Consider the following 111961-nt stretch of genomic DNA (forward strand, 5'->3'; position numbering starts at 1 on the left):
AGTATGCCCGGCGAAATCCGCCTGTCGGGTGGCGCCGCGCGCAGTCCGTCGCTGCGCCGCATCATCGCCGCGGCGACCCGTGCGCAAGTCAGGACCAGCAGCCGCCAGGAAGCCGGCGCCGCGGGTGCGGCGATGATGGCCGCAGTCGGGCTTGGCGTCTATCGCTCGATGGATGTTTGCTGCGCCGAGTGGGTGACGCCGCTGCTGGGCGAATGCGACGCCTATGACGAGGCGCTTTCGCAAACCTACGATGCGCTGTTTCCGTCCTTTGTCGCGGCGCGTCAGGCGCTGCATCCGGTGTGGAAATCGATGGCGCACCGCACAGGAGCTAAGTCTTGAGCGATACAACGGATATTGTCGATCTCTTCGTGATCGGCGGTGGCGTCAACGGCGCCGGTATAGCGCGCGATGCCGCGGGTCGCGGGCTGTCGGTCATCCTGTGCGAGAAGGACGATCTGGCGCAAGGCACCAGCTCGCGTTCCGGCAAGCTGGTGCATGGGGGCCTGCGCTATCTCGAGTACTACGAGTTCCGGCTGGTGCGCGAGGCGCTGATCGAGCGCGAGGTGCTGCTTGAGGCGGCGCCGCACATCATCTGGCCGATGCGCTTCGTGCTGCCGCACAGCCCCGAGGACCGGCCGGCATGGCTGGTGCGGCTCGGGCTGTTTCTCTACGACCATCTTGGCGGCCGCAAGCGGCTGCCGGGAACGAGGACACTGAACCTGAGAACGGCGCCGGAAGGGGCGCCGATCAGGGACGAATTCAAGCGTGGCTTCGAATATTCCGACTGCTGGGTCGATGACGCCAGGCTGGTGCTGCTCAATGCGCTCGATGCCAGTCAGCGCGGCGCAAAAGTCTTCACTCGCACTGCCTGTATTGCTGCCTGGCGCGAAGACGGCCTGTGGTCGATCGACATGCAGGACGGCCGCACGGGCGCTGTGACGAGGGTCCGCGCACGCGGGTTGGTCAACGCGGCCGGGCCATGGGTGAATGACATCGTCAGCCGCGTCGCCGGACAGAATTCCACCCGCAACGTTCGCCTGGTAAAAGGAAGCCATATCGTCGTGCCAAAATTCTGGGAGGGACGGCAGGCCTATCTGATCCAGAACAACGACAAGCGGGTGATTTTCGTCAATCCGTATGAGAACGATCTGGCGCTGATCGGCACCACCGACATACCCTATGAAGGCAGGCCTGAGCTAGTGGCGGCCGAAGCCAGCGAAATCGATTATCTGATCAAGGTGGTCAACCGCTACTTCAAGCGCCAACTCACCGCGCAGGACGTGGTCTACAGTTTCTCGGGCGTGCGGCCGCTCTATGACGACAATGCCGACAACCCGAGCGCGGTGACGCGCGACTACATCTTCGAACTCGACGCCCCGAACGGTGGCGCGCCGCTGCTTTCTGTGTTCGGCGGCAAGATCACCACCTTCCGCAAACTGTCCGAACATGCGCTGGAAAAGATCCAGCCCTTCTTTCCGACCATGAAGAAGGCCTGGACAGCCAAAATTCCCCTGCCGGGAGGCGACCTGCCCAACGCGGATTTCGAGCAGTTCCTGGGCGATCTGCACGCCGAGTTTTCGTGGCTTAGCCCGTCGCTGGTGAAGCACTATGCCCGCAGCTACGGCACGCGCACGCGCGCCTTGCTGAAAGGCGTAAAAGGCGAAGCCGATCTCGGCCGTCGTTTCGGCCCGGATTTCTATGAGCTCGAAGCTGTCTTCCTGTTCGAGACCGAATGGGCGATGACCGCCGCCGACGTTCTCGAACGCCGGACCAAACACGGGCTGCATATCAATGCGGCCGAGCGGAAAACATTCGAAGACTGGTGCACAAAGACAATGGCGGCGGTGAACTGATGGCCTTCACGCTTTCGCTGAACACCAACCCGCTGGTCAATCGCTTCGCCGATCCCGACGATCTGATCGACGCCATTGCCTATGGCATCGGCATCCGCGACGTGCAACTGACGCATGAATTCGTCAATCCGGGCTGGCCGGCGGCAACGATCGCCAAGTTCGTTCGCCTGTTCAACAGCGCCCTGGCGCGGACCGGCGTGCGGATCACTTCGGGTATGACCGGTCCCTATGGCCGGCTCAATCATTTCGGCCATCCGGACGCGGATGTGCGCCGCTATTATGTCGATTGGTTCAAGACCTTCGCCGACATCTCCGCCGAACTCGGCGCGTCGGGCATGGGCACGCAGTTCGCCATATTCACCTACAAGGATTTTGACGATCCGCAGCGGCGCGCGGCGCTTCTCGACATCGCGCTCGAATGCTGGCGCGAAGTGGCCGAGCACGCCAAGGCGGCGGGCCTGACCTACCTTTTCTGGGAACCGATGTCGGTCGGCCGCGAGTTTGGCCACACGATCGAAAGCTGCGTCGAATTGCAGGGCGCCATCGATGCGGCCAAGCTGCCGATCCCGATGCAGATGATGGTCGACATCGACCATGGCGACGTGACCTCGCCCAATCCTGACGACACTGATCCCTATGCCTGGGCGAAAGCGTTCCCGTTGCAATCGCCGATCATCCACATCAAGCAATCGTCGATGAACAAGGGCGGGCACTGGCCGTTCACCGCCGCCTACAACAAGGATGGCCGCATCATCCCGCAGAAGCTGCTCGACGCCGTGCGGGCGGGTGGCGGAACCGACAATGAAATCTGCCTTGAACTTTCCTTCCGGGAGAGGGAACCGGTCGATCATCAGGTTATTGCAATGATCCGTGAGTCGGTGGATTTCTGGGCGCCTTACATCGACAGCGGCCGCGAAAGTCTCAAGCCTCGCGCTTGAGGCAAACCGCCGGCCCGAAGGCCGGCGCAGACCCGGAAACACGCATCATTCGAATTTCGGATCGAAGGAGAGAAGAATGGCCCCATATTGGGTCGGCACGAGCTGGAAGATGAACAAGACGCTGGCGGAGGCGCTGCAGTTCGCCGAGGCATTGGCTGCCTTCGTGCCCGGCTTCGATCCGGCGATACAGCCTTTCGTCATTCCGCCCTTCACCGCGGTGCGGCAGGTCAAGGCGGCGCTCGCCAACACCCGCGTCAAGGTTGGCGCCCAGAACATGCATTGGGCCGATGCCGGTGCCTGGACGGGCGAGATTTCGCCGGTGATGCTGAGGGATTGCGGGCTCGACCTGATCGAACTAGGCCATAGCGAACGCCGCGAGCATTTTGGTGAGACGGACAGGACCGTAGGACTGAAAACGGCGGCGGCGGTCAGGCACGGCTTTGTGCCGCTGATCTGTGTCGGCGAGACGCTGGCCGAGCGCGAGGGCGGCCGCGCCGACGAAATTCTGACCGCGCAGGTCTTGGGCGCGCTGCAGGGTCTCGCAAACAATGAGTTGTCGGCAGAGATACTCTTTGCCTATGAACCGGTGTGGGCGATCGGCGAGAAAGGCATTCCGGCCAGCGCCGACTATGCCGACAAGCAGCAGGCGCTGATCAAGCAGGTCGCAGCAACCCGGTTGCCGACCGCCCCGCTTGTGCTCTACGGCGGCAGCGTCAATCCCGGCAACGCGGCTGAACTGATTGGCCAGCCGCGTATCGATGGGCTGTTCATCGGCCGCTCGGCATGGCAAGCGGAAGGCTATATCGACATTCTCAAAAAGGCGTCGGCCGCCATCGCGCGCTGACCACGAAAACGAAGGAGTTCATTGCCATGAAGATCGCACTCGGAGCCGACAGCGCCGGCAAGCCGCTGCTCGATGTCATCGCCAAGCATCTCGCCACCAAGCCAGAACTGCAGGTCGTCGATCTCAGCCAGGCCGGATTCTACGCCGATATTGCCGCTGCGGTCGGCCACGAAATTGTCGACGGCAATTACGACCGCGCCATCCTGTTTTGCGGCACCGGCATCGGCGTCAGCATCTCGGCCAACAAGGTGCCCGGAATCCGTGCCGCGCTAACCCACGACACCTATTCGGCGGAACGCGCTGCGAAATCCAACAATGCCCAGATCATCACCATGGGTGCGCGCGTCATCGGCCCCGAACTGGCCAAATCGATCGCCGACGCCTGGCTGGCCTCGGAGTTCGATCCGAACGGTCCCTCTGCCGCCAACGTGCAGGCTGTCGACAAGCTCGACGCGAAGCGCTGAGGATCCGCTCCCGACCTAGCCGGTCAAGGCGATCCGCATCGCCTCGATGACGGTTACGGCGGACGCCGCGCCTGGATCCATATGGCCAAGCGAGCGTTCGCCGAGGCGGGAGGCCCGGCCCTTGGTGGCGATCATCGCCTTGGTCGCCTCCGCGCCGGCCTTTGCCGCCTCGGCTGCAGCCGCGAGGCTGCCGGCCAGCCCCTTGCCGGCGGCCAGTGCCTCGCCCGCAGCCGTCGCGGCCGGCGCCCACGCATCGATCATCGTCTTTTCCCCAGGCTCGGCCTTGCCGCGATCCTGAATGCCTCTGGCCATCGCTTGGAACATAGCGACCGCGTCGGCGTCGTCGAGCGTCGCCTTGCCCTTGACGGCGGCCGCGCCGCGCATGAATGCCGTGGCATAGAGCGGGCCCGAGGAGGCGCCGACGGCGTTGAGGAACGACTTCGCCGCCGTGTTCAGCAAGATGGTCGGATCGGTGGTCCCGTCGTCCAATGCGGCCACCGCGTCGCGTGCCGCGGCAAATCCCAACTCCATGGCAATGCCGTGGTCGGCATCGCCGATCACCCCGTCAAGCGCGCACAACCGGTCCCGGTCGGCTGACATGGCGTCGGCGATGGCAACGAACATCGCGGCAAGGCGGGTGGTGTCGATTGTTGTCATCTGTTGTTCCTTGCCGTCCCCAGTTTACCCGGCGCGAAACATGGCGCAGTCGCAAGGGTGGTCGAGCATCGTTTGCAACTCGTCGTCGAGGTGGTGCAGCGTGATCGAAGCGCCGGCCATTTCGAGCGAGGTGCAGTAATTGCCGACCCAGCTTGCGTGAATGGATACACCGATATCGTCAAGCCGCTGCTTCACGCGCCGGTTCATGATGTAGAGTTCCATCAGCGGTGTCGAACCCAGCGAATTGACCAGCACGGCGACCTTCTCGCCGCGTGCCGGCGCCATCTCGGCGAGAATCCTGTCCAACATTTCGTCGGTGATCTCGTCGGCCGTTTTGAGTTTTCCGCGTGCGATGCCGGGTTCGCCATGGATGCCCATGCCGATCTCCATCTCGTCGGGTCCGATTTCGAAATTCGGCCGGCGGGTTTGCGGCAACGAACAGGGCGCCAATGCGACGCCCATGGTAAAGGTGTGGTCGTTGGCTTTCCCGGCAATGCGTTCGCATTCATCGAAAGACAACATGCGGTCGCAGGCGGCGCCTGCCGCCTTGAAGATGAAGAAGTTCCCTGCGACACCGCGCCGCTTGTGCCTGTCACCAACGGGCGCGGAAGCGACGTCGTCGGTGCTCAGCACCGTGCGCACCTCGATGTCGTCCATCGCGGCCATCTCGGCCGCCATGTCGAAATTCATGACGTCGCCGGCATAGTTGCCGTACATGAACAGCACACCGGCGCCGCCGCTCGCCGCCTTGGCGCATTCGAGGATCGGGTCGGGCGGCGGAGAGGCGAAGACATTGCCGATCGCCGCCGCGTCGGCCAGCCCCTTGCCGACGAAGCCGGGAAAACTCGGCTCGTGGCCCGAGCCGCCACCAATGACGAGGCCTACCTTGCCTTGGCGCGGTCCATCGCGGGCGATGATCGAGCGCGGGCTTCCGTCAACGGCTTTGAGATGGCGGGGATGCGCAGCCAGGATGCCTTCCAGCATCTCGTCGACGGCCCGATTGCCGTCATTGATGATCTTCTTGGTTTGCACCAACGTCCTCCCGATTTGGTATTTTCATAGGTGATACCGGGCGTTATCAGGCTGCCTTCGGGCGAGGGCAGGGGCGCGATGCCCACCAAACTGCCTCGATCGGCTTCGTAGCTGTTACCAGCCGTTCTGGCAGAAGCTAAGTGGACCGAAGTGCGCGGACAATGGCGCTGTAGTGTACAAGATCGCACCACGGCTTAGAAAAGGCGGTGGCTCCCCGGGCCGGATTCGAACCAGCGACCAACCGGTTAACAGCCGGTTGCTCTACCACTGAGCTACCGGGGAATAGAGGCTCTCATGTGAGTGGCGCAGCCTATAGCAAACCCTTTTCGGCTTTGCAAAGAAGCATTTCGCATTTTTTAGCGCATTTTCACCCAATGGTTTCTGGCAATCGCCGGATGACACCACATATGAGCCGTCTTGGGCGCCGTCGGACCTTGGTCGGCGGAACCTGAAAGGCGATTGCAGCCTTTAGCGCATATGGCTTTATCGAAGGCAACCGGATCGACTTTCGACATGACTGCAGCAGACGAAAACCAGGCACCGGCGCGGAAAATCTCGGTGTTCGGGCGCGAGTTCACCATGCCGCGCTCGCGCGGGCTGAGGATCGCCATCGGTATCATGCTGGTGTTTTTCGGCCTTCTCGGTTTCCTGCCGATTCTCGGCTTCTGGATGATTCCGCTCGGCCTTTTGGTGCTTTCCTACGAATTTGCCGCGGTGCGCCGCCTGCGGCGCCGGTTCGTCGTCTGGTGGGAACGGCGTCGCCGGCCAAATTGAAAGCGATGGCGCGCGGTCCCGGTTCAGTGGACGCTTCGCTTCCACCCCCCCGCAGACCTTCCCCTCGAATATCTCCTTGAGAACGGCAGCCCCTGGTGTCAGCCGCGCGTTTACGGTGAAAGCCAGTTTGCACCCGCTGCGTAAAGCTGCGGGTTCGAGTTTCGCCGGTCGCGCAGCCATGCTTGAGGAGCGGCCAATATGCCGGTGCGCCAAGCGCTGAAATCGCTCGGGAACCACGTTGCGGCGGCTGATGAGGAAAGCGCGCCGGAATGCCGCGCGGACGCTTGACGACCTTTCGCTGCCACCATATTGAGTTCGCTCGCCGGGAGCGATGAGGCCTCGTGGCGGAGTGGTTACGCAGAGGACTGCAAATCCTTGCACCCCGGTTCGATTCCGGGCGAGGCCTCCAATCGCTTCAACTCCCGCATGCCGGGGGCTTGAGTTCGAATGCGCCGCAGTGTCGGCGCGACAAGCGCATTCAGCGCATTGGCTTTTGACGGATTGGTTGGGACATGAGCGCTGATTTCTCCGAACTTCGCGTCAAGATGGTCGACGGCCAGGTCCGCACCACCGATGTGACCGACGCAGCATTGCTCGATGCCATGCTTGCCGTGCCGCGCGAGGCCTTTGTCGGGGCCGGCCAACAGGCTCTCGCCTATATCGACGAGGATATCCGCATCTCCGACGGCGCCGATGGCAGCGGTGCGCGCTACCTCATGGAGCCGTCGCCACTGGCCAAGCTTTTGCAGTTGGCCGAGATCGACGCCGGCGATTCGGTGCTCGATGTCGGCTGCGGCACCGGTTATTCCGCGGCGCTGCTGTCCAGGCTGGCCAAATCCGTCGTGGCGCTGGAAAGCGATACCACACTGGCGGAAGCAGCCAAAGCGGCGCTTTCGGCGCAGGGCTGCGATAACGTCACCGTGGTCACCGGCCCACTGCCGCAAGGTCATGCCGCCAAGGCGCCCTACAATGTGATTCTCATCGGCGGCAGCGTCGAGAAAGTGCCTGCGGCGCTGCTTGACCAGCTTGCCGAAGGCGGCCGGCTGGTGGCTGTGGAAGGGCAGGGCAATGCGGGCGTAGCCCGGCTCTTTTTCAATGCAGGGGGGGTTGTAACCGGAAGACGGGCATTTAATGCGGCAATTAAGCCACTACCCGGGTTTGAACGCATTCATGCCTTCGAGTTCTAAGTGATTTTGCCTTGCAGCAAAGACTCTGTCATGTTGGCTTGCGATTGAACAATCGTTGCTGATTGGTTAACCGGGGTTTCGGGAGGCTGTCAGCGGGGGAACGATACATCGACGCGGCGCTGGCCGATCCCTAGGGATGGGCTGGCGTGGCGTGGTTCCCGTGCAAAACGAATGAGGGATATAAAGTGCCGTCCTTAGCCAAGAGTTTGTTTGTTACTGTCCTCATTTCCGCGACAGCGCTTTCGCCGATAGCCGCCTCGGCGGAAACCATTCTCGGCGCGCTTTCCAAGGCCTACCAGAACAATTCCTCGCTGAATTCGGCCCGTGCCGGCGTGCGCGTCACCGATGAGGGCGTGGCGATCGCCAAGTCGGGCTATCGCCCGGTGATCACTGGTTCGGCTGATATCGATTACACCTCCAGGCACCTGAACGGCAGGAACGCGAGCCTGGCATTGACCACCGGCAGCTTCGGCGTTCGGATTGATCAGACGCTGTTCGACGGCTTCCAGACCAAGAACAGGGTCGCGTCGGCCGCTGCACAGGTGAGGGCCTCGGTCGAGGGCCTGCGCAACACCGAAGAGAACACGCTGTTCAACGCGGCGAGCGCCTATATGGACGTGATTCGCGACCGCCAGGTGGCGGTGCTGACCGAACAGAATCTGCAGTTCCTGACCGAGCAGGCGCGCGCGGCACGCTCGCGCTTCGAGGTCGGCGAGGGCACGCGCACCGATGTGGCGCAGGCCGACGCGTCGCGTTCGGCCGCGGTGGCGCAATTGAGTGCCGCCCGTGCGCAGGCTCTGGCCAGTGCGGCAACCTATCATCAGATCGTCGGTGACGAGCCGGGCAAGCTCAAGGCCGCGTCGCCGTTGGCGAAGCTGTTGCCGAGGAGTCTCGAGGCGGCGATCGGTATTGCATCGAACGAGCATCCGGCCATCCTGGCCGCCCTACATTCCGTCGATGCAGCGGGATTTGATGTAAAGACGCAGGAAGGTGCGTTGCTGCCGCAGTTGACTGCCAGTGCCGGCCTTTCCCATGCCTATCAAAATACTGTACCTGGCGCGGGGAATTCGGACGGCGACTCCAATGCCGCAACCGTCGGCGCGACGCTGACCGTTCCGATCTATTCGGGCGGCCGTACCTCCGCACTCGTTCGTCAGTCGAAGGAATCGCTCAGCCAGGCTCGCATCGAGGTGGATGTCAGCCGTGACTCGGTGCGCCAGGCCGTGACCTCGGCATGGACGCAATACATCGCAGCGCGTGAAAGCGTCGACGCTAATCGGCAGGTGATCGCGGCCGCACAGTTGGCGCTCAACGGCGTCATCGAGGAGCGCAATGTCGGACAGCGCACCACGCTCGACGTGTTGAATGCCCAGAACGCCGTCATCTCGGCAAAGATCGACCTCGCCAGCTCCGAGCGCGATGTGGTTGTAGCGAGCTACGCCATCCTGTCGGCCATGGGCCGCCTGTCGGCCGATCGCCTGGCGTTGAATGTGGTGAAGTACAAGCCTGAAGAGCACTACAGAGCCGTCAAGGACAAATGGATCGGGCTGCGTACGCCGGACGGTCGTTGATCGCGACTGAGCGGTTCAAATCCCGCCAAGATTGAAAGTATCGTAGCGCCGCGCTTCCCAAGGATGCGCGGCGTTTGTCTTTTGTAGCCTAAATTGTTGAAATCCGGCGTCTTCCGAGATTGGGGATTCTCGGATGGCGATCCGTCGGCTACGCTGTCGCCATGATTCGTATCCGGCTTTGCCGGACAGGAATCCAGGAACGGGTCACTGCAGCGCCACGCGTCCGATGGATGCGCAAAGGAGGCTGTAGAACTTTGATTTTGCGCCTGATCCTCTTCGAAAATCGAAGATCGATTTTCGGGATCATGCGCGGGGGCGGCGGATGTGACGATGGCGACGGCAAGCAGCGCACAGCGCGAACCTTCCATGGAAGAAATACTGGCTTCCATCAGGAGGATCATCGAAGACAGCGACACAGGCCGCAAGCTGCCGGGCGACGCGGATGAGTTGCGCCAGGACGTTGTGCCGGCCGCCGGGCCTGTTTCGGATGTCGAGGCCTTCCGCAGCGAATTGCACAGCTCGACCGAAAGCAAGAAGCCGGTGACGCTGGCCGAGGTGCAGGCCCAACTGGCCGAGCCGGTGGTTGCGCGGCTGGAGCCGCGCTCCGAGCCGTCGCCAGTGAAGCCGGCCATTGCGGCAAATGCCACGACCGCCGCGCCACCCGCGCATGCTCCGATGACATTGGCGGAAGTAAGCGCCAGGATAGCCAGTGAGCCAGCTCCCGCCGTCAGGGCAGAAGTTGCAGTGCGGGCAAAGGCGGAAACCACCGACTCGATCGTCACGGATTGGCGCCGCGAAATCGCGGCCGTTGGCAATCAGGCAAAACCGGCTGACACAGTACGGCGGCCCGAGATCAGGCAGCCGGAGATCAGGCAGCCAGAGACTGAAAATCGGCAGGCAGCAATCGCGGAGGTCGAGGCTTTCGAAGACGATCTCGCTGCCGAGCCGGCTTTCGAGCCTCATCCTTCGCGCAGCGAGCACGCGCGCCCGGCCGATACAACTCCGGTTCGGCCGACGATCGTTTCGGAACATACGGGACGGCAGGTCGCTGCGGCCTTCGGCGAGCTCTCCGACGCCTTTGCCAGCCGCAGCAAGAAGACCTTCGACGAGATGGCCGAGGAGATGCTGCGGCCGATGCTGCAGGACTGGCTGGACAACAACCTTCCGACGCTGGTCGAGCGCCTGGTACGCGAAGAAATCGAGCGCGTCGCGCGCGGCGCGCAGTAGGCATTACCACAGCCCGTTCCGGATTAAAGCGCCGCCTTCGGGCGGAGCTTTCGCTGCAGGCCAGCTTCCGGCCGATGTCGCGAACACGATCAGGTTACCGTCGGGATCGCTGACGATGAAGGTGCAGGCATGGCCTTCCCGTTGAAATGACCAGGGCCCCGCCTATTTGCGTTGAAGGACTGAGGCAGCCCTCGCGGTTGACTTGGCCAAAACCTTCCGATTTACACCGGGTCAGCAAAACTCCCGACCGCGCGGACCACTTTCCCATGCTTGAAAAGACCTACGACGCCAAGACCGTCGAGCCCAAGATCGCCAAAATCTGGGAAGAGGCGGACGCATTTCGCGCCGGCGCCGGCGCCGAGGAGGGGGCGGAGGCCTTCACCATCGTCATCCCGCCGCCCAACGTCACCGGCTCGCTGCATATGGGCCACGCACTCAACAACACGCTACAGGACATACTCGTGCGCTTCGAGCGCATGCGCGGCAAGAACGTGCTGTGGCAGCCCGGCATGGACCATGCCGGCATCGCCACGCAGATGGTGGTCGAACGCCAGCTGATGGAAAAGCAGATACATCGCCGCGATCTTACCCGCGAACAGTTCATCGACAAGGTCTGGGAGTGGAAGGCCGAGTCCGGCGGCGCCATTTTCAACCAGCTGAAGCGGCTCGGCGCCTCGGCGGACTGGTCGCGCGAACGTTTTACCATGGATGAAGGCCTGTCCAAGGCCGTGCTCGAAGTATTCGTCAGCCTCTACAAGGAAGGGCTGATCTACAAGGACAAGCGCCTTGTGAACTGGGACCCGAAGCTGTTGACGGCGATCTCCGACCTGGAGGTCGAGCCCCAGGAGATCAACGGCAATCTCTGGCACTTCCGCTATCCGATCGAAGGCGAGACTTTCGATCCGGAAAATTCGGCGACCTTCATTACCGTGGCGACGACACGGCCCGAGACGATGCTTGGCGATACGGCGGTCGCCGTGCACCCGGACGACGAGCGCTACCGGCATCTGGTCGGGAAAAATGTCGTGCTGCCGATCGTCGGCCGGAAAATCCCGGTTGTGGCTGACGAGTATTCCGACCCGGAAAAGGGTTCCGGCGCGGTCAAGATCACGCCGGCGCACGACTTCAACGATTTCGAGGTCGGCAAGGGCCACAAGCTGCCGGCGATCAACATCCTGACCATCGAGGCGGCAATAACGCTCAGGGATAATGAGGATTTTCTCGCCGGGCTCGACGTGACGCCGGAGCGTCAGGCTGTCTGGGACGAGCTCGACGGTCTCGACCGTTTCGTCGCGCGCAAGAAAATCGTCGAGCTGATGGAGACCGGCGGCTTCCTCGACAAGATCGAGCCGCACCGCCACGCCGTGCCGCATGGCGACCGCGGCGGCGTGCCGATCGAGCCGTTTCTGACCGAGCAGTGGTATGCAAACGCCGCCGAGCTCGCCAAGCCGGCGATCGCATCGGTGCGTGAAGGCCGTACCAACTTCGTGCCGAAGAACTGGGAAAAGACCTATTTTGACTGGATGGAGAACATTCAGCCCTGGTGTATTTCACGCCAGCTGTGGTGGGGTCACCAGATCCCGGCCTGGTACGGGCCGGACGGCCGGGTCTTCGTCGAGAAGACCGAGGAAGAGGCGCTGGGCGCCGCGATCGAATATTATCTGGCGCTGGAAGGTCCATGGAAGGCCTGGGTCGAGGACAAGCTCGAGACCTTCAAGCCGGGCGAGATCCTGACCCGCGACGAGGACGTGCTCGACACCTGGTTCTCGTCTGCACTGTGGCCGTTCTCAACGCTGGGCTGGCCGGATCACACGCCGGAGCTCAAGACCTATTACCAGACCGACGTGCTGGTGACCGGTTTCGACATCATCTTCTTCTGGGTCGCGCGAATGATGATGATGGGCCTGCATTTCATGCACGAGGAGCCGTTCCACACCGTCTATGTGCACGCGCTGGTGCGCGACAAGAACGGGCAGAAGATGTCGAAGTCGAAAGGCAACGTCATCGATCCGCTCGACCTCATCGACGAGTTTGGCGCCGACGCACTGCGCTTCACGCTGACGGTGATGGCGGCGCAGGGGCGCGACGTGAAGCTCGATCCGGCGCGCATCGCCGGCTACCGCAATTTCGGCACCAAGCTGTGGAACGCGACACGCTTTGCCGAGATGAACGAGGTCGCGCGCAATGACGATTTCTGGCTGAACGACGCCAAGCTGCCGGTCAACCGCTGGATCCTGACCGAGCTGACCAGGGCGTCGCGCGCTATCACCGAGGGCATCACCGGCTACCGCTTCAACGAGGCGGCCGGCGCCGCCTACCGCTTCGTCTGGAACCTGTTCTGCGACTGGTACCTGGAACTGCTGAAGCCGGTGTTCATGGGCGCGGACGAAGCTGCCAAGGCCGAAAGCCGGGCCTGCGTCGCCTTCGTGCTCGACGAGATCTACAAGCTGCTTCACCCCATGATGCCGTTCATGACCGAGGAGTTGTGGGCGCAGACGGCGGGCGAGGGCCGGACGCGCGCAACGCTGCTTTGCCACGCCGCCTGGCCGTCGCCCGACTTCGAGGACGCGGACGCGGCCGCCGACATCAACTGGCTGGTCGATCTGGTCTCCGGCATCCGCTCCGTGCGCTCCGAAATGAACGTGCCGCCGGCGGCGATCGCACCGTTGGTGGTGGTTGGCGCCAGCGTCGAGACCCAGCAGAGGCTCGACCGCCATGCGTCCGCCATCAAGCGGCTGGCGCGGGTCGGCGACATCTCGCTGGAGGACGCGGCACCCAAGGGCTCGGCCCAGATCGTGCTCAACGAGGCGACGATCTGCCTGCCGCTCGGCAGCCTGATCGATCTCTCAGCCGAGGCGGCGCGGCTGCAGAAGGAGCTGGCCAAGGTGACCGAGGAAATCGCGCGGTTGCACAAGAAGCTGTCGAACGAGAGATTCGTCGCCAGCGCGCCTGAAGAGATCGTCGCAGCCGAGCGCGAAAAACTCGACGAATACCGCGATCAGCAGGAGAAGCTTTCGGTGGCGCTGACCAGGGTGCGCGACGCCGGTTGAGCGCCGGATTCGCGAGACGCTTGCAGCGCTTCGCGAAGGTTCTTTTGCTCGAAAAACAGGCGTTCCGTTGCGTTAATATTGACGTAAACGGAAAGTTTCGACCCCCATTGTTGCCATAATGTAACAATGGGGCCGAATGCCGGCAAAATAGAGGGTTTTGGTGCCGTTTTGAGCGGTTTTTTCTGATTTGTCCCCCAGTCTGCCGCCCAAATGGTCATTTTCGAACCTGCCGGCCAAGCCGCCACTGTGTTCGAAATGCGGTCCGCAAGAGTGTACATGTACGCTATGTGAATTCATTGTTGCGCCGTTAACCCGAATTGGTTCTAGCTTGACGCACTAGTATTTCGGGGAGGACATCCATGAACAATTTGCGTTTGAAAACACTGCTGGGGGCGGGGTGTTTTTCGCTGGGCCTGATCGGTTCCGTGCATGCCGGCGGCCTGGAGCGCGGCGGCTATGACATCGATCTGCTGTTCGATCCTGCGCAGGTCGCCGGCGAGGTTACCGGCACCTATGTGATGCCGCAACGCGACCTCAAGAATGTGGTGGACACGAATCCGGCTGACGGCCCCCTTAACGCGCTGGGCCTTTCCAACAGCGCCCGCGATACCGAAAGCTATTGGGTGCCGAGCGTGGGTATCAAGGCTGGTATAGGCCCGGTCGATTGTCTTGTCGACTATGGCCAACCGATCGGTGCGTACAGCAATCCCGGCGTCAACTGGGCCGGCGCGAACGGCAATATCGTAACCAAGGTCGAGAGCGAGGCCGTTGGCGGAACCTGCTCGTACAAGGTGAACCTCGGCAAAGGTCAGTTTCGTTTCATCGGCGGCGTGTTCCATGAGGACGTCTCGGGCTTCAAGGAGCAGCTGGTCGCTCCGCTTCCCGCATTTTTGGGTACAGGCGTTGGGCGCCTTGACCTCGAAGGAGACGGCTGGGGATGGCGCGTCGGTGCCGCCTATGAAATTCCTGACATCGCGCTGCGCGCCAGCCTGGTCTACAATTCAGCCGTCAAGCTCGACAACCTCTCGGGGACGCTCGATCTGACACAGGTTCCCGGATTCCTCGACCCCAGCAATCCAATTTTGGGTCGCATAACCGACGTAAGCGGTTCTTCGGAGGTGCCTGAGTCTCTGGAACTCAAGCTCCAGTCAGGTATTGCTCCGGGTTGGCTCGCGTTTGGATCCATTAAGTGGGTCAATTGGAGCGTATTGCAAAGCATTCCATTCTGCCCGACCGCCGCCCCGGGTGCTTGCACCACGACCGGCCCGACCCGCGCTACTTCACTTGATCTGCTCTACCGGGACGGCTGGACGGTCTCCGGCGGTATCGGCCACAAATTCAATGATCAGTGGAGCGGCGCCGCCGTTCTGACCTGGGATCGCGGAACCTCCACCGGACTGAGCGCCCAGACGGACACCTGGACGGTTAGCGGTGGCGTGGCTTACACGCCGACCCAGAACATCGAGGTTCGTCTTGGTGGGGCGCTGGGCGTGCTTACCAGCGGGTCGATCCATCCAGTCGTAGGCGACGATGGCGTCACCTATGGTACGGACTACACCGCTGACTTCGGCAACGATCTTGTGTCGGCCATTTCGACTTCGTTGAAGGTGAAGTGGTAAGCCTTTCAAGTTGAAAAGAAAAAGGCCGGGCATTCCCCGGCCTTTTTCTTATGCGGGCACCGCGTCGAGCCTTGCCGGCGAGAGTTGGCGTTGCAGATACGCCGCACCGGCGTCGCCTCTCGCGATTGTGGCGTTTTGGCAACAGTTCCCGGCCAACCCCCGCGCTACGGTCCCGCTCGACCAAATTGCCCATTTCCCGCCATAAACCCGGCGCACCTCGAATTCGTCTCGGGACACGCGCCAGAAGGCTCGGCCATGGGGCAGGCCGCACCGCCCGCGGCAAGGAAGAGTATGGACGCCAGAGTCATTTCCAAGGCCAAGCTGCCTAGCCGCCATGTGACCGTCGGTCCGGCGCGTGCGCCGCACCGTTCGTATCTCTATGCCATGGGCCTGTCTGCGGCCGAGATCGCGCAGCCGCTGGTCGGCGTTGCCTCCTGCTGGAACGAGGCGGCGCCTTGCAACATCTCGCTGATGCGCCAGGCGCAAGTGGTCAAGAAAGGTGTGGCGGCCGCAAACGGCACGCCGCGCGAATTCTGCACCATCACCGTCACCGACGGCATCGCCATGGGGCACCAGGGCATGAAGTCGTCGCTGGTGTCGCGCGATGTCATTGCCGATTCGGTCGAACTCACCATGCGCGGCCATTGCTACGATGCGCTGGTCGGCCTTGCCGGCTGCGACAAGTCGCTGCCCGGCATGATGATGGCCATGGTGCGGCTCAACGTGCCGTCGATCTTCATCTATGGCGGCTCAATCCTGCCGGGCTCCTATCGCGGCCGCCAGATCACTGTGCAGGACGTGTTCGAAGCAGTCGGCCAGCATTCGGTCGGCACGGTCAGCGATGCCGAACTGCTCGAGATCGAGCAGGCGGCGTGTCCGTCCGCCGGCTCCTGCGGGGCCCAGTTCACAGCCAACACTATGGCCACCGTCGCCGAGGCGATCGGCCTGGCGCTGCCGTACTCCTGCGGCGCGCCGGCGCCTTACGAGATGCGCGACCGCTTCAATTTCGCCTCCGGCGAAAAGATCATGGAGCTGATCGCCAAGAACATCCGGCCGCGCGACGTCGTCACGCTGAAGGCGCTGGAGAATGCGGCGACCGTGGTTTCGGCCACCGGCGGCTCGACCAATGCGGCTTTGCACCTGCCGGCGATCGCGCATGAGGCAGGCATCAAGTTCGACCTGTTCGACGTTGCCGCGATTTTCGAGAAGACGCCCTACATCGCCGACCTCAAGCCGGGCGGCAAATATGTCGCCAAGGACATGTTCGAGGCCGGCGGCATTCCGCTGTTGATGAAGACGCTGCTCGACCACGGCTATCTCCATGGCGACTGCATGACCGTGACTGGCCGTACTTTGGCCGAAAACATGGAGCATGTTACCTGGAATGATAGCCAGGATGTGGTCCGTCCCGCCAACCGTCCAATCACCCAAACCGGCGGTGTCGTGGGCTTGAAGGGCAACCTTGCCCCCGAAGGCGCGATCGTGAAGGTCGCGGGCATGACGGAGCTGAAATTCTCAGGTCCGGCACGCTGTTTCGATTCGGAAGAGGAATGTTTCGAGGCGGTCACGCACCGCAACTACCGGGAAGGCGAGGTTCTCGTCATCCGTTACGAAGGTCCGCGCGGCGGCCCGGGCATGCGCGAGATGCTGTCGACGACGGCGGCGCTCTACGGCCAGGGCATGGGCGGCAAGGTCGCCCTCATCACCGACGGTCGTTTTTCGGGCGCGACGCGCGGTTTCTGCATCGGCCATGTCGGGCCCGAAGCTGCCGTTGGCGGCCCGATCGGGCTCTTGAAAGACGGCGATGTGATCTCGATCGATGCAACCAAAGGCACGATCGCGGTCGATTTGTCCGAGGCCGAACTGGCAACGCGGGCGAAGGCCTGGAAGGCGCGCACGACCGACTATCAGTCGGGCGCGATCTGGAAATACGCACAGACGGTAGGGCCTGCCCGCGACGGCGCGGTCACCCATCCGGGCGGTGCCAAAGAAACACATTGCTATGCGGATATCTGAGTTGTTGAGGTCGTCTGTCCTTCCGGCACTGGTCGCTGTTGCGATCTTTGGGGCCGTGGGCCAGGCCATGGCCTTCGACGACAAGGTGTTCGACGACAAGACCGGCGTGAAGCCGCAATCGAGCCCATGGGCCGTGTTCCAGTTCGGCTTCTCCGCCTACAAGAGCGGCCACAAGGAACAGGCGGTCGAGGCCTATAAATACGCCGCCGAGAACGGCCAGATCGGCGCCACCTGGAAGCTCGCGCGCATGTACGCCGAAGGCGACGGCGTGACGCGCGACGACTATGCGGCCTTCAAATTCTTCTCCGAGATCGTCGATCAGGATGTCGAGCCGGGATCGCCGGAGGAAAGCTATGTCTCCGACGCGCTGGTGGCGCTGGGCGACTATCTCCGGACAGGCATCCCCGGCAGCCCGGTCGAGGAAAACGAGGTCGCGGCGCAGGAATATTACATGCGCGCGGCCGCCAATTACCGCAACCCGAACGCTCAGTTCGAGATGGGCCAGATGTTTTTGAAGGGCGAGGGCGGCGTCAAGGCCAGCGTCAAGCAGGCCGGCCGCTGGTTCCAGCTCGCCGCCGAAAAAGGCCATGCCGGCGCCCAGGCGACGCTCGGCAATCTTCTGTTCCAGAGCGGCAAGATCGTGCGCGGGCTGGCCATGATGACCGCCGCGCTCGAACGCGCCTCGCCGAGCGACCAGCCGTGGATCCGCGGCATGCAGGAAGAGGCATTTGCCGCCGCCGGCGAAGCCGACCGTCGCACTGCCATTTCGCTTGCCGACGACATCCTGACCAAGGGCGGCGGCGACCAGTGAAATTGCCAATCTCCCCCCTTGAGGGGGAGATGCCCGGCAGGGCAGAGGGGGGCGCTGTCCCGCTGGCATTTCAGTTGACTAAAGTTTGCCCGGGTTGGACTGAGAGGGTGAGCTTGTTTGACCGAAAGGTCGCGTTTCTTCGCGCCCCCCTCTGGCTTGCCGGCCATCTCCCCCTCAAGGGGGGAGATTAGCTCACATCCATCAGTTCTCGGTGAGTTCCGCCGGCACCGCTCTGTGCACCGGCATCGAGATCGGCGTGACGTGCAGATGCGGCTTAATCGTGCTGTCGGGACAGGTATCGCCGATCTTGGTCCATGAGGTGTTGTTGAGCACCAGGTCGCAGCGGGCCATATGGCTCTTGTCTGAAACCGTCAGGCAGGTGACCTGGCCGACCTGGTAGGACTTGCCATTGGCCAGGCACTGCTGGTCGGCAAGTGCCGCTGCAGGGGAGGCCATGGCAAATGCTAGGCCGATCGGGCAAAGGAGGAATCGTAGTGCCATGGAACCCCAGCCGCCATGCTGATCTCTGACTGAATGGCGCGATTGTGGCGATATCAGGGTTTCGGCTGATATCAGGCCGGCAGCAGCGCCAGATCGATCGCCACCGGCACATGGTCGGAAGGCTTTTCCCAGGCGCGCACATGCTTTTCGATTGAGGCCGAGGAAAAGCGGTTGGCCGCTTCGGGCGACAACAGCAGATGGTCGATGCGGATGCCGTTGTTCTTCTGCCAGGCGCCGGCCTGGTAGTCCCAGAAGGTGTAGACGTCGGCCGCATCGGTGACGGCGCGCACCGCCTCTGTAAAGCCGAGATTCTTCAGCCGCCGGAAGGCCTGCCGGGTCTGCGGCTGGAACAGCGCATCGCCAAGCCAGTTCTCGGGGAAGCGCGCATCGACCGGCTCGGGGATGACATTGTAGTCGCCGGCCAGCACCAGCGCCTCCTCCAGAAGCAGCCGCTGCTCGGCCCAGCGATGCAGCCGTTCCATCCAGGCCAGCTTGTAGGGAAACTTCTTCTCGTCATCGACCGGGTTGCCGTTGGGCAGATAGAGCGAGGCGACGCGCAGCGCGCCCTGGTCGGTCGAGAACACGCCCTCGATGAAGCGCGCCTGCTCATCAGTCTCGTCGCCTGGCAGGCCTCTGATAACCTCGTCGAAGGGAAGCTTCGACAGCAGGGCGACGCCGTTAAAGCCCTTCTGGCCATGGGTTTCCACGTTGTAGCCAAGCGCCTCGATCTCGGCGCGCGGGAACTGCTCGTCGACCGACTTGATCTCCTGCAGGCAGACGATGTCGGGCTGGCTTTCGCTCAGCCAGTGGGTGAGGTTGCCGATGCGGGCGCGAATGCCGTTTATGTTCCAGGTAACGATTTTCATGAGCGGCCTCAGGGATGTTCGGGCGAAAGACGTTCGACAAGCCCGATCGTATTGCCTGCCGGGTCCTTTAGAAAGGCCATCCACTCGCTTTCCCCCGCCGTTCCGAACGTGCCTTCGGTGTCGTTGTGGACGAGCGCCGGCGGTGCGGTGAAGGGAACGCCGGACGCTTTCGCCTCGGCGTGGAAGGCTTCGAGCCCGGCTATATCGAGATAGACGGTGCCGGCCGGAACGCCATCGGTGAACAGCAACCTGATATCACCGGCCATGATGAAGGCGATGCCCGGCGGATCGTAGCGGGCGTGAACATTGAGGCCGAGCACATCGCGCCAGAAGGCCAGCGTCACGTCGAGGTCGCGCCCGGCCGACAGTGCTACCTGACGGACCGGGCCGACGCCGGACATCTGCCTAGATGGAGAAACTGGTGCCGCAGCCGCAGGAGGCGACTGCATTGGGGTTGCGGATCTGGAACGATTGGCCCATCAGATCGTCGACGAAGTCGATCACCGAGCCGCCCATATAGACCAGCGACAAATCGTCGATCAGCACGGTGGCGCCGTCCTTTTCGATGGCGACGTCGTCGTCATTGCGCGTATCGACCAGGTCGAACTTGTAGGAAAAGCCGGAGCAGCCGCCGCCCTCTACGGAGACGCGCAGCGCCGTCTTGCCGGCCTCGCCAGAGACGATTTTCGCGATCCGCCTGGCGGCGGCGCCGGTCATCTCGACTTTCATGGCAGTCTTGGCATCAGCGCCCATGGGCGTCACCTTGCTTTCAGTTTCACATGATAGGTATGAAGCGGGAAGGGGCAAGTCAACTGCGGCGGCATCAGCCATGACAAATGAGCTTGGCGACATTGGGTTCGGCTATCGGCCGCGCGCGGCCTATGCCAGCGACCCAGCCAGGTCGCGCGGGCGGCTCTATGACGAGGTCGAGAGCCCGACTCGCACGCCATTCCAGCGCGACCGCGACCGTATCATTCATTCGACTGCCTTCCGCCGCCTGAAGCACAAGACGCAGGTGTTCGTCGCCCATGAAGGAGATCACTACCGCACCCGGCTGACGCATTCGATCGAGGTGGCGCAGATTGCGCGGGCTCTGGCGCGAGCGCTGCGCGGCGACGAGGATCTGGCCGAGGCGGTCGCCTTGGTGCACGATTTCGGTCACACGCCGTTCGGCCATACCGGCGAGGACGCGCTGAACGAGCGGATGGCCCAATGGGGCGGCTTCGACCACAATGCGCAGTCGCTGCGCGTGGTGACGCGGCTGGAGCGGCGTTATGCCGAGTTCGACGGGCTGAACCTGACCTGGGAAACGCTGGAAGGCCTGGTGAAGCACAATGGCCCGCTGACCGACGCCAAGGGAAAAGGGCTCAAAGGCCCGGTGCCGCAGGCGATCCGCGACTATTCCGAGTTGCACAACCTCGAACTCGACCATTTCGCCGGCATCGAGGCGCAATGTGCTGCGATCGCCGACGATATCGCCTACAACACCCATGACATCGACGACGGCCTGCGCTCCGGCTTCCTGACCTTGGACATGCTGGAAACGGTGGCGCTGCCGGGATCGATCCTGGCAAGCGTGCGCGCGCGCTATCCGGGCCTGGACGATGTGCGCACCGGCCATGAGCTGATGCGCCGGCAGATCACGATGATGGTCGAGGACGTCATTGTTTCCACCACCGCCAATCTGGAGCGCATCAAGCCTGACAGCGCCGAAGCGGTGCGGGCGGCGGGCGAGACGATGGTGACCTTTTCCGCAGACATGGCGGCGACCGAGAAGGATTTGAAGACCTTTCTTTACAAGCATCTCTACCGGCATGACGAGGTGATGCGCGTTCGCACTGAGGCCGAGCAGATCGTGCGCGACCTGTTCGATGTCTATTTCGCCGATCCGCGCGCCATGCCGGACGGCTGGCGGGAGGGGCTCGACCGGGCGGAGGACCGCATCAAGGCGCGCAGCGTCGCCGATTTCCTGGCGGGGATGACGGATACCTACGCCTTGAAGGAACACCGCCGTCTGTTTGACCATACGCCCGATTTAAGCTAGGGCGGGCGCGATTTGCCGGCCAATGAGCCGGTTCCCCTGCACAGTCCGCCAGAGCAAGACCCATGAACATCTTCGCCGATTTCAGCGCGCGAATCACAAAAGCCGTCGAAGCGCTTGATTTGAAAGACAGTAATGGCGTTTCGCCCGACCTGTCGCGCATCGCCGTCGAGCCGCCGCGCGACGCCAGCCATGGCGATCTCGCCACCAATGCGGCGATGGTACTGGCCAAGCCGACAGGGCACAACCCGCGGGCGCTGGCCGAGCGGCTGGTGGAAGTGCTGCGCAGCGACGCCGATGTTGCCGAAGCCGACGTCGCCGGTCCCGGCTTCGTCAATCTCCGGCTCAAGGACGCTTTCTGGCAGGCACATCTGACCGCGGTGCTCGGCGAGGGGCAAAACTACGGCCGCTCGACCATTGGTGGCGGCAAGAAGACCAATGTCGAATATGTCTCGGCCAATCCGACCGGGCCGATGCATGTCGGCCATTGCCGGGGCGCGGTTGTCGGCGACACGCTCGCCAATCTGATGGCCTTCGCCGGCTATGACGTCACCAAGGAATACATCATCAACGACGCCGGCGCGCAGATCGACGTGCTCGGGCGTTCGGCCTTCCTGCGCTACCGCGAAGCGCTGGGCGACGACGTTGGCGAGATACCGGCCGGCCTCTATCCCGGCGATTACCTTGTGCCGGTCGGTCAGGCGCTGGCTGCCGAATTTGGCCGCAAGCTCTTGCAGATGCCCGACGATGAGTCGCTGGCAATCGTCAAGGACCGCACGATCGACGCCATGATGGTGATGATCCGCGAGGATCTGGCGTTGCTCAATGTGCATCACGACGTTTTCTTCTCCGAGCGCACGCTGCATGCCGACAATGCCAAAAAAATCCGCTCGGCGATCAACGATCTGACGCTGAAAGGCCATATCTACAAGGGCAAGCTACCGCCGCCCAAGGGCGAGAAGCCGGACGACTGGGAAGACCGCGAGCAGACGCTGTTTCGCTCGACGGCGGTCGGCGACGACATGGACCGGGCGCTGGTCAAGTCCGACGGCTCGTTCACCTATTTCGCCGCCGACGTCGCCTATCTCAAGGACAAGGTCGACCGCGGTTTCGTCGGCCTGATCTATGTGCTGGGCGCCGACCATGGCGGCTACGTCAAGCGGCTGGAAGCGCTGGCGCGGGCGATTGCAGGCGATGATCTGAAGCTGCAACTCACGGTGCTGCTGTGCAATCTGGTGAAGCTGTTTCGCGATGGCGAACCGGTTCGGATGTCGAAGCGGTCGGGCGACTTCGTGACCTTGCGCGAAGCGGTGGAGGAGGTGGGCCGCGATGCGATCCGCTTCATGATGCTCTACCGCAAGAGCGACGCGCCGCTCGACTTCGATTTCGCCAAGGTCACCGAACAGTCCAAGGACAATCCCGTGTTCTACGTGCAGTACGCTTCGGCGCGCTGTCATTCGGTGTTCCGGCAGGCGAGCGAGCAACTGGGCGAGGCCAATTTCGACCGCAACAGCCTGGCCGCGGCCTCGGCGTCGCTCACCGACGAGGGCGAGATCGGCCTGATCCGGAAGCTGGCTGAATATCCCCGGCTGGTCGAATCTGCGGCCCTTGCGCTGGAGCCGCACCGGCTGGCATTCTACCTCTACGATCTGGCTTCCAGCTTCCATGGACACTGGAATCGGGGCACCGAGAATGCCGACTTACGTTTTGTTAAGGTTAACGACCGACAATTGACTCATGCCAGACTAGGGCTGGTGCAGGCTGTTTCGGATGTTTTGACCTCCGGCCTGACGCTGATTGGGGCTGATGCGCCCACTGAGATGCGTTAGGTTTAACTAAAACACCTGTCACCATTTGCCCACATTGCGCTGGTAAGGGCCAACCCTACGCGACGTCCATGGCGTCCGAATGAGTGCGAGTTCGGGAACAATAATGGCAGACAGAACCCAGCTGAGAGTAGCCGACAACAACGACATCGCCGAAGATGATCCGTTCGCTGAACTGACCAGGATCATGGGTTTCGATCCGCGCCAGCCGGTCAAGCCGCAGGCGCCAGCCGTCGAGACGGCTGCGGACGAGGGCGATTTCGACATCGACCTCGAGAAGGAGTTGATGGGCGAATTCGGCGATGAAGTCGGTTCCATGGAGGCCAGCCAGCCAGCTCCCGAGGTTCACCAGCCTGCCGCTGAGCCCTACGAACCTGCTGCCGAGATTCGCGAGCCGGCTTTCGAAACCACCGATGCCGCGATGGACGATGCGCTGGCTGCTTCGCTGGAATATGATTTCGTCTTCGACGATGCCGCCGATCTGGATTTCGGCGCTGCCCCGCAGGCTGCGGCTGCTCCCGTTGAACCCTCGGTTGCCGAACCTTGGTTTGCCGAGCCCGCATTCGACGAAGCTGCATTCGATGACGATTTCGACAATGCCGTGGCCAGTTCACTGGAAAACGTATCGCCGCTCGAAGACGACCTGCCGATGGATGACGAGCTTGCCGCTTCGCTCGAGCAGGGGTTGCTGCTCGATGACGATGCGACCGTCGCCCATGCCGCAGATGTCGCGCAGGTTGCTGCTGCGCCTGCCGACGATCTCGCGTTCGACGATGATTTCGACAATGCCGTCTCGATGTCGCTGGAAGACGAGCTGACGCTGGACGGTCCTGCGCCGGCGCAGGACCAGTATGCCGCGCCAGTAGCCGAGGCGCCGATCCATACCTTCGACGCCGTCGGCTCCGCCGACCACGCTGTTGCCGACGAGGATTTTGCGGGTCATTTCGATGACGCGATGGCCGATGTCGACATGGACTTTGCGGCCCAGGATTTTGCAGCCCAGGATTTTGCAGCCCAGGATTTTGCGGCCGAGCATTTCGAGCCTCAGGCTTTCGAGGCTCAGCCTGTTGAGGCCGAGGATCCGGAAGAGCGCGATCTGGATGTCAGCGATCTGCAGGCCAGCGCGCCGGTTGAGATGGATGCGCCGGAAGTGAACGAGACGCCGGCCTGGACTGTGGAGGCCAGCCCCTCTCATGAGACTGCGCACGAAGCATTCGACGATTTCGATCTGAGCATCGATGATGCGCTTGCCGATCACGAGCCGGTTGCCGAGATCGCACCCACTCCGGTTCAGCCAACTCCGGTCGCACCAGCCTATGTGGCGCCTACCAATATGGCGACCCCGGCCGCTCCGGTCGCTGACGAACGGACGTTGGAAGATGAACTCAACGCGCTGCTTGGCGCCATGACCACACCACGCCCGGCGCCAGTCGCGCCGTTTCCGGTCGTCACCGAGCCCACCAGGGCTGCCGCCATCGAGCCCGCCAGGACTTATGAGCCGGTTGCCCCGGTGCAGCGGTCCGTCGCAACGCCGGTCGCTCCGGTCGATAATCTCGACTGGGACCTGGACGAACACGCGCCGGCTCCTCAGGAGGTCCGGGCGGACGATGCCGATTTCGACGATCTGCTTGCCGGCGAACTCGAGGGCCATGAGCCCGAGATCGAGTTCGATGATCATGCCTTCGATGCGGCGCTCGCCAAGGGCATCGATCTCGGTAATGACACGGCAGCACCGGTCGCTGGCGATTGGCGCTCGACGCCGCCGGAGCCGGCGCGTTCGTGGAGCCGCGTGACTCCCACCCCGGCCCAGCCTTCCTTTGCAGCGCAGCCGCAACCTTCTTTTGCAGAAAAGCCGTCCATGCCGCCGGCGGCAGCGCCAAGCTATCGCGACCAGCCGGTTGCAGCTGCTGCCTATGCGGCGCCGACGCCATCGCGCCAGGCGCCGCCTCAGGCCTATGACGAGATGCCGGATGTCGAGACGGTCGATGTGCCGGAGCGTGTGGTGGCGATTGCCGACGACCTCGACATTCCAGAACTCAGCTTCGAGCAAGACGAGCCGGCCGCCTATGACGACATCGACGCCGAATTCGCCGGCATGCTCAACGAGATGAACGCGGTGGAAGTGGCGCCGCCCACTGCCGCACGCAGTGCCGGCTATGATGACGATTCCTACAGTTCCGGCTTCAGTTCGGGCCACGAGCTCGACCAGCGCGCCTATGCGGCGCGGCCAGCCGAAGTGCTTGCAGCCACGCAAGCTCACCACGCCGATGCCGCCGGCGGCTTCGACATGGACGATCTGCCCGGCAGCCAGCCGGTTTCGCAGGCCGACGATTTCGCGGTCGACGAACTCGACTACGATCCGGATCTGGACGAGGCAATGGCGGTGCCGGGCCTCGCCGAGCAGGAAGCCGCACGGCCGCGCAGGAGCGGCCTGCTGGTCGCGGGGGTCGTTGCTGCGGTTGCGATTGCCGGCGGCCTTGGCGCCTTCGCCTTGTCGTTCGGCGGAAAGGGCGGCAGCGATGCGCCGGTCATTGTCAAAGCCGACAACAGGCCGATCAAGGTCAAGCCCGAAAATCCGGGCGGCGCCGTGGTGCCGAACCAGGACAACAAGGTTTATGATGCGGTCGCCAAGGGCACCAAGCCGGCCGAGCCGGTTCAGGAGAAGCTGGTCACCAACACCGAAGAGCCGGTCGATGTGAAGGCGCAGGAGCCTGAAAGCCGCGTCGTCGATCTGTCGCCCGACGATACCGACGCTGCCCCAGGCCCCGACGCTGCCGGCAACCCCGAAGCTGCCGTCAACCCCGACGCGGCTGTCGCGCCGGCGCCAAAGTCCGAGGACCGCATCGCTCAGGTGCTGCAGGAAGCCGACAAGAACCCCGATACGGTCGCCGTTGCCCCGCGCAAGGTGCGGACCATGGTGGTCAAGCCCGACGGCTCGTTGGTGGCCCGCGAGGACTCGACGCCGGCCGCGCCACAGGTTGCGGCGACTGAGCCGCTTGACCCGGCGCCGCAGCACGTCGCCCCTTCGGCCGATGCCGAGCAGACCGGCACCGTGGCGCCTGCCGATCAGGCAAATAGCGACCAGGCAAGTGCCGAGACCGCCAAGCCGGTCAAGCCGGTGAAGCCGGCGGCCACGCCGAAGGCTGAGACCCAGTCCGCCAACACGCCGCAGACGGTTGCCGTAGCGCCGCAGCGCCCGTCCGACCAGCCGGTCGACGTGGTCGGCGAGGTCAAGCCCGACCAGGTTGCCTCCATCCCGGCGACGGCTTCGACATCGGGCGGTTCGTGGTCGATGCAGATCGCTTCGCAGCCGACGGTCGAAAGCGCCCAGGCCAACTACGCCGACCTGCAGCGCCGCTATGGAAATGTGCTCGCCGGTCGCACCGCCAACATCGTCAAGGCGGAGATCGCCGGCAAGGGCACCTTCTACCGTGTCCGGGTGCCTGCGCAATCGCGCAACGATGCGATCAATCTGTGCACCAGCTACAAGGCTGCCGGCGGCAACTGCTTCGTGTCTCGGTAAGGCCGGATCCAATTATCAGAGCCGGTGCGTTCCCAACGGTCGCGCCGGCTTTTTCATGTGGATGGGCGAGAGGTTGAGGCGCTTGCCGTCCGGGGAGATTCCCTTTGCCGGCGCGAAGCCCTAAACTGGTGGAATGACCGAATCAAAATCCATGATCCTCGGCTGTGCCGGGAAATCGCTGACCCGCGAAGAAATCCGTTTCTATCGCAATGAATGCCCGTGGGGCTTCATCCTGTTTGCGCGCAACATCGGCGAAACCGAGCAGATCCGCGATCTGGTCGCCGAAATGCGCGACTGTATCGGGCGCCCCGATGCGCTGGTGTTCATCGACCAGGAAGGTGGCCGGGTGCAGCGCCTGCGGCCCCCGCTGGCGCCGAACTATCCCGCCGGCGGCGCGCTCGGTGCATTGTGGCGCAAGGACCATGATGCCGGCACCCGCGCTGCCTGGCTGATGGCGCGGCTGCATGCCTTCGACCTGTTACGCTACGGTATCTCTGCCGATTGCCTGCCGGTGCTGGACGTGCCGATCGAGGGCGCCAGCGACGTCATCGGCGCGCGCGCCTATGGCAAGGAGCCGCGCCCGGTCATCGAACTCGGCCGCGCGGCGGCGGAAGGGCTGATGTCGGGCGGCGTGCTGCCGGTCATGAAGCACATTCCGGGTCACGGGCGCGCCTTTGCCGACACGCATTTCGAACTGCCTGTGGTCGATGCCTCGCTGAGCGACCTGCAGCGGCATGATTTCGCCCCGTTCCGCGAGCTTAGCCATCTGCCGATGGCGATGACGGCGCATGTCGTCTACAGCGCCATCGATCCGAACAACCCAGCGACCACCTCAGGCAAGGTCATCGACGAGATCATCCGCCGCGAGATCGGCTTCGACGGGCTGTTGATGAGCGATGACACCTCGATGAAGGCACTTTCTGGGGATTTCCCGACAAAGGCGGCCTCGATCCTTGCGGCGGGCTGCGATCTGGTCCTTCACTGCAATGGCGTTTTCGAGGAGATGGCAGGCATCGCATCGCGAACCACGGGACTTGAAGGGACGTCGCTGGAGCGCGCCAACCGGGCGCTGACCTATATAAGGGATCGCGACCGGGCCGACGAAACCGAGATACGCGCCGAGTTTGCCACCTATTTCGATGCGGTGGCCTAGAGACGGATGATTTCAGGTCTGTTCGACCTGAAATCTGAATCCGTCTCTAAATTAGATAGAGAGAGCATGATGTCGTCCGAAAACCGTTTCACACTTTTCGGCATCATGCTCTAACCAGAGGTAAAGGAACAAGTGGCGGAAACATTGGACAGCAAGGCTGCGAAGGCCGCACCGATGGACCGTCTGTGGGCCGAGAACGACGATTCACGGGTCACCGGCGACCCGTCGCTTGTCGTCGACGTCGCCGGGTTCGAAGGTCCGCTCGATCTCTTGCTGCATCTCGCCCGCAACCAAAAGGTCGATCTGTCGCGGATTTCCATCTTGGCGCTGGTCGAGCAGTATCTGACCTTCGTCGAGACGGCGAGGGCGCTAAGGCTTGAGCTTGCCGCCGACTACCTGGTGATGGCGGCGTGGCTGGCCTTCCTCAAGTCGAAGCTCCTCATCCCCAAGCAGCCCGGCGAAGAAGGCGAAAGCGGCGAGGAACTGGCCGCGGTGCTGCAGTTCCGGCTGAAGCGTCTGGAGGCCATGCGCGACGCCTCGGCAAGGCTGGTCAACCGCAACCGGCTCGGCCGCGACGTGTTTGCACGCGGCATGCCTGAGATGGTCATCGTCGAGAAGCGTAACGCCTATTCGGCCTCGCTCTACGATTTGCTCACCGCCTATGCGCAGCAGCGCCAGAAACAGGCGATCACCAATGTGACAATTGCCCGGCGTGGCGTGTGGTCGCTCAAGGATGCGCGCGATATCCTGACCCGGCTGATCGGCTCGCTGCGCGACTGGACGGCGCTGGACAGCTATCTGATCAATTACCTGACCAGCCCGGACGAACGGCGTACCGCGATTGCCAGCTCGTTTGCGGCGTCGCTGGAACTGGTGCGCGAAGGCAGCATCGAGATGCGACAGGACCAGGTGTTCGCGCCGCTCTATCTGCGCGGCCGCGCGCAACCAATCAAGGCAGTCGAGGTGGCATCATGAGCGAACGCGCCAACGCTTCGGTCATTCCGTTCAAGGTCGAAGAAGAGACCGAGGAGGGCATTATCGCCCAGGACCCGATTGATACCCTGCTTCTGAATCCTGGCGAACGGCTGCATATGGCCGAAGCCATACGCATGGCCGAGGCGATCGTGTTCGCCAGCGCCGAGCCGGTCAGCGAAAAGCAGCTCGCAGCCAGATTGCCCGATGGCATCAGCATTGCCGCTGCCATGGCTGAGCTGCAGCAGATCTATGCGCGGCGCGGCGTCAATCTGGTCCGGGTCGGCGATGCCTGGGCTTTCCGTACCGCCGGCGATCTCGCCTTCCTGATGAGCCGCGACACGGTGCAGCAGCGCAAGCTGTCGCGCGCGGCGCTCGAAGTGCTGGCGATCATCGCCTACCACCAGCCGGTGACGCGCGCCGAGATCGAGGACATCAGAGGCGTCGAGACCTCGAAGGGCACGCTGGATACGCTGCTCGAAACGGAATGGGTGCGCATGCGCGGCCGCCGCCGCACGCCCGGCCGTCCCGTCACCTACGGCACGACAGACACTTTCCTCGACCATTTCGCACTGGAGGATATCCGCGATCTTCCCGGCATGGACGAACTGAAGGGGGCAGGGCTGCTTTCCGGCCGAATGCCGTCGAATTTCGCCATCCCGTTGCCGCCGGCCGATCCGGACGCGCTGACCGAGGACGAGGATGCGTTGACCGACATCGATCTCGAGGAACTCGGCCTGCTGACGCCGCGCGTCACGGAAGATTGACCGCAAGCGGCTGTCAAAAAGCTGCATTGCTGCGGTAGATGCGCCGATTGGTAGCGGGCAGCTTTGCCGAAAATGCGTGACATAAGCCGCGCCTTCATAAACTTTGTCGCTGTTGTGTTTGAATCCCAACGCGAAAACGCATAGATCATCGCCAGGGAAAACATTCGAGAGAGAGTTACAATGGGTTCATTTTCGATTTGGCACTGGATGATCGTGCTGGTGATCGTGCTGCTGGTGTTCGGCCGCGGCAAGATACCCGAGCTGATGGGCGACATGGCCAAGGGCATCAAGAGCTTCAAGAAGGGCATGGCCGACGACGATACCGCCGAAGACAAGCGCACCGTCGAGCACCGCCCGGACGAGACCGTTTCGGCAGTGAAGGAAAAGGCCAGCAAGAGCTGAGCCGAAGGTTTGTTGCTTTTGCAAGTCGTTGCCCCAAACCGCTTCGCACTTTTGGGCGACAAGCACTAGTCGGAACTGATTGCCATGTTTGAAGTCGGCTGGACCGAAATGCTGGTGATCGCGATCGTCATGATCGTGGTCGTCGGACCCAAGGATTTGCCCAATATGCTGCGCACCTTCGGCCGCACGACGGCGAAGCTGCGTGCCATGGCCTCCGACTTCCAGAAGCAGTTCAACGAGGCGCTGAAGGAAGCCGAGCTCGACGACGTCAAGAAGTCGGTCGATACGCTGCGCGGCCTCAATCCGGCGGCCGAGATCCGCAAGCAGCTCAATCCGTTCGAACAGGCGGCAGCCGAGGTTCGCTCCGGCGTCGATGCGGTTATGAAGCCGAAGCCCGCCGTCGACCCCTCAACGCCGGCGGCAGAAACACCACAGGCGGCCGAGCCGCTCAAGAACGGCGCAACGGTGATGCCGGGTGTCAACGGACCGGAAACAGCGCCGGCGGCGCCGATCCTTCCGGCGATGACCGACGAGGCGCTGGTGACACCGGCTGCAGCAACGGCAGCGCCACGAAACGCGCGCGCCAAGGGGGCTGCGATATCAAAGGCCCCGGCAACCAAAACAACGGCAGCCAAGGCAGCACCGGCAAAGCCGGCGCCTGCGGCGAAGGTTGCGGCCAAGCCGTCAGCGGCGCCCGCCAAGGCTGCACCCGGAAAAGCCGCCACCAAGCCCGCTGCGGCACCGAAGGCAGTCGCAAAGGCTGAGCCGAAGCCTGCGCCGGCCACGAAGCCCGCGTCCAAGAAGACGGCGGGGGCCGCCAAGTGAGCATTACGGACAGCGAAAAGGACGAGATCGAGAAGTCGTCGGCTCCGCTGATGGAGCATCTGATCGAACTGCGCCGGCGGCTGATCTGGTCGATCGGCGGTTTCTTCGTCGCCTTCCTCGTCTGCTTCTTCTTTGCCAAGAAGCTGTTCAATCTTTTGGTCGTTCCGTTCAAGTGGGCCACGCAGTGGGCCGGGCTCGATCCGCACAAGGTCGAGCTGATCTATACGGCGCCGCAGGAATTCTTCTTCACCCAGGTCAAGCTCGCCATGTTCGGCGGCATGGTCATCGCCTTTCCGCTGATCGCCACGCAGATCTACAAATTCATCGCGCCAGGCCTCTACAAGAACGAACGCAACGCGTTCCTGCCGTTCCTTATCGCATCGCCGATCCTGTTCCTGATGGGAGCGTCGCTGGTCTATTTCTTCTTCACGCCGATGGTGATGTGGTTCTTCCTCGCCATGCAGCAGGCCGGCACCGACGACCAGGTGCAGATTTCGCTGCTGCCGAAAGTGTCGGAATATCTCAGCCTGATCATGACGCTGATCTTCTCCTTCGGCCTGGTGTTCCAGCTGCCGGTGGTGACCAGCCTGATGACGCGCGTCGGCATGCTGTCGTCGAAGGCGCTGGCCGAGAAGCGCAAATGGGCGATCGTCATCGCCTTCGTCGTCGCGGCGGTCCTGACGCCGCCTGATCCGATGAGCCAGATCGGTTTGGCCATCCCGACCATCCTGCTCTACGAGGTGTCGATCTGGGCGGCCCGGCTGATCGAGCGCGATCAGGTCAAGCAGAAGCTGGCGCGCGAGAAGCAGGAAGCCGCCGAAGCCGTGGCCGAAAAGGCGGCGGACGCGTCCTCAAAGCAGGCTCGTTCATAGGCTGTCGCGTTCGGGTATCCGCGTTAGCGGAAAAACGCGACAGCCGCTGACCCTCATCTTGCATCGATGAAGGATGCGGTTTACCCCCTCAGCCTTATTCTGAGGACGAACCAACCATGCTTGATATCAAATGGATTCGCGACAACCCGAAGGCCCTTGTCGAGGCGCTGGCCAAGCGCTCGTGGTCGGCTGACGAGGCGCAGTCCACGGCCGATGAGCTGATCAAGAAGGACGAAGCGCGGCGCGAGCACGTCACCGAGCTGCAGACCAAGCAGGAACGCCGCAACGCCGCCTCGAAGGAGATCGGCAACGCCATGCGTTCGGGCGACACGGCACTTGCCGAAAAGCTCAAGGCCGAAGTCGGCGATATCAAGACCTTCATCCAGAATGGCGAGGCGCGCGAGCGCGAGCTCGACAAGGCGCTGAACGATGCGCTGGCGGTGCTGCCGAATGTGCCGCTCGACGACGTGCCGGTCGGCAAGGACGAGCACGACAATGTCGTCAAGCATATCGTCGGCGAGGTGCCGACTCGGCCGAACTGGGTGAAGGAGCATTTCGAGATCGGCGAAGCGCTCGGCATGATGGATTTCGAGCGGGCGGCAAAGCTGTCGGGATCACGCTTCACCGTGCTGAAGAGCGGGCTGGCGCGGATGGAGCGCGCCATCGGCCAGTTCATGCTCGATCTGCACACGACCGAGCATGGCTATGAAGAAGTCATCCCGCCACTGATGGTGCGCGACGAAGTGCTTTTCGGGACCAACCAGCTGCCGAAATTCGAGGACGACCTGTTCTTCGTGCAGCATGGCGATGGCCGGCTCGGGTTGATTCCAACCGCCGAGGTCCCGCTCACCAACCTGGTGCGCGAAGAAATCACGGCCCATGAAAAGCTGCCGCTGCGCTATACGGCGCTGACGCCGTGTTTCCGCTCGGAAGCGGGCTCCGCCGGCCGCGACACGCGCGGCATGTTGCGCCAGCACCAGTTCTACAAGGTCGAGCTGGTCTCGGTCACCGACCAGGAGTCTTCGCTCGCCGAGCACGAGCGGATGACGCAGTGCGCGGAAGAGGTGCTGAAGCGACTGGAGCTGCCGTTCCGCACCATGGTCCTGTGCACGGGCGACATGGGGTTTGGCGCGCGCAAGACCTACGACATCGAGGTCTGGCTGCCGGGACAGAACGCCTATCGCGAAATCTCGTCCTGCTCGGTCTGCGGCGACTTCCAGGCCAGGCGCATGGATGCCCGCTACAAGGACCAGGATGGCAAGGGCAACCGCTTTGTGCACACGCTGAACGGTTCGGGCACCGCTGTCGGCCGTGCGCTGATTGCCGTCATCGAAAACTACCAGAATGAGGATGGCAGCGTAACCATTCCTGAAGTGCTGCGGCCTTATATGGGCGGTCTGGCGAAGATCGAATCGAAGTAATGCGCATCCTCCTGACCAATGATGACGGCATCCATGCCGAGGGCCTGGCGTCGCTCGAACGCATCGCCCGCACGCTGTCGGACGATGTCTGGGTCGTGGCGCCGGAGCAGGACCAGTCCGGCTACGCGCACTCGCTGTCGATCTCGGAGCCGCTCCGGCTGCGCAAGATCGGCGAGAAACACTACGCCGTGCGCGGCACGCCGACCGACTGCGTCATCATGGGCGTCAAGAAGATCCTGCCTGGCGCGCCGGACCTGATCCTGTCCGGTGTCAATTCCGGCGCCAACATCGCCGACGACGTCACCTATTCCGGCACCGTCGCCGGCGCCATGGAAGGCGCGCTGCTCGGCATCCGCTCGATCGCACTCAGCCAGGGTTATTCCTATGTCGGCGAGGACCGCGTCGTTCCCTATGAGACCACCGAGGCGCTGGCGCCGGCGTTGCTGAAAAAGCTCGTCGCCATGCCGCTGCCGGACGGCGTGCTGCTCAACGCCAACTTTCCCAACTGCCTGCCTGACGAGGTTGCCGGCACCGTCGTGACGTCGCAGGGCAAGCTGGTGCACAGCCTTTGGGTCGACGAGCGCCGCGACGGGCGCGGCCTGCCTTATTACTGGCTGCGCTTCGGCCGCGAGCCGGTCGAGGGCAAGCAAGGCACCGATCTCCATGCTCTGCACAACCGGCTCGTGTCCGTGACGCCGCTGCAGCTTGACCTCACCGCGCATGAAATCCGTGACCAACTGACCAAGGCGCTGTCTGAATAAGGTGTTCGCATGAAGAAGGTTCTGGCATGAACTTGCCGCTCGACGATCGCGAGGGTTTTGCCGCTTTCCTGCTGCGCCTGCGCGGCCAAGGCGCGGTGCCGAAGGCGCTGATCGCAGCCTTCGAGGCGACGCCGCGGCGCGGCTTCCTCAACGGCCAGTTCCATTCGATCGCCTGGTCGGACGGGATGCTGCCGATCGAGTGCGGCGAGGCGATCGAGGGCGCCGACCTGCAGGCGGCGGTGATTGCGGCCCTGGCAATAGAGCCCGGCAACCGGGTGCTCGAGATCGGCACCGGCTCGGGCTACACGGCAGCGGTGATGTCGCGGCTCGCGGCTCGCATCGTCAGCGTCGACCGCTACAGGACGCTGGCCGAGCAGGCCAGGCAACGCTTCGAGGCGCTCGGCATCGGCAATGTCATCGTGCGCCAGGCCGATGGTTCCAACGGCCTTGCCAACGAAGCGCCGTTCGACCGCATCGTAGCCTGGGCGGCTTTCGACAGCCTGCCGCGCTTCCTGCTCGACCAATTGTCGAGCGGCGGCATCGTCATTGCCCCGATCGGGCCGGAGGAGGGCGAGCAGGTGCTGGCCAAGCTGACCAAGGTCGGCAGCCGCTTCGAGCGCGAGGATATCGGCACCGTGCGCCTGCAGCCGATCCTGCGCAGCGTTGCGGCGGTTATTTAGGTGCACTGAAATCCAGGTGAGGCCGGCCTGCAAATGGCAGGTTCCTGCGCATCCGATGCTCACGTGTTTGAGTACGCTCCGCTCCGGCCTTCGCCGGCCGAAGCCGTCATAAATGCCTCCGCTCTATGAAGGCTACGGCCGGCGTAGGTTCTCAGAACCTGTCATTTTCGACTCGGGCCGATCTGAATCAACGCAGCTTCGGCGCATTCGAAAATGTTTTAAGAAAATTTGCGTCTGATTCTACGGGGTTAACCCGCCAGTAACATTAACGCGCTTTAATCATGACCAGTGTGTACCGGGTCTGTGCGGGTTAGTGCGATGCAATTCAGTGTTTTGAAGGCAAACGGGCGTACTCTGTCGCGGGGCTGCGCTGTCCTCATGCTAGCCGGAGTGGCGGCGGGGTGTAGCTCCCAAGTCTCGCGGTTCAATGGTGTCGACGACGTCTTCACCTCCTCGACCAACAATCAGCGCGCCATCATCGACAAGCAGAGCACCGCGCAGCCCTATCCGGGCGATGTGGCGGCCGAGCCGATCGCTGCGGCACCTGTCGATGGCAGCCATAACCAGTCGGTCAGCCGCTCCAGCCTGGAGCCAGTCACCGTCCAGCAGCAGCCGCCGCCGCCGAGCGCGCCCAAAGCTGCTCCGATGCGCACCGCTTCCGCGCCGGCGCTTGCACCGGCACCGCATGTCGACAGAACGACCACCGGCACCGTCCAGCCGGCGAGGCCGTTCAAGAATGCCGGTGACTCCGATCCGAAACCAGTTGCGGCTGGTACGCCGCATGCGACCGAGATCGTGGTCAGCGACGGCGAGACCATTTCCGGCATCGCTCATCGCTATCATGTGCCGGCCGACGTGATCATGAAGGTCAACGGCTTGAGCGCCACCAAGGGGCTGAAGACCGGTCAGAAACTGGTCATCCCGGCCTATGCCTATTCAAGCAAGGGGACGGAGCCGAAACTTGCCGACGGCAAGCCGTCAAACAGCCCCAAGGCGCCGGCGCCGGAGAAGGTCGCCGTACTGCCGCAGCAACCGAAACTCAAGGACGGCAAGTCCGCCGCGCAGGTTGACGCTTCGGCAGCGAACAAGCCGAAGACCGACAAGCCGGCGCAGACTGCCTCGGCCGCGCCAAAGGCCGGCGCGGGCACCTACACGGTCCAGTCGGGCGACACCATGTCCTCCATCGCCAGGAAGACCGGCGTCGGCGTCGTGGCGCTGAAGCAGGCGAACGGCATGCAGGACGGCCTGCTCAAGATCGGCCAGACGCTGAAGGTTCCGGCAGGTGGCACCGCAACGGTCGCCAGCGCCAAGCCGGCCAAAGTTGATCCGGTGACGACCGCGACCACCCAACCGGCGGCAAAGCCGACGGAGACACTCGCCACCTACACGCCGCCGAAGAAGGACGCCAAGGTTATCCAGCAGGCCGAGGACGACGATGCTGTTGCGCCCGATGCCACCGGCATCGGCAAGATGCGTTGGCCGGTGCGTGGCCGCGTCATCTCCAATTTTGGTGGCGGCAAGGATGGTGTCGACATCGCCGTGCCTGAGGGGACGCCGGTCAAGGCGGCCGAGAACGGCGTGGTCATCTATGCCGGCGACGGCCTCAAGGAATTCGGCAATACGGTGCTGGTGCGCCACGAAAACGGGCTGGTCACCGTCTATGGCCACGCCAGGTCGATCGAGGTGCAGCGCGGCCAGAAGGTCAAGCGCGGCCAGGAAATCGCGCTGTCGGGCATGAGCGGCACCACCGACTCGCCGAAACTGCACTTCGAAGTGCGCAAGAACTCGGCACCGGTCGACCCCTCTGGCTATCTCGAATAGTCGGGCGAATAGAACAATAAACGTTTTGCAGGCCGTCTGACCTCCAGTCCGGCCCGCCGGCTCAGCCCGCTCCGCAAGGGGCGGGCTTTTTCAGTGACCTGACGGAAATCAATCAGTCGTTCAGCGGCTTGCCGAGCCGGCCGGCCAAATCCTGGGTGAATTGCCAGGCGACGCGACCCGAGCGGCTGCCGCGTGTCGTTGCCCATTCCAGGGCGTCGGCGCGCAGCCGCTCCGGGTCGATGGTAAGCCCGTGATGGCTGGCATAGCTGTTGACCATGTCGAGATATTCGTCCTGCGAACATTTGTGGAAGCCGAGCCACAGGCCGAAACGGTCGGACAGCGAAACCTTTTCCTCGACCGCCTCGGACGGGTTGATGGCGGTCGAGCGCTCATTGTCGATCATGTCGCGCGGCAACAGGTGCCGGCGGTTCGACGTGGCGTAGAAGATGACATTGGCCGGGCGGCCCTCGACGCCGCCTTCAAGGGCTGCCTTCAGCGACTTGTAGGAGGTGTCGTCATGGTCGAAGGAGAGGTCGTCGCAAAACAGGATGAAGCGAAACGGCGCCGCCTTCAGCAGGCCCATCAGCCTGGGCAGCGTGTCGATATCCTCGCGATGGATCTCGATCAGCTTGAGCGGCAGGTCGGATTTGGCCTGGGCGTTGATCTGCGCATGCACGGCCTTGACCAGCGAGGATTTGCCCATGCCGCGCGCACCCCACAACAACACATTGTTGGCGGCATGGCCGGCGGCGAAGCGTTCCGTGTTTTCGACCAGAATGTCGCGCACGCGGTCGACGCCGCGGATCAGGCCGATGTCGACGCGGTTGACCTTGCGCACCGGCTCGAGATAGCCGGGGTCGGCCTGCCAGACGAAGCAATCGGCAACCGCAAGATCGGTTTGCGGCACCGGCGGCGGGGCGAGGCGGGTGACCGCCTCGATCAGGCGGTCGAGCTTTTGGTTCAGGGCCTCGATGGTGCTGTCGGTCATGTCTCGTCTTTTATGTTTCCGCACGAACGTGCGTAGGGGCCGAAATCGTCTTGATCCGGGCGAGATAGAAACTGGTTCCAAGCTTTTGTTTGGGCATGATCTTTTGCGAAAACCACGCCCGTATTCCGGGAGCATGCTCTAACACGGGTCAACCGGCCGGAAAAGCAGCTGAAAGCCCGGCCGCGCAGTTGCATTGGTAACTTTACCCACTATATTCCGGCCAAATTTGGCGAGGCCGCCCTACGGCCTTCTTCGTAACCAGGAGTTCTTGATGTTCGTCACACCGGCATACGCCCAAGCTACCGGAACTCCGCTTGGTCCGTTCGGGGATATCGGCATGATACTCCCGTTCGTTCTGATCTTCGTGATCATGTATTTCCTCATCATCCGGCCGCAGCGCGCCCAGTTGAAGAAGCGCCAGGAGATGATCTCGGCCGTGCGCCGTGGCGACACGGTCATCACCGGCGGCGGCTTCGTCGGCAAGGTGACCAAGGTGATCGACGACAATGAGCTTGAGATCGACCTTGGCGGCGGCACCAAGGTGACGGCGCTGCGCTCGACGATCGCCGATGTTCGGGTCAAGGGCGAGCCGGTGGCCAACCAGAACGCCAAGAAGTAAGCCAGTTTCCCAAGCGGAGCGATCCGCGGGCAGAGCTCTGACAAAGACGGCGTATGGTCCATTTTTCGCGCCTGAAAATGATCCTGATCTGGCTTGCTATGGCCACAATGCTCGTCGACGCGCCCAGTCTTCACGCTGCCGGCGCGGACGTGCTGCTTCGATTGGACGCGACCGATGTGATCGATCGCCGGTTGGAGGCGACGCGTGACGAAATCAGGACGCTGCTGCGCGATGCAAGGATCGGCTATACTGGTCTTGCTAAGTCGGGTCGGGCCGTTCAGGTGCATATCACCGACGCCGCTCAGGTCGGCGCGGCCAAGATGGCATTGGAGGCGGTGACTGATCCTGTCCTTGGCAGCGCTGGTCCGGTCCAGGAAGTGATCCTGGATGATACCGGAGCAGCGTTGCTCAAGTTCACGGTAACAGACACAGGTATCAAGTATCGGATGTCGATCGCGCTTGCGCAGTCGATCGTGGTCATTAAGAATCGCCTGCGTGATCTTGGTGTAGCCGACCCAGTAGTGCGGCCAGAGGGCGAAGACGGTATGCTGGTCCGGACCTCGGGCGTTGCGGATTTGCAAAGGCTGAGGAGAATTCTCACCCGAACCGGAATGCTGACTTTTCAGTGGGTTGATGAGTCGATGCCGGTCGCTGATGCGATCAATGGCCGGACGCCCGCTGGCTCGGTGGTGGTTTATTCGAAGGACGATCCACCGGTTCCCTATCTGGTTGAGAGCCGAACGATCGTTTCCAGTGACGACATTGTCAATGCTCAGGCGACTTCCAACTCCGTCACAAATGAGCCGGCGGTTTCGTTCACCTTCGATTCCAGGGCAACGGCACGCGTTGCGCAGGCGACCTCGCAGAATGTCGGCAAGCTATTTGCGATGATCCTCGACAACCAAGTGCTTTCGGTGCCAGTCGTCCGCGAGCCAATTCTTAACGGCCGCGGCCAGATATCGGGCAACCTCACCAAGGAGAACGCCGATGATCTGGCCTTGCTTTTGCGTTCCGGACCGATGCCTGCACAATTGAAAATAGTCGAGTAGCGCATGATAGCGCCCGGCGGTGATCAGAATTAGAATGGGAACCGACAGAGGCGATTGACGCCGAAACCGCTGCCGGCGGCAGCGCCAAATTGACCTCAGCGCGCTCGACAATCGGCGAAGTGCGGGTTAAGGGCGAGCCGGTGGCAAATAAGAACGCCAAGAAATAACCGAATTGTCGGCGGAACGATCCGCCAGTACGCCCTGACGGACAACGCCATATGCTGTATTTTTCGCGCCTGAAGATGATCCTGATCTGGATCGCCGTGGCCGTCACATTCATCCTTGCCGCGCCAAATCTCTTCCCGGCCAGCACATTGGCGCAATTGCCCAACTGGGTGCCGAAGCGGCAGATGACGCTTGGTCTCGATCTGCAGGGCGGTTCGCACATCCTCTTGCAGATGGACCAGAATGATCTCGTCAAGGCGCAGCTGGAAACGACGCGCGACGAGATCCGCACGCTGCTGCGCGATGCCAAGGTGGGCTATACCGGCCTTGGCGGCACCGGCAGGACGGTACAAGTGCGCATCACCGATCCAACCCAGATCGATGCCGCTAAGACGGCGCTTAAGCCGCTGACCGATCCGGTCGCCGCCGGCCTGTTCACCGGTGGCTCCATCCAGGAAATGTCCCTGGATGATTCCGAAGCCGGGCTGCTCAAATTCACCGTCACCGACGCCGGCATCAAATACCGCACCTCAGCCGCATTGGCGCAGTCGATCGAAGTCGTCGAGCGTCGCGTCAACGAACTCGGCACCACCGAGCCGATCGTGCAGCGGCAGGGCGACGACCGTGTGCTCGTCCAGGTGCCGGGCCTGCAGGATCCGCAAAGGCTGAAGGAGATCATCGGCCAGACCGCCAAGATGACCTTCCAGATGGTCGATACCTCGATGTCGGTGCAGGATGCGCTGAACGGCCGCCCGCCGGCAGGCTCCTCGGTGCTTTATTCGCAGGACGATCCGCCGGTTCCGTATCTGGTGGAAAATCGCGTCATCGTGTCCGGCGAGGATCTTGCCAAGGCCACCGCAACTTATGATTCCCGAAACAACGAGCCAGTGGTTTCGTTCGTCTTCAACTCGCGCGGTGCGACACGGTTCGGCCAGGCGACCCAGCAGAATGTCGGCAAGCCGTTCGCCATCATCCTCGACAATCAGGTGATTTCGGCGCCGGTGATCCGCGAACCGATCCTCGGCGGCAGCGGCCAGATTTCAGGCAATTTCACCGCCGAAAGCGCCAACGACCTCGCCGTGCTGCTGCGGGCCGGTGCGTTGCCGGCAAAGCTGACCGTGATCGAAGAACGCACGGTGGGCCCGGGCCTCGGCCAGGATTCGATCCATGCCGGCAAGGTCGCCGGCATCATCGGCTCCATTCTCGTCGTCGCCTTCATGTTCGTCGCGTACGGACTTCTCGGCTTCCTCGCCAACATTGCGCTCGCCGTGCACGTGGCGATGATCGTCGGGGTTTTGTCGCTGCTTGGCGCGACGCTGACCTTGCCCGGCATTGCCGGTATCGTGCTGACCATCGGCATGGCGGTCGATTCCAACGTGCTGATCTATGAGCGCATCCGCGAGGAGCGACGGGCCGGCCGTTCGGTCATCCAATCGATCGACACAGGCTTCACCAAGGCGTTGGCGACCATCGTGGATTCCAACGTGACGTCGCTGATTGCCACGGTCGTGCTGTTCTATCTCGGCACCGGACCGGTGAAGGGCTTCGCCATCACCTATGCCATCGGCATTTTGACCACGGTGTTCACCGCCTTCACCTTCACCCGTCTGCTGGTGTCGATCTGGCTGCGCCGTGCGCGTCCGAAGGAATTGCCGCGTGCGCCGGTGACCTTCGTTCCGGCCGGCACGAAAATCCCGTTCATGGGCATCCGCCGCTGGACCTTCGCACTGTCCAGCCTGCTGTCGATCGCGTCGGTTATCGGATTCCTGACCATCGACATCAACTACGGCATCGACTTCAAGGGCGGCTCGATCATCGAGGTGCAGTCCAAGCAAGGCGACGCCGATATTGGCGATATCAGAAGCCGGCTGTCGGAGCTAAACATCGGTGAAGTGCAGGTCCAGCAATTCGGCGCGCCGAACGACGTGCTGATCCGCGTCGGCACCCAGGATGGCGGCGAGAACGCCGAGCAGACCGTCATCGACAAGGTGCGCGGCGAGCTCCAGGACAATTACGATTTTCGCCGCGTCGAGGTGGTGGGCCCGACGGTTTCGGGCGAGCTGGCCAAGCAAGGCACGATCGCCATGATCATCGCGCTGATCGGCATCCTGGTCTATGTCTGGTTCCGCTTCGAATGGCAGTTCGCGGTCGGCGCGATCGTGGCGACGGTGCACGATGTGGTGATGACGCTGGGCTTCTTCGTCATCACCGGGCTCGAATTCAACCAGTCTTCGCTGGCGGCGATCCTGACCATTATCGGCTATTCGCTCAATGACACGATCGTCGTCTATGACCGTGTTCGAGAAGATTTGCGAAAATACAAGCGAATGCCGCTCCCGCAATTGTTGAACAACGCCATCAACGAGACGCTTTCGAGAACGACGCTGACTTCGGTGACGACCATCCTGGCGCTGCTGGCGCTGGTGTTGTTCGGCGGCGAGGTGATCCGCTCGTTCACCATGGCGATGCTGTTCGGCGTCGTCTTCGGCACCTATTCGTCGATCTTCATCGCAGCGCCCTTGCTGATCCTGTTCAGGCTCAGGCCGCAGGGAGCGAGCGCCGATGAGGAGAAGCCGGTTGGTGGCGGCAAGGCCATGGCGACCTGACGGCCGCGCTGGTGGCAAAAGGCATCGTCATTCGCGAGGCGCATTTCCCCGGACGGGCGCCGATCGAAGCCTACGGCAATGGCGGCTTCCGCTTCGCCGACATGTCGCATCGCGGCTCGCTTCTGTGCCTGCCCTCCGGCATCCACGGCTGGGAGCCGGCCGATCCGCTGGCCCTGACGGCGGCGGATTTCGACCTGCTGCTGGCCGAGGCCGGCAAGGTCGAGATCCTGCTGGTCGGCACAGGCAAGGATTTGCGGCCCTTGCCGACAGCACTTCGGGCGGCGCTGAAAGCGGCTGGCATTGGCTCCGACCCGATGTCGACGGGGGCAGCGGTGCGGACCTATAATGTTCTGCTTGCCGAAGACCGCGCCGTGGCCGCGGCGCTGATCGCCGTCGACTGACGTGACCGATACAGCTGACATCGTCATGGAGACGGTGCGCGCCGGCGACCATGACCGCTATGTCAGCGCACTCTATGCACCGGCCAACAAGCGCGCGGCGCTGTTTTCGCTTTACGCCTTCAATGCCGAGATTGCGTCTGTCCGAGACCGCATCCACGAGGCATTGCCGGGCGAAGTGAGGCTGCAATGGTGGCGCGATGTCATCGCTGCTGAAGCCGCAGCCACAGGCAACCCGCTCGCCGATGCGCTGAAGGCGACGATTTCTGCCCATGGCCTGCCCAAAACTGCCTTCGACAACATGCTCGAGGCGCGCATCTTCGACCTCTATGACGATCCGATGCCGTCGCGCACCGACCTCGAGGGATATTGCGGCGAGACGGCGGCGGCGCTGATCCAGCTGGCGGCGATGGTGCTCGATCCCAATGAGGCGCCGCGCTTTGCCGAACTGGCGGGCAGGGCCGGCTGCGCCCAGGCGATGACCGGCCTGTTGCTGCTGTTGTCGCTGCATCGCCGGCGCGGGCAATGCTTCGTGCCGGCGGATATCCTTGCAGCGGTAGGCTCATCGCCGGAGGAGTTCGTCAGCGGCGATGGCCGCCCCGGCGCTCAGCGCGCGGTGGCTGCGATGATTGCATTGGCGCAGGAGCATCTCCGCGCTTTCGAGCAAGGGGCGTCCACACTTCCGGAAACGCTGCGTCCGGCGTTCCTGCCGCTGGCGCTGACCAGCGCCTATCTCGGCAAGATGGCCCATGGCCGCTCGCCGCTTGGCGGCGCAGCCCCGCTTTCGGCTCTGCGCCGGCATTGGCTGTTGCTCAGGCGCGCAACGCGGGGCTGGCCAGCGAGTTAACGTATAAACGTCAATCGTGTTTAGGACTCTGAAACCTGCCTATTCAGCAGCTTCCGCTGTTTGCGCCGGCAGCCCTAGCCAATCCCGACAATCAGCCTGAGCGCGCGAGGTGATGGCATGGCGCTTGGCCACGGTCTTGTCCTTGCCGCGCAGGCGTTTGCCTTCGGTCTTCGGTGCTTCCACCGGCGGGAACAGGCCGAAATTGACGTTCATCGGCTGGAAAGAGCGTTTGCCCGGCTCGTCGTCGGAAACGATGTGGCCGCCGGTGATGTGGTTGAGCAGGGCGCCGAAGGCGGTGGTGAGCGGCGGCAGGGACGGCGCGTGGCCGAGACGCTCGGCGGCGGCGAAGCGGCCGGCGAGCAGGCCGATGGCCGCGCTCTCGACATAGCCCTCGCAGCCGGTGATCTGGCCGGCAAAGCGCAGGCCGGGCCGCGACTTCAGCTGCAGGGAAGCGTCGAGCAAGGTCGGCGAGTTGATGTAGGTGTTGCGGTGCAGGCCGCCGAGGCGCGCGAAGTCGGCGTTTTCCAGGCCCGGAATGGTGCGGAACACGCGCACCTGCTCGGCATGCTTCAGCTTGGTCTGGAAACCGACCATGTTGTAGAGCGTGCCCAGCGCATTGTCCTGACGCAGCTGCACCACGGCATAGGCTTTTACCGTCGGATTGTGGGCATTGGTCAGCCCGATCGGCTTCATCGGCCCGTAGCGCAGCGTCTCGACGCCGCGCTCGGCCATGATCTCGATCGGCAGGCAGCCGTCGAAATAGGGCGTGCCTTCCCACTGCTTGAATTCGGTCTTCTGGCCGTCGAACAGCGCCTGTACGAAGGCGAGATACTGGTCCTTGTCCATCGGGCAGTTGATGTAGTCCTTGCCGGTGCCGCCGGGCCCAACCTTGTCGTAGCGCGACTGGAACCAGCAGGTGTCCATGTCGATCGTGTCGAAATGGATGATCGGGGCGATGGCGTCGAAGAAGGCCAGCGCGTCGGCGCCGGTTGCCCCGGCGATCGACTGGGCGAGCGACGGCGCGGTCAACGGGCCGGTGGCGATGATCGCCTGGTCCCATTCCGCCGGCGGCAAGCCCGGCACTTCCTCCCGCTCGATGGTGATCAGCGGGTGCGCTTCAAGCTTTTTCGTCACCGCGTCGGAGAAACCGTCGCGATCCACGGCCAGCGCGCCGCCTGCCGGCACCTGGTTGGCGTCGCCGGCACTCATGATCAGCGAGCCGGCCAGCCGCATTTCGGCATGCAGCAGGCCGACGGCGTTGTTCTCGGCATCGTCGGAGCGGAAGGAATTGGAACAGACAAGTTCGGCAAGCCCATCGGTCTTGTGCGCATCGGTGCCGCGCACCGGGCGCATCTCATGCAAAATGACGGGAACACCGGCTTGTGCTGCCTGCCAGGCGGCTTCGGAGCCGGCGAGGCCGCCGCCGACGATGTGGATAGGATTTTTGCTCATGAGCGCCGGAATAATCGCTTGGCGCGCCGTTTGCAATTGGCCGGTGCGAGCGTGGGTCATTGTCGTGCAACGACGGAGCTCGACTTTCTTATGTCCGCAGCGACGGTCTGATGGCGGCGTAAAGCGCCTCGATCGACTGCATGCGCAATTGAAAGCCTGCCCAAAAACAACAACACCCGCCGCGGGAGGAGGTGCGGCGGGTGTCGTTTTTGGGGCCGATCCTCGGGAGGAGGTGGGGATCGGCCGTATTCGCCATCGCCGGGGAGGAGGTCGGCTTTGACGAAATTCTTTTCGCCGGATCGAGGGAGGCGAAATCCCTGGAAGACGAACTGCGTTCACTTTGGAGACGAACTGCGTTCGCTTTGGAGACGAACTGCGTTCGCTTTGGAAACAGCGCCCGCCGCGGGAGGAGGTGCGGCGGGCGCCGTTTTGGTGGTCAACCCTCGGGAGGAGGTGAAGGCTGACCGTATCCGTCAGGGTCGGGGAGGAGGTCGACCCTGGCGAAATTCTTGTTAGATCGTCGCCCTGCGGGCGATGATCTTGATCTCGTCACGGACGATGCCGAGATCATGGAGCTGACGGTTCGAAAGGCGACCCAGCTCGGTAACGGTGTCGCGGTAAACGCGCCAGTTACGATAGTTGCGGATCAGGTTCATTGTCGTTCTCTTTTTCAAAACTGGTTCGGATCATTTGCGATCCGAAGAGGATTAGACCGCCTTGCGGGCGACGTAGTGGATGTCGCTGCGGCTGATGCCGAGGTCGGTCAGTTCACGGTTCGACAGGCGGCTCAGCTCGGAGACGGTGTCCCGGTAGCGGCGCCAGTTGCGGTAGTTGCGGATCAGGTTCATGGTAGTGCTCGTTTGGTCTTTCTTCGGATCATTCCGTTTGTGTACGAACAGTAAATAGGCTGGGTAATATCGATTTAAAAGTGCTGTTGGCGCATGGCAGCAATGCAAATTGTGCAATGCAACATTAACGCGCGTTCACGGCTTCGTCATGAAGAAACCCGAATCGGAAAATGACGTTGCGTCAACGATTTGAGCGGATCGGCTGTCAGAAAGACCAAGCTGGGGGAGAAGCGGCATGGCGAGTTATTCGTCACGGGCGAGGGCCGATATCGGGCGGTGGCTGCAGGCTGGCCTGATCGACGCGAAGACGGCCGATGCGCTTAAGCGCGACATCGACGCAAACGAGCGCAAATCGCTGAGCTTCGGCACTATATTGGCCATGATGGCGGCGCTGCTGTTCGGCGCCGCGATCCTGCTCTTCGTCGCCGCCAACTGGGACGCCATCCCGCGGCTGGTGCGGGTCGCGGCACTGTTTGCCGTCATTCTCGCCGGCTATGTCGGCGGCGCTGTCTTGAAGATGCACGACCATGCGGCGATCGGCGAGGCGTTGTGGATCGTGGCCGCCGCGGCCTTCGGCGGATCGATCGCGCTGATCGGCCAGATGTACCATCTCACGGGCGACGAGGCCTCGGCCATCGTCACCTGGGGCATCGGCACGGCACTTGCCGCGGTGGCGTTGCGCTCGAACCCGCTGACGGTCGCTGCCGTCGGCATATCCATTGCCTGGCTGTTCGTGCGCGCGTTCGACTTTTATGACCGCCCCGTATTTCCGGATTTCTTCGTCGTGATGGCGCCGGTGCTTTTTGTCGTCTCATTCTGGACGCGTAGCCAGCCGGCACGCCACTTGATCATTCTCTCGGTCATTTTCTATATCGCGGTGCGCGGCCTGGACCAGAACACGCTCGCCCTGGCTATTCCTCTCGTCGTGGTGTCGGCGCTGCTGTTTGCGGTTTCGATCTTCGCCGCAGGGCCGGCCGACTGGATCTTGCAGCTCGGCGGGCGGTTGCCTTTGCACGCCTTGATCGGCTTTCTCACCGGGCTGGCGATGATGCAGATCGAACTGGGCGATGACAACGCCTTCAGCAACGGCTTTGCCATTGCGTCGGTCATCGCGCTGGCCGGCATTGCCGCGGCGATCATGCTGGGCGGGCGCGAGAGCAGGGGGCTGCGCTGGGTTGCCTATGCCGGCTTTGCCTTCGAGCTCGCCATTATCTACGTCGTGACCTTGCAGACGATGCTCGGCACGGCCGGCTTCTTCCTGGCTGCCGCAGTGCTGTTCGGCATCCTGGCTCTCGTCATCATCCGTGTGGAAAAACGCATGAAGGCCCCGGAAGGAGCGGCAGCATGATGTCGGGAAAGAAACTTGTCATCTCGGCGCTGGTCCTGGCGCTCGTCCAGATCGGCTTCCTGAGCTGGATCATCGCCGGCCGCGCGGCGATCCTGCGCAACGGCAAGGAGGTCTTGCTGAAAGTCGAGCCGGTCGATCCGCGCGATCTGCTGCGCGGCGACTATGTTATCCTCGGCTATGAAATATCGCGCTTGCCGGTGAAGCTGATCGCCAACATCCCGGCCGGCCAGCTCGTGAGCGAGAACACGCCGATCGTGGTCCGGCTGAAGCCGGGTGCCGACGGCTATTGGCATGCGACCACGGCCTGGTTCGGCAAGGCTCCGACGCCGGCGACCGCCGACGAAGCCGATATTGTCGGCCAGGTCGCGCCGGGCTGGACGCTTGATCCTGAATCCACGATCGCACCGCAATACGGCATCGGCCGCTTCTACCTACCTGAGGGCCAGGGCATGGCGATCCAGAACGACATGCGGGTGCGGCCATTCGGCGTGCGCATCGCGCTCGCCGCCAGTGGCCAGGCACAGATCAAGGCGCTGATGGACGGCGACAAGACATTGTTTGAGGAACCGCTCTACTAGAAGACATTACCCAGGGCATGGATTTCGGCAACGATCGATCGCTTCGCCCTCATGCAAACCAGACGGGCGAAGACAATGCCGATTACGGTGACGACGCGCGAAGATATCAATCTCGATGCCGTTTTGCGCGTCGCCTGGAGAAACGACACGGTCGAAATCGGCGACAAGGCCTTGCAACGCATTGCCGAGTGCCGCGCCTCGTTCCTGAAACTCATTGAGTCCGATCCGCCGCCGGTCATCTACGGCGTCACCACCGCGATGGGCGAGCTGGCAAGCCGCAAGCTCGAACTTGACGAGCGCGCCCGCCATGCGCGGATCAAAGCCTACGCCGCCGCAACGTCCTTCGGCGAACAGTTGCCGGAGCGCGTGGTCAGGGCAATCGTGCTGGCACGGCTGACCAATTTCATCGAAGGCAATGCCGCCACCACGCCGCGCATCGCGCTAGCCGTTGCGGCGATGCTCGACGGCGGCCCGATGCCGGTGGTGTCGTCGCAGGGGCAGGGCGGCGCCGGCGAGATCCTGGCGCTCTATCCGCTGTTTGCTACGCTTACCGCCAGCCTTGAGCTTGAGGTGAAGGAGCGGGGATCGCTGATCAACGGCTCGCCTTGCGCGGCGGCACTGGTGGCGGACGCAGCACTTGCCGCGCGTCGTCGCCTCGCCATGGCGCACAAGGTGTTCGCGCTGTCGATCGAATCGTTTCGCGCGCCGCTCGAGCATTATGATGCAGCTCTCGACGGGCTCTGGGGCGACGCGCACGAAGCGGCCGCCTTGCAAGGGTTGCGGCAATACCTGGTTGGCGCCGGCGACGGCCGGCGCAACTATCAGGCGCCGGTCAGCTACCGCATCGTGCCGCGCGTGCTCGGCCATGCGCATCGGGCGCTGGCGGGCGCCGAGCAGGCGGCGACTGTGTCGCTGGCCTCGATCTCGGACAATCCGGTCTATATCCCGCCCGACGATGCGCATCCGCTGGGACGCTGCATCTCCACCGGCGGCTACCACAATGCCATGGCGACACCGGCATTGGACGATCTGGCGGCGATCTGGGCCGATCTCTGCCTGCTTTGCGACCGGCACGCCTCAAAGCTGCTGAACGGCAAGGTGTCGCTGCTGCCCGATCTGTTGATGACCGGGCGGCATTGGGCCGACAGCGATGGCCATGGCAATGTCGGCTATGTCCCGATGGCGATCACCGGCTATCTCGAACAGGCCAAGCTTGCGGCGCAGCGCACCTTCATTCCAGGCACCGAATCGGCCGGCGCCGGCCAGGACGACGTCGCCACCACCGCATTCTTCGCCTGGACCAAGGAAGCGACGGCCGGCCGCTGCCTCGATGCGGCGATGGCGATGCTGGCGATGATCGCCTCGCAGGCCCTGTACGTGACTGAACGCGCCGCGCCGCCGGCATTGCAGGATTTTGTCGCGGATATCAGGAAGATCGTGCCGCCGGTCGACGCCGACCGGGTGCTGGGGCCGGAGCTGGCGAAATTGGCGGAGTGGTTTACCGGTCAAGTGTTTGAAGTGTAGGCCGTCGCCGCCAGTCCTCCTACGCCACGGCTTCGGAGGACACCCTTCGCTTTATCAAGCTCCTGGGTGGCCTGCCACCCGAAGCTCGATAGAGCGAAGGGTGGTGCGGATGAAGGGACTCGAACCCCCACGCCTTTCGGCACTGGAACCTAAATCCAGGGCGTCTACCAGTTCCGCCACATCCGCATTTGTCGGCAATCCCATGTAGCCATCATTCTGTCAATGTCGGGGCGAAAATGTCTGCCGTTGGGGCGGTCATTCGCTGCAACGCGAAGATGGTTGAAAATTGGCCTCGCCTGTGACAAAAGGCGTGTCAAATGTGACGGGACGCGCCGATCCGCTTCTGCAGAATGTGATAAGAAGTAGGAAAAACAAGAACTTATTCACATCTTGGAACGCAGTTTGGAACAATTTGAGCCGTAATTTCGGTCAAATCGCCAGGTTCCGTACCAAAAGCCATTCCCGGCAAGATTGTACCGGCAGGCTGTGAACGGCAAGACGCCGTGGCAGCCTCTTTGGTGAAGATAAAGGTTTTACGATGCAGGTCACCGAAACGCTCAACTCCGGTCTCAAGCGCGAGATCAAGATCACCGTGCCGGCCGGTGATATGGAAGCCAAGCTGATGGCGCGGCTGTCCGACGCCAGGAACAAGGTCCGCATCAACGGCTTCCGTCCCGGCAAGGTGCCTGTGCAGCATTTGCGCAAGGTCTACGGCAAGTCGTTCATGGCCGAAGTGGTCAACGAAATCCTCAACGATTCGACCCGTTCGATCATCACGGGGCGCGGCGAAAAGGCCGCCATGCAGCCTGAAGTGATCATGACGGAAGACGAGAAAGAGGCCGAGAAGATCCTGGCCGGCGGCGCCGACTTCGAATTCCGCCTCAACTACGAGGTCATCCCGGCGATCGAGATCAAGGATTTCTCCGACATCAAGGTGACGCGCCAGGTATTCGAAGTGCCGGACAGCGAGATCGACGAGCAGGTCCAGCGCGTTGCCGAATCGGCGCGAAGCTTCGAGCCGAAGACCGGCAAGGCCGCCGAAGGCGATCGCGTTTCGATCGACTATGTCGGCAAGATCGACGGCGAGGCCTTTTCCGGCGGCGCCGGCACCGACCAGCCGCTGGTTCTGGGGTCCAAGGAATTCATTCCGGGCTTCGAGGACCAACTGATCGGCGCCAAGGCCGGCGACGAGAAGCAGGTCACGGTCACTTTCCCGGAAAACTACCAGGCCGCGCATCTGGCCGGCAAGGAAGCCACCTTCGACGTCACCGTCAAGGAAGTGTCCAAGCCCGGCGCGCTGGAAATCAACGACGAGATGGCCAAGAACCTCGGCCTGGAATCGCTGGAGCGCCTGCGCGACGTGGTGCGCGGCCAGATCGAGAACCAGTTCGGCTCGATGACGCGCCAGAAGGTCAAGCGTCAGCTGCTCGACCAGCTTGACGCGGCCTATTCGTTCGAGGCGCCGTCGAAGCTCGTCGATGCCGAGTTCAACAACATCTGGACCCAGGTCAACCGCGATCTCGAAGCCGCCGGCCGTACCTTCGCCGACGAGGAGACGACGGAAGAAGAGGCACGCGCCGAATACCTGCGGCTTGCCGAGCGCCGCGTGCGTCTCGGCCTGGTTTTGGCCGAGATCGGCGAGAAGGCCGGCGTCACCGTTTCCGACGAGGAACTGCAGCGCGGCCTGTTCGAGCAGGTGCGCCGCTACCCGGCCAACCAGCAGCAGGAAGCCTTCGAGTTCTATCGCAGCAATCCGGAAGCCCTGAACACGCTGCGCGCGCCGATGTTCGAGGAGAAGGTCGTCGACCATCTGCTCAGCCAGATCTCGGTCACCGACGTCAAGGTCAGCAAGGAAGAGCTGATGGCTGACGACGAAGAGGGCGATACCGCCAAGGCCAAGCCGGCGAAGAAGGCCGCTGCCAAGAAGGCCGACAAGGCTGAAAAGGCCGACGACGCGGAAGAGCCGAAGAAGAAGGCAGCCCCGAAGAAGAAGGCCGCCAAGGACGCCGAATAAGCGCCTGACGACAAGATCAGAAAAGGCCGCCCTCGAGGCGGCCTTTTTCGTTGTGGCGGATGTGCCTTGAGCCACCGCAGCCCACCTGAACCTTTGTACGGTCGACCTGTTCTACCTACCGGCCAGATTCTGTGGTACACAGGTAGCGCAATTCCATCTGGGGAGGAGCGGAGAATCTATTCTGCCGTGCAGGGCGCATGCTGGTGCTACCGGCATGTGCAGACCGTCTGAGGAAAATTTGACGATCAGGGAGGAATGCCATGCGCTTGGTTGCGTTTTTCGCCGTCGTTTCCGTTGCAACTTTCATCGCCAATCCATCGCGGGCACAGGACGCCGCGGCGGGCGAGAAGGTCTTCACCAAATGCAAGGTCTGCCACGTCGCAGACCAAGACACCAACAAGATAGGCCCTTCGTTGCATGGCGTTATCGGCCGGACGGCCGGCACGCATCCGGATTTTAAATATTCCGAAGCCATGATCGCGGCCGGCACATCCGGCGTCAAATGGGATGAGCCGACACTGACGACGTATCTTCACGACCCCAAGGCAATGGTCAAAGGGACGAAGATGGCGTTTCCCGGCCTCAAGAAGGACGAGGACGTCGCCAACGTCATCGCCTATCTGAAGCAATTTTCCCCGTAACCTGGCTCTTCGGCCGGCCAGAGCGTTTCACCGTTTCACGGAAACTGCGATCCGCTCGATCTCTTTGTTCTTACGCAATTCCGGGCGGAAAACCCCATACACTTTCCTGGAATTGCTCTAGGCTGCCCGGTTTCCATCGATGGTCGTCTCAAATGTCGGTCAAGGAAAGCCTCAAGGATACCGGCGTCCGCCTCTCGGAAGCGACGGCCAGTGATTTCTTTGCGCTCTTGAAGCCTCGGGTCATGGCCCTTGCCGTGTTTACCGCCTTCGTCGGTCTGATGGTGGCGCCCGGCGCGATGAACCCGGTCATCGCCGTGATCGCCATAGGTGCGATTGCGGTTGGAGCGGGAGCGGCCGGCGCGCTCAACATGTGGTACGACGCCGACATCGACGCGCTGATGTCGCGCACGTCAAAGCGGCCGGTTCCGTCGGGCCGCGTCACGGCCGGCGAAGCGCTCGGCTTCGGCTTGGTGCTTTCCGCACTTTCGGTCATGACGCTCGGCGTGCTGGTGGGCTGGCTTGCCGCGTCACTGCTGGCCTTCACCATCTTTTTCTACGTCGTCATCTATACGATGTGGCTGAAGCGCTCGACACCGCAGAACATCGTCATCGGCGGCGCGGCGGGTGCCCTTCCTCCGATGATCGGCTGGGCGGCGGCCACCGGCGCCATCGGCATTGAAAGCCTGATCCTGTTCCTGATCATTTTCCTGTGGACGCCGCCGCATTTCTGGGCGCTCGCACTGTTCAAGGCCGGCGACTATGCCGCTGCCGGCATCCCGATGATGCCGAACGTGGCCGGCCAGGCCTCGACCAGAAGGCAGATCTTCGCCTATTCACTGCTCCTGGCACCGATCGGAGTGCTGCCTTGGGCGTTCGGATTTACGAGCGGGGTCTATGGGATTGTTTCGGCTGCATTGGGCGCGGGTTTCATCTGGCATGCCTGGAACGCCCTGGTCATCCTCGACAAGGAGATGAAGCCGGCCAAGGCGCTGTTTGCCTATTCGATCTTCTATCTTTTCGCGATCTTTGCCGTGCTGCTTGCCGATACCATCGCGATACGCGCGTTCATGTCAGCCGGAGGATGACGGCATGACGCTGTGTTCGGAAACCTCGCCTTCCGGGAGCCTTTTGTAAGAACGGGCGACAAGCTCCAGTCAATGGAGTATATTGATTGCGGTGCAGGTCGCGGTTCGCGTGGCCAGTCATGCAGAACGGCAGCACCGTGAAACCGCGACCTTGCCGGACCTGGTCTGGAGGAACGGGCATGACAAGTTTTCACGTGATTGCAGGCGCCAGCGAAACGCTGGAACACACCAAAATCCGAAAAATCAGTGTTTCCGATCTATTCGATGCGCTCAAGCGCGGTGTTGACGATTTTATGGTCAAACCGTCGCACATCGTCTTTCTCTGCCTGATCTATCCGCTTGTCGGCGTGGTGCTCGCTGCCTGGACTTCGGGTGCCAATGCGTTGCCGATGTTGTTTCCGCTGGTGTCCGGCTTTGCGCTTATCGGTCCATTCGCGGCGATCGGCCTTTACGAGATCAGCCGCAGACGAGAAGCCGGGCTCGACACCTCCTGGACGCACGCGTTCGAGGTCAGGAATTCTCCGGCCCTGCCAGCCATCGCCGCAGTCGGGATCATGCTGGTTGCAATCTTCATCGCCTGGCTTTTGGCGGCGCAGGTGTTCTACGAATATCTCTTCGGCCCGGCTCCGCCTGCATCGATTTCGGGCTTCATCAATGAAATATTTGCCACCGGACGCGGCTGGTCTCTGATTGTCCTGGGGCACGCCATCGGCTTCGTCTTCGCCGCGGTGGTGTTGTGCACGACGGTTGTTGCCTTCCCGTTGCTGCTCGACCGCGACGTCGGCGCCTACGAAGCCATCCACACGTCGGTGCGAGCGGTGCTGGCGAACCCGATCCCCATGGCTGTCTGGGGACTGATTGTCGCCGTCGCCCTGATCATAGGCTCGCTGCCGGTGTTTGCCGGGCTGGCGGTCGTGCTGCCGATCCTGGGTCACGCCACCTGGCATGTCTACCGCAAGGTTGTGGAGCCGCCATCGTCCGCGAGGACGGTCGGCCTCTGACCCCGCAGATCAACTGATGGGAAGCTTCATCTCCGGTCTTTGACCGGAGATGAAGCTGTGCGTCAGGGCCCCGGTCCGAAGAAGGACAACCGGGTGAGAAGCGTGTAGTCCGCTTCGAAGAGCATCATCGCCACGAACACCAGTATCAGAAGCGGCGGCAGGATGATCGCATAGGTAAGCGCCAGCCGCTCCCAGGCCATGTGCATGAACACGGCGACGATCAGCCCGGCCTTGAGGATCATGAAGATCAGGATCAGAGACCATCTGAGATAGCCGTGGATGCCGAGATAATCGACCATGTAGGAGCAGGCGCTAAGGATGAACAGCCACGCCCAGACCACCAGATAGAGCTTGATCGGATGTTCCTGATGAACCTCCGCGACGCCGGTCGGTGGCCCTTCATGCGCATGATCAGAGTGCAGCGCGTGTTGCCCGAGGCCGTTTGCGGTTGCTTCAGCCATGTCAGCCTCTCACCAAAGATAGAAGAATGCGAAAATGAAGACCCAGACCAGGTCGACGAAATGCCAGTAGAGCCCCATGATTTCGACGTTCTCGTAGCGACCCCTGCGGCTGGTGAAGAAGCCGGGACGTCCGACGTCATAGTCTCCACGCCAGACCTTTCGCGCCACGATGATGAGGAAGATCACGCCGATCGTCACATGCGTGCCGTGGAAGCCGGTGATCATGAAGAAAGTCGAACCGAATTGTGCCGCGCCCCAGGGATTGCCCCACGGCCGTACCCCTTCGGTGATCAGCTTGGTCCATTCGAAGGCTTGCATGCCGACGAAGGTGGCTCCTAGCGCTGCCGTCAGAAGCATGAGGATTGCGGTTTTGCGGCGGTCGCGGCGATAGCCGAAATTGACCGCCATGGCCATCGTTCCGCTGCTCGATATCAGCACGAAGGTCATGATGGCAATCAGGATCAGTGGAATGTCCGAACCGCCGATGCGAAGCGCAAAGACCTCGCTCGGATTGGGCCACGGCACGCGCGTGGAAACGCGCGCTGTCATGTAGGAGAGCAGGAAGCAGCCGAAGATGAAGGTGTCGCTGAGCAGGAAGATCCACATCATGGCCTTGCCCCAGGACACGTTCTTGAACGCGCGCTGATCCGAGGACCAGTCGGCGGCGATGCCTTGCCAGCCTGCGGGCCGCGTCTCCGTTTGGCCGGTATGCGTCAGTGTGGTTTCTGCCATGCTCCTCGACCTCCTAGGTCAGCAACTGCCGGCAAATATCGATGAACGTCACGGCCCAGCCGGCTAAAAGAGCGAAGATGGCGAGCCAGACGAAAAGCAGGAAATGCCAGTACATGGCGCATAATTCGACGCTGAGGCGAAGCCGTTCCGGGCGTGCACCGTTCCAGGCGCCGGCGGTTGTCCTGCTCAGGCCCACCAGCCCTCCCACGATATGCAGGCCGTGCATCCCGGTTATCAGGTAGAAAAAACTGTTGGCCGGATTGGAGGCCAGAAAATAACCATCGGCGGTCAGGTCCCGCCATGCCATGAGCTGCCCGATGAGGAAGGCGATCGCGGTGAGCCCAGCCGCGGCAAGGCCGAGCCTGACCGTGTCCATCTGGCGCTTGCGCGCCGCGATCGAGGCGCATTGCAGCGCAACGCTGCTCAGCACCAGCATGCCGGTGTTGAGCCAGAGCAGGCGTGGGATGGGCAGCGGCTGCCAGTCCGACAGCGCCATACGCATGAAGTAGGCGCTGGTGAACAGCGCAAACAGGCAGCCGACCACGGCGAGGAAGACACCGAGGCCAATCTTGGCGGTCGGCAGGCTCGATCGGTCGAAGGCGACAAAATCTCCTGCCACACCTTGCTCGAGCCATGGTTTCGCCATCAGCCGCTGATGCGAGAGCCACCAGCCGGCAAAGCCGGCGATCACGAGAAGGAAGACCAGGATGACGCTCATGCCGGCTCCCTGGAGGGGCCGAACGTGCCCGGCATGTTTTGCGGAATGAAGTCCTCCTTGGCGCCCGGCACGCTGTAGTCATAGGCCCAGCGATAGACGATCGGCAGATCCTTGCCGAAATTGCCATGCGCCGGTGGCGTCTGCGGCGTTTGCCATTCGAGTGTCGTGGCTCGCCATGGATTGCCACCGGCCTCGCGCCCATGGCGGATGCTCCAGATAAGATTGAACAGGAAGACGATCTGGGCGAAGCCGACGATAAACGCCATGATGCTGATGAACGAGTTCAGGTGATGCGCCGACTCCGTCATGACCGTCACGTCGGTCAGTTCGGCATAGCGCCGCGGCACGCCCATCAGGCCGATGTAATGCATGGGAAAGAAGATCAGGTAGGCGCCGAGAAATGTGACCCAGAAATGGAACCGGCCGAGCGTCTCGTTCAGCATCCGGCCGGTGACCTTCGGGTACCAGTGGTAGATCGCGCCGAAGATGACGACGATCGGAGCAACACCCATGACCATATGGAAGTGAGCGACGACGAACATCGTGTCCGACAGCGGGACGTCGACGACGACGTTGCCGAGAAACAGCCCGGTCAACCCGCCATTGACGAAGGTGACGATGAAAGCCATGGCAAACAGCATCGGTATGGTGAGATGGATGTCGCCCCGCCACAGCGTCAGCACCCAATTGTAGACCTTGATCGCCGTCGGGATGGCGATGATCAGTGTCGTGGTGGCGAAGAAGAAGCCGAAATAGGGGTGCATGCCGCTGACATACATGTGGTGCGCCCAGACCACGAAGCTCAGCGCGCCGATGCCAACGATGGCCCAGACCATCATCCGGTAGCCAAAAATGTTCTTGCGCGCATGCGTGCTGATCAGATCGGAGACGATGCCGAAGGCCGGCAGCGCCACGATGTAGACTTCCGGGTGGCCGAAGAACCAGAACAGATGCTGGAACAGGATCGGGCTGCCGCCATTGTGCTGTAGCTGTTCCCCCATCTCGACGACCGCGGGCATGAAAAAGGAGGTTCCAAGCGCGCGGTCAAGCAGCATCATCACGCAGGCGACGAACAGCGCCGGAAAGGCGAGCAGCGCCATGACGGTGGCGGTGAAGATGCCCCAGACGGTCAGCGGCAGGCGCATCATCGTCATGCCGCGCGTGCGGGCCTGCAGCACCGTCACGACATAGTTCAGACCGCCCATGGTGAAGCCGATGATGAACAGGATCAGCGAGACGAGCATCAGGATGATGCCCCATTCCTGGCCGCCAGGTGTGCCGGTCATGATGGCTTGCGGCGGATAGAGCGTCCAGCCGGCGCCGGTCGGTCCGCCGGGCGCAAAGAAGCTCGACACCAGCACCAGCACGGCAAGGAGGTAGATCCAGTAGCTCAACATGTTGACATAGGGAAAGACCATGTCGCGGGCTCCGACCATCAGCGGGATCAGGTAGTTGCCGAAGCCGCCGAGGAAGAGTGCGGTGAGCAGGTAGATCACCATGATCATGCCGTGCATGGTGATGAACTGGTAGTAGGCCTCGGGGGTGATGAAATCGAACGTGCCGGGGAAGCCGAGCTGCAGCCGCATCAGCCAGGACAGCACCAGCGCGACCAGGCCGATGGCCGTTGCGGTCGCCGAATACTGGATGGCGATGACCTTGGCGTCCTGCGAGAACACATACTTCGTCCACCAGCTGTGCGGATGGTAAAGCTCCATTTCCGCGACTTCGGCGGGCGGGACGGCATCTGCAGGCGTGATATCGACCATAGGCGGAGCACCTCCGTGCCCTTCAGCGGGACCCGACAGTTTCGAGTTTTGCCGCAACTTCTAGAGCTGACGCCGTCGCGTTGCCCGGCGCCTGTTCCACCGAGCCCGTCTGCTGCGGCGCCGACAACTGCGCGAACGTCTGCTGCTGGTCGAGCCAGGCCACATAGTCCTGCTCGGTATCGACCATGACGATGCCATGCATCATCGGATGCCCCTGGCCGCACAGTTCGGCGCACAGAACCTGGAAGGTCCCGGTCTTGGTGGGGGTGAACCAGAAATAGGTGACCGAGCCCGGTATCATGTCCATCTTGGCGCGGAATTCCGGAACGTAGAAATCGTGCAACACATCGATCGAGCGCAGCAGCATCTTGACCGGCTTGCCGACCGGCAGATGCAGGTCGGCCGCTTCGACCACGACGTCGTCCTGGCCGCTGGGATCCTTGGCGATCACGCCCAGCGGATTTTCAGCGGTGACGTCGCGGGTGTCGGATGTGCCGAGTTTGCCGTCCTTGCCGGGCAAGCGGAAACTCCACTGCCATTGCTGGCCGACGACTTCGACCACGGTTGCGTCGCTTGGAACATTGACGAACCGGCTCCAGACAAACAGGCCGGGAACCAGCATGGCGGTAACACCCACTCCGGTGACGATCGTCAGCCACCATTCGAGCCGCTTGTTCTCCGGTTCGTAGGCCGCCTGGTTGCCTTCGCGGTGACGGAAGCGGAAGACGCAATAGGCCATGAATAGGACGACCGCGGCGAAGACGACGCCGGTGATCCAAAAGGTGATGATGATGGTGTTGTCGATATAGTCCCAATTCGAGGCAATCGGAGTCCACCACCATGGGCTCAGGAAGTGGAACAACACCGAGCCCACGACGATCAAAACGAGTACAACCACTATGGGCATGTCCCGTTCCTCCCGGTATTTCAGGGGGCGCGAAGCCGTCCCGGGAAAATACCAAGTGCATCATGCGTGATTTGCGATCGAAATTCTAGAGCCGGTTGTGGAAGGAGCGAAAAATTGCTTCTGCGGCGCCGGACCTTGCTTCGTTGGTGACGCCGGAGCGACACCCGACCCCCCAAATCAGGGAGGGCAGGGGCTGGTTTGATTCGGCTTGCCTTGTTCCAGCGGGATCAAAGCGCCTTGATGATGATGCAGCCGGCCAAAAGCAGCACGACGCCGGCGAGCCGCATGCCGGAGACAAGCCGCTGCGGCAGGCGGAACCAGCCGAAGGTGTCGACGAAGATGCCGGCGACCTGCTGGCCGGCCACCGTCAGGCTGACGGCAGCTGCCGCTCCGATGACGGGGATGGCGGTGAACACGGTCGTGACATAGGTGGCGCCGGCAAAACCTCCGAGCCAGCCCCACCAGGGCATCGACGACAGGCCGGCGAGGCGAGGGCGGGGCGTCTTCGTCGGGGCAAGCGCGATCAGAAGCACCGCGGCCATGGCCAGCATCGCCACCAGGAATGAAATGGTGCCGACCGCAAACGGCGCGCCGCCAAGGTCGTGCCGAAGCAAAGCGTTTACAGCGCCTTGCACCGGAAGCACGGCGCCTGCCAGCAGCGCCAGTCCGATCCACCCTGGTTTCGAGGGCGCCAGATTGTCCGCCGCGCCCTTCTGTCCCAGAACGATGAGGGCAGCACCGGCAAGCACGACCAGCATGCCAAAGGCAGGCCCGGCTCGCAGTCCTGCTTCGGGGATCCCGAGCCAGCCGAACGTGTCGAGGGCGAAGGATGCAAGCATCTGCCCGGCGATGAAGAGCCCGACGGACACGACGGCGCCAAGGCGAGGGAACAGAAGAATGGTGGAAACGACATAGAAGGCCGAAGCCATGCCGCCGATCGCGTGCCACCATTCGGCTTGCCGAACGGCAAGCAGCGCCGGTGTCGTTCCGGTGAGAGTTGTGATCGACAACAGCACGATGGCGCCGACCGCGAGCTGAAGCGTGGTCGCGGCAAAGGGTGAGCCGACCGCCTTTGAAAGTTGGGCATTGGCGCCGGCTTGCACCGCAAGCAGGCCACCGGCGACAAGCGCCAGAGGGACGAAGAGGATTTCCACGATCGTATTCCTTGAATGTGGGTGCTGCGGCTAGGGCATGATCCCAAAAAGTGGGTACCGGTTTTTCGAAAAGATCATGCTCCAACAAAGGGTTAGGTCATGATGAGATTTCAACCAAATCTCATCATGATCTAAGCGGCAGCCGATGCTTCAGGCCGGGCGGGAACGGCAATGCCTCTGACAACTTCGGAGCGTCGGCCTATGGCGGCATACCAACGCGCCAGGTCTGGCGCGTCATCGAGGCTGAGGCCGAGCCTGGTGACGGCCGCGTTGATCCATGGCCATGTCATCACATCGGCGATGCCGTAGCTTCTGCCGACGATGTGCTCATGGTTCTTGAGCCGGCTATTGAGCACTCGGAAGACACGTCCGGTTTCGCGCTCAAAACGCTCGATCACGTAAGGGATTTTTTCCGGCGCGAAGATTTTGTAGTTCCACAATTGGCCAAGCGTCGGGCCGACATGGGCCGCCTGGAACAAGGTCCAGGTCAGCGTATCGTCCGCTTCCTGCGCGCCCACCGGCTGAAGCTTGCCCGACCGTCGCGCCAGGTAGTGCAGGATGGCGCCGGATTCGAAGACCGTGCGGCCGGCGTCCCGGTCGACGATCACCGGGATCTTGTTGTTGGGGTTGAGCGCCAGGAAATCAGGCTTGGTCTGGTCGCCCTTTTCGATGTCGACCAAGCGGACCGAGTAGGGCAGGCCGACCTCTTCCAGCATGATCGAGGCCTTGTGCCCGTTGGGTGTCTGGCAGGTGTAGAGTTCTATCGGCGTCATGGCTCTTCTCCGCGACCGTTCTTTCGTCGTTGGACTCCATATGGCGTGCGTGCATGCGCAGATCGACATGCCGATTCGCCCGCTCGCTCTGCGTTTTTGCACAGTGAAGCGTCATTTGACTCGCAGAGCGCAGCGCTTTCTCTTATCTTTCTGCAAGAATGCACAGCTCGCGCGATATCGACTGGGAAGATCTGCGCATGGTGCTGGCCGTCGCCGATGGCGCTTCGCTAGCGGCGGCGGCTCGGATCCTGGGCGTGAACCACACGACTGTGCTGCGGCGCGTCAACGCCTTCGAGGCGCGGCTGGGTATCCGCCTTTTCGATCGGTTGCCGACTGGTTATGCCCTCACCCCGGGCGGCGAGGAACTGCTGGGCGCGGCACGCACAATGGCCGAGACGGTCAATGAACTGGCGCGCAAACTGTCGGGGCAGGATCTCAGGTTCGAAGGCAGGTTGCGGGTCACCACCACCGACACGCTGATGGCGTCGGTGCTGCCGCCGATCCTGGGGGCGTTTCATAAGCTCCATCCCGGCATACGGGTCGAGGCGATGACGCAGAATTCCATCGCCAACCTGACGCAAAGGGATGCAGACGTGGCGATCAGGCCGGTGTCGCAACCGCAGGAAATCCTGGTGGGCCGGCGCATTTCGGGCGTCGCCTTCGCCGCCTACGCGACACGTTCCTACGTCGAAACGCTACCCCCGGAGCCGAGATTGGGTGCGCTGCGCTGGATCGCGCCCGACGACAGCCTAGCCAACACCGGCGTCGCCCGCTGGATGCGGTCGTCGCTGCCCGATGTCGAGATCGCCATGCGCGCCGATTCCCTGGTGACGATGTCGCATGCGGCGGGCGCCGGTATCGGGGTTGCGGCGCTGCCCTGTTATCTCGGCGACAGCCTGCCCGGGCTTGTAAGGGTCGGAGGGCTGATCGAGGAGATTGGCTCGGCGCTGTGGGTGCTGGTGCACGACGATTTGCGCCGCACGGCGCGCGTCCACGCCTTCACCACATTCGTCTCCGGCGAATTGCAGCAGCGGCGCGACCTTCTTGAGGGCAGGCTCGGCGCCGTAGCTTGAGACGCACGCCAGCTGACGCGCGGGCTCAGCTCCGCAACAAGCTCCCAAGCTCTGCGACGGTCATCACGCGCCCGAACACCTTGCCTATGATGTCGAGGGTTGCATTGTGCGATGGCTCGTCCAGTCCGCCGTTGGCGTCGCTGATGAAAGCCACCTTGTAGTCACGCATGAAGGCGCTCCGCGCGGTGGATTCGCAGCAGATGCTGGTCACGGTGCCGATGATGATCACCGTGTCGACCCGGCCTGCGCCACGGATGTTGCGCAACACCGTCTCGATCTGCGTGTTGTGGAAGGCATCGTAGCGGTGCTTCTTGATGACGACATCGCCCGGCAGGGGCGCAAGCGCGGCGACGATTTCGGCGCCGGCGCTGCCTTCCCGCATTCCGTTGGTTTTCAGCTTCGGCTGATAGCCGGTTTCCAGCGGCGAGATATCGAAATGGTCGCTAAGCACATGCTGGGTGTAGATCACCGGGACGCCTTGCGCGCGGAAGCTCGACCACCTGCCGCATCGCCGGAATGCGATGGCGGGCCATGGCCACTTCCATGACGGCGCCCTCATCGACGAAGTCGCTTTGCATGTCGATGACCAGGAGGGCTGCGCGTTGCTTGTCGAACGGCCATGGTTCGTCGCCGGGCTGGGGCATTGCGCGTTTCCTGTTTCCGACGTTGATCAGGTGAGCAGCAGGCTCTTCATCGAGACATCGCAATTCCTGCCGATGACGATGTGATCGTGGATGGATGGAGAGATCAAAGTCGTGGCAATCTCGCAGCGAGTTCCGGGATTTGTTTGGGCGACTTGACGCGTCCTCGCTTGGCCTACGGGTCGATGACCGCGATCGCATCGATCTCTATCAGGTAGCCGGGAGACATCACTGCTATCCCGACCACCACGTTTGCCGGCTTGTGATCGCCGAACAGCTCGATCTGGGCCGCTTCGATGATCGGCACGTGTTCGTCGCGTTTGTAATCGACGATGTAGATCGTGATCTTGCAGACTTGCTCGGGCCGAGCGCCGGCGGCAGCAAGCGCACGGCCAAGATTCCCGAACGCCAGGCGCGCCTGGACTGCGAAATCACCATGGCCAACGAGCTTGCCGTGTATGTCTTCCGGCTGCTGGCCCGAGACGAACACCAGCTTGCTTCCTGTCGCAACGACGACCTGGGAGTACATTTCCGGAATCGGCAGATCATTTGGATTTATGCATTCGAGCGTCATTGAATAGATCTCCTGCAATGGCTGTCGGGAACTGGCTGCTTCGTATTCGCGGGTCTACCACATTGTCGCCGAAGCGGGCGATTCCGTCGCAATATCACTTCTACACCGCAACCGTGGGCATTTGAGCCAAAGCGGAATGTTGCTGATTGGCTCGCGAGCGGTGCGTTTGGGTTGACGGCGCCGGCGAGCGTCGGGCTCAGATCAGCAGCAGGCCCTTCATCGAGGCATTGCCTTTCTTGCCGATGATGATGTGGTCGTGGACGGCGATGCCGAGCGGCTTGGCGCTGTCGATGATCTGCTTGGTCATTTCGATGTCCGCACGCGATGGTGTCGGATCGCCGGAAGGGTGGTTATGCACCAGGATGACGGCGCTGGCCGATAGTTCCAGCGCGCGCTTGACCACTTCGCGCGGATAGACCGGCGTGTGGTCCACGGTGCCGACCTGCTGTACCTCGTCGGCGATCAGCACGTTCTTCTTGTCGAGAAACAGGATGCGGAACTGTTCGCGGTTCTCGAACGCCATCGCCGAGCGGCAGTACGCGAGAAGCTGCGTCCAGTTGGACAGCACCTCGCGGTCGCGAACCTCGGTCCGCGCCATGCGCTGCGCGGCAGCGGCAATCACCTTCAGGTCGACCGCCACGGCGGGGCCGATGCCCTTCACCTCCTGCAGCAGCGCCACCGGTGCGCCAAGCACTTCGCCAAAAGTGCCGAAGCGCGCCAAGAGCGCCTTGGCGATCGGCTTGGTGTCGACGCGCGGGATCAGGCGAAACAGCAGCAGTTCGAGAAGTTCGTAGTCGGGCAGGGCGTCCGCGCCGCCGGCAACGAAGCGCTCGCGCAAACGGTCGCGATGGCCGTGATAGTGTGGCTTCTCCGCCGATTTGTCTCTTGGTGCCTTGTCCTTCGCCGGTGGTTCAAGCCACCGCTCGGAGAAGAACCCCCGTTCGTCGTCACCGCTGTTCCCCATCCATCCCCCACACTCCCCGAAGGCTTCGACGGCAGATTAGAGCGGTAAGCAGCGCGCGGTCGAGTTTTTTCGGCGACGGCGCCTCAAAGCTGCGGCTTGAGGCGATCTTGTTTTCAGCTGACCGGCGGCAGGCCGGGGCGGTCGAGCTTGTTTGGCGACAGGGTGAAAATCTCGCAGCCGGTTTCGGTGACGCCGATCGTGTGTTCGTACTGCGCCGACAGCGAGCGGTCGCGCGTCACCGCCGTCCAGCCGTCCGACAGCACTTTCACATGCGGCCGGCCAAGATTGATCATGGGCTCGATGGTGAAGATCATGCCCGGCCGCATCTCGACGCCTTCCGAGGCGGTGCCATAGTGCAGGATGTTGGGTGCGTCGTGGAACAGCTGGCCAACGCCGTGGCCGCAGAAATCGCGCACCACCGAGCAGCGCTCTGCCTCGGCATAGGTCTGGATGGCGGCGCCGATGGCGCCGGTGCGGGCGCCGGGCCGGACCGCCGCGATTCCGCGCATCAGGCACTCATGAGTGACTTCAAGCAGGCGTTCGGCGGCGCGCTTGATGGTGCCGACGGGATACATGCGCGAGGAATCGCCGTGCCAGCCGTCGAGGATGTAGGTGACGTCGATGTTGACGATGTCGCCATCCTTCAACGGCTTGTTGTCTGGAATGCCGTGGCAGACGACGTGGTTGATCGAGGTGCAGGACGATTTGGTGTAGCCGCGGTAGTTGAGCGTCGCCGGTAGCGCGCCTTGGTCCATGCCGAATTCGAAGACGAAACGGTCGATGGTCTCGGTGGTGACACCCGGCTGGACCATCGGCACCAGTTCATCAAGGCAGCGCGCGGTGAGATCGCAGGCCTTGCGCATGCCGGCAAATCCTTCTTCGCCGTAGAGGCGGATCTGGCCGGTGTTCCTGAGGGGTGCCGTGGCGGCGTCGAGATAGGTGACCATAGTGTCCGTTTGCCTGTAAGCGGGCGGCGCATATCAGCCCGTTAGAAAATTTCCCCAGATTTGGCACTGCAAGCCGCAAGGTTCAAGGAAGAACTGCCGGCAATGGACTGATACTGGCGATATTCCTGGCTTGCGCGGCCGCTCAGATGACATCCAGGTGCGCGATCTCCTCCGGATGCCGAGATCGCACTGACGACACATTTTCGCGCAAAAGCAGCCAAAGCAACTTTTGACGACGAACGGCGTTGCTGTGGTCGACGCCAGTTCGGGAGATATAGAATGGACAGATTGCAATTCGAGGTGCCGGTGCGCATCGCGCCCGCGCCCGGGCTGCCGGTAGAGGAAATATACAGCGTCGAACAGGCGCTGGATATCCTGCATGACTGGCCAAAGAAGCGACAGGGCAAGGTCTATGAAGCGGCGTTCAACGCCTGTTTCGGGGCCACGGTGGATGTGGTCAGGACTGAGGACGCATGGCGCGCCTTCATGGCGTTTTGCCGGGTCAGTGGCCTGCTGGCCAGGGACATGATGGTTACGGCCAAGCGCGCCGGCGAGGCGAGGGGCCTGAGGGTCTAGAGTTCTGCTTGGCCTGGAGGCCGGCCAACCGACTCGTTCCAATCGGCGCGGACTCCGCGGCGTTAAGGTTCCGTTTCCGACTTCACAGCTAGGCATGAGCCATAGAGCAGCGTCTGATTCGTTGCGTCGGTTTCATGGTGCAGAACATGTCTTCAGCCAATGTGCGTACCTTCCCGCTAGATCGGCAGACCGTGCTGGTGCGCGAGGTCGCCGCAAGGCTGGGCAGACTGCACGGCGACACGGCCACGTCGTTCTGGAAGGCCACGGCGCGCGAACTCCTCGACAAGGCGGTCGCGGCCGGCTGCGATGCGGCTTCGGCGGCCAACGATGTCCGCCGGTTTTTTGCCGCGGTCCAGGACGAGATGCATTTCAAGGCGGACGATGCCGCACCAGGGCAGCGCCGGACGCGCACCCGCCTCTAGCTTCGTACAGAGCACCGACACGCGCTCACTGTGGCTAACCGTGGACCGGTCTTGGCGTCGACGATCTCGGGCCTTGCGCTGTCGATCGTGCCGTCCCAGCCACGGCGAGCGCCTTGTTGAACGCGAGACAGGCGATGAAATACTGGTCGCGCTCGGCCCTGGCGACGTCGGTCATCGCCAAGGAAATCGTCGAGCGCTATGGCGGGACCATCACGCCGGAGAACCTGCCTGACGGATGGCTTTTGCAGATGGTGGGATCGACGCGGTTTAGCGCAAGGCGTCGGCCTCTCGGCGATCCCTGTGCCGACCCGATCCGAATCGGCTATGCCTGCGCGATGCAGGAAACGTCTCTCTACATCCCGGTGAAGCGGTTTCTCGAGAGCCTGGAATTCACGGTGAAGGGCGAAGTCGGCCACTGCGATATCGTGGCGGTGCGCGACGGCGAGCCGCCTGTGCTGGTCATCTGCGAACTGAAATTGCAGTTCAACCTCGAACTGGTGCTGCAAGGTGTCGATCGCGCGGCGGCATGCGACGAAGTGTGGCTGGCCGCGCGCATGTCGGCGCGTGGCAAAGGCCGCGAGCACGACCGCCGTTTTCGCGCGCTGTGCCGGCGGCTCGGCTTCGGGCTTCTGGCTGTCAGCGGCAAGGGGGAGGTCGAATTGCTGCTCAGCCCGGCCGCTCTGCCGCCGCGTCGCGATCCAAAGCGGCGCTCGCGGCTGATGGAGGAACACCGGCGCCGGCGCGGCGATCCGGTGGTCGGCGGTGGCTCGCGAGCCCCGATCATGACGGCCTACCGGCAGGATGCGCTGGCCTGCGCCGCAGCCATGACCGACGGGCCGAAACGCCCGCGCGATCTGAAAGCGATTTCGCCGCGCGCGGCCAGCATCCTATTGGACAATGTCTATGGCTGGTTCGCCAGGGCCGAGCGCGGCGTCTACGCGCTGACCGAGGGTGGCCACGCGGCGTTACAGCGCTGGCCGCAGGTAGCGCACGACCAGGGATGAGTGGCCGGAGATTGCCGCGAGCAGGCGCCAGGGGAAATCTCGGCACGGCAGCGCGTGCGCCGGTTCACCGATGCGCCGCGCCACCGTTCCAGCCGCTGCTAGTTCGGCGGCTGCCGCGAGGCTTCTTGTTTTCCTGAAAGATCTGGTACGCCCAAGGGGAATCGAACCCCTGTTACCGCCGTGAAAGGGCGGTGTCCTAACCGCTAGACGATGGGCGCGCTCAGACGAAGCGGCTTATAATTGCGTTGTTGCCAACCGGCAACCCATCAGCCGCCAGATGCGGAAACTTTTTTCAAGAGGGGCGAAAAGGGCCAGTTTGGTGAGCCAGCCCAGGTTTTCTGCCCTCGCGTCATTGCACATCTTTGGAGATTAGCCTGAACGCCCCGCGCAGTCGTCATCCTATGGTCTGCGCTGCGTCGCTGCGCGCCTTGCTTCGCCATAGGATGACGAAGTCGCGGGTGCCTCGGCTAATCTCGAACGTCGCTGATAGCTAATCGGGAAAAACGGCAGGCTGCTAACGGCCGCTCGGCCCGTTTGCCGAATGGGGATGCTACCCCCGCCGGCGGCAGCGCCAATTCCAGTCGCGCTCGGGGCCGACGTCGACGTGAACGGATTCGGTATGGCAGTAGGTGCCGACGCCGCCGCGGCCGGGCATCGTTCGGATGTAGCTCGCCAGTTCCCATTTCGAGACGCCGGGAACCTGGATGTCGGCGGCGGCGCAATACATGTGCAGCGAATTCTTGGCGCCGTTGGCGCGGCGGTTGCGGGCCGGGTCGCGGTAGCCTGATGTGACCATCATCTTGCGGCCGTAATGGCCTTCGATGGTCTTCAGCACACGCACCAGCGACGGCTTCAGGCAGGCGACGTCGACGCTCTCGTTTTGCTTCAACAGGCCATTGGGCGCCAGCCGGGCGAGGCCGGCGGCGGAGGCCACCTGATAGGCGCCGCCCGAACCCTCGTCCTCGTTCAGGTCGACGTCGCTTTCGTCGTCGAGGCCGGATTTGCGCTTGATCTCGAACAGCGCCGTCTGGCGCACGCCGGGCAAGGCATCGCTGCCGGTGATGTGGTTGCTCTCGTTGCCAAGCGAGGCAAGCTGCAAGGGCTTGTCGGCGGAATTGGCTGACGCTAGCGTGATGATCGGCTTTGCCGGGACGGCCTTCTGGGAAGCAACCGCAGGCTGTTCGCCCGAGCGCGAGTTGACCAGCGGAGCAGGTGCCGCCGAGGTTGGCGTGGTGCTGAACAGTGAGGCCAGGAAGCCCTTCTTCGGCGTGTCGATCTGCTGGGGCGCGGCGGTCACGTAGACCTCGTTGGTCGCGGGTGCCGCTGCCGTCGCTTTCGGTGCGGTCACGCCGGCATCGGCGGCGGCGATCTTCTGCGCCACGGCGTCCGTTGCGGCCGCGGTCTGTGCTGACTGCTGCAGCGACTGCGGCGTCTGGCCGACAATGGTTTCGGAGCCGGCGGGAACATTGACCGGGAAGCCGGTGCCGGGCTTGGCCACCGGCACATAGGCGACCTGCTCGGGCAGTGTCGCATCGCCCGCTGCCGTCATCATCATCTGCGGCCCGGTGGATGTGACCTGCACGGTCGAATCGCCCGGCGCCGCAGGGCTGGCGCCGGAAGCCGCGGCGATGTCAGAAGCGGTCGCGTTGTAGCCAGGCATGCCGACGGACATTGTGGGGTCGCCGGCGGAGGTGCAGGACGCCAGAAGCACGGAGAAAAGCGCTGCCGCTATAGTGCGACCTTCTCTCCCCGCGAGACGCGATCCTGCTGATTTCAAAACTAAATTCCCCCTCGGTGTCCGGTCGGCCTGCTATTGGTGCGGCGTCGAAACGTTCACATCCAATAACCTTGTGTTCCCAAACCGGAAACGAGACTTGTGTCAATTCTGCAAGCCTCTGAATTATTTGCTCGTTGGAGGCCAATTGAGGCTTCTTGAAGGTTGACGACACCATTTCGCCCCGTTTTGCCGGCTCGTCAACTCACCAGACATTACATTCCGTTACACACAGGCACCTGCAAAAGGTGCCGGCCGTTACACGCGCACCTTCACATAGGTGCCGGGGGCATCACCCAGGGTTTTCATATGCTTGCCCGGTTTGCGGGCCGGAACGAGGGTGTCGTCCTGGGTTTCGATCCAGTGCTGCCAGTGCGTCCACCAGGAGCCGGGATGCTCCACCGCGGAGGCGAGCCACTGGCCAAAATCGCCTGTCGGTTTGCCGCCGGTCCAGTACTGGTATTTCTTGGCTGCCGGCGGGTTGACCACACCGGCAATGTGGCCGGAACCAGCCATCACAAACTCGACGTCGCCGCCGAAATATTGCGAGCCGAGAAACACCGAAAGGGCCGGCGCGATGTGATCTTCCTTCGACGCCAGGTTGTAAACCGGGATGGTGACGTCGGCCAGCGACACAGTGCGGCCGGCGAGTTCCATCACGCCACGAGTCAGATTGTTCTCGAGATAACAGTTGCGCAGGTAGAAGGAGTGGTTGGCGGCCGCCATGCGGGTGGAATCGGCGTTCCAGTAGAGCAGGTCGAAGGGAAGGGGATCCTTGCCGCGCATGTAATTGTTGATGACATAAGGCCAGATCAGGTCGCCCGAGCGCAGCATGTTGAAGGCGGTCGCCATCTTGGTGCCGTCGAGGTAGCCCTTTTCGTTCATCGATTTCTCGACCGCTGCCACCTGGTCCTCGTCGACGAAGACTTTCAGGTCGCCGGCATGGGTGAAGTCGACCTGCGTGGTGAAGAAGGTCGCCGATTTGATGCGGTTGTCGCCTTCCTGTGCCAGCAGTGCGAGTGCGGCCGCCAGCAGCGTGCCGCCGACGCAATAGCCGATGGCGTTGACCTCTTTCTCGCCGGTCGCCTTCTCGATCGTGTCGAGGCCGTATTGCAGGCCTTCCCGTATGTAAGCTTCCCAGCCCTTGGCGCCGTGCCGCTCGTCGGGATTGATCCAGGAGATGACGAACACGGTATGGCCTTGCTCGATCGCCCAGCGGATGAAGGACTTTTGCGGGTTGAGATCGAGGATGTAGAACTTGTTGATCCAGGGCGGGCAGATCAGCAGCGGGCGCTTGAGCACCGTCTCCGTCGTCGGATCGTACTGGATGATTTCGGCGACATCGCTGCGCCCGACCACCTTGCCGGGAGATGTCGCGACGTTCTTGCCGATCTCGAAGGGCGAATAGTCAGCTTGTCTCAGCTTCAGGTCGCCCTTGCCGGCGGCGATGTCTTCGGCCAGCATCTTCATGCCGCGCACCAGATTTTCGCCATTCGAGGCAACGGTTTCTCGAAACAGCTCCGGATTGGTCAGGATGAAGTTCGACGGCGAGATGGCATTGGACACCTGCTTGACGTAGAAGCTGGCCTTATGGCGGGTGTGATCGTCGAGGCCTTCGGCGTGCTCGACCAGGTCGGCCGCCCAGCGCGAGGTGACGAGATAGGCCTGTTTGAGGAAATCGAAGAAAGCGTTGCGACCCCATTCGGGGTCTTGAAAACGCTTGTCGCCGCGCTCGGGCTTGACCGCATCTTCGGGCGCCTCGGCATTCGGGCTAACCTTCTGGATGGCGTTGCCCCAGACCGTCATGTAGCCGGCGAACAGTCGCGTCTGCGCTTCCAGCGCGCGTTGCGGGTCGGCCAGCCAATATTCGCTGAGCTTGGAAAAGGTTTTTACCATGTCGACCACGGGTTCGGCGACATGATCGCGCACCTCGCCCTTTTCGCGCGGCTCGGCCCAGGCGGAGGCGGCTTTGCCGGCCTGCTCGACCATGCGCGCCATGTTCAACGCGAAGCGTTCCGGGTCTTTCACCAGATATTGCTCGACGGTCGAAGATTGATCATCTTCCGCTTTGCTCGAATCAGGTGTTTTGGACATGGCTCGCGGGGTTCCTCCCGAGGCGTTTTCTTGACATATTATCATGGGACATCTGACCGGGTCCAATGCGCTGTACCCCGGCTGCCAGGAAAACAATATGACGATTAACACCGGCGAGACCATTTTTTCGGGGGCAGGCCGCTTTTGCCGCATCGCGGTTGCAATCGCCTGTCTGGCGCCAGGGCTGCTGGCGGCAAGTGGCTGCACGAGCGCCAACACCGGCAACGGGATGAATGTCGGCCTGACCCAGGGCGCGCAGGACACCGGCTCTTATCCCAATCTCAACATCCCACCGCAGGTGGCGGCAAAGCAACTCACCCCTGAGGAGACGCAGGCCAAGCTTGCCCAGTTGAAGGGCGAACAGCAGGGGCAAGTGGCCAAGGGCGGCGGCGGTGCCCCGTCCACCAGCCCGGCGGCGCTGAATTCGCTGGCGAAGAACCATGGCAAGGACACGCTGAAGCAGATCGAAGCCAAATGCGATCCCGCCCTCGACCCTACCTGCAAATAAGGCTATATCGCGCGCCGAAAGCGGTCTTTGCCAAGGGCGCCTAGCCAAGCCAACTGTGCTGAAGCCAATCTTAAATCGTCTGGAACTGACATGGAAGAATTTCACAAGGTCCGCCGGCTTCCGCCCTACGTGTTCGAGCAGGTCAACCGGCTGAAGGCCAGCGCCCGTTCGCGCGGCGCTGACATTATCGACCTTGGCATGGGCAATCCCGACCTGCCGACTCCGAAGGCGATCGTCGACAAATTGTGCGAAGTGGTGCGCGATCCGCGCACGCATCGCTATTCCTCCTCGCGCGGCATCCCAGGTCTGCGCCGCGCCCAGGCCGCCTATTATCAGCGCCGTTTCGGCGTGAAGCTCAATCCCGACACGCAGGTGGTGGCGACGCTCGGTTCGAAGGAAGGCTTCGCCAATATGGCGCAGGCGATCACCGCGCCGGGCGACGTGATCCTGTGCCCCAACCCGACCTATCCGATCCATGCTTTCGGCTTCATCATGTCGGGCGGCGTCATCCGTTCGCTGCAGGTCGAACCGGATGACGGCTTCATCCCGGCGCTCGAGCGCGGTGTCCGTCATTCGATCCCGAAGCCACTGGCATTGATCCTCAACTATCCGTCGAACCCGACGGCGCTGGTCGCCTCGCTCGATTTCTACAAGGACGTGGTCGCCTTCGCCAAGAAGAACGACATCATCATCCTGTCGGACCTTGCCTATTCGGAGATCTATTTCGACGGCAATCCGCCGCCTTCGGTGCTGCAAGTGCCGGGCGCCATCGATGTCTGCGTCGAGTTCACCTCGATGTCGAAGACCTTCTCCATGCCCGGCTGGCGCATGGGCTTTGCCGTCGGCAATGAGCGGCTGATCTCGGCGTTGACGCGGGTGAAGTCCTATCTCGACTACGGCGCCTTCACGCCGATCCAGGTGGCGGCGGCGCATGCGCTGAATGGCGACGGCGCCGACATCGCCGAAGTGCGCGAGGTCTATTTGAAGCGCCGCGACGTCATGGTCGACGCCTTCAGCCGCGCCGGCTGGACCATTCCGGCACCGGCTGCCTCGATGTTCGCCTGGGCGCCGATCCCGGAGCCGTTCAAGCATCTCGGCTCGCTTGAGTTTTCCAAGCTCCTGATCGAGCACGCCGACGTGGCGGTGGCGCCGGGCATCGGCTTTGGCGAGCATGGCGACGATCATGTCCGCATCGCGCTGGTCGAGAACGAGCACCGGATCCGGCAGGCGGCGCGCAACATCAAGCGCTTCCTGGCGTCCAGCGCCAAGCAGCCGAACAATGTGGTGCCGCTCGCCGCGCATCGCTAAAGTCGCCGCACATCTTATTCGAGCAGATTTTTTGAGGGGCGTCGCCGGGCATGGCTGAAGCGTTGCGTGTTGGAATTGCGGGTCTGGGTACGGTTGGCGCCTCGGTGGCGCGCGTGCTGCGCGACAAGGCAGCGGAGCTGACGCGCCAGTGCGGACGCGATGTCATCGTCACGACCGTTTCCGCGCGCGATCCCAAGCGCGACCGTGGCGTCGACCTCAGCGCCGCCAAATGGTTCGACGATCCGATCAAGATGGCGCAGACCGCCGATATCGACCTCTTCGTCGAACTGATCGGCGGCGACGAAGGGGCAGCGCGCGCGTCGGTCAAGGCAGCACTTGAAGCCGGACGTCATGTCGTCACCGCCAACAAGGCGCTGTTGGCCAAGCACGGCGTGGCGCTTGCCGAAATCGCCGAGAAGAAGGGCGTGCTGCTCAACTACGAGGCGGCAGTTGCCGGCGGCATCCCGGTCATCAAGACGATGCGCGAGGCGATGGCCGGCAATTCGGTCACTCGCGTTTTCGGCATCCTCAACGGCACCTGCAACTACATCCTGACCCGCATGGAGGCCGAGGGCATCTCCTTCGACGAGTGCCTGAAGGACGCGCAACGGCTGGGCTACGCCGAAGCCGATCCGACTTTCGATATCGAGGGCCATGACACGGCGCATAAATTGTCGATCCTGACCAGCCTGGCCTTCGGCACCAGGATCGCCGCCAATGACATCTACATGGAAGGCATTTCCAATATCAGCCAGGCCGATATCCGCGCCGCGGGCGACCTTGGCTACCGGATAAAATTGCTCGGCGTCGCGCAGCGCACCGACAGCGGCATCGAGCAGCGTGTGCACCCGACCATGGTGCCGACCGCGTCGGTGATCGCACAGGTGCATGGCGTTACCAATGCGGTGGCCATCGAAACCGACATTCTGGGCGAACTGCTGCTCTCCGGCCCGGGCGCCGGCGGCAACGCCACCGCGTCCGCCGTGGTCGGCGATATCGCCGACATCGCAAAGAGCCGGCCGGGCTTCCAGCACGGTCCGGTGTTCGGCCTGCCGGCCAAGGAACTGCGCCCCTACAAGAAGGCCCAGATGCGCAGCCATGCCGGCGGCTATTTCATCCGGCTGACCGTGCACGACCGCATCGGCGTCTTCGCCGCGATCGCCAAGCGCATGGCGGACAACGACATTTCGCTGGAATCGATCGTCCAGCATGCCGTCAGCGGCGAGACGGACGCGCAAAAGACGGTGATCCTGGTCACCCACGAGACGACGGAAGCAGCGGTGCGCAAGGCTGTCGACGGCATCACCAAGGACGGCCACCTCACAGACAAGCCGCAGGTTATCCGCATCGAGCGTGCGGGCTAGGCCAAGTCATTTTTCTCCTTTAACCGATTGATGCTGCTGCTGAAAAGTGGTTCAGACGCCATAATGCTCTATCTCTTTGATTTGGAGCCGGATTGAGATTTCAGGTCGAACCCACCAATCATCATCGGGCTCTGGCGGAGGCGTGAGCCGCGAGATCAAGGCGCGTCACCAGGATGTGGAAAAGTTTTGAGACTTTCCTGTTTAGCCGTCGCATATTGCCGGAAATGACAATCTATAGATTACGCCTCCTATGACGGGCGACAAACGCTTCTTCCTCGATGTCAGGCAGTCGGCGACCGGTGTTTCCTGGGAACACCGGTTGAGCGAGCGGCAGGACATGACTGCGCTCGCCATAGCGCAGGGCCACGGCGTGCCCGACATTGTGGCGCGCGTGCTCGCCGGGCGCGGCGTCACCGCGGACCAGGCCGAGCGCTTCCTCGATCCGACGATCCGCAATCTGTTGCCGGATCCGGCTTCGCTGACCGACATGGGCAAGGCTGCGACCCGCATCGCCGAAGCGGTCATGGCCAAGGAGAAGGTGGCAATCTTCGGCGACTACGATGTCGACGGCGCCGCCTCTTCGGCGTTGCTCAAACGCTTCCTGACGCATTTCTTGGTGCCTTCGGAGATCTACATTCCCGACCGCATCTTCGAGGGCTACGGCCCCAATCCGGAGGCTATGCGCGAACTGGTCTCGCGCGGCGCGACGCTGATCGTCACCGTCGATTGCGGCACCAACAGCGCTGTCTCCATTGATGCCGCCAAGGCCGCAGGCGCCGATGTGGTGGTGCTCGACCACCATCAGGTCGGCGGCCCGCTACCGGAGGCGACCGCGGTCGTCAATCCCAATCGCGAGGACGACCTTTCCGGGCAAGGCCATCTGTGCGCCGCCGGTGTCGTCTTCCTCACTCTGGTGCAGACGGCGAGGGTCCTGCGCAGCCGATTGCCCGACGCAGCGCCACCGGACCTGTTGTCGTTGCTCGACTTGGCGGCGCTGGCCACGGTTTGCGATGTGGTGCCGCTCATCGGCGTGAACCGCGCTTTCGTCGTCAAGGGACTACAGATGGCGCGGCAGCAGAAGAATGAGGGGCTCGCCACACTGGCGCGGGTGTCCCGCATTGGTGAGCCGATAAGCACCTTTCATCTCGCCTATCTGATTGGGCCGCGCATCAATGCCGGCGGCCGCATCGGCGATGCAGCACTTGGCAGCCGGCTGCTCGCCACCGACGATCCGGTTGAGGCCAGGACCATTGCCGAGACACTCGACCGGCTCAACCAGGAACGCCAGCAGATGGAGCTGGAGATGCTGGCAGCGGCGCGCGCCGAGGCTGACGCCGAACTTGCCGGCGGCAACGGGCCGGCCATCATCGTCACCGCCAGCACCAATTGGCATCCCGGCATTGTCGGCTTGATCGCCTCGCGGCTGAAGGACCATGCGCGGCGGCCGGCCTTCGCCATCGCCTTCAACGCCAATGGCATCGGCACCGGCTCCGGCCGTTCGGTGTCGGGCTTCGATCTCGGACGGCTGGTGCGCGCAGCCGCCGATGCCGGGCTGATCGACAAGGGCGGCGGCCACGGCATGGCCGCCGGCATCACGGTGGAACGCGCCAAGCTCGGCGAACTCCGTGCTTTCTTCGAGGAGCGCGCGGCGGCCGAAGTGTTCCGGCTGCAGGACGAAGAAAGTCTGGCCGTCGACGGCGCGCTCGCCGCCGAGGGCGCGACGATTGCTTTGCTCGATGCACTGGAAAAGGCCGGGCCTTTCGGCGCCGGCCATGTCGCGCCGGTGTTCGCGCTGCCGCGCCATCGGCTGGCCGACGCGCGGGCCGTCGGCACCAACCACATCCGGGCCGATCTGCAGTCGGAAAGCGGCGGCCGCATCCAGGGCATCGCCTTTCGATCCGTCGATACCGCGCTGGGCGAATTCCTGTTCAAGAACAGGGGCAACACGATCCATGTAGCCGGCTCGCTGTCGGGGAATTATTGGAACGGCAACCGCACGGTGCAGTTCCGCATCACCGATGCAGCCAAAGCCTGACATTGCCGAATTGGTTTAAGCGAGAACCGTCTGCAGCCGCTTCAACTCGCTGATCTGCGCCATCGTCGCCTGGTAACCGACGCTGATCGCCTCATCCGCGCGGTGGAATTCGGTCAAGCCGATATGGCTGAGTTTCGGTTGCAGCGACATGTCGGGCGGATCGCCCGCCAGCCTTGCGCGTGAAATCCGGTCCTGGATGATGTTGAAAGCTTCGACCATGACGCCGGTGATGCCGAGACGGCTCTGGTGCGGCTGGTGGTCGGGGCTGGCCTGGCCTGGCCGGGGCGCGTCCTTCTCGATGAGCAGTTCGCCGGCGCTGTGCTTGATGACGGCGGCGCGGCCGAACAGATCGTAGTGAAGGTTGACCGCGACGACCAGCGGCTGCTCGTAGGCGCGGCAGACCGAAACCGGAACCGGGTTGACCAGCGCGCCGTCGACCAGAATGCGGCCGTTGCAATTCACCGGTTCGAACACGCCGGGCAGCGCATAGGAAGCCCGCATCGCGGTGATCAGCGAACCGCTGGACAGCCAGATCTCATGGCCGGTGCGAATTTCGGCGCCAACGGCGACGAAGGGTTTCGTCAGATCCTCGAAGCGGATGCCTGCCATGTGCTCGCGCAGCCTGACGTCCAGTTTCATGCCGCCGAACAGGCCGCTGCCGCGCAGATTGAGATCGAGCAGGCCGAAGATGCGCCGCTTGGTCAGGCTGCGGGCGAACTCCTCGAGTTCGTCCAGCTTGCCGGCGAGATAGCAGCCGCCAACCAGCGCGCCGATCGAGGTGCCGGCGATCATTGAGACTTCGATGCCGGCTTCGTCGAGCGCGCGCAGCACGCCAATGTGCGCCCAGCCGCGTGCGCAGCCGCCGCCCAGCGCGAGCGAAATGCCTGTCTTGCCCGCGGGTTGCGGGTCAGGCACCCCGCCGGACGATGAGGGGCCATTGGCCTCCCGCACGTCCGGTCTGCTACGCAATGACGCCCACTCGAGCATCATGATCTCCCTTGTCCCGCGTCCGTTCTACAGGAAGGACGTTTGAGAATAGTGAATATGAGTGGTTTGCGACTGTTGAATGGTTCACGCGGGCTTCCGATAGGTTTTTTCCGCATCGAACAGCGGCGTGCTGCCATCGTCGGCAAGCGTTGCCTTGCCGCCGATTAGCCCCACCGTCCGATAAAAACATGAACGCCGGCCGGTGTGACAAGTTGCGTCGTGGCCCAACACTTTGACGCGCAACCATATGGCGTCCTGGTCACAATCCGTGAGCATCTCGACGACGGTCTGAAAATTGCCTGATGTTTCGCCCTTCTTCCACAGCGTGCTGCGCGAGCGCGACCAGTAGTGCGCGATGCCGGTTTCGAGCGTCAGCGCCAGCGCCTCGGCATTCATATGCGCGACCATCAGCAGCATACCGTCAGCGGCGTCGGTGACGACGACGGTGACCAGCCCGGCAGCATCGAAGCGCGGGGAAAACACCGCGCCTTCTTCGAGAGCCTTCTTGTCTGATGGAGCCTTGGGAAATGTTAGTGCCGACATCGCCGGTCCTTGATCTAGCGATGCCGGCGAGAGGCTTACGCCCCGAGGCCGCGCACCATGGTGACGAAACGGACCTGTTCCTCGGGCGTGTCCTTGAACACGCCGGTGAAGGTCGAGGTCAGCGTGGTGGAGCCCTGCTTGCGGATGCCGCGCATGGCCATGCACATATGCTCGGCCTCGATCATGACGGCGACACCGCGCGGATTGAGCACGTCCTGGATGACGCCGGCGATCTGTGCGGTCATGGCCTCCTGAGTCTGCAGGCGATGGGCGAAGATATCGACCACACGGGCGATCTTGGACAGGCCGACGACCTTGCCATCCGGGAGGTAGCCGACATGCGCCTTGCCGATGATCGGCACCATGTGGTGCTCGCAATGCGAGTGGAACTGGATGTCCCTGACGATGACGAGATCGTCATAGCCGGCGACTTCCTCGAAAGTGCGGCCGAGCTCTTCGGCCGGGCACATGTCATAGCCGTTGAACATTTCGAGAAAGGCCTTGGTGACGCGCTTGGGCGTGTCGATCAGGCCCTCGCGGTCCGGATTGTCGCCGGTCCAGCGCAACAGCGTGCGCACGGCGGCCTCGACCTCGGCTTCGCTCGGCCTGTCGGTGACCGGCTTGTCCAGATAGTCGGAAGGGGGCATTATTTTCTTGATGACGGCATCCATAAAGGCGTCTCCCGTAGTTCCTCTCTCAGGAGGAACGAGTTGAACGGACCACGACCTTTCGGGTGCTGAAAACTCGCCCGGTTTCCAGCCCGCAAGCGGCGTGAACGAAATGGGCAAGGACGATGGCTTTGCGTTGCCTTGTCGATACCCGACTGCCACCATTATATATGGTCGTACGCAGCGAATGAAAGACGGTACAACGGCAATCGCTGTTCGCTTGGCGGCGACGGATTGGAAAAATATGATTGACGACGTCTACAATGCGAAAATTCTGGGATTTGCCGGAAACATCGCCCGCGTCGGCCGGCTCGATCATCCGGATGCGACGGCCAAGGCCCATTCCAAATTGTGCGGCTCGACGGTGACCATCGACCTCAAGATGGACAATGGCGTCGTCACCGATTTCGCGCATGACGTGAAGGCCTGCGCGCTCGGCCAGGCCTCGTCCTCGATCATGGCTCAACATGTCATCGGCGCCAGCGCCGACGAATTGCGGGCGGTGCGCGACACCATGCTGAAGATGCTCAAGGAAAATGGCGCGCCGCCGCAAGGCCGCTTTGCCGATCTGAGATATCTGGAGCCGGTGCGCGACTACAAGGCGCGCCATGCCTCGACCATGCTGACCTTCGATGCGGTCGTCGATGCCATCGGTCAAATCGAGAAGAAACGCGCAGAAGAAGCAGCGTGACATAGCGCGGGCTTCGCGCAGGACATGACGGAGGAAGTGTTTGCATTGGTTGATGGTGGCTTCGGGCCTTGTGGTTTCGCTGGTCACGAGTGGCTATGCTGCCGGCGCAGAAAACGCCTCGCAGCAGAAGGCTGCCGCCTACCTCGCTGACAAGCTGGCTGGCTGCTGGATTATCCCCGTCGGCGACGAACTTGTGGCCACACGCGTCAAAATCAGCTTTAACCGGGATGGTTCGCTGGCGGCGCCGCCGAAGGTACTCAATCTTGCAACAGAACCACAGGGCAAGAAGTTCGATGACAGCGCAGTTCGGGCGATTACCCGTTGTGCGCCCTTCATTGGCCTTGCGATTTATGCCGATAGCTACCAGGCTTGGCGCGAGACGACGGTCAATTTCGACGGCCGAGTGATGTCATCCGGCGCGCAGCAGAAATAGAACCGAGGGCTTAAGAAGCACGACGGCTTAGGTCTGCTGTTCCTGCGCCCGTCTGCTTTCGGCAAATTCGCTTCTCACCCAGTCGGCAAAGGCCTTAGCCGGCTCCGGCAGGTCCTTCAAACTCCTGGCCACCAGCCAGTAGGCGCCGGATGCGACGTCGATGTCGAACGGCTTGATCAGCGCGCCGGACGCAATCTCCTCGCCGATCTGCAAGAGGTCGCCCAGCGCCACGCCGTGGCCGAGCAGGGCGGCCTGCTTCGACAGCGACACATCCGCCAGCATAGGGCCGCGCGCCGGAATGGCGTCGGCGGCGACGCCAGCCGCTTCGAACCAGCGCGCCCAGCCCTGACGATTTTCCTCGTGCAACAGCGTGTAGCGGGCAAGGTCGAGCGGCTTTTCGAGGGCAGGGCCCGATCCCAGCAAGGCCGGCGACAGGACCGGTGAATCGACGGTCGAGGCTAGCCATTCGGCCTCGCTGCGCGGCCATGAGGTGGCGCGCGCGCTGAAGCGCAAGGCGAGTTCGGGCTGATCGCTGCGGAACTCGATCGGCCTTGGGTCAACTTCGAGGGAAACGTCGATATCGGGCCGCAACTGGCTGAAGCGGTTGAGCCGCGGCAACAGCCATACCGAGGCCAGCGACGGCTCGACACTGACGCGGACCACCGACTGCGCCGGAACAGCCACCAGGTCCGAAAGCAGCCTGTCGATGTCATCGAAACTCCTGACCAGCTGATCGAGCAGGCGCTGGCCGGCCTCGGTCAACTCGACGCGGCGGTGATGACGGTGGAACAAGGGCTGGTGCAGGAACTGCTCGAGTTCGCGGATCTGCCGACTGATGGCGGCCTGCGAGACGAACAGCTCCTCGGCGGCCCGGCTAAAGCTCAATTGCCGGCCGGCTGCCTCGAAACTTCGCAACGCCGTCAGGGGCAACCGTCCGCGCTTCATTTCGCATAACCCGAAGTTATCCGAACCGGAAATTATACTCGTTTGAAGGCGAAGGCCAGCGGGCGTCTAATCCGCTCTTAGAGGAGACACGGACATGATCCAGTTTCTGGAAATCTTTGGCGATGTGATGCGGATCGCGACGTTTCAATGGCGTGGCGACAGGCAGCATCATGTGCAGCGCACCGAGCAAAGGCCGGCCACCCGCTGGGCGGCTCCAGCGGAGCGGCATCCCTTTCGCCGCTCGCGACCCTGAAGCCGACAAAGAGGCGAGTGAAGAGGATTGCGTTTGCCGGCCGAAGCTCACATCTATCGGTTTGGAAACGCAAGCTGACCCGGAAGCCGGTTTCGGGGTCGCGTTCGGAAAGAGACTGCGGTGGGCGACCAGCATCGGCATGTGCATGCCGCCGGACGGACCCGGCGCGGGCGCAACTGGCCCGGTCCCTGGCGCAAAACACCCGGCCGCATTTTCGGCACGTCGCTGGTGCGCCTCTATCAACTGACGCTGTCCGGATTTGTCGGCAATTCCTGCCGGCATCTGCCGACCTGTTCCGAATACGCGCATGAGGCAATCGCCCGCCATGGCCTGTGGGCCGGCGGCTGGATGGGGCTTTTTCGCGTGCTGCGCTGCGGGCCGTTCGGAACGCATGGTGTCGACCGCGTGCCGGAGGTGCTCGCTCCGAGCTACGTCTGGTTCACGCCATGGCGTTATTGGCAGATCGGCAGGAAGCGCGGCGAGGCCTGACGGCGGACGCGCTGGGTCCCTGATATAGATCGCCAGGGCGGCATTTCTTTACGATCCGGTAGGGTTAACAACGGCCTGCACAAAGACTGCGCATTTGAGTCAAAATCGAGCCAAGACACTTCGCTAAGCGCCTCCTGTTCATTCCCAGGAGAGCCCACATGCGTCGGATCGAAACCCATCCCTTCATCATTGCCGCGGTCCTCTTCCTGCTGGCCTGGTTTCTGGGATTTCCGATGCGGGCGCAATCGGCGCCGCTTGGCGATTTCGCCTGCACGCTTATCCAGGACGCGGCGAGCGGCGAGACGCTCTATCAAAGCGGCGTCTGCGACCAACGCGTCAGCCCGGCGTCGACCTTCAAGGTGCCGCTGGCGCTGATCGGCTACGACAGCGGTGTCCTCAGCGACGCGCATACACCGAGCTGGGACTACAAGCCTGAGTTCAACGCCGTGAAGCGCGACCACAAGGCCGTCGACCCGACGATCTGGGAGCGCGACTCGATCGTATGGTATTCGCGCGAGATCGTGCGCCGGCTCGGCGCAAAAAGCTTTGCCCTCTACGTCTCGAAATTCGGCTACGGCAACATGGATGTCTCGGGCGATGCCGACAAGGACAACGGGCTCACGCAATCCTGGATAAATTCCTCGCTTGAGATATCGCCGGTCGAACAGACAGCCTTCCTGCGCCAGCTGCTCGCCGGCAAGATGCCGGTTTCTGCCAAGGCGCATGAGATGACCCGAGCCATCCTGCCGACTTTCCAGGCCGGCGGCTGGACGGTGCGGGGCAAGACCGGCAGCACCAGGCTGGGAAACAGCAAGGACAAGCGCGCGCTGGGCTGGTTCGTCGGCTGGGCCGAAAAGGGCGGCCGCCGGATCGTCTTCGCCCGGCTGGTCGTCGACACCAAGCCGATCGACATGCCGAAAGGCCCGGCGACACGCGCGGCGTTACTGAGGGAGTTGCCGCAACTGGTGAAGTGAACTTGCTTTAGCTTCAAGTGCTCCGGCGGGCACGAAGGATGTGGCCGCCGGAATTCCTTGTCTCCGCCTTTGGCGTCCTGGAGAAGCGGGCGGCGATGTCGCTGCTTTCCAGATCTTCGATCTCATCGAAGCCGAGCTCGCGCAGCGATTGCGCCAGTGCCGCGGGCACGAAGAAGCTGATCCAGGGCTCTCCGGCAGCGGCGACGCGCGCCGCATGGAAAGAGAGGGCAGCCTGTCCAGCCGCATCGCGGTTCTCGGCCGGCTCGCTGTAGTCGAAGACGACCTCCGAACCGGGCATGCCGGCAATCCAGGACAGGGTGCTGAAGATTGCGTCCTGGCTCAGATACGGAACGACACCCAGCCAGATGAAGAAACTGGGCTCGGTCTGCCGCAAACCGGCCGATGCCAGGCCATCCGCGGGGCGCTGGCGCTCGAAGTTGACCGGCACGAACATGGTGGCCCGCGGTTCGGCAAGACCAGCATCGGCGATGCATTTGCGTTTCCAGGCCTGTGTCGCCGGGTGATCGACTTCGAACACCGCGACATCAGGGTACGGATTGCGCAGCGAGAAAGTGTCGAGGCCGGCGCCGAGCACCACCACTTGCTGGACGCCCCGGCGCACCGCCGCAGCCAGCCAGTCCTCGGCGAGGCGGGCGCGCGCTGCCACGAACAGGCGCATGCGCCGGCTGCGCTCACCTTCCTGCTCGAGCTCCTGCACCGTCGGTGCGGCATCGCCCAGTATCGCACTCGCATATGGGTCGCGAAACAGCGCCGCCTGCTGCGAGAACTGGTGGAGGGCCCGCATGCGCGCGACGCCCAAGGCGGTTCGGCTGGATTTTGCGTCTTCCATGCCGGGGATTCCAACCTCGTGTCGGGGAAATTCGCAAGCCTGTGCGACTGGCCTGCGACATCTGTCGCGCCATTTCCTGACACCTGCGCCAACGACGGCTCTTTACCTGATGCCGCGTGGCCTCTAAAACCCGCCCGCTGCCGGATGCCTCCGGCTTCACACCACGACCACCCGCGCTCGTTTGCGGGACTGGATAGGAGATACAAATGCTGAATTCCGTTTCCCTGACATTTCCCGATGGCTCCGTCCGCGACTATGACGCGGCGATGACCGGTGCAGGCCTCGCCGAATCGATCTCGAGGTCGCTGGCCAAGAAAGCCGTCGCCTATGCGATCGACGGCACCGTTCGCGATCTTTCCGACCCACTTGGCAAGTCCGGCAAGGTCGAGATCATCACCCGCACCGATCCGCGCGCGCTGGAGCTCATCCGTCATGATGCAGCACACGTGCTGGCGGAGGCCGTGCAGGAACTGTGGCCGGGAACGCAAGTGACCATCGGGCCGGTGATCGAGAACGGATTCTATTACGACTTCGCCCGCAACGAGCCGTTCACGCCTGACGATTTCCCGGTGATCGAAAAGAAGATGAGCGAGATCATTGCGCGTAACAAGCCGTTCACCAAGGAAGTCTGGTCGCGCGACAAGGCGAAAAAGGTCTTTGCCGAGAAGGGCGAGCGCTACAAGCTCGAGCTGATCGACGCCATTCCCGAAGACCAGGATCTCAAGATCTATTCCCAGGGTGACTGGTTCGACCTCTGCCGCGGCCCACACATGGCCTCCACCGGGCAGATCGGCAACGCCTTCAAGCTGATGAAGGTGGCCGGCGCCTATTGGCGTGGCGATTCGAACAACCCCATGCTGACCCGCATCTACGGCACGGCCTGGGCCGAGCAAGCTGAACTCGATGCCTACCAGACGATGCTGGAAGAGGCAGAGAAGCGCGACCACCGCAAACTCGGCCGCGAGATGGACCTGTTCCATTTCCAGGAAGAGGGGCCGGGCGTCGTCTTCTGGCACGCCAAGGGCTGGAAGATGTTCCAGAATCTGGTCAACTACATGCGCCGCCGCCTCGACGAGCAAGGCTACCAGGAGGTCAACGCACCGCAGGTTCTCGACAAGAGCCTGTGGGAGACGTCGGGCCACTGGGGCTGGTATCGCGATGCCATGTTCAAGGTGACGGTGGCCGGCGACGACACCGACGACGACCGCGTGTTCGCGCTGAAGCCGATGAATTGTCCGGGCCACGTGCAGATATTCAAGCATGGGTTGAAATCCTATCGCGATCTGCCCGTAAAGCTTGCGGAATTCGGCAATGTGCATCGCTACGAACCGTCCGGCGCCTTGCACGGGCTGATGCGCGTGCGCGGCTTCACGCAGGACGATGCGCATATCTTCTGCACCGAGGAGCAACTGGCCGCGGAATGCCTGCGCATCAACGATCTGATCCTGTCGACCTACGCCGATTTCGGCTTCGACGATGTCAGCGTGAAGCTGTCGACGCGGCCGGATAAGCGCGTCGGCACCGACGAGGCCTGGGATCATGCCGAGGCGATCATGGGCAACGTGCTGGATACGATCAGGACGCGATCGGGAAACCGCATCAAGACCTCGATCAATCCGGGCGAGGGCGCTTTCTACGGGCCGAAATTCGAATATGTGCTGAAGGACGCCATCGGCCGCGAATGGCAGTGCGGCACCACGCAGGTCGACTTCAATCTGCCGGAACGCTTTGGCGCCTTCTACATCGGTTCGGATTCGGAAAAGAAGCAGCCGGTGATGGTGCATCGCGCCATCTGCGGTTCGATGGAACGCTTTCTCGGCATCCTGATCGAGCATTATTCCGGCCATTTCCCGCTGTGGTTCGCGCCGCTGCAGGTGGTTGTGGCGACGATCACCTCGGATGCTGACGACTATGCGCGAAAGGTTGTCGCACAGTTGAAGGCGGCAGGACTTTTGGCCGAACCGGATCTGCGCAACGAGAAGATCAACTACAAGGTGCGTGAGCATTCGCTGGCCAAGGTTCCTGTGATCCTCGTCTGCGGCAAGCGCGAGGCGGAGGAGGAGACGGTCAACATCCGCCGGCTTGGCTCGCGCGATCAGGAATCGCTCAAGCTGGCCGACGCGCTGAAGCTGCTTTCCGACGAGGCTGTTTCGCCCGACCGAAGGCGCAACGCGGCCTGAGCAATCAATATTTCGGAGAAATGGCGGTGGAGCGATCCACCGCCATTTTCACATGCCTGTCACGCCAACCTTGTAACGAGCCCCCATGCTCAAGCTGAAGATACGGGAAAGACCGTTTCCCGAACTCTCCTACGCCAATGCGAGCCAGCCGGCGCTGACGCGCTGGTTCATCCATTCCATTGAAGGTCTGTCGGGGCGCGACCGGTATGCCGCGCTCTATGATTTCTGGCGCCGCCAGGTGGCGCCGACCGGCGAGCGGGTGTTCAGCCGCATGCTGCAGCTGATCGACGTCAAGGTGCGCAGCACCGATCAGTGGCCGCCGGCGGGGCTGCCCGACACGCCGCTGGTGATCGTCGCCAACCACCCGTTCGGCATTGGCGACGGCATTGCCGTGCTGTCGCTCGTCGAGCAGCTCGGGCGTCCGTTCCGCGTCATGATCCACAAGGATCTGCTGAAGATCCGCGAGATGGAACCGTACTCGCTGCCGATCGACTTTTCCGAGACCAAGGACGCGGTGAAGAACAACATGGCGGTGCGCCAGGAGGCAGTGCGGCTGTTGAAAGAGGGCGTCACCATCGTCGTATTTCCGGCCGGCGGCGTCGCCACCGCGCCGAAAGGCTTTGGCCGGGCGCGCGACCTGCCGTGGAAGATGTTTCCGGCGCGCCTCGTGCAGGACGCCAAGGCGTCGGTGGTGCCGATGCATTTTTCAGGTCAGAACGGCCGGCTGTTCCATCTGGTCAGCGGTCCGATGAACATGGCCGAGCGCGAAGGAAGGCTGGCGAAATTCGTCGGCAAGGCGTCGCTGACGTTGCGCCTTTCAATGCTCATCCGCGAATTTGCGCGGCTGTCCGGCAAGGCGATCGACGTGCGCGTCGGCGATGTGCTGAGCTGGGATGAGTTGGAGCCATTGCGCGACCGCGAGACGCTGCTCGACCGTCTTCATCGCGGTGTCTTCGACCTAGCGCCCGACGCGCCGCGCGGCCGGGTCCACTTCCTGAAGCGCCGCCTGTGCAAGGCCGCCTGACGTAGCCCTGAACTACCACTTCAACTGAGCAGCCAAACCGATGCCAATGGGCGCGCCGGTCAGTCGGCGCCTTCCTCCGGATCGATCGCAGAGGCATCAGTGGCCAGCACCTCGATCTCCTGGTTCTGCCCAGCGACCACGGTGAAATCCTTCTGGTAGATGCGGTCGCGGTTCTTGGCGATGATGGTGTATTGGCCTTCGGCCAGCACCATCGAGGCGAAGGCGCCGACGGCCTCCTTGATCGGATCGCCGGATTCGTTGAGCAGCGACCAGGATGTATCGGCGATAGCCTCGCCGCCGGTCTCGCGCACCAGCTTCATGGTCTCCTCCGCCGCGCGATGCTCGACGGTGGCTTCGGTCAGCTTGCCGGCTTCGACACGGATGTCGGAGCGAATGACGGCATTGACCGCGCCATAGGTGGAGACGACATGATAAACGCCGGCGTTGAGCCGCACGACGCTGTTGGGCTCCACATCGGGAATGATCAAAGCGCGGTCGCCATTGGCCTCGGCGGTGCCCTCGTAAATGGAGAAGCGCAGTTTTTTCGGCGGAATACGCACGCCGCCCGACAGCACCGCGTCGAGCTTGAGGCCGCCGGCATCGAGCACCAGGCTTTCGCGCCTGGCGTCCTTGCCGACGGTGATGCGCTTGGTGGCGCCGGCGCGTCCGTAGGAGGCGTGGACCAGATAGCTGCCGGGCTCGAGCTGGAACACAGCGCTGCCGCCATGCGCGGAAGCCACCATCGGCAGCTTGCCGTCGCCGGCGGCCTCGGGCTTGAAGACGCGCCAGACGATGCCGCGCGTGATGTCGGCGCCCTTGTCGGTCAACTGCGCCGACAGCGTTATGGCGCCGCCGCCACTGAGCGCCAGCGGCGTCTCGCCCTTGGGCGTCGCATAGCTCGAAATATCGGGAAGTTTCAGATTGCCGATGCCGTCGGCATTCTGCGCCATGGCCATTGACGCCGGCGCAAACAGCGCTACGGCGAGCCAAATCAGGAAAAGGCGCGATGTCCCCTCAAACATGCCTTGCGTTGAAGCCCAAGGCGGTGGCAATTTCAAGGCTTAAGAGTCCGACCGCCTTGGCAACAGGTTCTTTCGTCCGGCGCGCCCGCGCCAATGCCCGAGCCGCCCCGATCCGCAATGGCGCGCTTCAGCTCAAAATCGAGTGCTTTAGGAGACCTGGCCCCCATGGCGTCGCCGATCATCGACTTCCTGCTGACCCGAAACTCCGCACCGATTCCTGAATTGAAGGAACCGGCGCCCAGCGATGGCGATATCGCGACCATGATCGCGGCTGCAAGCCGGGTGCCCGATCACGGCCGGCTGGAGCCGTGGCGCTTCATCCTTTATCGCGGCGAGGCGCGCGTCGAGATCGGCAGGAAGCTGGCGGCGCTCGCCGAACAGCGCGAAGGACCGCTGCCGGAAAACCGCCGCAACCAGGAGCTTGCGCGGTTTTCCCGCGCGCCGCTGGTGATCGGCGTGGTGTCGGTTCCGAAGGACAATCCAAAAATCCCGCAATGGGAAATGTTCCTGTCCGGCGGCATGGCGGCGCTGAACCTGATGATCGCGGCCAACGCGCTGGGCTATGGCACCAACATGATCAGCAACTGGTATTCCGACGTCGCGGAGGGCAGGGCGATCCTGGGGCTGGCGCCGCAGGAGCGCGTCGTCGGCTTCATCCATGTCGGCTCCTACCAGGGCCCGGCGCCGGAACGGCCGCGGCCCGATCCGGCAAAGCTCTATGCCGATTATACTGGGCCGTGGAACGGCTGACACCCGAAAGCGATTCCCCTTTATTTAAACACAGGCTAAGACAGCGGCTTCGGCGATGCGTTGGGGGTTGGCGCATCGACCATGGGGATTGGGGGTCGCTGGCGACATGAACAAACGAGACTCGCTGCGAACCCGGCTGCGCTATGGGTTCGACAAGAGCATGGCCGCCGGCCCGATCGCGCTGATCGGCTGGCTCGCCGTTGCTTCGCTGCTGATCATCATTGCCTCCGCGGCTTTCCTTGCGGTGACCCGCATCGCGCCGGAGGGCGGCGAACCGCTGAACTTCTTCGAAGCGTTCTGGGAATCGCTGATGCGCACGCTCGATTCCGGCACGATGGGCGGCGACACCGGCTGGGCCTTTCGTCTCGTCATGCTGTTTGTCACGCTTGCCGGCATCTTCGTTGTGTCGGCCCTCATCGGCGTGCTCAGCGCCGGCGTCGACAGCAAGCTCGATGAATTGCGCAAGGGTCGTTCGCGGGTGCTGGAGAGCGACCACACCATCATCCTCAACTGGTCGCCGTCGGTCTTCGACGTCATCTCCGAACTCGTCATTGCCAATGCCAGCCGCCGCCATCCGCGCATTGTCGTCATGGCCAACATAGACAAGGTCACGATGGAGGACGAGATCGCCGCCAAGGTCGGCAGGTTGGGCAACACACGCATCATCTGCCGCAGCGGCGACCCGACCGACCTCTACGATCTGGCCATCGTCAACCCGCAGACCTCGCGCTCCATCATCGTGCTGTCGCCGGACGGCGACGATCCGGATTCGCAGGTCATCAAGACGGTGCTGGCGCTGGCCAACGACCCGAACCGGCGCACCGCGCCCTATAACATCGCCGCCGAGATCCGCGACGGAAAGAACGCCGAGGTCGCCCGCGTCGTCGGCGGGGCCGAGGTACAGCTTGTCCTGGCCGACCAGCTGATCTCGCGCATCGTCGTGCATTCGAGCCGGCAGTCGGGTCTCAGCGGCGTTTATTCGGAGCTGCTCGATTTCGACGGCTGCGAAATCTACACGACCGAGCAGCCTGATCTCACCGGCAAGACCTTCGGCGAGGCAGTGATGGCGTATGAGCATTGCACGCTGATCGGGCTCTGCGACCAGCAGGGGCGCGTCAATCTCAACCCGCCGTCGGAGCTGGTAATCGGCAAGGACATGCGCGCCATCATCATTGCCGAGGACGATGCCGCCATCAAGCTGGGAAGCGCCGGAGCCAAGATCGATGCCGCGGCGATTCTTCGCCATCAGCCCATCGAGGCGAAGCCGGAGCGCACGCTGATCCTTGGCTGGAACCGGCGCGGTCCGATCATAACCTATGAACTGTCGCGCTATGTCGCGCCTGGTTCGATCCTGACCATCGCCGCCGATACGCCAGGCCTCGAGCAGGAAGTTGCCGGGCTGCCGGTCGTCGGCGACAATCTGTCGGTTTCCTGCCGGATCACCGACACGTCGAGCAGCACAGCACTGGCAAGCCTGGACGTGCCTTCCTACGACCACGTGCTCGTCCTCGGCTACAGCGAGACCATGGCAGCGCAGCCCGCCGATACGCGCACGCTGGTGACGCTGTTGCATCTGCGCAAAATCGCAGACGATGCCGGCACGCATATCTCGATTGTCAGCGAAATGATCGACGTGCGCAACCGCGAGTTGGCGGCGGTGACCAAGGCCGATGACTTCGTCGTCAGCAACCGGCTGGTCAGCCTGATGCTGGCGCAGGCATCGGAGAACCAGCATCTCGCCGCGATCTTCGATGACCTGCTCGACGAGGAGGGCTCCGAAATCTACATGCGTCCGGTCGGCGACTATGTCGCCATCGACCAGCCGGTGACGTTCTGGACGATCGCGGAATCGGCGCGGTTGCGCGGAGAGATCGCCATCGGGCACCGGCGCGTTCGCGCCGCGCAGAGTGATGAGCGGGCGCTGGGCGGCGTCACCGTCAACCCGTTGAAGTCGCAAGCGCTGGCCTACCTGCCTGAGGACCGGGTCATCGTGCTGGCGCGGGACTAAACCCCGACTGCCTTGGCGCGAGCCAGAAGCCGTTCGGCGAGCCTGAGATGCGGCCGGTCATACATCTTGCCGTCAATGCCGACCACGCCGGGATTTCCGGCCGCCTCGAAGGCGGAGACGATGGCCTGCGAGCGTTGCACTGCCTGCGCCGATGGCGTGAAGGCGGCGTTGATGACCGGCACTTGCGCCGGATGGATCGCCATCTTGCCGGCAAAGCCGTCACGCTCGGCCTCCGTGCATTCGGCTTCGAAGGTGGCCATGTCGCGAAAGCCGGGGAAGACTGTGTCGATCGCCGCGACTTCGGCTGCGCCGGCGGCAAGGATGGTCATCGTGCGGGCGAAGCGGAAGACATCGGTGTAGCGGCCGTTCTCGTCGCGCGACGCGCGCGCGCCGATCGCCGCCGACAGATCCTCAGCGCCCCAGGTGAGGCCGGCAAGCCGGGCGCTTGCCCCGGTGTAGGTCGCGGCCGCCAGCACGCCGGCAGCGGTCTCGGTGATGATCGGCAGGATTTTTATGCCGCCATCCGGCAATCCGTTTTCGGCCTCATGTACGCGGAGCTTTACGGATAGCTGCTGGACATCCTGGCCGCTGTTCGACTTCGGCAGCATGATGCCGTCGGGTTTGACCGGAACCAGGGCGGCCAGATCATCGTCGGTCAACCCGGTCGATAGGCCGTTGACTCTGATATAGATGGCGGAGCTTGTCTGCTGCCGGTTGCCGCCGATAAAGCGTGCCGCGATGTCGCGTGCCGACGCCTTGTTTTGTGGCGCCACGGAATCCTCGAGATCGACGATGACCACGTCGGCGCCGGCGCCAAAGCCTTTGTCCAGCTTCTTTTCGGAATCGCCGGGCACAAACAGCAGCGAGCGCATCAGGCCGCCTTTTTCATCATCATCGCCTGGCGCGTGCATTTGGCGACGAGCACATCATTCTGATTGTAGGCGCGATGCTCGAACTCGACGATGCCGCGGTCCGGCTTGGATTTCGATTCCCTGACCGAGATCACAGTCGTTTCGACACGGATGGTGTCGCCATGGAAGACCGGGTGCGGAAACACCGTCTCCCTCATGCCGAGATTGGCAATTGTGGTGCCGACGGTGATGTCATTGACGGAAATGCCGATCATCAGGCCGAGCGTGAACAGCGAATTGACCAGCGGTCTGCCCCATTCGCTCTTGGCGGCGAAGTCGAAGTCGATGTGCAGCGGCTGCGGGTTCAGCGTCATCACCGAGAACAGCATGTTATCGCTTTCGGTGACGGTCTTGCGCAGCGTGTGCCGAAAGACATGTCCGACGACGAACTCTTCGAGATAAAGCCCGGGCATCGTTTTTCTCCTCCGCTGCCTGACGGTTGATAGGCGCTGCCCATGCCACCCGCAAGCCAGTTAATAAACATGGTGAACCGTTCGTAAACCATTTCTGCCTAGGGTCATTCCTGGGGCCGGAAGCTTTCCGGCAAGGGGCGTAGCAGGCAGTATGGTTGTCTCGCATTTTCTCAAATGGATCTACACCGCGAGAGTTTCGGAGCGCGCCGCGGCGGCGAGCGCGCTGGCCCGCGCCTACGTCAATTCCGACCTGCCTTTCGAAGACCGTTGCGCGGCCGAAGCGGCGCTGACGCTGCTGCTCGACGACGCCTCGTCGAAGGTGCGGCTGGCTATGGCCGAAGCGCTGTCGATGAGCCATCACGCGCCGCTGCAGATCATCAGCGCGCTTGCCTCCGATCAGCCGGAAGTGGCAGCCCTGGTGCTGGCGCGCTCCCCGCTGCTGACGGACGCCGACCTGATCGACCGCGTCGCGGCCGGTCACAAGGCGACGCAAAAACTGATCGCCGACCGGCCGGTCGTTTCGATGGCGGTTGCCGCGGCAATCGCCGAGATCGGCGAACCGGAAGCGTGTGCGGCGCTGCTCGCCAATGACGGCGCCGATATCGCGTCGCTCAGCTTCCGCCGCATGGCCGAGCGGCATGGCCATATCGCTCATTTGCGCGAGGCAATGGTCACGGATGTGCGGCTGCCGGCCGACTGCCGGCACATGCTACTGGTCAAGCTCGGCGAAACGCTGAAGGCTTCGCCGCTGGTGATGGCGCTGATGGGGGCGGCCAGAGCCGAGCGCGTCACGCGCGATGCTTGCGTCAAGGCTTCGGTGCGGCTGGTCGAAGGCACGCGCGCGGAGGAACATGCGGCACTCATCGAACATCTGCGCCTGCGCGGCGACCTGACCGCAAGTTTCATCATCCGTGCCATTGCCCACGGCAAGGTCGACTTTTTCGGCTCGGCCCTGGTCGCGCTCAGCCAGCAGTCGGAGCAGCGGGTGCGGGCCTTGCTCGCCGGCGGCCAGGACGTTGCGTTGCAGGCGCTGTTCCGCAGCGCCGGCCTTGCCGCTTCCACCCATGGCATCATCCTGCGCGCGCTCAAGATCTGGCGCGAAGTCGCCAACGGCAAGCGCCTCGCCGGCGTGCAGGAAGTCAGCTGGCTGATGCTGAAGGAACTCGGAGGTCAATCCACTGAGGGCGATCTCGCCGGCCTGGTCAAGTCGATCCATCTCGACGCGCTGCGGGAAAACGCGCGCGGGCATGCGCTGGCGATAGCCGCGGCCTGACGCCCTAGCCACGGTCCCTGGTGAAGAAATCCGGGAAATCCTCGATCGCGGCGGCGATGATGCGCAGCGAGGCTGCGATCTGCAGCGTGTCGGCACTACCGCTGCGCTCTGAGAGGCCGGCTGCATATTGCCGGGCCACAGTGATGGTCGCCGTCTGGGGCTCGCCTGGTGCGCGAAAGAGCAGTTCACGCGCCAAGCCGCGCAGGAAATTGGCGATCGAGAGCGCGGTGTCGGAAGGAGTGGACGGGCTCTGCTGCGCGGCGCGCAGACGCAGAATTTCAAGGCCGACGGTAACGGCGGCGACCCCGCCGCCCAGAATCGCATCGCCTTTCCTGCCGGCATTTTGCAAGAGCGGCATCAGCTGGTTGATGCGGTCATAGGCCAGACTCTCGAAGGCCGAACGCCGCGGCACCCGCTCATGCAGGCATAGCCGCGCCAGATCCTCGCGCATGGCGCGCACGATGCGGTTGGCCGCGCGCCATGGATCCACCGGCAGCACCACGATGAAGACGCAGATAGCCAGCAGGATGCCGACCAGCACCGACGCCGAGCCGGCGAAGAACGGGCCTGGGGCATAGGTCATCGCCTGATGCGGGCTGAGGAAGGCGAGGAAATTGATTGCAAAGGCCGTCGCCACGCCGACGGTGCGCGGATTGGCCATGCCCAGCGCCGTCGGTACCAGGATCGGCACGACAAACAGCGTGAACCAGCCGAAGCCGGGCAAAGCAGGCAGCGCGACCTGGCCAACAAGGAAGGCAAAGGGCAAAGCCAGCAGCGTACCCTTGAAGAAGCCCCAGGACACCCGCACCGGGTCAGGCCGCGCGGCGAAAAGACTGGAGACGACCGCAACGAGGATAACGGTGCCGGCCGCGTCGGACCATTTCGTCGTCAGCCAGAAGGCGGCGACCGCCAGCGTGGCAAGGGCGGCGCGTATGGCATTGCGCGAAGCCCCGGGATAATCGCGATGCACCACCAGCGCAGGCAGCTGCATGTTGCTCCGGCTCGGGCGCGTCACCGGTGCGCGCAGGGCGTCGAGGCCGCGCAGCACCTGCTTGAAGGCTTCGGCGAAATCGGCGGCGATGGTGAGGCGCGTGATGGTGCCGACCCTGTCGTCGCCCTGATCGGTCGAGGCGTCGGGCATTTGCCGGGCCTTGCCGGCAATCGCGTCGAGCCGCGTCACCCAGGGCGACGTGTCCTCCAGCGCCTCGGGCGTGGCTGCCAGTTCGCTGACCAGCGACTGCAGTTCCGAGCGCACCGGAATGAGCGCTGCGTTTTTCGGCGCGGCGTGAGAATGCAGCGCGCGTGCCGCCGACAGCGCCGACAGAAGCTGACCGATGGTGAGGCGGACCGGATGGGCGCGGGTGGCGAAGCTCGGGGCTTCGAGCCGGGCATAGGTGCGCATCTCGGCCAGCATCTGGGCGTCCGTGATCAGCTTGCCGTGCAGGCCGGCCAGTCTCGCCGGGTCGCCGCCGGAAAAAGCGCCGCCCGCATAGGTTGCAAGGTCGAGGATGCTGCGCTTCAGCCTGGAGATGATGGCGTCAGCGGCCAGCTTGGGCAGGATCAGCCGGCTGGTCAGGCCGGCGCAGACGATGCCGAGCACGATCTCGGCGCAGCGCGCGACAGCGAGATCGACGATCACATGCGGCTGGCCGAAAGCCGGCAGCCCAATGATCATCGCGGTATAGCCGGCAAGTGCGGCGCCATAGGCTTCCGGATTGCGCAGCAGCGACGAAACCAGCGTGCACAGCCCAATCCAGACGGATAGCGCCGTGACCAGCAGCCAGGGATTGGTGCCGAAAACCGAGGTGATGCCGATCGCCGCAAGTCCACCGGCCAGCGTGCCGAGCAGCCGGTAAAAACCTTTCGCCAGCACCATGCCGGCGACCGGCTGGGCGACGATGAAGACCGTCATCATCGCCCATTGCGGGTGGTCGAGTTTTAGCGCGTAAGCAGCGAGAAGCGCGATCAGACCGGCCGAAACCGTGCGCAGGGCGAAAATCCAATCCGAGCGCGTCGGCTGCGTCAGGCCCGCCAAACTAGTTTCGAAGTAGCTCTTCAGCCGCGCCCAGATCACAAGCTGGTCTCCGTATCGGAAGCGCAGGCTAGAGCAGTTCCAGGAAAAGTGTGAAACGGTTTTCCGCCCGGAACTGCGTCAAACGAAGAGTTGGCCGGCGCTCAGATATCCAGCACTTCCGTCGCGGCGAATTCGGCGCGTTCCTGGATGAAGCGGAAGCGGGCTTCCGGCTTGGTGCCCATCAGCGCGTCGACAGCATCCTTGGTCGCGGCCACGGCGTCGATAACATCGACCCTGAGCAGCGTGCGCTTCCTCGGGTCCATGGTGGTTTCCTTGAGCTGCGCGGCCATCATCTCGCCCAGGCCCTTGAAGCGGCCGATCTCGACCTTGGCGCGGCCGGTGAATTCGGTGCGCAACAGCTCGTCCTTATGCGCATCGTCCCTGGCATAGGCAACCTTGCCGCCTTGCCGGATCGAATAGAGCGGCGGCACCGCCAGATAGAGATGGCCGCCATTCACCAGGTTCGGCATTTCCTGGTAGAAGAAGGTGATCAGCAGCGAGGCTATGTGAGCGCCGTCGACGTCGGCGTCGGTCATGATGATCACGCGGTCGTAGCGCAAATCCTCGTCGCGGTATTTCGAGCGCGTGCCGCAACCGAGCGCCTGAATCAGGTCCGATATCTGCTGGTTGGCGGCGAGCTTGTCGTTGCCGGCGCTGGCGACGTTGAGGATTTTTCCGCGCAGCGGCAGCACCGCCTGGCTCGCACGGTCGCGCGCCTGCTTGGCCGAGCCGCCGGCCGAGTCGCCTTCGACGATGAACAGTTCGGCGCCCGCGGCGGCGTTCTGCGTGCAGTCGGCGAGCTTGCCGGGAAGGCGCAGCTTGCGCACCGCGCTCTTGCGCGACACTTCCTTTTCCTGGCGCCGGCGCACCCGCTCGTCGGCGCGCGCAATCACCCATTCCAGCAGCTTGGAGGCTTCCTGCGGATTGTCGGCCAGCCAGTGGTCGAAGGGATCGCGGATGGCGGTCTCGACAATGCGAATGGCTTCGATCGTTGCCAGCCTGTCCTTGGTCTGGCCGACGAATTCCGGCTCGCGGATGAAAACCGACAGCATGCCGGCCGCCGAGATCATAACGTCTTCGGAGGTGACGATCGAGGCGCGCTTGTTGCCGACCAAGTCGGCATAGGCCCGAAGCCCGCGCGTCAGCACATTGCGAAAGCCGGCCTCATGCGTGCCGCCTTCGCCGGTCGGGATGGTGTTGCAGTAGGAGTTGACGAAGCCGTCACCGCCGAACCAGGTCACCGCCCATTCCAGCGAGCCGTGGCCGCCCTGTTTTTCGCTCTTGCCGGCGAAGATCTCGCGGGTCACCTGGAAGTCGTCGCCAAGCGATGCCTTGAGATAGTCCTTCAAGCCGCCGGGGAAATGGAACTCCGCCTTGGCGGGCGTCTGGTCCTTTTCCTTGATCAGCGATGGGTCGCAGCTCCAGCGGATCTCGACGCCGCCGAACAGATAGGCTTTCGAGCGGGTCATGCGATAGAGCCGCGCCGGCTCGAAGGCGGCGCCCTTGCCGAAAATCTGCTCGTCGGGATGGAAGCGGATTTTGGTGCCGCGCCGGTTGTGCACTTCGCCGAGCTGCTCCAGCCCGCTCACCGGAACGCCGCGCGAGAACCTTTGGCGGTAAAGCTGGCGACCGCGCGCGACTTCGACTTCGAGATGGTCCGACAGCGCATTTACGACCGAGACGCCAACACCGTGCAGACCGCCGGAGGTCTCATAGACCTTGCTATCGAACTTGCCGCCCGAATGCAGCGTCGTCATGATGACTTCGAGCGCCGGCTTCTTGAATTTCGGATGCGGATCGACCGGGATGCCGCGGCCATTGTCGGTAACGGTCAGAAACCCGTCGGCCGACAGCTCAACATCGATGAAGGTGGCATGGCCGGCGACCGCCTCGTCCATCGAATTGTCGATGACCTCGGCAAACAGATGGTGCATCGCCTTGTCGTCGGTGCCGCCAATATACATGCCGGGACGGCGCCGCACCGGCTCCAGCCCCTCCAGCACCTCGATGTCGGCGGCGCTATAGCCCTCGCTGCCGTCCTTGGTCGCGGCAGGACGCTTCGTGGCCTGCACCAGCGGGTCGGCCGGGCGCGAAGGTGTCCGAGCCGGTTGGGGCTGCTTTTCCAGATTGCCGAAAAGATCGTTGTTGTCGTCCATGCCTGCCATAGAATCCGGTGCCGCGAATCACCCGTCGATACTGCCACGCTTTTCGGCGCCAAGCGACGGAAGTTCCTGTTACGTTCGGGGATTAAACCCTTCTTATCCTAAAACCTTTCGATAACCAAGCCGGCGGAAATAGGTCCGTGCGGGGCGGCCGCGATTCCTGAATCTTTAACAAAGCGGCCTAGCGTCGCCTCAACAAAACAAAAGACCACGAATGTCAGGGGTTGGTTGTGAGGGGCAAGGCCATAACGATGATTGGCATCGCTGCCGTCTTCGGCGCGATTTCAATCTTTGCCGCGGATTTCTGGGTGAAAAGCCAGGCCAAGGCCGATGCCCAAGAGAAAACGGCGTCGATCCCGGCGCCCGCCGTCCCCAAGGTCGTCTTCAAGACCATCGTGGTGGCCAACGCGCCGCTGCGTTACGGCATGGAGCTTGACCGGGCGCAGCTCAGCGAAATCCCATGGTCCGAGGATTCGGTGCCGCAGGGCGCGTTCACCACAGTCAATGCATTGCTCGCCGAAGGCAGCCGCGTGGTATTGTCGCCGATCGAGATCAACGAGCCGGTGCTGATCAGCAAATTGTCGGGGCCGAACGGCCGCGCGACGCTGTCCAACATGATGACGCCCGGCATGCGGGCGGTGACAATCCGCACCGACGAGATCGCCGGTGTCGGCGGCTTCGTCATGCCGGGCGACCGGGTCGACGTGGTGCTGACACGCGATGCGGGCGAAATCCAGGAAGTGGCCAAGAACGCGCAGGGCGCTGCCGGATCGACCGTTACCTCCGAGATCGTCGTCTCCGACGCCAAGGTGCTGACCGTGGGGCAGGGCGCCGACGAGCGCCAGACCACACCGCAGATCGCCAATTCTGTCACCATCGAGGTGACGACCGAAGGCGCGCAGAAAGTGGCGCTTGCCCGCACCGTCGGCACCTTGTCGCTGTCGCTCCGCTCGGCCGCAGACGGAGGGGCCGCCAAGGACGGCGTCACCACCATCTCGTCCTTCGGCGGATCGGTCGCCTCCGGCGTCCAGGCCGCTGCCGGCGCGCTGTTCACTGCCGCGACCAAGGAGCCTGAGAAGCCGAAATTCAAGACGATCATCGTGACGCGCGGCACGCAGGTCGAAGAATACCAGGTTCCTGCGCGGGACCAGCAATAACTGCCGGTGGGGACCGGGCGAGGGACGGGACAGATGTCGGGACTTCATGCATTTCGAACGACGAAAGGGCTGCGCCCAATGCGGGCGCTTGCGGTGGGGGCTTGCCTGGCCGCGGCCGCAATGCTCGGCCTCAGTGCGCCAGCCAAGGCCGACAACGATATCGTCCATGTCTCGTCGACAACGAATGCGTCGATCAAGGTAGCCAAGGGCAAGCCGAAGACGGTCATGACCAATGCCGCCTTCTACCAGATCGTCATCGGCGATCCGGAGATCGCCAACGTCAATCCGCTGACCGACAAATCCTTCTATGTGCTGGGCAACAATCTCGGCACCACCGGCATCGCGCTGTTCGACGAGAACAAGCAGTTGGTCGGCACCGTCGACATCGAGGTGACGCTGGACACCGACCAGCTGGCCAGCACCATTCGCGCCAGCGTGCCGGACGCCAAGATCAAGGTCGGCTCGGCCAATGGCCGCGTCGTGCTGTCGGGCGAGGCCGATGACGCGGTCGCCGCCGAGAAGGCAAGCAAGATCGCCAGCCGCTTCTCCGGCAATGAAGAAGTGATCAATTCGGTCAACATCTCGTCCTCGCAGCAGGTTCAGCTCAACGTCCGCTTCGTCGAGATCAATCGCCAGGCCGGACAGGATCTCGGCGCCAAATACAGCGCCAATTTCGCTTACGGCATTGGCGGGCGCGACGTCACCCTCGAGCCGGGCTCGGTGCCGGGAGCCGGCAATGGCGAGATCATCGGCCGGCTGCTGTCCAACGGCCTGTCGATCGACGTCGCCATCAAGGCGCTGGAGGAACGTGGTCTCGCCAGGCGGCTGGCCGAGCCGAACCTGATCGCCCGCTCGGGCCAGACGGCAAGCTTCCTCGCCGGCGGCGAGTTCCCGATCCCGGTCTCCGAGGACAATGGCAAGATTTCCGTCAGCTACAAGAAATACGGCGTCAGCCTCGACTTCACGCCGACGGTTCTCAAGGACGGGCTGGTGAGCCTCGACATCGCGCCGGAAGTGTCCTCGATCGACGCTTCGGCCTCCTACAATATCGGCAATATCTCGGTCCCGGGCTTTATCGTGCGCCGCGCCAAAACATCCGTCGACCTGAAGAATGGCCAGAGCTTCATGATCGCCGGCCTGCTGCAGTCACAGAACGACATTACCACATCGCGTCTTCCCGGCCTCGGCAAGCTGCCGGTGCTCGGCTCGCTGTTCTCCTCCAAATCCTATCAGCGGCGCGAGACCGATCTGGTGATCATCGTCACCCCCTATCTGGTCAAGCCGGTCGATCCGTCGAAGAAGCTGCTCGAGCCGACCGACGGCACGCAGCCGGCCAGCAATGTCGACTATTTCCTCAACAACACCGAGGAAGTGAAATCGTCCGAAGCCAATCGTGCAGTGGCAATGGCCAGCGGCAGTACGGCACAGCCGGCCGCGGTCACCACCGTCGGGCATTTCCTCGACCTGCCGAAGGATTGAAGCCATGCGCGTGGAATCATGCATCGCCCTGCTGATCGCCGGCCTCGCCGGCGGCTGCACCAGCGACGACTATGTCCGCTCCGAGGGACCGACGATTGCCGCCGGCAACGCACAGGCCGCCAATACGGCCATGCAGATGGTCGATCCCTGGAAATACGGCGTCCAGAACACCAGGCTGCTGGTGCCGGCGCAGCGCAGTGAGGCGGCAGTCAACGCCGCCGACCAGGCTGCTGCTGCCAAGGCCGTGCAACCGACAGCGACAACCGATTGATTTGCCCGGTGATTTGACCGGGAATGACCTGACAGGCTGACAAAATGGCAAGCGGCATCAAGACCAAGAAGATCCTGCTGGTGTCCAGCGACCGGACCTTTGCGCAGGATACGCGCACCGCGTTCGCGGCCTCGGAGGTGATCCAGCTTTCGACCGTCGAGAAGAACATTACCGAACTGCGCGGCGAGGTCCAGGATGCCGATTTCGGCGCGCTCATCGTCGACATGGATGCGGCAAAGCTGGAAGAGATCGAGTCGCTGCAGCGCATCATGCGCCGGCTTGAAGGCCGCGTTCCGGTGGTCGTCGTCACCCAGGAATTCAACGCAGCCGCAGTGCGTATCCTGGTGCAGCTCCAGGTCGCCGATTTCCTGGTCAAGCCGATCACCACCGCCGATCTGGTGCGGTCGGTCGTGCGCGCGCTGCAAGGGCCGGGGCGCGAGGAAAACACCGAGTCGCAGATCTATACCTTCATGCCGGCCGCCGGCGGCGTCGGCACCACGACGCTGGCGCTGCAGACCGCCTTCCAGCTGCATCATTCGGTGACGCGCGGCGCGTCGACCTGCGTGGTCGACCTCAATTTCCAGCAAGGCGCCTGCGCCGAATATCTCGACCTCGAGCCGCGCTTCGACATCACCGAAATCGAGAACCAGCCCGAGCGCCTCGACCGTCAGCTGCTGGATGTGATGCTGTCCAAGCATGCGAGCGGGCTCTGCGTGCTGGCGGCGCCAACGCATCCGTCGGAAATGCGCTCGTTCAAGACCGATGTCGTGGTGCGCATGCTCGATCTCGTTTCGGCCTATTTCGACAACGTCGTCATCGACATGCCGCGCACCTGGTTTCCGTGGACGGAAACGGTGCTGCTCGGCTCCAACAAGCTTTACATCGTCGCCGAAATGACGGTGCCGTGCCTGCGCCATACGCAGCGGCTGATCCAGGCGGTCTACGAGACGGCAGGCAAGGAAGTGAAGCCGAACGTGATCGTCAACCGTTTCGAGCAGAAGATGTTCGACAACGGCATAAAGCAGGCGGATGTCCAGGAAATCCTCGGCGAGCATTTCGTCGGCGGCATCTCCAACAATTACCGGCTTGTGCGTGAAGCGGTCGACCGCGGCGTGCCGCTGCATGAGATCGACCCGAACGCCAATGTCGTCAACGATCTGAAGAGGATCATCCTGCCGGAAGAAGCCGTGGTGACGCCGGAGAAATCGCGCTCGCTGTTCGGCATCGGCAGGGGCCTCCTGAAGAGGAAAGCCGGATGACCAGCCGCTTCTCGACCCTGCAGAACCGTGACGTCCGCGCGCTGAAGCCGGCCGAGGCGGCGCCGGTCGCGCATCACGCCGTGGTCATCCCGACGAACCGCAAGGCCTTGCCGCCGAAGCCGGAGACAACACCGGGAAAAAGCGCCAACAAGGTGCTCGATGCCCGCGTGCGCATCCACCGGCTGCTGCTCGAGGAAATCAACCTGGTCGCGCTGGAGCGCCTGCCCAAGGATGAGATGCGCCGGCAGGTGCAGGAGTTCGTGTCGGAAAAGACCCGCCAGGAGCGTATGGCGATCAACACCGTCGAACTTGAAGCGCTGGTCGATGACATCGTCGATGAGATGGTCGGCCTCGGCCCGCTGGAACCGCTGCTCAAGGACCCCGACATCAACGACATCCTGATCAACGGCCACCAGAACTGCTTCGTCGAAAAACGGGGCAAGCTGCAGCAGGTCCATATCCCGTTCAAGGACGAGGCGCACCTGTTGCGCATCGTCAACAAGATCGTCGCCGCCGTCGGCCGCCGGGTCGACGAATCGCAGCCGATGGTCGATGCCCGCATGCTCGACGGCTCGCGCTTCAACGCCGCCATTCGCCCGGTCGCCGTCGACGGGCCGCTGGTGTCGATCCGCAAGTTTTCAAAGAACAAGCTCGGCCTGCACAAGCTGGTCGAGTTCGGCGCCATCACCCAGAACATGGCCGAGGTGCTGGCGGCTGCAGTCCACGCCCGCAAAACGACCATCATCTCGGGCGGTACCGGCACCGGCAAGACGACGATGCTCAACGCATTGTCAGCCTTTATTCCGGAAGACGAACGGTTGATCACCATCGAGGACGCGGCCGAACTGCAGCTGCAGCAGCCGCATGTCGCGCGCATGGAAACGCGCCCCGCCAACATCGAAGGTCATGGCGAGCTGAAGCAGCGCGACCTGGTCAAGAACGCGCTGCGCATGCGCCCCGACCGCGTCATCCTCGGCGAGTGCCGCGGCGAGGAGGCCTTCGACATGCTGCAGGCGATGAACACCGGCCATGAAGGCTCGATGGCGACCATCCACGCCAACACGCCGCGCGACGCCATTTCGCGCCTCGAGCAGATGCTGGGCATGACCGGCATGCCGATGACGGTGCAGTCGATCCGCAGCCAGATCGCCAGCGCGCTCGACCTTATCGTCCAGCTGACGCGACTGTCGGACGGCAAGCGCAAGGTGACCAGCGTCGCCGAGGTGACCGGCATGGAAGGCGACGTCATCCAGATGCAGGAGATATTCCGCTTCGTGCGCACCGGCATGGAAGCCGACGGCAAGATCCTCGGTCACTACGAGGCGACCGGCATTCGCCCGCGTTTCCTCGAGGACCTGCGCAATATGGGCATTGAATTCCCCGGCAAATATTTCGAACCCGGCCGGCCGCAGGAGTAGCCGGGTGTTCGAGAATTTCAGCCCGATCTATGTCGTCTATGCCGCGGCAGCGCTGACCGGCATCATGATCGCCGAAGGCTGCTATCTGCTCTATGCCGGCCGCAGCGACAAGCGCCTGGCTATCAACCGGCGCATGAAGCTGCAGGAAAACAAGATCAGCCAGGAACAGGTGCTGATCCAGCTGCGCAAGGAACGCGGCCTCGATTCCGGCACGTCATTCTTCTCGCCCGACCGTTTTCGCGCGCTGCGCACGCAGTCTGGCATGGTGATGCCCTTGCCGAAATTCCTGACGATGACGACGGGCGTGGCGCTGGCGATGATGCTCGTCGCGCTCTGGTACGGCCTGCCGCTGTTGCTCGCCATTTTGCTGTTTGTGGTGCTGACAGCGCTGCTGCCGGTAATTGTGCTGCGTTCCAAGCGTGCCCGGCGGGTGAAGCGTTTCGGCGTGCAGTTGCCGGAGGCGCTGGAATTGATCACGCGCGGCTTGAAGGCCGGGCATCCGGTTCCGGTGGCGATCTCCATGGTGTCGCGCGAGATGCCCGATCCGATCGGCACCGAATTCGGCGTTATCTCCGACGAGGTGACTTATGGTTCCGACCTGGTTTCGGCGTTGAATTCACTGTTTGATCGCGTCGGCCAGGAGGATCTGCCGCTGTTCGTCACCGCGGTTTCCATCCAGACGAGTTCGGGCGGCAATCTGCGCGAGATCCTCGACGGGCTGTCGACGACGATCCGCGAACGCGGCAAGCTGCGCCGCAAGGTGCGCGCCATTTCGACCGAGGGTCGTATGTCGGCCTATATCCTGACGGCGGTGCCGGCGCTGCTGTTCGCCGCCATCATGGTGATGATGCCGCAATTTTATCAAAGCGTCTGGGATGTGCCGAAGACCTGGTATCTGCTGGGCGGTTCGGTGACATGGCTGATGCTGGGCAACATCATCATGTTCAAGATGTCGAACTTCCGGTTCTGAGATGGAGCAGGTGATCCAGTTTCTTGCCTCGCTGGCGCCGACGTCGCTGATGCCGGTAGCCGCGATGCTGCTGGCATTGGGCGGCAGCGCGGTGGCATGGCCGCTGGTGGTGGCCAAAGGCGACCGCAACGATCTCAAGCGCCGGCTCAAGATCGACGACAGCAAGACTCCCCAACAGGCCGAGGTGGCGCCGAAGAAGAACCAGAGCGTCGTGCGCGAGAAGGCGGTGAAGCGGGCGCAGGAATTCTACGCCAAGAGCGATCCGGAAAATGTCGCCCGGTTGCGTATGAAGCTGATCCAGGCGGGCTATATGGAGCCGCGCGCGGTCGGCACATTCTTCCTGATCCGCTTCGCCTGCCTGGTGGGCGCAGCGATCGGCGCGTTCCTGGTCAACCATTGGATGGGCAGCGCCGATTCCACCGCGACCAGCCGCTGGACCTTCATCATCCTGTCGGGAGCCGCCGGCTATTTCGTGCCCGGCCTGGTGCTCAGCCAGAAGGTGCGGGAAAAGATGCGCGAATACCGCAACGGCTTTCCCGACTTCATGGATTTGATGATCGTCTGCTCCGATGCCGGCATGAGCATGGAGGCCGGCATCGAGCGCGTCTCGAAGGAACTGGCCAAGACCTATCCGTCGCTGAGCCAGAATCTGCAGCTGGTGTCGCTGGAACTCAGGGCCGGCCGCAGCCTCGACGATGCATTGAAGGCGCTCGCCGACCGCCTCAGCCTGGACGAGGTGCGCTCCTTCGCCACGCTCTTGCAGCAGTCGAAGGAACTCGGCACCAGCCTCGCCGGGGCGCTGCGCGTGTTCTCCGACGAAATGCGCCACAAGCGCATGTCGTTGGCCGAGGAGAAGGCACATGCCTTGCCGGCCAAGATGTCCGTGCCGGTGGTGGTGTGCATCCTGCCAGTGGTGCTGATGATCGCCGTCATCCCGATCATCGTCAAAATGACGGCGGTTCAGTAGATACCAAGGCAGTAGATACCAAGTGGCCGCCCGGCGGCTTTCTGCGTTTACTCACTTCAACTACGCTTCGCCTGGATGTCATATCCGGCCGGTTGGCCGCTCTCCTTCGGCAAAATCCGCAAAAAGCAAAATGAGTGAGCCGTCCATGCGAATAGTCTTGTGCACCGCCTTCCTCGGCCTCGCCGCGGCCAGTCTGTCGCCGGCCTCGGCCGCGGCCGACGATTGCGGCGACGCTGCCGCTCTGGTGCAGCAGGCATATCCCAAGGCCCAAAAGAGTGCCGATGGCGCCTCCTTCACGCTCGAACCTCATACCAGCATCGCCCAGACGCTTTGGGATGGCGATGCGAGATTCGGCGTGGTCTGCAAGATCTGGCCCGCCCATGACGACCTGTTGTTGGTCGCCTTGCCGCTGATCGACAGCTCCCAATCCAGCGACGACGGGCATTTCGGCGATGTCGAGCTTCTGGTCGTCGACAGGAAGACCCGGCAGGTGCGCCAGCGCCTGCTCCAGCCCGGGCTGATGACCGATGATGCCGTCGGCATCCGCGAGATCGACTTCGATACCGGGCGCTACAGATTGGCGCCCGATGTCGGCGCCTTCGGCCTGCGCATCCAAATGGCAAGCCATTCGCAGCCGAATCCTTTCAGTGAAACCGACCTGCGGCTCTATGCCCTTGACGGCGGTGCTCTGCGCCTGGTGCTCGACGGCATCATCGTGGCCGGCTTTGGCGGCGAAGGCGACACCAATTGCGCAGGATCCTTTCAATCCAGCCGGGTCAGCCTGGCGATGAGCCCGGCGAGACATCACGGCTATCACGACATCACAGTGTTCGAGCGGTTGGACACCGACAATCCGTCTGTCGACAAGAATGGCGAGTGCCAGTCCCATCCCGGCAGGTTCATGAAACGAACCTACCGGCTGCGCTACGACGGCAGGCGCTATCAGTTTCCGGCGGGGCTCAAGGCGCTGGAGCCGGAATAGGCTTCGGTTGGTTAATGGCTTCTGTGCCCGAAACCAAATTTTAGGCGCGTTTCCGCACTGAAGTTTAATCGCCCTATTGTAGTCTGCTTCCTCAGAGAACGACCCGGTAAATCGGGCGATTGGGGCCAGGGGCATGCGTCACAGAAGTTTCACGGCAATGGCCGCGCTAGCGGCGGTCTTGATGGTCGGCGGCTGCACGACCGACAACGTCGACAAAACCAAGACCACATCGATCCAACCGGTGGCAAAAGACGTCAGCACCTCCGACCTTGCGCAAGGCAAGGCGCAGTTCCGCGAGGCCAATTACGGCCTTGCCGAACAGCATTTCCGCAAGGCCGTGGAACTGAAGGCCGACAGTGCCGAGGGATGGATGGGGCTTGCCGCCTCCTATGACGAACTCGGCCGCTTCGACTTCGCCGACCGCGCCTACGACCAGCTTTTGAAGGTTGCCGGGCGCAAGCCGCAGATTGTCAACAATATGGGCTATTCGCAGCTGCTGCGCGGCAACAAGAAGAAGGCGAGGGCGCTGCTCATGGAAGCAAGGGCCGGAATGGCCGACCCGAGCGTGATCAACGCCAATCTGGCGCTGCTCAACAAGGGCTGAGACTCTTCGCGGGGGCGGCAGTCGACGCTTTGTAAACCCTGTCGGCAGCTTGCTTTGAAACCGGCAGAAAACCGGTATCTCCGGCCGGTTGCATGCCTATGATGCGCCACAAATCGAAGATCCCGAAGGTTGCCGCTCATCCATGCTGGATTTCAGTTCGCTATTGCTGGCGGCTGCGCTGTCGGGCACATGCCTGAGCGTCACCATGTTTGTGATCTGGTTCACGGCGCCGCGTGCACGCTTCGTGCTGACGGTTGCGTGCGGCATTCTCGTCCTTGTCGCCCACGTCATCGTCTTCTGGCGCTACACGAGGGAGCCCAGTCCGTTGCTTTGTCAGGCAGCGTTGGCGCTGCTCAGCCTCGGTTTCCTGGCGCTTTCACTTTCGGCCATGCAATATCTTGGTGTGCGCAATTACAGCCGCGCTGTCCTGCCGGCCATGCTCGCGATCGCTGTCTGCGCCGGCGTGACCTATCTCGGTTTCGATGGTGTCGGCTTCATCCTCACCTATACGACGGTAACAGTGCTGCTCGCCACGATCGGGGTGATGTTCTGGATCAAGGGCGGTCAGGATCGCGGCATTCTGCTGGTCGTTTCGGCGCTAAGCGGCGTCTGCGGCGTATCCTTCGGGCTCTGCGGCGCCGTGCTTCTGGTCAAGGGCCAGTGGGTGCTCGGCGTCGCACCCGACAATTGGGCCGAGCGGTTGAATTCGGTCGTGGCAGTCGCCTGCATGACGGCGCTCGGCGCGCTGACGCTGTCGCTGCATCATCTGCAGGCACAGATCGAACTGAAGGCCGAGACCTTGACCGACCCGTTGACCGGTCTCATGAACCGGCGGGCTTTGAACTCGCTTTATGGCGAGCGCGTCTTCGGCCCGTTCATGTCGGTCGCCATGTTCGACCTCGACCACTTCAAGCGGACCAACGACATCTATGGCCATCCCGTCGGCGACCGGGTGCTTTGCCGTTTCGCCGCAGTCATCAAGAAGTATGACAGGGTTGGCGTCGACGCCTTCCGGCTGGGCGGCGAGGAGTTCGCGTTGGTCATGTCTCGGATGACCGAAGACAAGGCCTACGATCTCGCCAGCAGGATCGGCGTCGCCTTCGGCACGGAAGTGGTGCCGACGCCGCGCGGGCCGTTGCGCAGCAGCGTCAGCGGCGGCATTGGCTTTGGCAAGGAAGACGGCAGCAGCCTGGATGAAGTGCTGGCCGAGGCCGACCGGGCGCTCTACGCGGCCAAGAACGACGGGCGAAATCGCGTGCTTGTCCTCAACGGCAAGGCCGACGGACCGGCCTTGCGTTCAGCCTGACAGGCCAGAGTGTTATTCGGCGGCGCCGAGATATTCCGACAACGGCGGGCAGGAGCAGACGAGGTTGCGGTCGCCGGCGACATTGTCGATGCGCGAGACCGGCGGCCAGTATTTGGCCGCCGTATCGACATCGCCAGCGGGGTAGGCCGCTTCCAGCCGCGAATAGGGGTGAGTCCACTGGCCGGCAAGGGTTTCGGCCGCCGTGTGCGGGGCATTGACCAGCGGGTTGTCCTCGAGCGGCCATTCGCCCTTCGCCACTTTCGCTGCCTCGCCGGCGATGGCAATCATCGCCTCGCAGAACCGGTCGAGTTCGCGCTTGGGCTCGGACTCTGTGGGCTCGACCATCAGCGTGCCGGCGACAGGGAACGACATGGTCGGCGCGTGAAAGCCGTAGTCGATCAGCCGCTTGGCGATATCATCGACGCTGATGCCGGCGCTCTCCTTGAGGACGCGCGTGTCGAGGATGCATTCATGCGCGATGCGATCGTGCCTGCCCTTGTAGAGAAGCGGGAAGTGCGGCGCGAGCCGCGTCGCCACATAATTGGCCGAGATGATCGCCGTCTCCGTCGCCTGCTTCAGGCCGGCGGCGCCCATCATGCGGATGTACATCCAGGTGATCGGCAGGATGGAAGCGCTGCCGAACGGGGCAGCGGACACGGCATGCGCCGAACCTTCGGTGACATGACCCGGCAGATAGGGTTTCAGATGCGCCCTGACGCCGATCGGACCGACGCCCGGACCGCCGCCGCCATGCGGGATGCAGAAGGTCTTGTGCAGGTTCATGTGGCAGACATCGGCGCCGATATCGGCGGGCCGCGCCAAAGCAACCAGGGCGTTAAGGTTGGCGCCGTCGAAATAGACCTGGCCGCCATGCTCGTGAATGAGAGCGCACAGGTGGCGCGCGCCTTCCTCGTAGACGCCGTGCGTCGAGGGATAGGTGAACATCAGGGCTGCGAGATTCTTCGAATGCTCGTTGGCCTTGGCCCGCATATCGTCCATGTCGATATTGCCGTCCTCCAGGCAACGCACGACGACGACGCTCATGCCGGCCATCGCCGCACTCGCCGGATTGGTGCCATGCGCGGACTGGGGGATCAGGCAGATGGTGCGATGGCCTTCGCCACGCGAACGGTGATAGGCGCGGATGGCGAGCAGGCCGGCATATTCGCCTTGGCTGCCGGCATTGGGCTGCAGGCTGACGGCGTCGAAGCCGGTGATCTCCGCCAGCCAGCCTTCCAGCTCGCCGACCATGGCGCGATAGCCGGCCGAATGGCTGGCCGGCGCGAAGGGATGGAGGTTGGCGACAACAGGCCAGCTGACCGGCATCATTTCGGCCGCCGCGTTGAGCTTCATGGTGCAGGAGCCCAACGGGATCATGGTGCGGTCGAGCGCCAAATCCTTGTCGGCTAGCCTGCGCAGCAGGCGCATCATGTCGGTCTCGGAGTGGTTTTCGCGGAAAACCGGCTGGGTCAGAAACTCCTTGCCGCGCGGCTTGCCGGGCATCGCGCCGGCCTCAGTAGCGCCGGACTTGGCGCCGAACAGGGCGGCGATAGCCTCGAGATCCGCCTCGGTCGAGGTTTCGTCGAAGGCGATGCTGATGCGGTCGGCATCGATGACGCGCAGCAGCCGGCCACCTTTTTCAGCGGCAGCGGCGATCGAAGCTGCCTTGCCCTTCACTTCGGCCGTCACCGTGTCGAAACGGCTTGAGCCGAGCACGGAAACACCAGCGGTTTTCAGGCCTGCTGCGAGGCCGTTGGCGAGCTCATGAATTCGGGCTGCGATCGCCTGCAAACCAGTAGGCCCGTGCCAGATCGCGTATGCGGTCGCCATGTTGGCAAGCAGCGCCTGCGCGGTGCAGATGTTGGAGGTCGCCTTGTCGCGGCGGATATGCTGTTCGCGCGTCTGCAGGGCGAGGCGATAGCCGGGACGGCCCTTGCTGTCGATCGACTGGCCGACGAGGCGGCCGGGCATCAGCCGGGTCAGCTTGTCGGAGACGGCGCAATAGGCGGCGTGCGGGCCGCCAAAGCCCATCGGCACGCCAAAGCGCTGCATCGGGCCGACGGCGATGTCGGCGCCAAGCCTGGCCGGCGCTTCGGTCAGCGTGAGCGCAAGCGGATCGGCGATGAAGACGACCACGGCGCCGGTGGCGCGAGCCTTCTCGATCGCCGCCTTGTGGTCGCCATAGACGCCAAACGTGTCCGGCCAGGAGACCAGCAGGGCGGCGGTGTTGTCGTCGATGGTCTCGCCATCGATCTCGATGCCGAGCGGCTCGGCCCGGGTGCGCACGACGTCCAGCGTCTGCGGATGCGGCGTGCCGGCCAGCGCCACCTTGGTGCGCTTGTCGCGGTGATGGCGCAGCGCGATGCCGACCGCTTCGGCCACCGCCGTCGCTTCGTCGAGCAGGGAGGCCGAAGCCACCGGCAGGCCGGTCAATTCGGTGACCAAGGTCTGGAAGTTGAACAGCATTTCCAGGCGGCCCTGGCTGATCTCGGCCTGGTAGGGCGTATAGGCGGTGTACCAGGCCGGGTTCTCGAACAGGTTGCGCTGGATGACCGGCGGCACATGGACGCCGTGATAGCCGGCGCCGATGAAGCTCTTCAGCACCCTGTTTTTTGCCATGATCGCCGACAATTCGGCCAGCGCTTCGGCTTCGCTCGCCGGCGCGGGAAGGGCTAGCGGCAGATCGAGGCGGATCGACTGCGGCACGGCCTGGCTGATCAGCGTCTCGACGGAGGGAACGCCGATCACGGCAAGCATGGCTCTGACGTCGTTTACATCAGGACCGATGTGGCGGGCCGAGAAGGGGGTAAGTGCTGCGCTCATGGCAATAGGTCCTGATGTCAACCGATATGGGTTTTGTAGGCGGCCTCATTCATGAGGCCTGCGAGTTGGCCTTCGTCGGCGAGCTTCATCTTCCACAGCCAGCCGTCGCCGGTCGCAGCGGAGTTGACCAGCGACGGGTCCGAGGACAGCGCGCCGTTGGCGTCGGTGATCTCGCCATCAACCGGCGCATAAACATCGGATGCCGCCTTGACGGATTCGACGACCACGGCGGTGTCGCCCTTACTGAGTTTGGTGCCGATTTGAGGCAGTTCGACGAAGACGAGATCGCCAAGCTGTTCCTGCGCATAGTCGGTTATCCCGACGGTGGCGATGCCTCCCTCGACGCTCAGCCATTCGTGATCTTGTGTGAAATAGGTTTTTGCCATCGGAATTATCCTTTGCGGTAGCGATGAGGAGTGAAGGGCAAGGAACTGATATCGACCGGGATTTTCGTCCCGCGAACGTCGGCGAACAGTTTCGTGCCCGGCTTGGCCAAGGCCGTTGACACATAGCCCATGGCGACGGGATGGCCGGCCGACGGGCCGAAGCCGCCTGATGTCACGTAGCCGGCCGGATCGCCGTCGGCATCGAACAAAGCAGCGCCGGCGCGCACCGGCTGGCGGCCGTCCGGCTTCAGGCCGACGCGCTTTTGCGACGGCCCGCGCTCCAGGATGGACCGCAGCGCATCGGCGCCGATGAAGGACCCGCCGGCGCGGAGATCTTTGGGGATCGCCCACATCAGGCCGGCACTGGCCGGATCGATCTCCGGCGTGATGTCCTGGCCGTGCAGGCACAGGCCGGCCTCCAACCGCAGCGAGTCGCGGGCAGCAAGGCCGATCCACAACACACGCTCGTCCTCGAGCAGTTTCGTGACCAGAGCGCGCGCATCCGCCTCCGGCAGGCCGATCTCGAAGCCGTCCTCGCCGGTGTAGCCGGAGCGGCTCATGAACCAGTTTTGCTTCGGCTCGATGCCATGCATGAACAAGAGCGAGCCGGTCTCGATGCCGGCGCGGGACAAGGCAGCCCAGGCTTCCGGCCCCTGGATCGCCAGGAAGACGCGGTCGAGCGCATCGACTTTGACGTCGAAGTCCGCGGCCAGCGCACGCAAATGCTTCTCGTCCTCGACCGCATTCCCGGCGTTGGCGACCACCATGAAGCGCTCGGCGCCGAGCCGGGTGACGATCAGATCGTCGATGATCCCGGCGGCCTCGTTGAGGAAGAAACTATATTTGGACTGTGAAATCTCAAGCGCGCCGGCATCGAGCGGACTGGCGCGGTTGAGCAGTGCCGCAGCGCCCCGTCCGCTGATCTCGAACAGCTTCATATGCGAAATGTCGAACAGGCCGGCATGTTCGCGGGTGTGAAGGTGCTCCTTCATCACGCCGGCCGGATAGGTCAGCGGCATCGACCAGCCCGCAAAGGCGCCAAAGCGTGCGCCGGCGGCGGTGTGCAGATCTTCGAGAGGAAGGTGTTTGGTGTCGTCGCCCGTCATGTCATCTCCAGAGTCGCACGCAATCGGCCGCTGCTGGCGACCAGTCCGTGCCCCTCTGTCTGAAGCCTGAGAGACTCGCGCAACCGGAACTCTGTCGGCGACGCTTACACCTTCGGCGCGGGGGCAAGCCCCGACTTTCCAGAGTGTCTTTCCCGTCTACGGTTCTTTTGCCTGAGAGATTTCGGGCGATTTCCCCTTCGGCGGCAGCTCGCGCTGCTCTCTCCCGCAAACAGGTAGGACTCAAAACTTAAGCCCTCGACGCGCCATCCATAGCTTGTCGGCGACACCTTGTCACCTGCCAGCGACACGTAAAGCGCGTCGTCTTTACAGTCTTCGCTAACCACGCCGTTTGCCGGTTTTTCAAGACAATGGCGATATTCTGGGCTGACGGTTTGGCCGGCAATTGCGTTGGGCACGGCGGATGGGGATTGACAGATGGGCGAACGGATCGGGAGCGCGCCGGTGGCGGGGCTGGCCTCGAAGGACCGCATCACGGCGGAAGATGTCGTCATGCTGCGTCGCGAAGTGTTCGCTGACGGCGTGGTGACGCGCGGCGAGGCTGAAGCACTGTTCGCGCTCGATGCGACAGCGACGGACAAATGCCCGCAATGGCCTGAATTCTTCGTCGAGGCCGTTACCGACTACATCGTCCACCAGGAAAAGCCGGCAGGCTATATCTCTGAAGACAATGCCGGTTGGCTGATCCAGACCATCTCGCGCGACGGAATGGTCGACAGTGTGACCGAACTGGAGCTCCTGGTGCATGTGCTGGAAAGGGCGAAATCATCGCCCGGCCGGCTCTCCGCCTACGCGCTCGAGCAGGTCGCCAACGCGGTGGTCGACGGCAAGGGACCACTGATGCTCGGCGGCGCGCTGGTTCCCGGGCTGGTCGCCAAGGCAGAGGTCGATCTGTTGCGCCGCATTCTCCACGCCTATGGCGGCGACGGTAACATTGCCATCACACGGGTTGAGGCCGAGGTGCTGTTCCAGATCAACGAGCAGACCGCAGCGGCCCACAACGACCCGTCCTGGAACGACCTGTTCGTCAAGGCGCTCGCCAATTTCGTCATGTGTTCGGCCGGCTACGAAGCGCCGACGCGCGATGTGGCGCTGCGTCGTGACAGTTTCTTGGACCAGGCCGAGCCCGAAAT

At 63.0% G+C, this 111961-nt stretch carries 105 protein-coding genes, 4 tRNA genes and 1 riboswitch (2 of these 110 cut by a window edge); of the genes, 69 read left to right on the forward strand and 40 right to left on the reverse strand.

What is annotated here, in order from left to right; genetic code table 11:
• The 5 genes from ACYG9R_RS23575 to derI all read left to right on the forward strand — a co-directional run.
• Positions 1–339, forward strand: partial view of an FGGY-family carbohydrate kinase gene (locus tag ACYG9R_RS23575; RefSeq protein WP_023823024.1) — the end only. The gene continues 1221 nt to the left of window position 1, outside the view; only the last 339 of its 1560 coding nucleotides appear in the window; its start codon lies off the left edge, out of view; its stop codon occupies positions 337–339.
• A complete protein-coding gene (locus ACYG9R_RS23580; protein WP_023672595.1) occupies positions 336–1853 on the forward strand; it encodes a glycerol-3-phosphate dehydrogenase in 1518 nt (505 codons plus the stop codon). Before ACYG9R_RS23575 ends, ACYG9R_RS23580 begins: the two co-directional genes overlap by 4 nt.
• Positions 1853–2791, forward strand: a complete 939-nt coding sequence (locus ACYG9R_RS23585) for a sugar phosphate isomerase/epimerase family protein (RefSeq protein ID WP_023710712.1) — start codon at positions 1853–1855, stop codon at positions 2789–2791. Before ACYG9R_RS23580 ends, ACYG9R_RS23585 begins: the two co-directional genes overlap by 1 nt.
• A 76-nt stretch (positions 2792–2867) precedes the next feature.
• The gene (locus ACYG9R_RS23590; RefSeq protein ID WP_023823023.1) at positions 2868–3635 is read left to right on the forward strand and encodes a triose-phosphate isomerase; all 768 of its coding nucleotides are present in this window, start codon (positions 2868–2870) and stop codon (positions 3633–3635) included.
• 26 nt (positions 3636–3661) lie between these two features.
• A complete protein-coding gene (gene derI, locus ACYG9R_RS23595; RefSeq protein ID WP_023672592.1) occupies positions 3662–4099 on the forward strand; it encodes a D-erythrulose-4-phosphate isomerase in 438 nt (145 codons plus the stop codon).
• Between the two features lie 15 nt (positions 4100–4114).
• Here the strand turns inward: derI and dhaL are convergent, their stop codons facing one another.
• The 3 genes from dhaL to ACYG9R_RS23610 form a co-directional block, all read right to left on the reverse strand.
• Positions 4115–4756: a dihydroxyacetone kinase subunit DhaL gene (dhaL, locus tag ACYG9R_RS23600; RefSeq protein ID WP_023744772.1), complete on the reverse strand. Its 642-nt coding sequence runs from the start codon at positions 4754–4756 to the stop codon at positions 4115–4117.
• Positions 4757–4780: 24 nt separating this feature from the next.
• Positions 4781–5788 carry a dihydroxyacetone kinase subunit DhaK gene (locus tag ACYG9R_RS23605; protein ID WP_023823022.1) on the reverse strand — a complete coding sequence of 336 codons (1008 nt, stop codon included), beginning with the start codon at positions 5786–5788 and terminating at the stop codon, positions 4781–4783.
• A gap of 207 nt (positions 5789–5995) precedes the next feature.
• Positions 5996–6070: transfer RNA gene (locus tag ACYG9R_RS23610), tRNA-Asn, on the reverse strand.
• A 231-nt stretch (positions 6071–6301) separates the two neighbouring features.
• Here ACYG9R_RS23610 and ACYG9R_RS23615 point away from each other — a divergent pair.
• The 6 genes from ACYG9R_RS23615 (at position 6302) to ACYG9R_RS23640 (ending at position 13597) form a co-directional block, all read left to right on the forward strand.
• A complete protein-coding gene (locus tag ACYG9R_RS23615; protein ID WP_023667708.1) occupies positions 6302–6562 on the forward strand; it encodes a PGPGW domain-containing protein in 261 nt (86 codons plus the stop codon).
• A gap of 335 nt (positions 6563–6897) precedes the next feature.
• Positions 6898–6971 (forward strand) — tRNA-Cys (locus ACYG9R_RS23620).
• Positions 6972–7074: 103 nt separating this feature from the next.
• Complete coding sequence (locus tag ACYG9R_RS23625) at positions 7075–7749, forward strand: protein-L-isoaspartate O-methyltransferase family protein (RefSeq protein WP_023667707.1); 675 nt, start codon at positions 7075–7077, stop codon at positions 7747–7749.
• 185 nt (positions 7750–7934) lie between these two features.
• Positions 7935–9320 carry a TolC family outer membrane protein gene (locus tag ACYG9R_RS23630; protein WP_023667706.1) on the forward strand — a complete coding sequence of 462 codons (1386 nt, stop codon included), beginning with the start codon at positions 7935–7937 and terminating at the stop codon, positions 9318–9320.
• Between the two features lie 330 nt (positions 9321–9650).
• Entirely contained in the window at positions 9651–10547 is an 897-nt protein-coding gene (locus ACYG9R_RS23635; protein WP_023823021.1) for a PopZ family protein, read from the forward strand.
• Positions 10548–10813: 266 nt separating this feature from the next.
• Positions 10814–13597 carry a valine--tRNA ligase gene (locus ACYG9R_RS23640; protein WP_023823020.1) on the forward strand — a complete coding sequence of 928 codons (2784 nt, stop codon included), beginning with the start codon at positions 10814–10816 and terminating at the stop codon, positions 13595–13597.
• Here the strand turns inward: ACYG9R_RS23640 and ACYG9R_RS23645 are convergent.
• A complete protein-coding gene (locus ACYG9R_RS23645) occupies positions 13546–13815 on the reverse strand; it encodes a hypothetical protein (protein WP_155923151.1) in 270 nt (89 codons plus the stop codon). The two genes, ACYG9R_RS23640 and ACYG9R_RS23645, sit on opposite strands and share 52 nt — an antisense overlap.
• 141 nt (positions 13816–13956) lie before the next feature.
• Here ACYG9R_RS23645 and ACYG9R_RS23650 point away from each other — a divergent pair, with 141 nt between their 5' ends.
• The 3 genes from ACYG9R_RS23650 to ACYG9R_RS23660 all read left to right on the forward strand — a co-directional run bounded on the left by ACYG9R_RS23650 (position 13957) and on the right by ACYG9R_RS23660 (position 18043).
• Positions 13957–15216 carry an OmpP1/FadL family transporter gene (locus ACYG9R_RS23650; protein ID WP_023688210.1) on the forward strand — a complete coding sequence of 420 codons (1260 nt, stop codon included), beginning with the start codon at positions 13957–13959 and terminating at the stop codon, positions 15214–15216.
• Between the two features lie 291 nt (positions 15217–15507).
• The gene (gene ilvD, locus ACYG9R_RS23655) at positions 15508–17232 is read left to right on the forward strand and encodes a dihydroxy-acid dehydratase (RefSeq protein WP_023823019.1); all 1725 of its coding nucleotides are present in this window, start codon (positions 15508–15510) and stop codon (positions 17230–17232) included.
• Positions 17219–18043, forward strand: a complete 825-nt coding sequence (locus ACYG9R_RS23660) for a tetratricopeptide repeat protein (protein ID WP_023667701.1) — start codon at positions 17219–17221, stop codon at positions 18041–18043. Before ilvD ends, ACYG9R_RS23660 begins: the two co-directional genes overlap by 14 nt.
• A gap of 201 nt (positions 18044–18244) precedes the next feature.
• Here ACYG9R_RS23660 and ACYG9R_RS23665 read toward each other — a convergent pair whose 3' ends face one another.
• The 4 genes from ACYG9R_RS23665 to erpA all read right to left on the reverse strand — a co-directional run bounded on the left by ACYG9R_RS23665 (position 18245) and on the right by erpA (position 20163).
• The gene (locus tag ACYG9R_RS23665) at positions 18245–18499 is read right to left on the reverse strand and encodes a hypothetical protein (protein WP_245259994.1); all 255 of its coding nucleotides are present in this window, start codon (positions 18497–18499) and stop codon (positions 18245–18247) included.
• A 116-nt stretch (positions 18500–18615) separates the two neighbouring features.
• Entirely contained in the window at positions 18616–19410 is a 795-nt protein-coding gene (gene xth, locus ACYG9R_RS23670; RefSeq protein WP_023688213.1) for an exodeoxyribonuclease III, read from the reverse strand.
• A gap of 8 nt (positions 19411–19418) precedes the next feature.
• On the reverse strand, positions 19419–19811 hold the full coding sequence (locus ACYG9R_RS23675; protein ID WP_023667697.1) for a VOC family protein: 393 nt from the start codon (positions 19809–19811) through the stop codon (positions 19419–19421).
• A gap of 4 nt (positions 19812–19815) precedes the next feature.
• Entirely contained in the window at positions 19816–20163 is a 348-nt protein-coding gene (erpA, locus tag ACYG9R_RS23680; RefSeq protein ID WP_031196640.1) for an iron-sulfur cluster insertion protein ErpA, read from the reverse strand.
• A 76-nt stretch (positions 20164–20239) separates the two neighbouring features.
• On the opposite strand from erpA, the gene ACYG9R_RS23685 reads away from it, so the two are divergent.
• The 13 genes from ACYG9R_RS23685 (at position 20240) to ACYG9R_RS23745 (ending at position 36474) form a co-directional block, all read left to right on the forward strand.
• Positions 20240–21454, forward strand: a complete 1215-nt coding sequence (locus ACYG9R_RS23685; RefSeq protein ID WP_023681656.1) for a deoxyguanosinetriphosphate triphosphohydrolase — start codon at positions 20240–20242, stop codon at positions 21452–21454.
• Between the two features lie 62 nt (positions 21455–21516).
• Positions 21517–23280 (forward strand): arginine--tRNA ligase, encoded by a 1764-nt coding sequence (argS, locus tag ACYG9R_RS23690; RefSeq protein ID WP_023823018.1) that lies wholly within the window; start codon positions 21517–21519, stop codon positions 23278–23280.
• Between the two features lie 103 nt (positions 23281–23383).
• Complete coding sequence (locus tag ACYG9R_RS23695; RefSeq protein WP_023823017.1) at positions 23384–26800, forward strand: SPOR domain-containing protein; 3417 nt, start codon at positions 23384–23386, stop codon at positions 26798–26800.
• A 133-nt stretch (positions 26801–26933) separates the two neighbouring features.
• Positions 26934–27953 carry a beta-N-acetylhexosaminidase gene (gene nagZ, locus ACYG9R_RS23700; protein ID WP_023688217.1) on the forward strand — a complete coding sequence of 340 codons (1020 nt, stop codon included), beginning with the start codon at positions 26934–26936 and terminating at the stop codon, positions 27951–27953.
• A gap of 174 nt (positions 27954–28127) precedes the next feature.
• On the forward strand, positions 28128–28928 hold the full coding sequence (locus tag ACYG9R_RS23705; protein WP_023667690.1) for a segregation and condensation protein A: 801 nt from the start codon (positions 28128–28130) through the stop codon (positions 28926–28928).
• Positions 28925–29692, forward strand: a complete 768-nt coding sequence (gene scpB / locus ACYG9R_RS23710; RefSeq protein ID WP_023823016.1) for an SMC-Scp complex subunit ScpB — start codon at positions 28925–28927, stop codon at positions 29690–29692. Before ACYG9R_RS23705 ends, scpB begins: the two co-directional genes overlap by 4 nt.
• A gap of 180 nt (positions 29693–29872) precedes the next feature.
• Complete coding sequence (locus tag ACYG9R_RS23715; protein ID WP_023681650.1) at positions 29873–30094, forward strand: twin-arginine translocase TatA/TatE family subunit; 222 nt, start codon at positions 29873–29875, stop codon at positions 30092–30094.
• A gap of 84 nt (positions 30095–30178) precedes the next feature.
• Positions 30179–30919, forward strand: coding sequence for a Sec-independent protein translocase protein TatB (gene tatB, locus ACYG9R_RS23720; protein WP_023823015.1), 741 nt, complete (start codon positions 30179–30181; stop codon positions 30917–30919).
• Positions 30916–31791: a twin-arginine translocase subunit TatC gene (gene tatC / locus ACYG9R_RS23725; protein ID WP_023667686.1), complete on the forward strand. Its 876-nt coding sequence runs from the start codon at positions 30916–30918 to the stop codon at positions 31789–31791. Before tatB ends, tatC begins: the two co-directional genes overlap by 4 nt.
• 116 nt (positions 31792–31907) lie before the next feature.
• Positions 31908–33212, forward strand: a complete 1305-nt coding sequence (serS, locus tag ACYG9R_RS23730) for a serine--tRNA ligase (protein WP_023823014.1) — start codon at positions 31908–31910, stop codon at positions 33210–33212.
• The gene (gene surE / locus ACYG9R_RS23735; RefSeq protein WP_023823013.1) at positions 33212–33973 is read left to right on the forward strand and encodes a 5'/3'-nucleotidase SurE; all 762 of its coding nucleotides are present in this window, start codon (positions 33212–33214) and stop codon (positions 33971–33973) included. Before serS ends, surE begins: the two co-directional genes overlap by 1 nt.
• A 26-nt stretch (positions 33974–33999) precedes the next feature.
• Complete coding sequence (locus ACYG9R_RS23740) at positions 34000–34653, forward strand: protein-L-isoaspartate(D-aspartate) O-methyltransferase (protein WP_023823012.1); 654 nt, start codon at positions 34000–34002, stop codon at positions 34651–34653.
• A 318-nt stretch (positions 34654–34971) separates the two neighbouring features.
• A complete protein-coding gene (locus ACYG9R_RS23745) occupies positions 34972–36474 on the forward strand; it encodes a peptidoglycan DD-metalloendopeptidase family protein (RefSeq protein ID WP_023823011.1) in 1503 nt (500 codons plus the stop codon).
• A gap of 112 nt (positions 36475–36586) precedes the next feature.
• Here ACYG9R_RS23745 and ACYG9R_RS23750 read toward each other — a convergent pair whose 3' ends face one another.
• On the reverse strand, positions 36587–37462 hold the full coding sequence (locus ACYG9R_RS23750) for an ATP-binding protein (RefSeq protein WP_023823010.1): 876 nt from the start codon (positions 37460–37462) through the stop codon (positions 36587–36589).
• 271 nt (positions 37463–37733) lie between these two features.
• On the opposite strand from ACYG9R_RS23750, the gene yajC reads away from it, so the two are divergent.
• From yajC to ACYG9R_RS23775, 5 genes are all read left to right on the forward strand, one after another.
• Positions 37734–38081, forward strand: coding sequence for a preprotein translocase subunit YajC (gene yajC, locus ACYG9R_RS23755; RefSeq protein WP_023667680.1), 348 nt, complete (start codon positions 37734–37736; stop codon positions 38079–38081).
• A 53-nt stretch (positions 38082–38134) separates the two neighbouring features.
• Positions 38135–39130, forward strand: a complete 996-nt coding sequence (locus ACYG9R_RS23760) for a SecDF P1 head subdomain-containing protein (protein WP_023697614.1) — start codon at positions 38135–38137, stop codon at positions 39128–39130.
• 218 nt (positions 39131–39348) lie between these two features.
• On the forward strand, positions 39349–41901 hold the full coding sequence (gene secDF, locus ACYG9R_RS23765) for a protein translocase subunit SecDF (protein ID WP_023729954.1): 2553 nt from the start codon (positions 39349–39351) through the stop codon (positions 41899–41901).
• An 11-nt stretch (positions 41902–41912) separates the two neighbouring features.
• A complete protein-coding gene (locus tag ACYG9R_RS23770; protein WP_023688226.1) occupies positions 41913–42302 on the forward strand; it encodes an Mth938-like domain-containing protein in 390 nt (129 codons plus the stop codon).
• A 25-nt stretch (positions 42303–42327) separates the two neighbouring features.
• Positions 42328–43146, forward strand: coding sequence for a phytoene/squalene synthase family protein (locus ACYG9R_RS23775; RefSeq protein ID WP_023823009.1), 819 nt, complete (start codon positions 42328–42330; stop codon positions 43144–43146).
• Positions 43147–43185: 39 nt separating this feature from the next.
• Here ACYG9R_RS23775 and trmFO read toward each other — a convergent pair whose 3' ends face one another.
• From trmFO to ACYG9R_RS23790, 3 genes are all read right to left on the reverse strand, one after another.
• Positions 43186–44598: a methylenetetrahydrofolate--tRNA-(uracil(54)-C(5))-methyltransferase (FADH(2)-oxidizing) TrmFO gene (gene trmFO, locus ACYG9R_RS23780; protein WP_023823008.1), complete on the reverse strand. Its 1413-nt coding sequence runs from the start codon at positions 44596–44598 to the stop codon at positions 43186–43188.
• A gap of 512 nt (positions 44599–45110) precedes the next feature.
• The gene (locus ACYG9R_RS23785; protein ID WP_023667673.1) at positions 45111–45254 is read right to left on the reverse strand and encodes a DUF1127 domain-containing protein; all 144 of its coding nucleotides are present in this window, start codon (positions 45252–45254) and stop codon (positions 45111–45113) included.
• 51 nt (positions 45255–45305) lie between these two features.
• Positions 45306–45446: a DUF1127 domain-containing protein gene (locus ACYG9R_RS23790; protein WP_006335194.1), complete on the reverse strand. Its 141-nt coding sequence runs from the start codon at positions 45444–45446 to the stop codon at positions 45306–45308.
• Between the two features lie 235 nt (positions 45447–45681).
• Here ACYG9R_RS23790 and ACYG9R_RS23795 point away from each other — a divergent pair, with 235 nt between their 5' ends.
• The 3 genes from ACYG9R_RS23795 to ACYG9R_RS23805 all read left to right on the forward strand — a co-directional run bounded on the left by ACYG9R_RS23795 (position 45682) and on the right by ACYG9R_RS23805 (position 48896).
• Positions 45682–46794 carry a DUF2157 domain-containing protein gene (locus ACYG9R_RS23795; protein WP_023823007.1) on the forward strand — a complete coding sequence of 371 codons (1113 nt, stop codon included), beginning with the start codon at positions 45682–45684 and terminating at the stop codon, positions 46792–46794.
• Positions 46791–47372, forward strand: a complete 582-nt coding sequence (locus ACYG9R_RS23800; protein ID WP_023823006.1) for a GDYXXLXY domain-containing protein — start codon at positions 46791–46793, stop codon at positions 47370–47372. Before ACYG9R_RS23795 ends, ACYG9R_RS23800 begins: the two co-directional genes overlap by 4 nt.
• A 75-nt stretch (positions 47373–47447) precedes the next feature.
• On the forward strand, positions 47448–48896 hold the full coding sequence (locus tag ACYG9R_RS23805; protein ID WP_031199032.1) for an aromatic amino acid lyase: 1449 nt from the start codon (positions 47448–47450) through the stop codon (positions 48894–48896).
• Between the two features lie 101 nt (positions 48897–48997).
• Here ACYG9R_RS23805 and ACYG9R_RS23810 read toward each other — a convergent pair.
• Positions 48998–49082: transfer RNA gene (locus ACYG9R_RS23810), tRNA-Leu, on the reverse strand.
• Positions 49083–49434: 352 nt separating this feature from the next.
• On the opposite strand from ACYG9R_RS23810, the gene tig reads away from it, so the two are divergent.
• The 4 genes from tig (at position 49435) to ACYG9R_RS23830 (ending at position 53637) form a co-directional block, all read left to right on the forward strand.
• Positions 49435–50910: a trigger factor gene (gene tig, locus ACYG9R_RS23815; protein ID WP_023681635.1), complete on the forward strand. Its 1476-nt coding sequence runs from the start codon at positions 49435–49437 to the stop codon at positions 50908–50910.
• Positions 50911–51170: 260 nt separating this feature from the next.
• Positions 51171–51551, forward strand: a complete 381-nt coding sequence (locus ACYG9R_RS23820) for a c-type cytochrome (protein WP_023667668.1) — start codon at positions 51171–51173, stop codon at positions 51549–51551.
• Positions 51552–51703: 152 nt separating this feature from the next.
• On the forward strand, positions 51704–52636 hold the full coding sequence (locus ACYG9R_RS23825) for a heme o synthase (RefSeq protein WP_023688232.1): 933 nt from the start codon (positions 51704–51706) through the stop codon (positions 52634–52636).
• Positions 52637–52815: 179 nt separating this feature from the next.
• Positions 52816–53637 carry a DUF2189 domain-containing protein gene (locus tag ACYG9R_RS23830; RefSeq protein WP_023823004.1) on the forward strand — a complete coding sequence of 274 codons (822 nt, stop codon included), beginning with the start codon at positions 52816–52818 and terminating at the stop codon, positions 53635–53637.
• A 62-nt stretch (positions 53638–53699) separates the two neighbouring features.
• On the opposite strand, the gene ACYG9R_RS23835 is transcribed toward ACYG9R_RS23830, so the two are convergent.
• From ACYG9R_RS23835 to ACYG9R_RS23865, 7 genes are all read right to left on the reverse strand, one after another.
• A complete protein-coding gene (locus ACYG9R_RS23835; RefSeq protein WP_023733688.1) occupies positions 53700–54098 on the reverse strand; it encodes a cytochrome C oxidase subunit IV family protein in 399 nt (132 codons plus the stop codon).
• A gap of 9 nt (positions 54099–54107) precedes the next feature.
• On the reverse strand, positions 54108–54830 hold the full coding sequence (locus ACYG9R_RS23840; RefSeq protein ID WP_023667664.1) for a heme-copper oxidase subunit III family protein: 723 nt from the start codon (positions 54828–54830) through the stop codon (positions 54108–54110).
• 13 nt (positions 54831–54843) lie between these two features.
• Entirely contained in the window at positions 54844–55548 is a 705-nt protein-coding gene (locus ACYG9R_RS23845) for a cytochrome c oxidase subunit 3 (RefSeq protein WP_023823003.1), read from the reverse strand.
• Positions 55545–57314, reverse strand: coding sequence for a cytochrome c oxidase subunit I (gene ctaD / locus ACYG9R_RS23850; protein WP_023681631.1), 1770 nt, complete (start codon positions 57312–57314; stop codon positions 55545–55547). Before ctaD ends, ACYG9R_RS23845 begins: the two co-directional genes overlap by 4 nt.
• Before the next feature lie 22 nt (positions 57315–57336).
• Positions 57337–58221: a cytochrome c oxidase subunit II gene (locus tag ACYG9R_RS23855; RefSeq protein ID WP_023667661.1), complete on the reverse strand. Its 885-nt coding sequence runs from the start codon at positions 58219–58221 to the stop codon at positions 57337–57339.
• 227 nt (positions 58222–58448) lie between these two features.
• A complete protein-coding gene (locus ACYG9R_RS23860) occupies positions 58449–59375 on the reverse strand; it encodes a DMT family transporter (protein WP_023823002.1) in 927 nt (308 codons plus the stop codon).
• A 131-nt stretch (positions 59376–59506) separates the two neighbouring features.
• Positions 59507–60148 (reverse strand): glutathione S-transferase family protein, encoded by a 642-nt coding sequence (locus tag ACYG9R_RS23865; protein ID WP_031199031.1) that lies wholly within the window; start codon positions 60146–60148, stop codon positions 59507–59509.
• Positions 60149–60306: 158 nt separating this feature from the next.
• On the opposite strand from ACYG9R_RS23865, the gene ACYG9R_RS23870 reads away from it, so the two are divergent.
• Positions 60307–61221 carry a LysR family transcriptional regulator gene (locus ACYG9R_RS23870; RefSeq protein ID WP_023823000.1) on the forward strand — a complete coding sequence of 305 codons (915 nt, stop codon included), beginning with the start codon at positions 60307–60309 and terminating at the stop codon, positions 61219–61221.
• Between the two features lie 25 nt (positions 61222–61246).
• Here ACYG9R_RS23870 and ACYG9R_RS23875 read toward each other — a convergent pair whose 3' ends face one another.
• Positions 61247–61780, reverse strand: a complete 534-nt coding sequence (locus tag ACYG9R_RS23875) for an isochorismatase family protein (RefSeq protein ID WP_081726775.1) — start codon at positions 61778–61780, stop codon at positions 61247–61249.
• Between ACYG9R_RS23875 and ACYG9R_RS23880 the strand changes: the two genes are divergently transcribed.
• Positions 61743–61949 carry a hypothetical protein gene (locus ACYG9R_RS23880; RefSeq protein WP_023822998.1) on the forward strand — a complete coding sequence of 69 codons (207 nt, stop codon included), beginning with the start codon at positions 61743–61745 and terminating at the stop codon, positions 61947–61949. The two genes, ACYG9R_RS23875 and ACYG9R_RS23880, sit on opposite strands and share 38 nt — an antisense overlap.
• Positions 61950–62037: 88 nt before the next feature.
• Here the strand turns inward: ACYG9R_RS23880 and ACYG9R_RS23885 are convergent, their stop codons facing one another.
• The 3 genes from ACYG9R_RS23885 to map form a co-directional block, all read right to left on the reverse strand.
• Positions 62038–62436 carry a RidA family protein gene (locus ACYG9R_RS23885; RefSeq protein ID WP_023681625.1) on the reverse strand — a complete coding sequence of 133 codons (399 nt, stop codon included), beginning with the start codon at positions 62434–62436 and terminating at the stop codon, positions 62038–62040.
• 196 nt (positions 62437–62632) lie between these two features.
• Positions 62633–63400, reverse strand: coding sequence for a RadC family protein (gene radC, locus ACYG9R_RS23890; RefSeq protein ID WP_023822997.1), 768 nt, complete (start codon positions 63398–63400; stop codon positions 62633–62635).
• 113 nt (positions 63401–63513) lie between these two features.
• Complete coding sequence (map, locus tag ACYG9R_RS23895) at positions 63514–64347, reverse strand: type I methionyl aminopeptidase (protein ID WP_023681623.1); 834 nt, start codon at positions 64345–64347, stop codon at positions 63514–63516.
• Between the two features lie 279 nt (positions 64348–64626).
• On the opposite strand from map, the gene ACYG9R_RS23900 reads away from it, so the two are divergent.
• The 3 genes from ACYG9R_RS23900 to ACYG9R_RS23910 all read left to right on the forward strand — a co-directional run bounded on the left by ACYG9R_RS23900 (position 64627) and on the right by ACYG9R_RS23910 (position 66349).
• Positions 64627–64923, forward strand: coding sequence for a DUF982 domain-containing protein (locus ACYG9R_RS23900; RefSeq protein ID WP_023688240.1), 297 nt, complete (start codon positions 64627–64629; stop codon positions 64921–64923).
• A gap of 146 nt (positions 64924–65069) precedes the next feature.
• Positions 65070–65345, forward strand: coding sequence for a DUF6074 family protein (locus tag ACYG9R_RS23905; protein WP_023691124.1), 276 nt, complete (start codon positions 65070–65072; stop codon positions 65343–65345).
• 335 nt (positions 65346–65680) lie between these two features.
• The gene (locus tag ACYG9R_RS23910) at positions 65681–66349 is read left to right on the forward strand and encodes a DUF2161 domain-containing phosphodiesterase (protein ID WP_023688243.1); all 669 of its coding nucleotides are present in this window, start codon (positions 65681–65683) and stop codon (positions 66347–66349) included.
• Positions 66350–66492: 143 nt separating this feature from the next.
• On the opposite strand, the gene ACYG9R_RS23915 is transcribed toward ACYG9R_RS23910, so the two are convergent.
• From ACYG9R_RS23915 to phaC, 3 genes are all read right to left on the reverse strand, one after another.
• A tRNA-Glu gene (locus ACYG9R_RS23915) sits at positions 66493–66567 on the reverse strand.
• Positions 66568–66899: 332 nt separating this feature from the next.
• Positions 66900–68021 (reverse strand): D-Ala-D-Ala carboxypeptidase family metallohydrolase, encoded by a 1122-nt coding sequence (locus tag ACYG9R_RS23920; protein ID WP_245259993.1) that lies wholly within the window; start codon positions 68019–68021, stop codon positions 66900–66902.
• A 360-nt stretch (positions 68022–68381) separates the two neighbouring features.
• Positions 68382–70217, reverse strand: a complete 1836-nt coding sequence (gene phaC / locus ACYG9R_RS23925; RefSeq protein ID WP_023691127.1) for a class I poly(R)-hydroxyalkanoic acid synthase — start codon at positions 70215–70217, stop codon at positions 68382–68384.
• Positions 70218–70314: 97 nt separating this feature from the next.
• Between phaC and ACYG9R_RS23930 the strand changes: the two genes are divergently transcribed.
• The 4 genes from ACYG9R_RS23930 (at position 70315) to recJ (ending at position 75432) form a co-directional block, all read left to right on the forward strand.
• Complete coding sequence (locus ACYG9R_RS23930) at positions 70315–70725, forward strand: hypothetical protein (RefSeq protein ID WP_023667627.1); 411 nt, start codon at positions 70315–70317, stop codon at positions 70723–70725.
• A 90-nt stretch (positions 70726–70815) separates the two neighbouring features.
• Positions 70816–72033, forward strand: coding sequence for an LL-diaminopimelate aminotransferase (locus ACYG9R_RS23935; protein ID WP_023681615.1), 1218 nt, complete (start codon positions 70816–70818; stop codon positions 72031–72033).
• A 50-nt stretch (positions 72034–72083) separates the two neighbouring features.
• Positions 72084–73397, forward strand: a complete 1314-nt coding sequence (locus ACYG9R_RS23940) for a homoserine dehydrogenase (RefSeq protein WP_023822996.1) — start codon at positions 72084–72086, stop codon at positions 73395–73397.
• A 250-nt stretch (positions 73398–73647) separates the two neighbouring features.
• A complete protein-coding gene (recJ, locus tag ACYG9R_RS23945; RefSeq protein ID WP_023822995.1) occupies positions 73648–75432 on the forward strand; it encodes a single-stranded-DNA-specific exonuclease RecJ in 1785 nt (594 codons plus the stop codon).
• A gap of 15 nt (positions 75433–75447) precedes the next feature.
• Here the strand turns inward: recJ and ACYG9R_RS23950 are convergent, their stop codons facing one another.
• The 3 genes from ACYG9R_RS23950 to folE all read right to left on the reverse strand — a co-directional run bounded on the left by ACYG9R_RS23950 (position 75448) and on the right by folE (position 77633).
• Positions 75448–76419 carry a patatin family protein gene (locus tag ACYG9R_RS23950; protein ID WP_023667624.1) on the reverse strand — a complete coding sequence of 324 codons (972 nt, stop codon included), beginning with the start codon at positions 76417–76419 and terminating at the stop codon, positions 75448–75450.
• Between the two features lie 84 nt (positions 76420–76503).
• Positions 76504–76962 carry a phosphoribosyl-AMP cyclohydrolase gene (gene hisI, locus ACYG9R_RS23955; RefSeq protein WP_023695458.1) on the reverse strand — a complete coding sequence of 153 codons (459 nt, stop codon included), beginning with the start codon at positions 76960–76962 and terminating at the stop codon, positions 76504–76506.
• A 35-nt stretch (positions 76963–76997) separates the two neighbouring features.
• A complete protein-coding gene (gene folE / locus ACYG9R_RS23960) occupies positions 76998–77633 on the reverse strand; it encodes a GTP cyclohydrolase I FolE (RefSeq protein WP_023667622.1) in 636 nt (211 codons plus the stop codon).
• Between the two features lie 241 nt (positions 77634–77874).
• Here folE and ACYG9R_RS23965 point away from each other — a divergent pair, with 241 nt between their 5' ends.
• Both ACYG9R_RS23965 and ACYG9R_RS23970 read left to right on the forward strand, forming a co-directional pair.
• Positions 77875–78321 carry an iron-sulfur cluster assembly scaffold protein gene (locus tag ACYG9R_RS23965; RefSeq protein WP_023691130.1) on the forward strand — a complete coding sequence of 149 codons (447 nt, stop codon included), beginning with the start codon at positions 77875–77877 and terminating at the stop codon, positions 78319–78321.
• 40 nt (positions 78322–78361) lie between these two features.
• Positions 78362–78754, forward strand: a complete 393-nt coding sequence (locus ACYG9R_RS23970) for a hypothetical protein (protein WP_155923149.1) — start codon at positions 78362–78364, stop codon at positions 78752–78754.
• Positions 78755–78781: 27 nt separating this feature from the next.
• Here the strand turns inward: ACYG9R_RS23970 and ACYG9R_RS23975 are convergent, their stop codons facing one another.
• Positions 78782–79699, reverse strand: coding sequence for a LysR substrate-binding domain-containing protein (locus ACYG9R_RS23975; protein WP_023667619.1), 918 nt, complete (start codon positions 79697–79699; stop codon positions 78782–78784).
• A gap of 94 nt (positions 79700–79793) precedes the next feature.
• On the opposite strand from ACYG9R_RS23975, the gene ACYG9R_RS23980 reads away from it, so the two are divergent.
• The 3 genes from ACYG9R_RS23980 (at position 79794) to blaOXA (ending at position 81415) form a co-directional block, all read left to right on the forward strand.
• On the forward strand, positions 79794–79952 hold the full coding sequence (locus ACYG9R_RS23980) for a hypothetical protein (protein ID WP_023667618.1): 159 nt from the start codon (positions 79794–79796) through the stop codon (positions 79950–79952).
• Positions 79953–80072: 120 nt separating this feature from the next.
• On the forward strand, positions 80073–80441 hold the full coding sequence (gene yidD, locus ACYG9R_RS23985) for a membrane protein insertion efficiency factor YidD (protein ID WP_023822994.1): 369 nt from the start codon (positions 80073–80075) through the stop codon (positions 80439–80441).
• Positions 80442–80599: 158 nt separating this feature from the next.
• Positions 80600–81415 (forward strand): class D beta-lactamase, encoded by an 816-nt coding sequence (blaOXA, locus tag ACYG9R_RS23990; protein WP_023695454.1) that lies wholly within the window; start codon positions 80600–80602, stop codon positions 81413–81415.
• A 13-nt stretch (positions 81416–81428) separates the two neighbouring features.
• Here the strand turns inward: blaOXA and ACYG9R_RS23995 are convergent, their stop codons facing one another.
• Positions 81429–82265 (reverse strand): SAM-dependent methyltransferase, encoded by an 837-nt coding sequence (locus ACYG9R_RS23995; protein ID WP_023695453.1) that lies wholly within the window; start codon positions 82263–82265, stop codon positions 81429–81431.
• A gap of 206 nt (positions 82266–82471) precedes the next feature.
• On the opposite strand from ACYG9R_RS23995, the gene thrS reads away from it, so the two are divergent.
• Both thrS and ACYG9R_RS24005 read left to right on the forward strand, forming a co-directional pair.
• The gene (gene thrS / locus ACYG9R_RS24000; RefSeq protein WP_023822993.1) at positions 82472–84445 is read left to right on the forward strand and encodes a threonine--tRNA ligase; all 1974 of its coding nucleotides are present in this window, start codon (positions 82472–82474) and stop codon (positions 84443–84445) included.
• Between the two features lie 85 nt (positions 84446–84530).
• Positions 84531–85469 carry a lysophospholipid acyltransferase family protein gene (locus ACYG9R_RS24005; protein ID WP_023822992.1) on the forward strand — a complete coding sequence of 313 codons (939 nt, stop codon included), beginning with the start codon at positions 84531–84533 and terminating at the stop codon, positions 85467–85469.
• A gap of 59 nt (positions 85470–85528) precedes the next feature.
• Here the strand turns inward: ACYG9R_RS24005 and ACYG9R_RS24010 are convergent, their stop codons facing one another.
• Positions 85529–86491 (reverse strand): hypothetical protein, encoded by a 963-nt coding sequence (locus ACYG9R_RS24010; protein WP_023822991.1) that lies wholly within the window; start codon positions 86489–86491, stop codon positions 85529–85531.
• A gap of 165 nt (positions 86492–86656) precedes the next feature.
• Here ACYG9R_RS24010 and ACYG9R_RS24015 point away from each other — a divergent pair, with 165 nt between their 5' ends.
• Positions 86657–87241, forward strand: coding sequence for a nitroreductase family protein (locus ACYG9R_RS24015; protein ID WP_023735303.1), 585 nt, complete (start codon positions 86657–86659; stop codon positions 87239–87241).
• Between the two features lie 106 nt (positions 87242–87347).
• Entirely contained in the window at positions 87348–89249 is a 1902-nt protein-coding gene (locus tag ACYG9R_RS24020; RefSeq protein WP_023822990.1) for a CASTOR/POLLUX-related putative ion channel, read from the forward strand.
• Here ACYG9R_RS24020 and ACYG9R_RS24025 read toward each other — a convergent pair.
• Both ACYG9R_RS24025 and ACYG9R_RS24030 read right to left on the reverse strand, forming a co-directional pair.
• A complete protein-coding gene (locus tag ACYG9R_RS24025) occupies positions 89246–90121 on the reverse strand; it encodes an HpcH/HpaI aldolase/citrate lyase family protein (RefSeq protein WP_023805319.1) in 876 nt (291 codons plus the stop codon). The genes ACYG9R_RS24020 and ACYG9R_RS24025 overlap by 4 nt on opposite strands.
• Entirely contained in the window at positions 90121–90633 is a 513-nt protein-coding gene (locus tag ACYG9R_RS24030) for a MaoC family dehydratase (RefSeq protein ID WP_460221791.1), read from the reverse strand. The genes ACYG9R_RS24025 and ACYG9R_RS24030 overlap by 1 nt, the downstream gene beginning before the upstream one ends.
• Positions 90634–90724: 91 nt before the next feature.
• On the opposite strand from ACYG9R_RS24030, the gene ACYG9R_RS24035 reads away from it, so the two are divergent.
• Positions 90725–91846: a DUF2336 domain-containing protein gene (locus tag ACYG9R_RS24035; protein WP_023681604.1), complete on the forward strand. Its 1122-nt coding sequence runs from the start codon at positions 90725–90727 to the stop codon at positions 91844–91846.
• A gap of 4 nt (positions 91847–91850) precedes the next feature.
• Here the strand turns inward: ACYG9R_RS24035 and ACYG9R_RS24040 are convergent, their stop codons facing one another.
• The gene (locus ACYG9R_RS24040) at positions 91851–93920 is read right to left on the reverse strand and encodes an FUSC family protein (RefSeq protein ID WP_023822989.1); all 2070 of its coding nucleotides are present in this window, start codon (positions 93918–93920) and stop codon (positions 91851–91853) included.
• Positions 93921–94021: 101 nt separating this feature from the next.
• A complete protein-coding gene (parE, locus tag ACYG9R_RS24045) occupies positions 94022–96076 on the reverse strand; it encodes a DNA topoisomerase IV subunit B (RefSeq protein WP_023691142.1) in 2055 nt (684 codons plus the stop codon).
• A gap of 257 nt (positions 96077–96333) precedes the next feature.
• Here parE and cpaB point away from each other — a divergent pair, with 257 nt between their 5' ends.
• The 10 genes from cpaB (at position 96334) to ACYG9R_RS24095 (ending at position 106495) form a co-directional block, all read left to right on the forward strand.
• Positions 96334–97239: a Flp pilus assembly protein CpaB gene (gene cpaB, locus ACYG9R_RS24050; RefSeq protein ID WP_023822988.1), complete on the forward strand. Its 906-nt coding sequence runs from the start codon at positions 96334–96336 to the stop codon at positions 97237–97239.
• A 120-nt stretch (positions 97240–97359) separates the two neighbouring features.
• The gene (locus tag ACYG9R_RS24055; RefSeq protein WP_031202697.1) at positions 97360–98718 is read left to right on the forward strand and encodes a type II and III secretion system protein family protein; all 1359 of its coding nucleotides are present in this window, start codon (positions 97360–97362) and stop codon (positions 98716–98718) included.
• Between the two features lie 4 nt (positions 98719–98722).
• On the forward strand, positions 98723–98989 hold the full coding sequence (locus ACYG9R_RS24060; RefSeq protein WP_023667602.1) for a hypothetical protein: 267 nt from the start codon (positions 98723–98725) through the stop codon (positions 98987–98989).
• Positions 98990–99033: 44 nt separating this feature from the next.
• Entirely contained in the window at positions 99034–100248 is a 1215-nt protein-coding gene (locus tag ACYG9R_RS24065; RefSeq protein ID WP_023822986.1) for an AAA family ATPase, read from the forward strand.
• Complete coding sequence (locus ACYG9R_RS24070; protein WP_023667600.1) at positions 100245–101666, forward strand: CpaF family protein; 1422 nt, start codon at positions 100245–100247, stop codon at positions 101664–101666. The genes ACYG9R_RS24065 and ACYG9R_RS24070 overlap by 4 nt, the downstream gene beginning before the upstream one ends.
• 4 nt (positions 101667–101670) lie before the next feature.
• Positions 101671–102636, forward strand: coding sequence for a type II secretion system F family protein (locus ACYG9R_RS24075; RefSeq protein ID WP_023688292.1), 966 nt, complete (start codon positions 101671–101673; stop codon positions 102634–102636).
• A gap of 1 nt (position 102637) precedes the next feature.
• Positions 102638–103603 (forward strand): type II secretion system F family protein, encoded by a 966-nt coding sequence (locus tag ACYG9R_RS24080; protein ID WP_023725707.1) that lies wholly within the window; start codon positions 102638–102640, stop codon positions 103601–103603.
• Positions 103604–103748: 145 nt separating this feature from the next.
• On the forward strand, positions 103749–104585 hold the full coding sequence (locus ACYG9R_RS24085; protein WP_023822985.1) for a PA3715 family protein: 837 nt from the start codon (positions 103749–103751) through the stop codon (positions 104583–104585).
• Positions 104586–104718: 133 nt separating this feature from the next.
• Positions 104719–105189, forward strand: a complete 471-nt coding sequence (locus ACYG9R_RS24090) for a hypothetical protein (RefSeq protein ID WP_023667596.1) — start codon at positions 104719–104721, stop codon at positions 105187–105189.
• 142 nt (positions 105190–105331) lie between these two features.
• Positions 105332–106495, forward strand: coding sequence for a GGDEF domain-containing protein (locus ACYG9R_RS24095; protein WP_023822984.1), 1164 nt, complete (start codon positions 105332–105334; stop codon positions 106493–106495).
• 12 nt (positions 106496–106507) lie between these two features.
• Here ACYG9R_RS24095 and gcvP read toward each other — a convergent pair whose 3' ends face one another.
• The 3 genes from gcvP to gcvT are packed head-to-tail and all read right to left on the reverse strand — an operon-like array spanning position 106508 to position 110810.
• Positions 106508–109318, reverse strand: a complete 2811-nt coding sequence (gcvP, locus tag ACYG9R_RS24100; RefSeq protein WP_023708464.1) for an aminomethyl-transferring glycine dehydrogenase — start codon at positions 109316–109318, stop codon at positions 106508–106510.
• A gap of 17 nt (positions 109319–109335) precedes the next feature.
• Positions 109336–109704: a glycine cleavage system protein GcvH gene (gene gcvH, locus ACYG9R_RS24105; RefSeq protein WP_023822983.1), complete on the reverse strand. Its 369-nt coding sequence runs from the start codon at positions 109702–109704 to the stop codon at positions 109336–109338.
• Between the two features lie 5 nt (positions 109705–109709).
• Positions 109710–110810 carry a glycine cleavage system aminomethyltransferase GcvT gene (gene gcvT, locus ACYG9R_RS24110; RefSeq protein WP_023822982.1) on the reverse strand — a complete coding sequence of 367 codons (1101 nt, stop codon included), beginning with the start codon at positions 110808–110810 and terminating at the stop codon, positions 109710–109712.
• 149 nt (positions 110811–110959) lie between these two features.
• A riboswitch (glycine riboswitch) is annotated at positions 110960–111046 on the reverse strand.
• Between the two features lie 199 nt (positions 111047–111245).
• Here gcvT and ACYG9R_RS24115 point away from each other — a divergent pair.
• Positions 111246–111961, forward strand: the 5' portion of a protein-coding gene (locus ACYG9R_RS24115; protein ID WP_023735311.1) for a hypothetical protein. It continues 286 nt past the right edge of the window; 716 of the gene's 1002 nt are visible here — the first part of the coding sequence; the start codon lies at positions 111246–111248; the stop codon falls past the right edge of the window.

This window comes from Mesorhizobium sp. RSR565B (assembly GCF_054719465.1).

What these genes read in the sequence shown, in the direction of transcription:
- ACYG9R_RS23585 (WP_023710712.1), top strand. Translation starts at nt 1,853, where the DNA reads ATGGCCTTCACGCTTTCGCTGAACACCAACCCGCTGGTCAATCGCTTC.
- ACYG9R_RS23590 (WP_023823023.1), top strand. Translation starts at nt 2,868, where the DNA reads ATGGCCCCATATTGGGTCGGCACGAGCTGGAAGATGAACAAGACGCTG.
- derI (WP_023672592.1), top strand. Translation starts at nt 3,662, where the DNA reads ATGAAGATCGCACTCGGAGCCGACAGCGCCGGCAAGCCGCTGCTCGAT.
- dhaL (WP_023744772.1), bottom strand. Translation starts at nt 4,756, where the DNA reads ATGACAACAATCGACACCACCCGCCTTGCCGCGATGTTCGTTGCCATC.
- ACYG9R_RS23615 (WP_023667708.1), top strand. Translation starts at nt 6,302, where the DNA reads ATGACTGCAGCAGACGAAAACCAGGCACCGGCGCGGAAAATCTCGGTG.
- ACYG9R_RS23625 (WP_023667707.1), top strand. Translation starts at nt 7,075, where the DNA reads ATGAGCGCTGATTTCTCCGAACTTCGCGTCAAGATGGTCGACGGCCAG.
- ACYG9R_RS23635 (WP_023823021.1), top strand. Translation starts at nt 9,651, where the DNA reads ATGGCGACGGCAAGCAGCGCACAGCGCGAACCTTCCATGGAAGAAATA.
- ACYG9R_RS23640 (WP_023823020.1), top strand. Translation starts at nt 10,814, where the DNA reads ATGCTTGAAAAGACCTACGACGCCAAGACCGTCGAGCCCAAGATCGCC.
- ACYG9R_RS23645 (WP_155923151.1), bottom strand. Translation starts at nt 13,815, where the DNA reads ATGACCATTTGGGCGGCAGACTGGGGGACAAATCAGAAAAAACCGCTC.
- ACYG9R_RS23650 (WP_023688210.1), top strand. Translation starts at nt 13,957, where the DNA reads ATGAACAATTTGCGTTTGAAAACACTGCTGGGGGCGGGGTGTTTTTCG.
- ilvD (WP_023823019.1), top strand. Translation starts at nt 15,508, where the DNA reads ATGGACGCCAGAGTCATTTCCAAGGCCAAGCTGCCTAGCCGCCATGTG.
- ACYG9R_RS23660 (WP_023667701.1), top strand. Translation starts at nt 17,219, where the DNA reads ATGCGGATATCTGAGTTGTTGAGGTCGTCTGTCCTTCCGGCACTGGTC.
- ACYG9R_RS23665 (WP_245259994.1), bottom strand. Translation starts at nt 18,499, where the DNA reads ATGGCCTCCCCTGCAGCGGCACTTGCCGACCAGCAGTGCCTGGCCAAT.
- xth (WP_023688213.1), bottom strand. Translation starts at nt 19,410, where the DNA reads ATGAAAATCGTTACCTGGAACATAAACGGCATTCGCGCCCGCATCGGC.
- ACYG9R_RS23675 (WP_023667697.1), bottom strand. Translation starts at nt 19,811, where the DNA reads ATGTCCGGCGTCGGCCCGGTCCGTCAGGTAGCACTGTCGGCCGGGCGC.
- erpA (WP_031196640.1), bottom strand. Translation starts at nt 20,163, where the DNA reads ATGGGCGCTGATGCCAAGACTGCCATGAAAGTCGAGATGACCGGCGCC.
- ACYG9R_RS23685 (WP_023681656.1), top strand. Translation starts at nt 20,240, where the DNA reads ATGACAAATGAGCTTGGCGACATTGGGTTCGGCTATCGGCCGCGCGCG.
- argS (WP_023823018.1), top strand. Translation starts at nt 21,517, where the DNA reads ATGAACATCTTCGCCGATTTCAGCGCGCGAATCACAAAAGCCGTCGAA.
- ACYG9R_RS23695 (WP_023823017.1), top strand. Translation starts at nt 23,384, where the DNA reads ATGGCAGACAGAACCCAGCTGAGAGTAGCCGACAACAACGACATCGCC.
- nagZ (WP_023688217.1), top strand. Translation starts at nt 26,934, where the DNA reads ATGACCGAATCAAAATCCATGATCCTCGGCTGTGCCGGGAAATCGCTG.
- ACYG9R_RS23705 (WP_023667690.1), top strand. Translation starts at nt 28,128, where the DNA reads ATGGACCGTCTGTGGGCCGAGAACGACGATTCACGGGTCACCGGCGAC.
- scpB (WP_023823016.1), top strand. Translation starts at nt 28,925, where the DNA reads ATGAGCGAACGCGCCAACGCTTCGGTCATTCCGTTCAAGGTCGAAGAA.
- ACYG9R_RS23715 (WP_023681650.1), top strand. Translation starts at nt 29,873, where the DNA reads ATGGGTTCATTTTCGATTTGGCACTGGATGATCGTGCTGGTGATCGTG.
- tatB (WP_023823015.1), top strand. Translation starts at nt 30,179, where the DNA reads ATGTTTGAAGTCGGCTGGACCGAAATGCTGGTGATCGCGATCGTCATG.
- serS (WP_023823014.1), top strand. Translation starts at nt 31,908, where the DNA reads ATGCTTGATATCAAATGGATTCGCGACAACCCGAAGGCCCTTGTCGAG.
- surE (WP_023823013.1), top strand. Translation starts at nt 33,212, where the DNA reads ATGCGCATCCTCCTGACCAATGATGACGGCATCCATGCCGAGGGCCTG.
- ACYG9R_RS23740 (WP_023823012.1), top strand. Translation starts at nt 34,000, where the DNA reads ATGAACTTGCCGCTCGACGATCGCGAGGGTTTTGCCGCTTTCCTGCTG.
- ACYG9R_RS23745 (WP_023823011.1), top strand. Translation starts at nt 34,972, where the DNA reads ATGCAATTCAGTGTTTTGAAGGCAAACGGGCGTACTCTGTCGCGGGGC.
- ACYG9R_RS23750 (WP_023823010.1), bottom strand. Translation starts at nt 37,462, where the DNA reads ATGACCGACAGCACCATCGAGGCCCTGAACCAAAAGCTCGACCGCCTG.
- yajC (WP_023667680.1), top strand. Translation starts at nt 37,734, where the DNA reads ATGTTCGTCACACCGGCATACGCCCAAGCTACCGGAACTCCGCTTGGT.
- ACYG9R_RS23760 (WP_023697614.1), top strand. Translation starts at nt 38,135, where the DNA reads ATGGTCCATTTTTCGCGCCTGAAAATGATCCTGATCTGGCTTGCTATG.
- secDF (WP_023729954.1), top strand. Translation starts at nt 39,349, where the DNA reads ATGCTGTATTTTTCGCGCCTGAAGATGATCCTGATCTGGATCGCCGTG.
- ACYG9R_RS23775 (WP_023823009.1), top strand. Translation starts at nt 42,328, where the DNA reads ATGGAGACGGTGCGCGCCGGCGACCATGACCGCTATGTCAGCGCACTC.
- trmFO (WP_023823008.1), bottom strand. Translation starts at nt 44,598, where the DNA reads ATGAGCAAAAATCCTATCCACATCGTCGGCGGCGGCCTCGCCGGCTCC.
- ACYG9R_RS23785 (WP_023667673.1), bottom strand. Translation starts at nt 45,254, where the DNA reads ATGAACCTGATCCGCAACTATCGTAACTGGCGCGTTTACCGCGACACC.
- ACYG9R_RS23790 (WP_006335194.1), bottom strand. Translation starts at nt 45,446, where the DNA reads ATGAACCTGATCCGCAACTACCGCAACTGGCGCCGCTACCGGGACACC.
- ACYG9R_RS23795 (WP_023823007.1), top strand. Translation starts at nt 45,682, where the DNA reads ATGGCGAGTTATTCGTCACGGGCGAGGGCCGATATCGGGCGGTGGCTG.
- ACYG9R_RS23800 (WP_023823006.1), top strand. Translation starts at nt 46,791, where the DNA reads ATGATGTCGGGAAAGAAACTTGTCATCTCGGCGCTGGTCCTGGCGCTC.
- ACYG9R_RS23805 (WP_031199032.1), top strand. Translation starts at nt 47,448, where the DNA reads ATGCCGATTACGGTGACGACGCGCGAAGATATCAATCTCGATGCCGTT.
- tig (WP_023681635.1), top strand. Translation starts at nt 49,435, where the DNA reads ATGCAGGTCACCGAAACGCTCAACTCCGGTCTCAAGCGCGAGATCAAG.
- ACYG9R_RS23820 (WP_023667668.1), top strand. Translation starts at nt 51,171, where the DNA reads ATGCGCTTGGTTGCGTTTTTCGCCGTCGTTTCCGTTGCAACTTTCATC.
- ACYG9R_RS23825 (WP_023688232.1), top strand. Translation starts at nt 51,704, where the DNA reads ATGTCGGTCAAGGAAAGCCTCAAGGATACCGGCGTCCGCCTCTCGGAA.
- ACYG9R_RS23830 (WP_023823004.1), top strand. Translation starts at nt 52,816, where the DNA reads ATGACAAGTTTTCACGTGATTGCAGGCGCCAGCGAAACGCTGGAACAC.
- ACYG9R_RS23835 (WP_023733688.1), bottom strand. Translation starts at nt 54,098, where the DNA reads ATGGCTGAAGCAACCGCAAACGGCCTCGGGCAACACGCGCTGCACTCT.
- ACYG9R_RS23840 (WP_023667664.1), bottom strand. Translation starts at nt 54,830, where the DNA reads ATGGCAGAAACCACACTGACGCATACCGGCCAAACGGAGACGCGGCCC.
- ACYG9R_RS23845 (WP_023823003.1), bottom strand. Translation starts at nt 55,548, where the DNA reads ATGAGCGTCATCCTGGTCTTCCTTCTCGTGATCGCCGGCTTTGCCGGC.
- ctaD (WP_023681631.1), bottom strand. Translation starts at nt 57,314, where the DNA reads ATGGTCGATATCACGCCTGCAGATGCCGTCCCGCCCGCCGAAGTCGCG.
- ACYG9R_RS23855 (WP_023667661.1), bottom strand. Translation starts at nt 58,221, where the DNA reads ATGCCCATAGTGGTTGTACTCGTTTTGATCGTCGTGGGCTCGGTGTTG.
- ACYG9R_RS23865 (WP_031199031.1), bottom strand. Translation starts at nt 60,148, where the DNA reads ATGACGCCGATAGAACTCTACACCTGCCAGACACCCAACGGGCACAAG.
- ACYG9R_RS23870 (WP_023823000.1), top strand. Translation starts at nt 60,307, where the DNA reads ATGCACAGCTCGCGCGATATCGACTGGGAAGATCTGCGCATGGTGCTG.
- ACYG9R_RS23880 (WP_023822998.1), top strand. Translation starts at nt 61,743, where the DNA reads ATGGCGGGCCATGGCCACTTCCATGACGGCGCCCTCATCGACGAAGTC.
- ACYG9R_RS23875 (WP_081726775.1), bottom strand. Translation starts at nt 61,780, where the DNA reads ATGAGGGCGCCGTCATGGAAGTGGCCATGGCCCGCCATCGCATTCCGG.
- ACYG9R_RS23885 (WP_023681625.1), bottom strand. Translation starts at nt 62,436, where the DNA reads ATGACGCTCGAATGCATAAATCCAAATGATCTGCCGATTCCGGAAATG.
- radC (WP_023822997.1), bottom strand. Translation starts at nt 63,400, where the DNA reads ATGGGGAACAGCGGTGACGACGAACGGGGGTTCTTCTCCGAGCGGTGG.
- map (WP_023681623.1), bottom strand. Translation starts at nt 64,347, where the DNA reads ATGGTCACCTATCTCGACGCCGCCACGGCACCCCTCAGGAACACCGGC.
- ACYG9R_RS23900 (WP_023688240.1), top strand. Translation starts at nt 64,627, where the DNA reads ATGGACAGATTGCAATTCGAGGTGCCGGTGCGCATCGCGCCCGCGCCC.
- ACYG9R_RS23905 (WP_023691124.1), top strand. Translation starts at nt 65,070, where the DNA reads ATGTCTTCAGCCAATGTGCGTACCTTCCCGCTAGATCGGCAGACCGTG.
- ACYG9R_RS23910 (WP_023688243.1), top strand. Translation starts at nt 65,681, where the DNA reads ATGCAGGAAACGTCTCTCTACATCCCGGTGAAGCGGTTTCTCGAGAGC.
- ACYG9R_RS23920 (WP_245259993.1), bottom strand. Translation starts at nt 68,021, where the DNA reads ATGTCCGTCGGCATGCCTGGCTACAACGCGACCGCTTCTGACATCGCC.
- phaC (WP_023691127.1), bottom strand. Translation starts at nt 70,217, where the DNA reads ATGTCCAAAACACCTGATTCGAGCAAAGCGGAAGATGATCAATCTTCG.
- ACYG9R_RS23930 (WP_023667627.1), top strand. Translation starts at nt 70,315, where the DNA reads ATGACGATTAACACCGGCGAGACCATTTTTTCGGGGGCAGGCCGCTTT.
- ACYG9R_RS23935 (WP_023681615.1), top strand. Translation starts at nt 70,816, where the DNA reads ATGGAAGAATTTCACAAGGTCCGCCGGCTTCCGCCCTACGTGTTCGAG.
- ACYG9R_RS23940 (WP_023822996.1), top strand. Translation starts at nt 72,084, where the DNA reads ATGGCTGAAGCGTTGCGTGTTGGAATTGCGGGTCTGGGTACGGTTGGC.
- recJ (WP_023822995.1), top strand. Translation starts at nt 73,648, where the DNA reads ATGACGGGCGACAAACGCTTCTTCCTCGATGTCAGGCAGTCGGCGACC.
- ACYG9R_RS23950 (WP_023667624.1), bottom strand. Translation starts at nt 76,419, where the DNA reads ATGCTCGAGTGGGCGTCATTGCGTAGCAGACCGGACGTGCGGGAGGCC.
- hisI (WP_023695458.1), bottom strand. Translation starts at nt 76,962, where the DNA reads ATGTCGGCACTAACATTTCCCAAGGCTCCATCAGACAAGAAGGCTCTC.
- folE (WP_023667622.1), bottom strand. Translation starts at nt 77,633, where the DNA reads ATGGATGCCGTCATCAAGAAAATAATGCCCCCTTCCGACTATCTGGAC.
- ACYG9R_RS23965 (WP_023691130.1), top strand. Translation starts at nt 77,875, where the DNA reads ATGATTGACGACGTCTACAATGCGAAAATTCTGGGATTTGCCGGAAAC.
- ACYG9R_RS23975 (WP_023667619.1), bottom strand. Translation starts at nt 79,699, where the DNA reads ATGAAGCGCGGACGGTTGCCCCTGACGGCGTTGCGAAGTTTCGAGGCA.
- ACYG9R_RS23980 (WP_023667618.1), top strand. Translation starts at nt 79,794, where the DNA reads ATGATCCAGTTTCTGGAAATCTTTGGCGATGTGATGCGGATCGCGACG.
- blaOXA (WP_023695454.1), top strand. Translation starts at nt 80,600, where the DNA reads ATGCGTCGGATCGAAACCCATCCCTTCATCATTGCCGCGGTCCTCTTC.
- ACYG9R_RS23995 (WP_023695453.1), bottom strand. Translation starts at nt 82,265, where the DNA reads ATGGAAGACGCAAAATCCAGCCGAACCGCCTTGGGCGTCGCGCGCATG.
- thrS (WP_023822993.1), top strand. Translation starts at nt 82,472, where the DNA reads ATGCTGAATTCCGTTTCCCTGACATTTCCCGATGGCTCCGTCCGCGAC.
- ACYG9R_RS24005 (WP_023822992.1), top strand. Translation starts at nt 84,531, where the DNA reads ATGCTCAAGCTGAAGATACGGGAAAGACCGTTTCCCGAACTCTCCTAC.
- ACYG9R_RS24010 (WP_023822991.1), bottom strand. Translation starts at nt 86,491, where the DNA reads ATGTTTGAGGGGACATCGCGCCTTTTCCTGATTTGGCTCGCCGTAGCG.
- ACYG9R_RS24015 (WP_023735303.1), top strand. Translation starts at nt 86,657, where the DNA reads ATGGCGTCGCCGATCATCGACTTCCTGCTGACCCGAAACTCCGCACCG.
- ACYG9R_RS24020 (WP_023822990.1), top strand. Translation starts at nt 87,348, where the DNA reads ATGAACAAACGAGACTCGCTGCGAACCCGGCTGCGCTATGGGTTCGAC.
- ACYG9R_RS24025 (WP_023805319.1), bottom strand. Translation starts at nt 90,121, where the DNA reads ATGCGCTCGCTGCTGTTTGTGCCCGGCGATTCCGAAAAGAAGCTGGAC.
- ACYG9R_RS24035 (WP_023681604.1), top strand. Translation starts at nt 90,725, where the DNA reads ATGGTTGTCTCGCATTTTCTCAAATGGATCTACACCGCGAGAGTTTCG.
- parE (WP_023691142.1), bottom strand. Translation starts at nt 96,076, where the DNA reads ATGGACGACAACAACGATCTTTTCGGCAATCTGGAAAAGCAGCCCCAA.
- cpaB (WP_023822988.1), top strand. Translation starts at nt 96,334, where the DNA reads ATGATTGGCATCGCTGCCGTCTTCGGCGCGATTTCAATCTTTGCCGCG.
- ACYG9R_RS24055 (WP_031202697.1), top strand. Translation starts at nt 97,360, where the DNA reads ATGCTCGGCCTCAGTGCGCCAGCCAAGGCCGACAACGATATCGTCCAT.
- ACYG9R_RS24060 (WP_023667602.1), top strand. Translation starts at nt 98,723, where the DNA reads ATGCGCGTGGAATCATGCATCGCCCTGCTGATCGCCGGCCTCGCCGGC.
- ACYG9R_RS24065 (WP_023822986.1), top strand. Translation starts at nt 99,034, where the DNA reads ATGGCAAGCGGCATCAAGACCAAGAAGATCCTGCTGGTGTCCAGCGAC.
- ACYG9R_RS24070 (WP_023667600.1), top strand. Translation starts at nt 100,245, where the DNA reads ATGACCAGCCGCTTCTCGACCCTGCAGAACCGTGACGTCCGCGCGCTG.
- ACYG9R_RS24080 (WP_023725707.1), top strand. Translation starts at nt 102,638, where the DNA reads ATGGAGCAGGTGATCCAGTTTCTTGCCTCGCTGGCGCCGACGTCGCTG.
- ACYG9R_RS24085 (WP_023822985.1), top strand. Translation starts at nt 103,749, where the DNA reads ATGCGAATAGTCTTGTGCACCGCCTTCCTCGGCCTCGCCGCGGCCAGT.
- ACYG9R_RS24090 (WP_023667596.1), top strand. Translation starts at nt 104,719, where the DNA reads ATGCGTCACAGAAGTTTCACGGCAATGGCCGCGCTAGCGGCGGTCTTG.
- ACYG9R_RS24095 (WP_023822984.1), top strand. Translation starts at nt 105,332, where the DNA reads ATGCTGGATTTCAGTTCGCTATTGCTGGCGGCTGCGCTGTCGGGCACA.
- gcvP (WP_023708464.1), bottom strand. Translation starts at nt 109,318, where the DNA reads ATGAGCGCAGCACTTACCCCCTTCTCGGCCCGCCACATCGGTCCTGAT.
- gcvH (WP_023822983.1), bottom strand. Translation starts at nt 109,704, where the DNA reads ATGGCAAAAACCTATTTCACACAAGATCACGAATGGCTGAGCGTCGAG.
- gcvT (WP_023822982.1), bottom strand. Translation starts at nt 110,810, where the DNA reads ATGACGGGCGACGACACCAAACACCTTCCTCTCGAAGATCTGCACACC.